Annotated in this window: 63 protein-coding genes, 4 pseudogenes and 1 other annotated feature; of the genes and pseudogenes, 28 read left to right on the top strand and 39 right to left on the bottom strand. The window is 66.4% G+C overall.

The window, feature by feature from the left end:
• Positions 1–24: 24 nt before the first annotated feature.
• Positions 25–519, bottom strand: coding sequence for an acyl-CoA thioesterase (locus A9G05_RS17005; RefSeq protein WP_069562098.1), 495 nt, complete (start codon positions 517–519; stop codon positions 25–27).
• 185 nt (positions 520–704) lie between these two features.
• Here A9G05_RS17005 and A9G05_RS17000 point away from each other — a divergent pair, with 185 nt between their 5' ends.
• Complete coding sequence (locus A9G05_RS17000; protein ID WP_069562097.1) at positions 705–1973, top strand: hypothetical protein; 1269 nt, start codon at positions 705–707, stop codon at positions 1971–1973.
• Positions 1974–2031: 58 nt separating this feature from the next.
• Here the strand turns inward: A9G05_RS17000 and A9G05_RS16995 are convergent, their stop codons facing one another.
• Positions 2032–3399, bottom strand: coding sequence for a glutamine synthetase family protein (locus A9G05_RS16995; protein WP_069562096.1), 1368 nt, complete (start codon positions 3397–3399; stop codon positions 2032–2034).
• A 94-nt stretch (positions 3400–3493) separates the two neighbouring features.
• Entirely contained in the window at positions 3494–4885 is a 1392-nt protein-coding gene (locus A9G05_RS16990; RefSeq protein ID WP_069562095.1) for an aspartate aminotransferase family protein, read from the bottom strand.
• Positions 4886–5155: 270 nt separating this feature from the next.
• On the opposite strand from A9G05_RS16990, the gene A9G05_RS16985 reads away from it, so the two are divergent.
• Positions 5156–5821, top strand: a complete 666-nt coding sequence (locus A9G05_RS16985) for a GntR family transcriptional regulator (RefSeq protein ID WP_069562094.1) — start codon at positions 5156–5158, stop codon at positions 5819–5821.
• 34 nt (positions 5822–5855) lie between these two features.
• On the opposite strand, the gene A9G05_RS16980 is transcribed toward A9G05_RS16985, so the two are convergent.
• Positions 5856–6263 carry an SMI1/KNR4 family protein gene (locus A9G05_RS16980; protein WP_069562093.1) on the bottom strand — a complete coding sequence of 136 codons (408 nt, stop codon included), beginning with the start codon at positions 6261–6263 and terminating at the stop codon, positions 5856–5858.
• A gap of 124 nt (positions 6264–6387) precedes the next feature.
• On the opposite strand from A9G05_RS16980, the gene A9G05_RS16975 reads away from it, so the two are divergent.
• A complete protein-coding gene (locus tag A9G05_RS16975; protein ID WP_069562092.1) occupies positions 6388–6867 on the top strand; it encodes a GNAT family N-acetyltransferase in 480 nt (159 codons plus the stop codon).
• 318 nt (positions 6868–7185) lie between these two features.
• On the opposite strand, the gene A9G05_RS16970 is transcribed toward A9G05_RS16975, so the two are convergent.
• The 3 genes from A9G05_RS16970 to A9G05_RS16960 form a co-directional block, all read right to left on the bottom strand.
• The gene (locus A9G05_RS16970; protein ID WP_069562091.1) at positions 7186–8040 is read right to left on the bottom strand and encodes a Tim44 domain-containing protein; all 855 of its coding nucleotides are present in this window, start codon (positions 8038–8040) and stop codon (positions 7186–7188) included.
• Between the two features lie 131 nt (positions 8041–8171).
• The gene (locus A9G05_RS16965; protein ID WP_069562090.1) at positions 8172–9080 is read right to left on the bottom strand and encodes a D-hexose-6-phosphate mutarotase; all 909 of its coding nucleotides are present in this window, start codon (positions 9078–9080) and stop codon (positions 8172–8174) included.
• A gap of 73 nt (positions 9081–9153) precedes the next feature.
• Positions 9154–9558, bottom strand: a complete 405-nt coding sequence (locus A9G05_RS16960; protein ID WP_069562089.1) for an acyl-CoA thioesterase — start codon at positions 9556–9558, stop codon at positions 9154–9156.
• A gap of 292 nt (positions 9559–9850) precedes the next feature.
• On the opposite strand from A9G05_RS16960, the gene A9G05_RS16955 reads away from it, so the two are divergent.
• Positions 9851–11137, top strand: a complete 1287-nt coding sequence (locus tag A9G05_RS16955) for an MFS transporter (RefSeq protein WP_069562088.1) — start codon at positions 9851–9853, stop codon at positions 11135–11137.
• A gap of 220 nt (positions 11138–11357) precedes the next feature.
• Here A9G05_RS16955 and A9G05_RS16950 read toward each other — a convergent pair whose 3' ends face one another.
• Entirely contained in the window at positions 11358–12662 is a 1305-nt protein-coding gene (locus tag A9G05_RS16950; RefSeq protein ID WP_069562087.1) for a sorbosone dehydrogenase family protein, read from the bottom strand.
• 179 nt (positions 12663–12841) lie between these two features.
• Here A9G05_RS16950 and A9G05_RS16945 point away from each other — a divergent pair, with 179 nt between their 5' ends.
• The 9 genes from A9G05_RS16945 to prfH all read left to right on the top strand — a co-directional run bounded on the left by A9G05_RS16945 (position 12842) and on the right by prfH (position 24286).
• On the top strand, positions 12842–13813 hold the full coding sequence (locus A9G05_RS16945; protein ID WP_069562086.1) for a phosphate ABC transporter substrate-binding protein PstS: 972 nt from the start codon (positions 12842–12844) through the stop codon (positions 13811–13813).
• Positions 13814–14295: 482 nt separating this feature from the next.
• The gene (locus tag A9G05_RS16940) at positions 14296–16272 is read left to right on the top strand and encodes an ABC transporter permease subunit (RefSeq protein ID WP_170832320.1); all 1977 of its coding nucleotides are present in this window, start codon (positions 14296–14298) and stop codon (positions 16270–16272) included.
• A gap of 162 nt (positions 16273–16434) precedes the next feature.
• Positions 16435–18051, top strand: a complete 1617-nt coding sequence (gene pstA, locus A9G05_RS16935) for a phosphate ABC transporter permease PstA (protein WP_139131177.1) — start codon at positions 16435–16437, stop codon at positions 18049–18051.
• 79 nt (positions 18052–18130) lie between these two features.
• Positions 18131–18964: a phosphate ABC transporter ATP-binding protein PstB gene (gene pstB, locus A9G05_RS16930; RefSeq protein WP_069562083.1), complete on the top strand. Its 834-nt coding sequence runs from the start codon at positions 18131–18133 to the stop codon at positions 18962–18964.
• 104 nt (positions 18965–19068) lie between these two features.
• Positions 19069–19800, top strand: a complete 732-nt coding sequence (gene phoU / locus A9G05_RS16925; protein ID WP_069562082.1) for a phosphate signaling complex protein PhoU — start codon at positions 19069–19071, stop codon at positions 19798–19800.
• 130 nt (positions 19801–19930) lie between these two features.
• Positions 19931–20845, top strand: a complete 915-nt coding sequence (locus A9G05_RS16920; protein ID WP_069562081.1) for a response regulator — start codon at positions 19931–19933, stop codon at positions 20843–20845.
• Between the two features lie 125 nt (positions 20846–20970).
• Positions 20971–21867 carry a peptidoglycan DD-metalloendopeptidase family protein gene (locus tag A9G05_RS16915; protein ID WP_069562080.1) on the top strand — a complete coding sequence of 299 codons (897 nt, stop codon included), beginning with the start codon at positions 20971–20973 and terminating at the stop codon, positions 21865–21867.
• 668 nt (positions 21868–22535) lie between these two features.
• Entirely contained in the window at positions 22536–23672 is a 1137-nt protein-coding gene (locus A9G05_RS16910; protein ID WP_069562079.1) for an RNA ligase RtcB family protein, read from the top strand.
• A complete protein-coding gene (gene prfH / locus A9G05_RS16905) occupies positions 23672–24286 on the top strand; it encodes a peptide chain release factor H (protein WP_069562101.1) in 615 nt (204 codons plus the stop codon). Before A9G05_RS16910 ends, prfH begins: the two co-directional genes overlap by 1 nt.
• Positions 24287–24336: 50 nt before the next feature.
• Here prfH and A9G05_RS16900 read toward each other — a convergent pair whose 3' ends face one another.
• The 4 genes from A9G05_RS16900 to A9G05_RS16885 all read right to left on the bottom strand — a co-directional run bounded on the left by A9G05_RS16900 (position 24337) and on the right by A9G05_RS16885 (position 29115).
• A complete protein-coding gene (locus tag A9G05_RS16900; RefSeq protein WP_069562078.1) occupies positions 24337–25527 on the bottom strand; it encodes an N-acetylmuramoyl-L-alanine amidase in 1191 nt (396 codons plus the stop codon).
• Positions 25528–25696: 169 nt separating this feature from the next.
• A complete protein-coding gene (locus A9G05_RS16895) occupies positions 25697–26458 on the bottom strand; it encodes a TerC family protein (protein WP_069562077.1) in 762 nt (253 codons plus the stop codon).
• A gap of 101 nt (positions 26459–26559) precedes the next feature.
• Positions 26560–27867, bottom strand: a complete 1308-nt coding sequence (locus A9G05_RS16890; RefSeq protein ID WP_069562076.1) for a CitMHS family transporter — start codon at positions 27865–27867, stop codon at positions 26560–26562.
• Between the two features lie 267 nt (positions 27868–28134).
• A complete protein-coding gene (locus A9G05_RS16885) occupies positions 28135–29115 on the bottom strand; it encodes an AEC family transporter (protein ID WP_371850575.1) in 981 nt (326 codons plus the stop codon).
• A gap of 41 nt (positions 29116–29156) precedes the next feature.
• On the opposite strand from A9G05_RS16885, the gene A9G05_RS16880 reads away from it, so the two are divergent.
• Positions 29157–29558, top strand: a complete 402-nt coding sequence (locus tag A9G05_RS16880; RefSeq protein ID WP_069562074.1) for a GFA family protein — start codon at positions 29157–29159, stop codon at positions 29556–29558.
• A gap of 18 nt (positions 29559–29576) precedes the next feature.
• On the opposite strand, the gene A9G05_RS16875 is transcribed toward A9G05_RS16880, so the two are convergent.
• From A9G05_RS16875 to A9G05_RS16835, 9 genes are all read right to left on the bottom strand, one after another.
• Positions 29577–30050 (bottom strand): Bro-N domain-containing protein, encoded by a 474-nt coding sequence (locus A9G05_RS16875; RefSeq protein ID WP_069562073.1) that lies wholly within the window; start codon positions 30048–30050, stop codon positions 29577–29579.
• 952 nt (positions 30051–31002) lie between these two features.
• Positions 31003–32973: a DUF4105 domain-containing protein gene (locus A9G05_RS16870; protein ID WP_371850574.1), complete on the bottom strand. Its 1971-nt coding sequence runs from the start codon at positions 32971–32973 to the stop codon at positions 31003–31005.
• A gap of 10 nt (positions 32974–32983) precedes the next feature.
• Entirely contained in the window at positions 32984–33304 is a 321-nt protein-coding gene (locus A9G05_RS16865) for a DUF2388 domain-containing protein (RefSeq protein ID WP_069562072.1), read from the bottom strand.
• A 172-nt stretch (positions 33305–33476) separates the two neighbouring features.
• Positions 33477–33794 (bottom strand): DUF2388 domain-containing protein, encoded by a 318-nt coding sequence (locus A9G05_RS16860; protein ID WP_069562071.1) that lies wholly within the window; start codon positions 33792–33794, stop codon positions 33477–33479.
• Between the two features lie 131 nt (positions 33795–33925).
• Positions 33926–34135: a DUF1127 domain-containing protein gene (locus A9G05_RS16855; protein WP_069562070.1), complete on the bottom strand. Its 210-nt coding sequence runs from the start codon at positions 34133–34135 to the stop codon at positions 33926–33928.
• A 233-nt stretch (positions 34136–34368) separates the two neighbouring features.
• Complete coding sequence (locus A9G05_RS16850) at positions 34369–34584, bottom strand: DUF1127 domain-containing protein (RefSeq protein ID WP_069562069.1); 216 nt, start codon at positions 34582–34584, stop codon at positions 34369–34371.
• 312 nt (positions 34585–34896) lie between these two features.
• Positions 34897–36390, bottom strand: a complete 1494-nt coding sequence (locus tag A9G05_RS16845; protein ID WP_069562068.1) for an acetyl-CoA hydrolase/transferase family protein — start codon at positions 36388–36390, stop codon at positions 34897–34899.
• 221 nt (positions 36391–36611) lie between these two features.
• On the bottom strand, positions 36612–37601 hold the full coding sequence (locus A9G05_RS16840; protein ID WP_069562067.1) for an asparaginase: 990 nt from the start codon (positions 37599–37601) through the stop codon (positions 36612–36614).
• A gap of 159 nt (positions 37602–37760) precedes the next feature.
• Positions 37761–39206, bottom strand: coding sequence for a sodium:alanine symporter family protein (locus tag A9G05_RS16835; RefSeq protein WP_069562066.1), 1446 nt, complete (start codon positions 39204–39206; stop codon positions 37761–37763).
• 180 nt (positions 39207–39386) lie between these two features.
• On the opposite strand from A9G05_RS16835, the gene A9G05_RS16830 reads away from it, so the two are divergent.
• Both A9G05_RS16830 and A9G05_RS16825 read left to right on the top strand, forming a co-directional pair.
• Positions 39387–40205: a helix-turn-helix transcriptional regulator gene (locus A9G05_RS16830; protein ID WP_069562065.1), complete on the top strand. Its 819-nt coding sequence runs from the start codon at positions 39387–39389 to the stop codon at positions 40203–40205.
• A 27-nt stretch (positions 40206–40232) separates the two neighbouring features.
• Entirely contained in the window at positions 40233–40934 is a 702-nt protein-coding gene (locus A9G05_RS16825) for a hypothetical protein (RefSeq protein ID WP_069562064.1), read from the top strand.
• Between the two features lie 677 nt (positions 40935–41611).
• Here A9G05_RS16825 and A9G05_RS16820 read toward each other — a convergent pair.
• From A9G05_RS16820 to A9G05_RS16805, 4 genes are all read right to left on the bottom strand, one after another.
• Positions 41612–41992: a VOC family protein gene (locus A9G05_RS16820; protein WP_069562063.1), complete on the bottom strand. Its 381-nt coding sequence runs from the start codon at positions 41990–41992 to the stop codon at positions 41612–41614.
• 77 nt (positions 41993–42069) lie between these two features.
• Positions 42070–42747, bottom strand: a complete 678-nt coding sequence (locus A9G05_RS16815; protein WP_069562062.1) for a GNAT family N-acetyltransferase — start codon at positions 42745–42747, stop codon at positions 42070–42072.
• 10 nt (positions 42748–42757) lie between these two features.
• Positions 42758–43201: a GNAT family N-acetyltransferase gene (locus tag A9G05_RS16810; protein ID WP_069562061.1), complete on the bottom strand. Its 444-nt coding sequence runs from the start codon at positions 43199–43201 to the stop codon at positions 42758–42760.
• 28 nt (positions 43202–43229) lie between these two features.
• Positions 43230–43862 (bottom strand): FMN-binding negative transcriptional regulator, encoded by a 633-nt coding sequence (locus A9G05_RS16805; RefSeq protein WP_069562060.1) that lies wholly within the window; start codon positions 43860–43862, stop codon positions 43230–43232.
• 96 nt (positions 43863–43958) lie between these two features.
• Here A9G05_RS16805 and A9G05_RS16800 point away from each other — a divergent pair, with 96 nt between their 5' ends.
• Positions 43959–45425 (top strand): PLP-dependent aminotransferase family protein, encoded by a 1467-nt coding sequence (locus A9G05_RS16800; RefSeq protein ID WP_069562059.1) that lies wholly within the window; start codon positions 43959–43961, stop codon positions 45423–45425.
• Between the two features lie 775 nt (positions 45426–46200).
• On the opposite strand, the gene aspA is transcribed toward A9G05_RS16800, so the two are convergent.
• A complete protein-coding gene (gene aspA / locus A9G05_RS16795) occupies positions 46201–47625 on the bottom strand; it encodes an aspartate ammonia-lyase (protein WP_069562058.1) in 1425 nt (474 codons plus the stop codon).
• Between the two features lie 180 nt (positions 47626–47805).
• Between aspA and A9G05_RS16790 the strand changes: the two genes are divergently transcribed.
• Entirely contained in the window at positions 47806–48732 is a 927-nt protein-coding gene (locus A9G05_RS16790) for a LysR substrate-binding domain-containing protein (protein WP_069562057.1), read from the top strand.
• A gap of 15 nt (positions 48733–48747) precedes the next feature.
• On the opposite strand, the gene adhP is transcribed toward A9G05_RS16790, so the two are convergent.
• On the bottom strand, positions 48748–49770 hold the full coding sequence (gene adhP, locus A9G05_RS16785; protein WP_069562056.1) for an alcohol dehydrogenase AdhP: 1023 nt from the start codon (positions 49768–49770) through the stop codon (positions 48748–48750).
• A 246-nt stretch (positions 49771–50016) separates the two neighbouring features.
• On the opposite strand from adhP, the gene purE reads away from it, so the two are divergent.
• The 4 genes from purE (at position 50017) to A9G05_RS16765 (ending at position 52524) form a co-directional block, all read left to right on the top strand.
• Positions 50017–50508 carry a 5-(carboxyamino)imidazole ribonucleotide mutase gene (gene purE / locus A9G05_RS16780; RefSeq protein WP_069562055.1) on the top strand — a complete coding sequence of 164 codons (492 nt, stop codon included), beginning with the start codon at positions 50017–50019 and terminating at the stop codon, positions 50506–50508.
• 3 nt (positions 50509–50511) lie between these two features.
• A complete protein-coding gene (locus A9G05_RS16775; protein ID WP_069562054.1) occupies positions 50512–51594 on the top strand; it encodes a 5-(carboxyamino)imidazole ribonucleotide synthase in 1083 nt (360 codons plus the stop codon).
• A gap of 82 nt (positions 51595–51676) precedes the next feature.
• The gene (locus tag A9G05_RS16770; protein WP_069562053.1) at positions 51677–51922 is read left to right on the top strand and encodes a GlsB/YeaQ/YmgE family stress response membrane protein; all 246 of its coding nucleotides are present in this window, start codon (positions 51677–51679) and stop codon (positions 51920–51922) included.
• Positions 51923–51987: 65 nt separating this feature from the next.
• A complete protein-coding gene (locus tag A9G05_RS16765; RefSeq protein ID WP_069562052.1) occupies positions 51988–52524 on the top strand; it encodes a DUF3299 domain-containing protein in 537 nt (178 codons plus the stop codon).
• 6 nt (positions 52525–52530) lie between these two features.
• Here A9G05_RS16765 and A9G05_RS16760 read toward each other — a convergent pair whose 3' ends face one another.
• The 3 genes from A9G05_RS16760 to A9G05_RS16750 all read right to left on the bottom strand — a co-directional run bounded on the left by A9G05_RS16760 (position 52531) and on the right by A9G05_RS16750 (position 56955).
• On the bottom strand, positions 52531–52971 hold the full coding sequence (locus A9G05_RS16760; RefSeq protein WP_069562051.1) for a CBS domain-containing protein: 441 nt from the start codon (positions 52969–52971) through the stop codon (positions 52531–52533).
• Between the two features lie 731 nt (positions 52972–53702).
• Positions 53703–55523, bottom strand: coding sequence for a sodium-extruding oxaloacetate decarboxylase subunit alpha (gene oadA / locus A9G05_RS16755; protein WP_069562050.1), 1821 nt, complete (start codon positions 55521–55523; stop codon positions 53703–53705).
• A gap of 16 nt (positions 55524–55539) precedes the next feature.
• Complete coding sequence (locus A9G05_RS16750; protein WP_069562049.1) at positions 55540–56955, bottom strand: acetyl-CoA carboxylase biotin carboxylase subunit; 1416 nt, start codon at positions 56953–56955, stop codon at positions 55540–55542.
• Positions 56956–57159: 204 nt separating this feature from the next.
• Between A9G05_RS16750 and A9G05_RS16745 the strand changes: the two genes are divergently transcribed.
• Positions 57160–58107 carry a LysR family transcriptional regulator gene (locus A9G05_RS16745; protein WP_139131176.1) on the top strand — a complete coding sequence of 316 codons (948 nt, stop codon included), beginning with the start codon at positions 57160–57162 and terminating at the stop codon, positions 58105–58107.
• Here the strand turns inward: A9G05_RS16745 and A9G05_RS26710 are convergent.
• The 3 genes and pseudogenes from A9G05_RS26710 to hexR form a co-directional block, all read right to left on the bottom strand.
• A complete protein-coding gene (locus A9G05_RS26710; protein ID WP_083265768.1) occupies positions 58049–58261 on the bottom strand; it encodes a PA3496 family putative envelope integrity protein in 213 nt (70 codons plus the stop codon). The genes A9G05_RS16745 and A9G05_RS26710 overlap by 59 nt on opposite strands.
• A gap of 110 nt (positions 58262–58371) precedes the next feature.
• A pseudogene (locus A9G05_RS26705) lies at positions 58372–58803 on the bottom strand (NAD(P)/FAD-dependent oxidoreductase); the annotation flags it as partial.
• Positions 58804–58924: 121 nt separating this feature from the next.
• On the bottom strand, positions 58925–59791 hold the full coding sequence (gene hexR / locus A9G05_RS16735; RefSeq protein WP_044405761.1) for a transcriptional regulator HexR: 867 nt from the start codon (positions 59789–59791) through the stop codon (positions 58925–58927).
• A gap of 174 nt (positions 59792–59965) precedes the next feature.
• Here hexR and zwf point away from each other — a divergent pair, with 174 nt between their 5' ends.
• Positions 59966–61387, top strand: a complete 1422-nt coding sequence (gene zwf, locus A9G05_RS16730; RefSeq protein WP_218187201.1) for a glucose-6-phosphate dehydrogenase — start codon at positions 59966–59968, stop codon at positions 61385–61387.
• A 354-nt stretch (positions 61388–61741) separates the two neighbouring features.
• The gene (gene yegQ, locus A9G05_RS16725) at positions 61742–63085 is read left to right on the top strand and encodes a tRNA 5-hydroxyuridine modification protein YegQ (protein ID WP_069562045.1); all 1344 of its coding nucleotides are present in this window, start codon (positions 61742–61744) and stop codon (positions 63083–63085) included.
• Here the strand turns inward: yegQ and A9G05_RS16720 are convergent.
• Complete coding sequence (locus A9G05_RS16720; RefSeq protein ID WP_069562044.1) at positions 63069–65954, bottom strand: GGDEF domain-containing phosphodiesterase; 2886 nt, start codon at positions 65952–65954, stop codon at positions 63069–63071. The two genes, yegQ and A9G05_RS16720, sit on opposite strands and share 17 nt — an antisense overlap.
• A 200-nt stretch (positions 65955–66154) precedes the next feature.
• On the opposite strand from A9G05_RS16720, the gene uvrD reads away from it, so the two are divergent.
• Positions 66155–68338 (top strand): DNA helicase II, encoded by a 2184-nt coding sequence (gene uvrD / locus A9G05_RS16715; RefSeq protein ID WP_044405767.1) that lies wholly within the window; start codon positions 66155–66157, stop codon positions 68336–68338.
• 78 nt (positions 68339–68416) lie between these two features.
• On the opposite strand, the pseudogene A9G05_RS28175 reads toward uvrD, so the two are convergent.
• Positions 68417–69051: pseudogene (locus tag A9G05_RS28175) on the bottom strand (transposase); the annotation flags it as partial.
• A 100-nt stretch (positions 69052–69151) separates the two neighbouring features.
• On the opposite strand from A9G05_RS28175, the gene A9G05_RS16705 reads away from it, so the two are divergent.
• Positions 69152–69886 carry a trypsin-like peptidase domain-containing protein gene (locus A9G05_RS16705; protein WP_139131174.1) on the top strand — a complete coding sequence of 245 codons (735 nt, stop codon included), beginning with the start codon at positions 69152–69154 and terminating at the stop codon, positions 69884–69886.
• Between the two features lie 291 nt (positions 69887–70177).
• Here A9G05_RS16705 and A9G05_RS27950 read toward each other — a convergent pair.
• A pseudogene (locus tag A9G05_RS27950) lies at positions 70178–70305 on the bottom strand (UvrD-helicase domain-containing protein); the annotation flags it as partial.
• A gap of 256 nt (positions 70306–70561) precedes the next feature.
• Between A9G05_RS27950 and A9G05_RS16700 the strand changes: the two are divergent.
• The gene (locus A9G05_RS16700; RefSeq protein WP_069562042.1) at positions 70562–77926 is read left to right on the top strand and encodes an Ig-like domain-containing protein; all 7365 of its coding nucleotides are present in this window, start codon (positions 70562–70564) and stop codon (positions 77924–77926) included.
• Positions 77927–78110: 184 nt separating this feature from the next.
• Here A9G05_RS16700 and A9G05_RS26695 read toward each other — a convergent pair.
• The 3 genes and pseudogenes from A9G05_RS26695 to A9G05_RS16685 all read right to left on the bottom strand — a co-directional run.
• Positions 78111–78930: pseudogene (locus tag A9G05_RS26695) on the bottom strand (integrase core domain-containing protein).
• Positions 78554–78662: a sequence feature (AL1L pseudoknot), on the bottom strand. (Overlaps the previous pseudogene by 109 nt.)
• A 165-nt stretch (positions 78931–79095) precedes the next feature.
• Entirely contained in the window at positions 79096–80025 is a 930-nt protein-coding gene (locus A9G05_RS16690; RefSeq protein ID WP_069562041.1) for an OmpA family protein, read from the bottom strand.
• Positions 80026–80084: 59 nt separating this feature from the next.
• A partial coding sequence (locus A9G05_RS16685) for an Ig-like domain-containing protein (RefSeq protein ID WP_256548440.1) occupies positions 80085–82384 on the bottom strand: 2300 nt, incomplete at its 5' end.

The following is an 82384-nucleotide window of genomic DNA, read 5'->3' as shown; positions in this document are numbered from 1 at the left end:
CCCTGCCGGGTGCAAGCCGGGTCCTCAACCCTGGGCGTCGTCCTCGCCGCGCAAGGCGCGGTAGCGGCGTTCCAGTTCCTGGCGGATCTCCCGCCGCTGCTGACCCTGCACGAATCGACGCTTCTGGTCGGGGGTCTGCGGCTCCAGGGGCGGGACCGGCGCCGGGCGGCGCTCGTCGTCCAGCGCCACCATGGTGAAGAAGCAGCTGTTGGTGTGGCGCACCGAACGTTCGCGGATGTTCTCGGTGATCACCTTGATGCCGATCTCCATGGAGGTGGTGCCGGTGTAGTTGACCGAGGCGAGGAAGGTCACCAGCTCGCCGACGTGCACCGGCTGGCGGAACACCACCTGGTCCACCGAGAGGGTTACCACGTAGCGCCCGGCGTAGCGGCTGGCGCAGGCGTAGGCCACCTCGTCGAGGTACTTGAGCAGGGTGCCGCCATGGACGTTGCCGGAGAAGTTGGCCATGTCCGGGGTCATCAGGACGGTCATCGTCAGTTGTGCGTTGCCGGGTTCCATCGGGGCTCCAGAGGCAGTGTGAGTCGGGGTGCGTGACGCGGTGCCAACCGCGCCGGGACGGGCGCCCGTATGATGGGCGTCTTTTTTCCCAAGCAAGGACGCCCTCCCATGCCGGCAGGCTACACCTGGCGCCCCACGTGGCGCTGCGAAACCTTCATCCCCCTTCCCATCGCCCGGGTGCAGCCATGAAGCGCGCCGTGATCGGGCTGCTCGGCAGTGCGGTGCTGGTGGCCGCCCTGGTGACGGGGGGCGCGCTGCTGCTGCGGGACGACCCGCTGCGTCCGGAGGTGGCCGGCTGGCTGCGGGATGCCCGCCACGAGGGCGCCGACAGCGCGGCATTCCTTTACCTGATGGGCATGGATGCGCCGGCCGACCAGGCGCCGGAGGCCTACGGCCGCGAGCGGCTGGACCTCTACGAGCGCTGGTACGCCCAGCATGGGCCGACGGGGGACGCCCAATTGCCCGACCTGCCCGGACTTGAATTGTCCGAAATCCCCCAACTGTGTGACCTGGGGCAGGACGGCTGCTGGGAGAGCCTTGTGGCTCGGGAGGGTGAGTTGGATGCGTGGGTGCGAGACCATGGCCTGCTGATCGGACGCTACAACCAACTGCTGACGCTGGATGACTATCAGACGCTGACCACCGAAGGTGCCAGCGAGCCCTTGCCGAAGCTGTCCCCTCTCAATCGGGCCCAGCAGATGTATGGCCTGCAGATCATGCAGCGAGCGCGCAGGGGCGAGGGTGAGGAGGCCCGGCGTTTGTTGGCAGAGGAGTTGGTCAGCCTGCGCCGCCTCTTGGCGAGGACGGACCAGCTTGTCGTGAAGGTCATGACCAGCAAGCTGATCGACCGCAACCTGGAGTTGCAGGCCCGCCTGTACCGTAAGGGCTGGATGCCTGCACCGCAGCAGCCGGCACCGCTGAACGAGGCGGAGCGTGCCCTGGTCAAGCCGTTGCAGCGGGAGCTGCTGTACATCGCGACGCTGTTCCAGAGCCTGCCTGGTGAGGGGGCGCCGTTGAAGGAGCGCATCGCCATGGCGCTGCTGGTGCGGCCGAACATGAGCCTCAACGCCACGTTTCCGCCCTTCCGCCAGGTTGCCGAACTGTCCCGGCTGGAACCGAAGGATTTTGCCCGCGAGGTGAAGGCACAGCCCCGGCTCCTTCCCAAGCCCACGGGCTGGCGCAACTGGATGGGGGATCGTCTGGTGGGGATCGCTGGCCCGGATTTCCGCACCTACGCCGGCCGCATCCAGGACCTGGACGCGAAGCTTCGCCTGCTGGCGCTGCTGGATGACCTGCCCGCCGAACCGTCCGGCTGGGCGGCGGCGCTGGCGGCCTCGCCTGTGGATAACCCCTATTACCCCGGCCAGCCGGCGCGCCTGGAGGGCGGGGACCGGGTGTGCTTCGCCGGGCCCCTCGAACCCAGGCCCAACGCCCGCTGCCTGCCGCTGCGCTGACGCTGTGGATAACCCTGCCGGTCCCCTGCCGGTCCCCTGCCGGCAGGGCCTCCAGCGGTCAGGCGTGGGTCAGGTACCAGCGCCAGTCCTGCTCGCCCACTTCGCTGACGAACTGGCGGAACTCCTCCCACTTGATGGCGAGGTAGACCTTCAGGAACGCCTCGCCCAGGGTGTCCTTCGCCCAGGCGGACTGCTCAAGGTTGCGCAGGGCGGTGAGCCAGTCGGTGGGCAGGGTTTCGCGGGCCTGCTCGTAGCCGTTGCCGACGATGGGCTCGCCCGGGTCGATCTGTTCGCGGATGCCGGTGTGGATGCCGGCCAGGATGGCCGCAGCCGTCAGGTAGGGGTTGGCGTCGGCGCCGCAGATGCGGTGCTCCACGTGGCGGCTCTTCGCCGGGCCGCCGGGTACGCGGAAGGACACGGTGCGGTTGTTCACCCCCCAGCTCTTGGCCAGCGGCGCGTAGCTGTTGGCCTGGAAGCGCCGGTAGGAGTTGGCGTTGGGGCAGAAGATCGCCAGGGCGTCGTTGAGCGTGGCCATCATGCCGCCGATGGCGTGGCGCAGCAGCGGGGTGCCGTGGGGGTCTTCGCTGGCCATCAGGTTGTTGCCCTCGGCGTCGGCCAGGCTGACGTGCATGTGCAGGCCGCTGCCGGCCAGGTCACCGAAGGGCTTGGCCATGAAGCAGGCGATCAGCCCGTGCTTGTTGGCCACGCCCTTGACCAGGCGCTTGTAGCGCAGGCCTTCATCCACGGCCTGCAGCGCGTCGAAGCGGTGCTCCAGGGTCAGCTCCAACTGGCCGGGGGCGTATTCGGAGATGGCGGTGCGCACCGGCAGGCCCTGGGCTTCGCAGGCGGCGTAGAGGTCGTCGAGGAAGGGCTGCAACTGTTCCAGTTCGTACACGCCGTAGACCTGGGGCGCCTGCGGGCGCACGCCGTTGGCCTGCAGGGCGGGCTGCGGGCGGCCGTTGGCGTCGCGCTGCTTGTCCAGCAGGTAGAACTCCAGCTCCACCGCCATGACCGGGTGGTAGCCGTCGGCCTTGAGCCGGTCGATGGTGCGCGCCAGCACGTGGCGTGGGTCGCCGGCGGCGGCCGGCTGGCCTTGGGTCGGGTGCATGCTCACCTGCACCTGGCCGGTGGGGGTGGCGCGCCAGGGCTGCAGGCACAGGGAGCCGGCGACGGGGTAGGTCCAGCAGTCGGCGTCGGCCACTTCCCAGACCAGGCCGCTGGCTTCCACGTCCTCGCCCTGCAGGGTGAGGGAGAGGATGGAGCTGGGCAGCGGGCGGCCGTTCTCGTAGATGGCCAGCAGCTCGTCACGGTGCAGCAGCTTGCCGCGGGGGATGCCGTTGGCGTCGATCAGCATCAGCTCGATGCTGCGGACTTCGGGGTGGCGTTCGAGGAAGTCGCGGGCTTCCTGAGGATGGGCGAAGGGCATGGGGGTTCTCGCGTCGGGTGGCTGGCGCGGCCTCCAGCCACCGGTGGTTGGGTGGGGGCGGATGACAGCGCCATCCGCCCGACCGGTCTACGGACTACTCGCGGGCGCCGGGGATGGCCAGCAGCTCGGTGATGGCCTGGTCCAGGGTGGCGATCAACCGGTCCACGTCCGCCTCGGAGGTGGCAGGGCAGCACAGAGTCATGTTGTGGAACGGCGTGATGAGGATGCCGCGGTTGATCAGGTACAGGTGCAGGGCCATCTGCAGCTCGTCATGGAAGGCGGCCTCGGCCTCGGCACCGGTGCGCGGGGACACCGGGCAGAACTGGAACTCGCTGCGGGCGCCCAGCTCGGTCACCGACCACTTCAGGTCGTGCTGGGCGATGAGCCGGCGGAAGCCGTCGGCCAGGCGCTTGGCCAGGGGCAGCATGTGGTCGTAGGCGGCCTGGGTCATGACCGCTTCGAGGTTGGCGCGCATGCAGTGCATCGCCAGGGCGTTGGCCGAGAGGGTGGTGCCCATGCCGCTGTGGCCGTGGCCATGGCTGTCTTCCTGGGCCTGCCTGCGGGAGGCGGCCATGCGTTCGGCCATCTCCGCGCTGCAGCCGAAGATGCCGCAGGGTACGCCGCCGGCGATCGGCTTGCCGACCACGAAGAAGTCCGGGTCGAGGTTCCACAGGCGGGTGCAGCCGCCGATGTCGGTGGAGATGGTGTGGGTCTCGTCGATGATCAGCAGGCTGCCGTACTTTCGGGTCAGCTCGCGGCATGTCTGCATGAAGCCCGGGTCCGGCAGGACCATGCCGATGTTGGTCATGGCCGGCTCGCAGAGCAGGGCGCAGACGTCGCCCTGGGCCAGGGCGGCTTCCAGGGCCTCGACGTCGTTGAAGGGGATGGCGCGGCTGTACTGGGTCAGGTCGTAGGCCTGGCCCACCAGCCCGGAGCGGTGCACGGTGCGGCCGTCGCGGCTGCGCACCATCACGTCGTCCACGGTGCCGTGGTAGCAGCCGTCGAACACCAGCAGGGTCTTGCGGCCGGTGACGGCGCGGGCCCAGCGCAGCACGTAGCGGTTGGAGTCGGTGGCGGTGGCGGTCACCTGCCAGTAGGGCAGGCCGAAGCGCGCGGCCAGCAGCTCGCCGCAGACCACCGCGTCTTCACCGGGAAGCATGGTGGTCAGGCCGTTGCCGGCCTGTTCGGCGATGGCGCGGGCCACCGGGTCCGGCGAGTGGCCGAACATGGTGCCGGTGTCGCCCAGGCAGAAGTCGATGTATTCGTGGCCGTCCACATCATAGAAGCGGGCGCCCTTGGCGCGCTCGACGAACAGCGGGCAGGGGGTGGACCAGTCGGCCATCCAGTGCATCGGCACACCGGCGTACAGCGAGTTGCGGGCGCGCTCGGCGAGGGCGACGGACGTCGGGTTGCGCTCGATGAAGCGGGTACGCTCACGGGCGGCGAAGGTTTCCACGGCGGCTTGGCTGATACCACTGGCGGTCATGCTGAACACCTCGTTCGAATTTCCGCGCATCGTGATTTGTGATCACATTTGTGTCAAGCATTGGCCGGATACGTCATTTGGAGTAGCCTTTAACCTACTTTGTGATCACAAGGAGGCGAAAGAAACCGTCCTCCTGCTGATCGAATCCCGTGCCCACACAGCCCGTGCGGGCCTCCCCAATCCTTGATATAGACGGTGTCCACGATGCGCGATTGCAGCCTGACCCTCAGCCAACTGCCGGCCCCGCCGGTTTCCGCACGGTGATCCGCCATGGCCGAGAACCTGCAGGAACAGTTGTACCTCCGACTCCGTGAAGGCCTGCTGGCAGGCCAGTTCAAACCCGGCGAGCGCATGAAGATCCGCGACCTCGCCGCGGCCTGGGGCACCAGCCCGATGCCGGTGCGCGCCGCGTTGCAGCGCCTGGTGGCCGAAGGCGCCCTGGAAGGCGAGCCGCAGCGCTCGGTGCGGGTGCCGGTGATGACCCGGGAACGCTTCGCCCAGGTGTTCCAGGTGCGTCTGGCGCTGGAAGGGCTGGCAGTGGAAACCGCCGTACCGCGCCTGGGCGCCGATGACCTGGAGGTCCTCGGTGGCTGCGTCGAGCGCATGGAAAAGGCCCTGGAGCGCCGCGACGTGCAGGGCTACCTGGACGACAACAGCCTGTTCCACCTGACCCTCTACCGCGCCTGCGCCAACCCGACGCTGCTGCGCATGATCGAATCCCTCTGGCTGCAGGTCGGTCCCTTCTTCAACCAGCTGTTCACCGAGGCGGACCTGTCCCTGCGCCTGAACGACTTCCATGAAGACGCCTATGAGGCCGCGCGGGCAGGCGACGCCCGTGGCGCGCGGGCAGCCATCGAGCAGGACATGCAGTTCTTCGGCAACTTCCTGATGAACCTGCTGGCGCTGGAAACCAGCCAGGCCCGCAGCGGCGGCTGATCGCCGCCTGCCGACGGTGGCCGAGGACGGAGGCTCAGTTGGCGAGCCAGACGTCCCGGGCCCAGTGCCAGACGGAGTCCCAGCTCTCGTCGGTCATCTCGCCCTCGGCGCCGGACCACAGCAGCACCTCGCCCTCGGCGTCGACCACGTAGTAGTCGTCACCGTCCTGGCAGATCGGCACCAGGTCGCGGGGCAGGCCCAGGTCCCAGGCCACGGCGGTGACTTCCGGCAGGTAGGTGTGGGACTGCGGGTCGGTGACGGTCACCGGCTCCAGGCGGCCGTAGACCACATCGCTGACCTTGAGCAGGAATTCGCGGAGCTCGAAGGGCAGGTTGATCAGCAACTGTTCCTCGATCTCCACCAGCAGCTCCTCGTCGGGCAGCTCCAGCGGGACGGGAACCGGTTCGTTGAGTTCGCGCAGCTGTTCGATGACTTCTTCCACGGCGACAGGCCCTCGTGCATTGGGATGCGCTTTATACAGTAGCCGGCGTGTCGGAAAAACCGTCGCGAGGCGACGTGCTGCGCCGGCATACTGGCCGACCCGATCGACTTCGCGAGGCCCGCACATGACCCTGGATTGGAGCTGCCAGCACCACAACGCCCTGACCAAGGAGGCGCTCTACGCCATCCTCGCCCTGCGCACCCAGGTGTTCGTGGTGGAGCAGCAATGCCCCTACCTGGAGGTGGATGGGCTGGACCTGGTGGGCGACACCCACCACCTGATGGCCCGTGACGGTGAACGCCTGGTGGCCTACCTGCGCCTGCTGGACCCGGTTCGCCAGGGCGGCGAGGTGGTCATCGGCCGGGTGGTGATCGAGGCGAGCGCGCGCGGCGCGGGCCTGGGCCGGCCGCTGATGGCCCAGGCGCTGGAAGCCTGCGAACGGCTCTGGCCGGGAATGCCGGTGTACCTGTCGGCCCAGGCGCACCTGCAGGGGTACTACGGGCGCTTCGGCTTCGAGCCGGTGACCGAGGTGTACCTGGAGGACGACATCCCCCATATCGGCATGCGCAAGGCGGCGGGCGCGGGGATGACCGAGACGGTGTGATGCCGTGCAGGGGCGAATTCATTCGCCAAGGACCGCGCAGCGTCCCGGCCCCGCGCCAAAGCCATGGTCAACGCACCCGTAGGATGGCGCTGAGCGCAGCGATGCCCATCGGGCCGAGCGCAACATGTGGTGCCACGGCCTGGCGTGGACGCGATGCGCTTCGTGGCCTCAGCGCATCCTACGGATCGTGTACAGCCCGACCGGGGGGTGGGCGGCGGGAGTTGGTGGATGCGAAGAGCGTTATCCCCCCTTCATCCTCAAGGCCCCACAAAAGAAACCCCGGGACAAGCCCGGGGTTTCTTCATGCCAGTGTCGCGATCAGTTCTGGCGGATGCCGGCCACCAGCCAGGGCTGGTTGTCGCCGTTGACGCGCTCCATGCGCCAGCTTTCGCTGAACACTTCGCCCTGGTCGAAGCGGGAGGTCTTGGAGACGCCGCTGAAGGTCAGGGTGGCGACGGTCTTGTCGGCCAGTTCGTCGATGCCGTCCAGTTGCACCTGCAGGTTGTCGATGTAGGTGGACTGGAAGCCTTCACCCAGGCTGGCGCGCTCTTCCTTGAGGAAGTTGAGCATCTGCGGGGTGACGAACTCGGCGATCTTGTCCATCTCTGCGGCGTCCCAGTGCTGCTGCAGGGCGAGGAAGTGCTCGCGACCGGCCTCGACGAAGCGGGCTTCGTCGAACCAGCTCGGCGCGTTGAAGGCGCGGGCCGGGGCCGCCGGGGCGGCGCCACCGAAGATCGGTGCCTGCTGCTGCGGCATTTCACGCTGGAAGGGGGCACCACCGGCGGCACCGGCCATGGCCGGCTGGCCCATCTGCTGGCGCTTGCGGGCGGCGATGAAGCGGAAGATGACGAAGGCGATCAGGGCGATGATCAGGAAGTCGAAGATCTGCATGCCTTCGAAGCCGTCGCCCATGAACATGGAGGCCAGCAGGCCACCGGCGGCGAGGCCGGCCAGCGGGCCGAGCCAGCGCGAGGCGCCACTGGCGGCAGCCGGACGACCTGCTGCATTCGGGGCGGCGGTCGGCGCATCAGGCTGGGCCTGGCGGGTCTGCTGGGTCTGGTGGGTCGGTGCGGCACCGGAGGTCTTGCCCCCGCCCATCCGCTTGGCGTTGGCGTCCAGGCTGAGCGTCAGGCCGACGCACAGGGCCAGGGCGATACTGAGGAATCGGCTCATCACAGGCTCTCTATAGGGTTGGGAGTCACGCGCGCCATGCTGCCGAGTCACCGGGGTGATGACCAGCGAGAGAATGTATCGGGATTTTTAGCGAGGCGAGGGGGCGGACGCATGCCGGCCCCCGGAGGGGTTCAGAGCGACTCGCTCCAGAGGCTGAACGCGAGGCGGTGCCGCGCGCCCGGCGCCAGGTGCAGGACGTCGTCCATCACCTGGGCGGTCTCGATGCAGAGCATGCGCTGCCAGGCGTTGGGGGCGAACTGGGAGAGGCGGGTGGACTTGTCGATCCAGGGGTTCCACACCACCGCCGAGGACGAGCCCTCGGCCTCCAGCACCACACGGCGGTTCCAGCCGGCATCGTGGATGGCGACACGGCGGGGGACACCGAGGTAGATGCGGTCGGTCTCGCCGCTGAACGCCACGTCACCGGCCTGCCGACGGCGGCTCCAGCCGTCCAGGGTCTCGATGTAGTCGCAGCCGTCCAGCCCTTCGACGCGGGCCTGGTGGATGTCGCTCACGGCGAAGTAGGTGTGCAGCGCCTGGCTGATGACCAGGGGCACGTCGCCGAGGTTCTCGGTGTCCAGGGCCAGGTGCAGGCGCTGGGCGTCGAGGCGCAGGGTCAGGCCCAGGCGGGCGGCGTGGGGCCAGCCGGGGAGGGGCTGGCGTCGGGTGTCGAGGCTGAAGCGCAGCTGCACCTCGCCGTCGAGGGCTTCGACGCCGTCCAGTTCCCAGTCCAGGCCGCGTACCAGGCCGTGGGCGGGGGCGTTGCCGTCACCGGGGTAGCACGCCTGCACGGCATCGGGGTTGCGGCGCAGGTCGCCGAACCAGGGCCAGCACACCGGCACGCCGCCGCGCACCGACTGGCCGCGCTGGTAGCCGGCCTGTTCGCTGAGCCAGATCAGCGGCTGCTCGCCGTGGCGGCGGTAGCTGAGCACCTGGGCGCCCTGCTGGGCGACCAGCAGCTCGGCTTCGGCGGTGAGCACCCGCCAGCAGGCGAGCGAGTCCATTTCGATGCGTTCGATCTGCGGGGTCGCGCGGGTCATCGGCGTTCTCTCATGGTGGATGGCCCGAGCTTGGGCACGGGCAGGGCCGGCGAGGTTCCCGCCGGCCGGGGCATCAGTTGCGGCGGGGAACCGGGCGGGTGCGACCGCTGCCGTCGATGGCGACGAACACGAACACCGCTTCGGTGACCTTGCGCCACTCGCTGGAGAGCGGGTCGTCGCTCCACACTTCCACCAGCATCTGGATCGAGCTGCGGCCGATCTCCAGGGTCTGGGTATAGAAGGAGAGCTGGGCGCCGACGGCGACCGGGACGAGGAAGGCCATGCGGTCGATGGCCACGGTGGCCACGCGGCCGCCGGCGACCTTGTTGGCCATGGCGGTACCGGCCAGGTCCATCTGGGAGACCAGCCAGCCGCCGTAGATGTCGCCGAATCCGTTGGTTTCGCGCGGGAGCGCGGTGATCTGCAGGGCCAGGTCGCCCTGGGGAGTCAGGTTTTCTTCTTCTTCGATCTCGATCATGCCTGGGGTGCCTCTACCCCTGTGCTGCTCTGATTTGGCTTCGGTAGGCGGGGAAGGGCACGCTGCCCTGCAAAGAATCCCCGGGCGCCCGTCGACCCACTGCCCGTCGTCCGTGCGCAACAGCGCGCAGTATATAGGTCGGCGTGGCGGGCGACGACCGCCCGGTCAGGCTTTGTCGCGGTCATACGTCAGAGATTGTGTGCCCGGTAGACCTTTTTGCTATGTTGCGGACCGGCCCGCCGCCAACGCAGTGGCGGGCACGCTTTGCCTGCCCCCGAACAAGAGACTCTACATGGCCACCGTTTCCGCCTCCGAGGCGCCCGCGCGTCCGTTGACCCGCCGCGACTACAAGACCCTGTCCCTGTCCGCCCTGGGCGGCGCCCTCGAGTTCTACGACTTCATCATCTTCGTGTTCTTCGCCGCCGTGATGGGCAAGCTGTTCTTCCCCGCCGAGATGCCCGAGTGGCTGCGCCAGCTGCAGACCTTCGGTATCTTCGCCGCCGGCTACCTGGCGCGGCCGCTGGGGGGCATCGTCATGGCGCACTTCGGCGACCTGCTGGGGCGCAAGCGCATGTTCACCCTGAGCATCTTCCTCATGGCGGTGCCGACTCTGGTGATGGGGCTGCTGCCCACCTATGCGCAGATCGGCATCTGGGCGCCCCTGGCGCTGTTGCTGATGCGGGTGATCCAGGGCGCGGCCATCGGTGGCGAGGTGCCCGGCGCCTGGGTGTTCGTGGCCGAGCACGTCCCGGCGCGGCATGTCGGCTACGCCTGCGGAACGCTCACCTCGGGCCTCACCGCCGGCATCCTGCTGGGCTCGCTGATGGCGACCCTGATCAACACCCTCTACACCTCGGAAGAGGTGCAGGCCTGGGCCTGGCGCGTGCCGTTCCTGGTGGGCGGTGTGTTCGGTCTGTTCTCCGTTTATCTGCGCCGCTGGTTGCACGAGACGCCGGTGTTCGCCGAGTTGCAGCAGCGCAAGGCGCTGGCCGAGGAGGTGCCGCTGAAGGCGGTGCTGCGCGAGCACCGGGGCGCCATCGCCATCAGCATGCTGCTGACCTGGGTGCTGTCGGCGGGCATCGTGGTGGTCATCCTCATGACCCCCACCGTGTTGCAGACCGTGTACGGCTTCGAAGCGGCCACCGCGCTCAAGGCCAACAGCCTGGCCATCGTCTGCCTGACGGTCGGCTGCATGGCCTCCGGCGCCCTGGCCGACCGCTTCGGCGCGGGCCGTACCTTCCTGGTGGGCGGGCTGCTGCTGGCGGCCAGTTCCTGGACCTTCTACTCCAGCCTCAAGGCGCACCCGGACTGGCTGTTCCCGCTCTATGCGCTGACCGGGCTGTTCGTCGGCACCATCGGCGCGGTGCCCTACGTGATGGTCAAGGCCTTCCCGCCAGTGGTGCGCTTCTCCGGCCTGTCGTTCTCCTACAACCTGGCCTACGCCATCTTCGGTGGGCTGACGCCGATGATCGTTTCGCTGCTGATGAAGTGGGACCCGCTGGGGCCGGCCTACTACGTGGCGGCGCTGTGCGGGGTGGCGGTGTTCATCGGGCTGTACCTGATCGGGCAGAAGCGCTGATCGAGCGCATGGCGTCGCGGTGACGGGCGCCATGCGCCTGTAGGGAGCACTTCGTGCTGCCAGGTGGGTTGGGGCATTCCGTAGGGTGGGCTGAAGCGGAACGCCGCCCGGCCCACCCTACATGGCCGCCATGTACGGGTCATTGATGCGGTTCGCTGAGCTCACCGCATCCTACGGACTGGCTCTATCAGCGGTGAAGTTCGGCGGGCTGGCCCGGCCATCAACGGGCGGTGGGGGTCACCCGCCAGACCTTGTTGCCCACGTCGTCGGTCACCAGCAAGGCGCCCTGGGCGTCCAGGCGCACGTCCACGGGGCGGCCCTGGGCGTTGCCGTCGGCGTCGAGGAAGCCGGTCAGCACGTCCACCGGCTGGCCATTGGGCTTGCCGTCCTTGAAGGGTACGAAGATCACCTTGTAGCCGCTGTGGGGCTTGCGGTTCCAGGAGCCGTGCTGGGCGACGAACAGGCCGTTCTGGAAGTCCGGCAGGGCGCTGCCGCGGCCGAAGGCGATGCCGAGCGAGGCGGTGTGCGGGCCCAGGGCGTAGTCCGGCACCAGGGCGCTGGCGACCTTTTCCGGGTTGGCCGGTTGCACGCGCTCGTCGACGTGCTGGCCGTAGTAGCTCCAGGGCCAGCCGTAGAAGCCGCCGTCCTTCACCGAGGTGATGTAGTCGGGCACCAGGTCGCTGCCGATCTCGTCGCGTTCGTTCACCGCCGTCCACAGCGCGCCGCTGTCCGGCTCCCAGGCCAGGCCGTTGGGGTTGCGCAGGCCGCCGGCGAACAGGCGCTTGGTGCCGCTGGCGCGGTCCACTTCCCAGATCGCCGCGCGCCCTTCCTCCATCTCCAGGCCGTTCTCGCCGACGTTGCTGTTGGAGCCGACGGTGACATAGAGCCGGGTGCCGTCGCGGCTGGCGATGACGTTCTTGGTCCAGTGGTGGTTGATGCCCGCCGGCAGGTCGGTGACCTGCTGCGGCGTGGCATCGATGCGGGTCTGGCCGGGCTGGTAGGGCACCTTCACCAAGGCGTCGGCGTTGGCGACATACAGGGTGTCGTCCACCAGGGCCATGCCGAAGGGCGAGTGCAGGTTTTCCAGGAAAGGCGTCTTCAGGTCGGCCACGCCGTCGCCGTCGGTGTCCCGCAGCAGGGTGACGCGGTCGGCGCTGGGGGTGCGGGCGCCGGCCTTCTCCATCACCTTGCCGGCGATCCAGCCCTTGAAGCTGAAGCCGCCGTCGCTGGCCGGGGCGTTGCTTTCCGCCACCAGCACGTCGCCGTTGGGCAGCAGGTACAGCCAGCGCGGGTGGTCCAGGCCCTCGGCGAAGGCTTTCACCTCGGTGCCCTGGGTGGCCTGGGGACGGCCGCCTGCGGGCCAGCCGATGGCGGGGGCGATGTTCACCGTGGGGATCAGGGTCTTGTTCGGCGGGGGCAACTGCGGGGTGGGGCCGGTGCCGTCGGCCACCTGCAGGGCGGCACGCTCGCCGCAGGCGGCGCAGAGGACGGCGAGGCTGAGGGGCAGCAGGTGCAGCGCTTTCATGGGGTTCTCCTTGGGCGGGCCCGGGTGGGCTTCCTGTCGGGCTGAGTGGCGGTCGCCAGGGATTGGACCGGCGTGATGGCTATTCATCCAATTGTCATATTCGGGTCATAGAGTGTTCATATGGCCTTCCGATACTGGTCTACGATTCATCCAACCCTATCCCCTGCTAGGAGCAAGGCATGAAACTGAAGCGTTTGATGGCGGCCCTGACTTTCGTCGCCGCCGGCGTTGCCACCGCCAGCGCGGTTGCCGCCGTCGACCCGTCCATCCCGTCCTACACCAAGACCACCGGTGTGTCGGGCAACCTCTCCAGCGTCGGTTCGGACACCCTGGCCAACCTGATGACCCTGTGGGCTGAAGCGTACAAGCGCGAATACCCCAACGTGAACATCCAGATCCAGGCTGCTGGTTCCTCCACCGCGCCGCCGGCCCTGACCGAAGGCACCTCCAACCTCGGCCCGATGAGCCGCAAGATGAAGGATGTCGAGCTGCAGGCCTTCGAGCAGAAGTACGGCTACAAGCCCACCGCCGTCCCGGTCGCCGTCGACGCCCTGGCCGTCTTCGTCCACAAGGACAACCCCATCAAGGGGCTGACCATGCAGCAGGTCGACGCGATCTTCTCCGCCAACCGCCTGTGCGGTGGCAAGAGCGACATCAAGACCTGGGGTGACCTGGGTGTGACCGGCGACCTGGCCGCCAAGCCGATCCAGCTGTTCGGCCGCAACTCGGTATCCGGCACCTACGGCTACTTCAAGGAAGAAGCCCTGTGCAAAGGCGACTTCAAGGCCAACGTCAACGAGCAGCCAGGCTCCGCCTCCGTGGTGCAGTCCATCAGCCAGTCCCTGAACGGCATCGGCTACTCCGGCATCGGCTACAAGACCTCCAGCGTGAAGACCGTTGCCCTGGCCAAGAAGGAAGGCGGCGAGTTCATTGAAGACAACGAGCAGAACGCCCTCAACGGCAGCTACCCGCTGTCCCGCTTCCTCTACGTCTACGTCAACAAGGCCCCGAACAAGCCCCTGGCTCCCCTGGAGGCCGAGTTCATCAAGCTGGTGCTGTCCCAGCAGGGTCAGCAGGTTGTGGTGAAAGACGGCTACATCCCGCTGCCGGCCAAGGTGGCCGAGAAGACCCTGAAGGATCTGGGCCTGTAATCCAGGGCAGATGAAAGGGCGGCTCCCTCCATCGGCCGCCCTGCAAGGATGCGACGGCGTCGGGTGATCCCCGGCGTGAACGCCCGCCCCTGGCACCATGCCCCGGGCGGGCTTCGTTGTGTCACCACGCTGTCATCTTTCTGTCATACGAAGGCTTTAGGGTTTGCCCCATGAATGACCTGGCCAGTTCCCCCATGACCTCGACGAATCCCCCCGCGCGCATCGACTTCAATACGCCGGCGCTGCAGCGCAAGCGTCGCATCCGCGCGCTGAAAGACAACCTGACCCGCTGGTACGTACTGGTGGGTGGCTTGGCGGTCCTTGCGGCCATCACCCTGATCTTCTTCTACCTTGCCTACGTGGTGCTGCCCCTGTTCAAGGGCGCCGAGCTGACCGCGAAGCAGGTGCAGGCGCCGGCCTGGCTGCAACAGGAGACCGGCAAGCCGCTGCTGCTGACCCTGGAAGAGCAGAACCAGGTGGGCATGCGCGTCTCCGACAAGGGTGAGGCGGTGTTCTTCGCCACGAAGGACGGTGCGGAGCTCAAGCGCGTCGCCCTGCCGCTGCCGGAAGGTGTCAGCGTCGCCTCCATCGGCCAGGACCAGCCCGGCCAGCCGCTGGTGGCCCTCGGCCTGTCCAACGGCCAGGCGCTGCTGTTCAAGTACGGCTACCAGGTGACCTACCCGGACAACAAGCGCGTGATCACCCCGCGCATCGACTTCCCCTTCGGCGACAAGCCCATGGCGCTGAACCCCGAGGGCAAGCCGCTGGAGCACGTAGCCGTCAACCAGAACGACGAATCCCTGATTCTGGCCGGCTCCACCGGCAACCAGCTCTACGTGCAGGAGTTGGTGAGCCAGGAGAACATGCTCACTGGCGAGACCACCTTCGAACAGAACGCCATTGCCCTGCCGCAGATGGTCGAGCCGATCAAGGCCATCTACGTCGACCCGCGCCAGCAGTGGCTGTACGTGATCAACGGGCGTGCCCAGGCTGACGTCTTCAGCCTGCGCGAGCAGGCCCTCAACGGTCGCTACAAACTGTTCGAGGACGGTGACCGGGAAACCACCGCCAGCGCCCTGCTGCTGGGTGGCATCTCCCTCATGGTGGGCGACTCCAAGGGTGGCATCGGCCAGTGGTTCATGGTCCGTGGCGCCGACGGCGAAGCCCGCCTGACCCTCATCCGCAGCTTCCAGTTGGGCAGCGCCCCGGTGGTGCAGATCGCCCCTGAGGAGCGCCGCAAGGGCTTCCTCGGCCTGGACGCCAGCGGCAAGCTCGGCGTCTTCCACAGCACCGCCGAGCGCACGCTGCTGATTGAGTCGGTGACCGATGGCGCTGGCGTGCTGGCTCTGTCGCCCCGCGCCAACCGCGTGGTGGTGGAGACCGAGGGCAAGTTCCTGCCGTTCCGCCTCTCCAACCCGCACCCGGAAGTGTCCTGGAGCGCGCTGTGGAGCAAGGTCTGGTACGAGAGCTACGACGAACCCAAGTACGTCTGGCAGTCCACCGCCGCCAACACCGACTTCGAGCCCAAGCTGAGCCTGGCGCCGCTGACCTTCGGCACCCTCAAGGCCGCCTTCTACGCCATGCTGCTGGCCGCTCCGCTGGCCATCGCCGCCGCCATCTACACCGCCTACTTCATGGCCCCCGGCATGCGCCGCAAGGTCAAGCCGGTGATCGAACTGATGGAAGCGCTGCCGACGGTGATCCTCGGCTTCTTCGCCGGCCTGTTCCTGGCGCCTTACGTCGAAGGCCACCTGCCGGGCATCTTCAGCCTGCTGCTGCTGACCCCCATCGGCATCCTGCTCGCCGGCTTCATCTGGAGCCGCCTGCCGGAGTCGGTGCGCCTGCGCGTGCCGGACGGCTTCGAAGCCGCCATCCTGATCCCCGTCGTCCTGCTGGTGGGCTGGTTCGCCCTGGGCATGAGCCCGCTGCTGGAGACCTGGTTCTTCGGCGGTGACATGCGCCTGTGGATCAGCAATGACTTAGGGATCACCTACGACCAGCGCAACGCCCTGATCGTCGGCCTGGCCATGGGCTTCGCGGTGATCCCGAACATCTTCTCCATCGCCGAAGACGCCATCTTCAGCGTGCCCAAGAGCCTCACCTACGGCTCCCTGGCCCTGGGCGCCACGCCCTGGCAGACGCTGACCCGCGTGGTGATCCTCACCGCCAGCCCGGGCATCTTCTCCGCGCTGATGATCGGCCTCGGCCGCGCCGTCGGCGAGACCATGATCGTGCTGATGGCCACCGGCAACACCCCGGTGATGGAGCTGAACATCTTCGAGGGCATGCGCACCCTGGCGGCCAACGTCGCGGTGGAGATGCCGGAATCCGAAGTCGGTGGTTCGCATTACCGCGTGCTGTTCCTCGCCGCGCTGGTGCTGCTCTCCTTCACCTTCGTGATGAACACCCTGGCCGAGCTGATCCGCCAGCGGCTGCGCAAGAAGTACGCATCCCTGTAAGGCGGCCCACGCCGCGACGGCCCCCTCCCGGCGGGAGGGGGTGTGGACAAACAAGCGCCTCCTGCCCTGGGCGGGAAGCACTGGAAGACTCACGAGTTGGAGACATCCGTGAAAAAGGTTTCCCTCAAGAACTGGTTCGAGAGCGGCGCGCCGGGCGTCTGGATGAGCGGTGGCGCCGTGGCCATCGCCGTCATCATGACCATCGGCCTGCTCTCGGTGATCGCCGTGCGCGGCCTGGCCCACTTCTGGCCGGCCGACCTGATCGAAGCGCAGTACAGCATCCCCGGTCAGGCCCCCAAGGCGGTGATCGGCGAAGCGGTGCAAGTCGAGGAAGTGCCCAGCGCGCGCCTCAAGAGCGCCGGCCTGCCGGTGCAGGACGACAGCCCCGAGTTCATGACCCGCGAGCTGCTCAAGGTGGGCAACCGTGAGGTCTACGGCGCTGACTTCTCCTGGGTGGTCGGCGAGTGGTTGAAGGACCCGCAGAAGCCCGCCGAGCTGATCGCGCTGGAGCGCCGCGAGTGGGGCAACTTCTACGGCCGCCTGGTGAGCGTGAAGGAAGACGGCAAGGTGATCGCCGAAGGCGAGGCTGCCATGTCTGCCCTGCAGGAGCGCCTCAAGCGCGTCGACGACCTCTATGCCCAGCTCTACCGGCTGGAGAAGAAGGAGATCGGCGGCATCAACCACGGCCTCGAGCGCCTGCGCCTGGAAGGCCGCAAGCTGGAGCTCAAGGGCGAGCTGGACGCCGTGGCCCAGGCTGATCTGGCGGCCCGTCGCGCCGAGCTGGATGCCCGCTACAAGACCCTCGAAGTCCAGTTGACCGAGCTGCACCAAGCTTTCAACCGCGACAGCGTGGTGGTGCGTGAGGCCGGCGGCCAGGAGCAGGAGATCACCCTCGGCAAGGTGGTACACGCCTACCAGCCCAATGCCATGGGGCTGTTCGAGAAGCTGGGCTTCTACTTCAAGAAACTCTGGGAATTCCTCGCCGACGACCCGCGTGAGGCCAACACCGAGGGCGGCATCTTCCCGGCCATCTTCGGCACCGTGATGATGACCCTGATCATGGCCGTGATCGTCACCCCCTTCGGCGTGGTGGCGGCCATCTACCTGCGCGAGTACGCCAAGCAGGGCCTGCTGACCCGCATCATCCGCATTGCCGTGAACAACCTGGCCGGCGTCCCGGCCATCGTCTACGGCGTGTTCGGCCTGGGCTTCTTCGTCTACGTGGTGGGCGGCTCGCTGGACCGCATGTTCTTCCCCGAGGCCGCCCCGGCGCCGACCTTCGGCACCCCGGGCCTGCTCTGGGCCTCGCTGACCCTGGCGATCCTCGCCGTGCCGGTGGTGATCGTCGCCACCGAGGAAGGCCTGGCGCGCATCCCCCGCGCCGTGCGTGAAGGCTCCCTGGCCCTCGGCGCGACCAAGGCCGAGACCCTGTGGAAGATCGTCCTGCCGATGGCCAGCCCGGCCATGATGACCGGCCTGATCCTCGCCGTGGCCCGCGCCGCCGGCGAAGTGGCGCCGCTGATGCTGGTGGGCGTGGTGAAGCTGGCCCCGAGCCTGCCGGTGGACGGCAACTACCCCTACCTGCACCTGGACCAGAAGATCATGCACCTGGGCTTCCACATCTACGACGTCGGCTTCCAGAGCCCCAACGTCGAGGCCGCCCGCCCGCTGGTGTACGCCACCGCGCTGCTGCTGGTGCTGGTGATCGCCCTGCTGAACTTCTCGGCCGTGGCCATCCGCAACCACCTGCGCGAGAAGTACAAGGCGCTGGAAAACTGATCGAACGCCCGGCGGCCCCAAGGGCCGCCGCGCCTGAATACCTGAGCGCGTAGCCACCGGCTACGAACGGAGCGAGACCATGCAACACGAGACCCACAGCCACGGCGTCAACATCTCCGCCCTGGGCCGCGGCAAGCAGAGCCTGAACCTGGCCGACGAGACCGTCGCGCTGGAAGTGCCCGGCCTGAACCTGTACTACGGCCAGAAGCAGGCCCTGTACGACGTGCAGATGAACATCCCCAAGCAGCGCGTGACCGCCTTCATCGGCCCGTCCGGCTGCGGCAAGTCGACCCTGCTGCGCTGCTTCAACCGCATGAACGACCTGGTGGACGACTGCCGCGTGGAAGGCGAGATCCGCCTGGACGGCAAGAACATCTACCGCAAGGGCGAAGAAGTGGCCGAGCTGCGCCGTCGCGTCGGCATGGTGTTCCAGAAGCCCAACCCCTTCCCCAAGAGCATCTACGAGAACGTCGTCTACGGCCTGCGCATCCAGGGCATCAACAAGAAGCGCGTGCTCGACGAGGCCGTCGAGTGGGCCCTGAAGGGTGCCGCCCTGTGGGACGAGGTGAAGGACCGCCTGCACGAATCCGCCCTTGGCCTCTCCGGCGGTCAGCAGCAGCGCCTGGTCATCGCCCGTACCATCGCGGTCGAACCTGAAGTGCTGCTGCTCGACGAGCCCTGCTCGGCCCTCGACCCGATCTCCACCCTCAAGGTGGAAGAGCTGATCTACGAGCTGAAGAGCAAGTACACCATCGTCATCGTCACCCACAACATGCAGCAGGCCGCGCGCGTCTCCGACTACACGGCGTTCATGTACATGGGCAAGCTGATCGAGTTCGGCGACACCGATACGCTGTTCACCAACCCGTCCAAGAAGCAGACCGAAGACTACATCACCGGCCGCTACGGCTAGTGGCCGGGGCGCCCCCGCCTGTGCGGGCGCCCACGGGTGGACCCGGACAACACGAATGACCTGTAGCTGGCGGCGTGGAGCCTGCAGCTTTCGCGGAGCGAACAATGATCGACAAAGACAGCCTTACCCACCACATCTCCCAGCAGTTCAACGCCGAGCTGGAAGAGGTGCGCAGCCACCTCCTGGCCATGGGCGGCCTGGTGGAGAAACAGGTGAACGACGCCGTCACCGCGCTGATCGACGCCGACTCTGGCCTGGCCCAGCAGGTGCGCGAGATCGACGACCAGATCAACCAGATGGAGCGCAACATCGACGAGGAGTGCGTGCGCATCCTCGCCCGTCGCCAGCCGGCCGCCTCCGACCTGCGCCTGATCATCAGCATCTCCAAGTCGGTGATCGACCTGGAGCGCATCGGCGACGAATCCTCGAAGATCGCCCGCCGCGCCATCCAGCTCTGCGAAGAGGGCGTCTCGCCCCGGGGCTACGTCGAGGTGCGCCACATCGGCGACCAGGTGCGCAAGATGGTCCAGGAGGCGCTGGACGCCTTCGCCCGCTTCGACGCCGACCTGGCCCTGTCGGTGGCCCAGTACGACAAGACCATCGACCGCGAGTACAAGACCGCCCTGCGCGAGCTGGTCACCTACATGATGGAAGACCCCCGCGCCATCAGCCGCGTGCTCAACATCATCTGGGCCCTGCGTTCGCTGGAACGCATCGGTGACCACGCGCGCAACATCGCCGAACTGGTGATCTACCTGGTGCGCGGCACCGACGTGCGCCACATGGGCCTGGCCCGCATGCAGGAAGAAGTGCAGGGCGCGGGCAAGCCCGAGTAAGCTCCGCCTACGGGCCGGTCGCCCTTTTCCCGTTGGACCCGTCGCGCCCCGGCTTGCCCGGGGCGCATTCTATTTGGCACAGCACTATCGCCCGCAGCTATGCTTAGGTCCGGTCTGAGAGGAGTGGTTGATGAGCAAAGTTACTGTGCTGGTGGTGGACGACGCGTCCTTTATTCGTGACCTGGTGAAAAAGGGCCTGCGCGACCATTTCCCGGGTATCCAGATCGAAGAAGCGGTGAATGGCCGCAAGGCCCAGCAGATGCTCAGCCGCTCGTCGGTGGACCTGATCCTCTGCGACTGGGAGATGCCGGAGATGTCCGGCCTCGAGCTGCTCACCTGGTGCCGCGCCGAGGAAAGCCACAAGACCACGCCCTTCGTCATGGTCACCAGCCGTGGCGACAAGGAGAACGTGGTGCAGGCCATCCAGGCCGGCGTCTCCGACTACATCGGCAAGCCCTTCTCCAACGATCAGTTGGTGACCAAGGTCAAGAAGCAACTGGCCCGCGCCGGCCGCCTCGAAGCCCTGGCCGCCTCCGCGCCGCCCAAGATGCTCAGCACCGGCGGCTTCGCCAACGATTCCCTGGCCGCACTGACCGGCGGCAAGGGCGCCGACGTGGTCAAGCCCAAAAGCCCCAGCGCCAAGCCGGCGGTCCAGGCCGCCGCTGCCTTCGCCGCACCGACCAAGAGCGCTGCCGCCAAGGTGCCCGCCGGCCGTGGCCAGGCCCAGTTGCGCCTGCCCTCGGCGGTGCTCTCCTGCGTGATCAAGACCATCAGCCTCAAGGACGCCCACCTGGTGGTGAAGCGGGGCGACCCGCTGCCCCAGGTGCTGGAAAGCGCCGTGCTCGACCTGGAGCAGGGCGAGGGTGGCGAAGTGGCGCGCCTCAACGGCTACCTGCACGCCGTCGCCGCGCTGGAGCCCAAGCCCGACAGCGAGTGGCTGCAGCTCACCTTCCGCTTCGTCGACCGCGACCCGCAGAAGCTCGACTACCTGTCGCGCCTGATCGCCCGCGGCACCGCCCAGAAGCACTTCGTTCCCGGCGCCTGATGCCCGCCGGTCCGCCCGGACCGGCCCCCCAGCCAACCCCGTCACAGCCCGACCGCCGGCGCCTCGCACAGGACCGGCGGCGCTGCTAGGCTTGCCAGCTCATAACACTCATGAAACGTGCAGTCATGCCAGGGCGCGCTCTACTTCTCTGCTGCTTGCTGGTGGCCGCTATGCCCGCCAGCGCACTGACCATCTACAAGTACACCGACGCCAACGGCGTGGTGACCTACACCGACAAGGCCGTCTCCGGCGCTCAGGTGTTCGTCTTCCGCGACCGCATGGTGGAGCGGCTGGACCGCTCGGTGAAGCTGGAGACCCAGAAGCACGACGCCGGCGAGACCCTGCTGGTGCGCAACGACCTGTTCGCCCCGGTGGAAGTGGAGCTGAGCCTGGAGAACGTCAGCAACGCCATCGGCGACCCCGGCCGGCCGATCCGCTGGGTGCTGCCGCCGCGCAGCAAGATCCGCCTGGTCACCCTCAGCCCCGAGAACCCCGGCAAGGCCCTGCGCTACAAGCCGCGCCTGCGCTACGCCCTGGGCGACCCCCGGCAGCAACCCTCGCTGTACCGCTACCCGCTGCCCTGGCTCGGCGGCCCCTTCCGCCTGACCCAGGGCGCCAACGGCCAGTACAGCCACTTCACCCCCAAGGGCCGCTATGCCCAGGACGTGGCCATGCCCGAGGGCACGCCCATCGTCGCCGCCCGTGCCGGCATGGTGGTCAAGACCGAGAACCGCCAGAGCGGCCGGGGCGAGAACCCCTCCGGCAACTTCGTGCGCATCCTCCACGACGACGGCACCATGGGCGTCTACCTGCACCTCATGAAAGGCTCGGTGCAGGTCCAGGAAGGCCAGCGCGTGGCGCTTGGCGAGCAGATCGGCCGCTCCGGCAACACCGGCAACAGCACCGGCCCGCACCTGCACTTCGTCATCCAGCGCAACGTCGGCCTGGCCCTGGAGTCCATCCCCTTCGACTTCGCCCAGCCGGTGGACAGCCTGCCCAACTTCGCCGTTGGCGGTGAATGACAGCGCTCTGTCTGAGTTAAGTGTTGCTAGAAGATTTGAGCCCAGCTGATTGCCGAGCTTCGCGGGTGACTCTGGTTTCGCCCTCCCGGGCGAGTCACTTTTCTCAATCGTCGGGATGCCGAACCACAGAAAAGGAACCCAAAGGGCTTGCCCCTCCATACGGGGCTGGCTGAAGCCAGACTTCCCTCGCTCCATCATCGCTCCAGGGGCACGCCGCGAAGGGCCATCCCTGGCCCATCGCTGCTCTCGCGACATCCATGTCGCTCAACCCCTTCCACGACGATTCGCTCAGCCTCCTGGGAAGGGGCGTTTGGTGGCTGCTTCAACATCGATGCTCGGATCCTCACATCGATGTGGGCACCAAACCAGCGCGCAAACCCTAGGGATTCCGGGAAGGGCCGTGCTAGAACGCTTGAGTTGAAACCACAACAGCTAACGCAGAAAGAGCCAATGACAGCGCTTGCGTCACCCCGGTCGGCGCGCCTAAAATGCGCGCCTTTCCCCCAACCCGACAGCAAAGGAGGTTCATCATGCAAACACTGATCACCCTTTGCAGGTCGCGCCTGGCTTAATCGCCCCTTCCGTCCTTCTTCGCGACGGTTCCGCATCGCCCGGCCCCAGGCCTGCCAAATCCAAGCATTTTCGTTTCAACCCATTTGGATTGGACCATGGGCACTTGCATTCGCAATCTGGCCGACGGCATCACCCTGATCGCCGCGGACGACACCTGGATCGAAGGAAAAGCGATCCAGCAACTTGAAACCACCGCCCGCCTGCCGGGCATGCAACGGGTGGCCGGCATGCCGGACCTGCACCCGGGGCGCGGCTACCCGGTGGGCGCCGCGTTCTTCTCCAGCGGGCGCTTCTACCCCGCCCTGGTGGGCAACGACATTGGCTGCGGCATGGCCTTCTGGCGCACCGACATCCCCGTCGCCAAGCTCCACCTGGACAAGCTGGAGAAGCGCCTGGGCTCCCTCGATGCGCCGCTGGACGACAGCTGGCAGGAGGCGATCACCGCCTTCGGCCTGCCGCCCTGCGGACACGAGCGTTCCCTGGGCACCATCGGCGGCGGCAACCACTTCGCCGAGCTGCAGCAGCTCGACGAGGCCTACGACGCCGACGCCCTGGCGGCCTTGGGCATCGACCGCAAGCACCTGCTCCTGCTGGTGCACAGCGGCTCGCGCGGCCTGGGCGAAGCCATCCTGCGCGAGCAGGTGGACCGCTTCAGCCACGCCGGCCTGGAGGCCGGCAGCCCGGAGGCCGAGCACTACCTGGCCCGCCACGACGGCGCCCTGCGCTTCGCCGAAGCCAACCGGCAACTGATCGCCCGACGCATCCTCGACCGCCTGCGTGCAGACGGCGAACAACTGCTGGACGTGAACCACAACCTCGTCTCCGCTGCGACCATCGGCGGCGTCGACGGTTGGCTGCACCGCAAGGGCGCCACCCCCGCCGACCAGGGCGTGATGGTCATCCCCGGTTCCCGGGGTGACTACAGCTACCTGGTGGCCCCGGTGCCCGACGAGCGCAGCCTCAACTCCCTGGCTCACGGCGCCGGGCGCAAGTGGATGCGCAGCGAGTGCAAGGACCGCCTCGCCAAGCGCTACAGCGTCGAGCAACTGGAACGCACCGCCCTCGGCAGCCGGGTGATCTGCGCCGACCGCGCGCTGATCTACGAGGAAGCGCCGGAAGCCTACAAGGCCATCGACTCGGTGGTCGGCGCCCTGCGCGATGCCGGGCTGGTGCAGGTGCTGGCGCGGCTCAAGCCGGTGCTGACCTACAAGACGCGCGGAGGGTGCTGCTGATGATCCTCCTGCAACTCTCGGCGGCCCAGGGGCCGGACGAATGCGCCCTGGCGGTGGCCAAGGCGCTGCAGCGGCTGACGCACGAAGCCGCGCAGCGGCAGGTTCGCGTACAGGTACTGGAGCGGGAGGAGGGTGCCCGGCGCGGCACCCTCGTCTCCGCCCTACTGGCCCTGGACGGCGACCAGGCCGACGGCCTCGCCCGGGACTGGGAAGGCACCCTGCAATGGACCTGCCCCAGCCCCTACCGGCCCAACCACGGGCGCAAGAACTGGTTCTTCGGCGGGGCTCGCTTCGCCCCGCCGCCGGCCAGCCTCGAAGGCGAGATCCGCTTCGAAGCCCTGCGCGCCTCCGGCCCCGGCGGGCAACACGTCAACACCACCGACTCGGCAGTGCGCGCTACCCACCTCGCCAGCGGCATCAGCGTCAAGGTGCAGAGCGAGCGCAGCCAGCACGCCAACAAGCGCCTGGCCATCCTCCTCATCGGCCAGCGCCTGGCGCAACGGGCCGAAGAAGCGGACGGCGCCCTGCGCGCGGAGCGGCGCCTGTTCCACCACCGGGTGGAGCGGGGCAACCCGGTGCGCTGCTTCAAGGGCGAGCGGTTCGAGCCGATGTGAACACACGCGCAGGTCGGGTTCGCCCGCACCTGCGCGTCATCGGTGATCCATCAACTGCTCTGGCTGGCCTTCATCGAGGCCAGCAACGTGCCTTGCGGCGGCGCTGCCCGGAAGTGCCGGTACAACCCGTCGAAGATCGCGTTCGCTACCCGCTGCTGGTGGCGGGCATCGATCAGCCGACGGCAATCACCCGGGTTGGACATGAAGCCGGTTTCCACCAGCACCGAGGGGATGTCCGGAGACTTGAGCACGGCGAAGCCCGCCTGCTCGACCCGCTTCTGGTGCACGCCCGCCACACCCTGCAGGCTGCCCAGGATGCTCTTGCCCAGGTCCAGGCTGGTGGCGATGGTGGCGGTCATCGACATGTCGAGAATCACCCCGGCCAGCATCGGGTCCTTGTCCTTCAGCGACAGCAAACGCTCGGCACCGATCAGGTCCACACGGTTCTCGCGCTCGGCGAGCCAGCGCGCCGTGGTGGACGTCGCCCCGCCCTGGGACAGCGCGAAAACCGACGCCCCGGAGGCACTGCGCCTGGGCGCCGCATCGGCATGGACGGAGATGAACAGATCGGCGTTGCGCCGCCGGGCGATCTCGACCCGCTTGCGCAGCGGTACGAACACGTCGTCATTGCGCACCAGATGGGCCTTGAAGCCCTTCTGGGCATTCACCTTCCTGGCCAGCAGGCGGGCGATGGCCAATGCCACCGCCTTCTCCTGCTCACCGTTGAAACCGATGGCGCCCGGGTCCTTGCCGCCGTGGCCCGCGTCGATGGCGACGACGATGTCCCGCTGCCCGCCTGCAGGAGCGACCGCCGTAGCGGCCGGCGCCAACGCAGGGGCGGGCGTGAGCGGCTGGAAGTCCAGCACCAGCCGGTGCCCCTTGCCCTCCCCAGGTGGCAGCAGGAAGCTGCTCAGCTGCGCCGGGGCCTGCAGGTCGAACACCAGCCGCGTGCTGCGGCCCTGCAGACCACTGCGGACCGAACGGATCGGCCCCTGGCCCAGCGCCAGGTCCTGCAGGTGAGCGTCCAGGCGGGTGTCGTCCAGGTCGACGATGACCCGCTCCGGCGCGGCCAGCGCGAAGCTGCGGAAGTTCACCGGGCCGCTGAGGTCCAACACGATGCGCAGGCGGTCGGCCGTCCGCCAACTGCGAACCTGGGTGACGGCCTGGGCGGCGGAGGCCTTGGCAGCGAAGGGCAGGGTGAAACCGGCGAGCACGAACTTGAGCAGATGACGGCGATCCATGAGGGGGCTCCATCGCATCGAGGAAAGCGGGATCGGCCAATTATGTTATAAAGTAACGTTTTTGGCAGCCCGACTCCGGCTCGACGTTCCCTCTGCCGTGCGTTTCGCACCCACAAAAAACGGGGCCCTTCGGCCCCGTTCTCGTTTCAACTGGTGGTCACGCCCGGGCTTATTCCCCCGGGATGTCCTTGCGCAGCTTCACCGCCTCCTGCTTGCGCCCACGGGCGATGCGCATGCGGATGTTCAGCGCCTCCACGCCCAGGGAGAAGGCCATGGCGAAGTACACATAGCCCTTCGGCACGTGGACTTCGAAAGCCTCGGCGATGAGCACGGTGCCCACCACCACCAGGAAGGCCAGGGCCAGCATCTTCAGGCTCGGGTGCTTGTCGATGAAGGCACTGATGGTGCCGGCGGCGGCCATCATCACCAGCACGGCGACGATGATCGCGGCGACCATCACCGGCACGTGGGAAACCATGCCCACGGCAGTGATCACCGAGTCCAGGGAGAACACGATGTCGATGATGGCGATCTGGATGATGGTGCCGATGAAGTTGCGCGCGGCGCCCGTGGCCGGCGTGGCTTCGGTCTCGTCCTCACCCTCCAGGCTGTGGAACATCTCGGTGCTGCTCTTCCACAGCAGGAACAGGCCGCCGAAGAACAGGATCAGGTCGCGCCCCGAGATGCCCTGGCCGAACAGATGGAACAGGTCGGTGGTGAGCCGCATGATCCAGGTGATCGACAGCAGCAGCAGGATGCGCGTGACCATCGCCAGCGCCAGGCCGAAGAACCGGGTGCGTGCCTGCATATGCGGCGGCATGCGGCCCACGAGGATGGCGATCATGATGATGTTGTCGATGCCCAGGACAATCTCCAGGGCGGTCAGGGTGAAGAAGGCGACCCAGATTTCCGGGCTGGTCAGCCATTCCATGATGCGAATACCTCGTGGTGTCGACGGCTAGGTTGGAGCACGGCCATGCCGGAAAGTGCGAGCCTTTCCGGCGTGAATGAATTAAAGGAGGCGCCTGACCCTCACGGGGTGCCGAACAGCGGGAAGACCCCGAGCAGCAGCGCGGCGAGCAGGATACACAGGCAGATCAGAACCGCCCACTTCAACGTGAAGCGCTGGTGGTCGCCGAATTCGATCTTCGCCAGGCCCACCAGCAGGTAGGTGGAGGGCACCAGCGGGCTCAGCAGGTGCACCGGCTGGCCTACGATGGAGGCCCGCGCCATCTCCACCGGGCTGATGCCGTAATGACCCGCCGCCTCGGTCAGTACCGGCAACACGCCGTAATAGAAAGCGTCGTTGGACATGAAGAAAGTGAACGGCATGCTCACCACCGCCGTGATCACCGCCATGTACGGCCCCATGGACGGCGGGATCACCGCCAGCAGGCTCTTGGACATCGCCTCCACCATCCCCGTGCCGGAGAGGATGCCGGTGAAGATGCCGGCCGCGAAGATCAGCCCCACCACCGCCAGCACGTTGCCGGCATGGGCCGCCACGCGCTCCTTCTGCTGCTGCAGGCAGGGGTAGTTGATGATCATCGCGATGCTGAAGGCCACCATGAACAGCACCGGCAGCGGCATCAGACCGAGGATCAGCGTCACCATCAGTGCCGCCGTCAGCGCCGCGTTCACCCACAGAAGCTTCGGCCGGCGCGCCTCGGGGAACTGCGACACGCTGATGTCCACATGGCTTTCCGGCAGGTCCGGCAGTTGCAGCACGCCCAGGCGGGCGCGCTCACGCTTGCCATAGGCCCAGGCCAGGCCGAACAGCGCCACGGCACCGGCCGCCATCGCCGGGATCATCGGCACGAAGATGTCCGACGGGTCCACGTGCAGCGCACTGGCCGCACGGGCGGTGGGGCCGCCCCACGGGGTCATGTTCATGATCCCGCCGGCCAGGATGATCAGCCCCGCCATGATCAGCGGGCTCATGCCCAGGCGGCTGTACAGCGGCAGCAGTGCCGCCACGCAGATCATGTAGGTGGTCGCACCGTCGCCATCGAGGGAGACGATCAGCGCCAGCGCTGCCGTGCCCATCGACACCTTCAGCGGATCGCCCTTCACCAGCCGCAGGATCGCCCGCACCGGCGGGTCGAACAGGCCCGAGTCGATCATCAGGGCGAAGTAGAGGATGGCGAACATCAGCATCACGCCCGTGGGCGCCAGCTTGGTGATGCCCTCCAGCATCATCGGGCCGATACCGGCGGCGAAGCCACCGATCAGCGCGAAGGTGATGGGCACGATGATCAGGGCGATCAGGGCGGACAGGCGCTTGGTCATGATCAGGAACATGAAGGTCATGACCATGGCGAAACCGAGGAAGGTCAGCATGGGAATCTCCGGACGAAAGGCGATGAGGACGGGAGCCGGTCAGCGCGCAGCGGGTCGGGTACGGAGAGGGGGCGGAACGAGGCCGAGGAGGCGGCAGGAGCGGAGCATGGCAATCACCCATCTTGTTGTTGTCGGGGTGCCTGGCGCGGAACGGGCAGCGCCGGGCGGCCGGTCTGTGCCGGCGGTGGGGCGATGCTAAGGGGCGAAGCTTTCAGCCAGCTTTCGCTGCGAACCGGCAGCGAAGTGCCGCGAAATCCGGACGGGCGGTCAGCCCGCCCCGGCTTGCAGCAGCGCCAGCACGGCCACCAGGGTGGCGCCGGAAAGCAGCGTCTGCAGGGTGATGATCCCCGCCATAAGGTGGCCGTCGCCGCCCAACTGGCGGGTCAGCACATAGGCGGTGGGCGCCGTCGGCAGGGCGAAGAACAGCACCAGGATGCTGCTCTCCATCGCCGGCAGCCCGAGCACTCGCGCCACGGCGAAGGCCAGCGCCGGCATCGCCAGCAGCCGCGCCGCGCAGTTCCAGCCCAGGGCCGGCAGCTCGCCGCCCAGCTCGCGGGGTTGCAGCGCCGCCCCCACGCAGAGCAGGCCCAGGGGCAGGCTCGCCACCGCCACCAGGTTGAGCAACCGGTCCAGCCCGCCGCCCAGGCCCAGCCCCGTCAGGTTGTAGGCCGCACCGGCCAGGCAGGCGAGGATCAACGGATTCTTCACCATCGGCAGCAGCAGGCCCCGTGCGCTGACCCCGCGCTCGGCAGTCAGCGACCACACCGACAGCAGGTTCACCGTCGGCACCATCAGCGCCAGCATCAGCGCCGCAATGGCCAGCCCCTCCTGGCCGAACAGGCTGCCGATGGCCGCCAGCCCCAGGTAGGTGTTGAAGCGCAGCACGCCCTGGGTGATCGCCCCGAAGCGCGCCGCCGGCCAGCCCAGCAGGCGCCGCGCCAGCAGCAACCCCGCCCAGCCCAGGCCCAGGCCCAGCAGCACCGCCAACGCCAGGCGCGGCAGCGCCGGGTTGTCCAGCGGCGCCGTGGCCAGGCTGCTGAACAGCAGCGCGGGGAACAGGATGAAGTAGTTCAAACGCTCGGCGGCCGGCCAGAAGGCCTCGCCGGGGAAGTCGACCCGCCGCAGCACATGGCCGGCGACGATCAGGGCGAACAGGGGCCAGAGGGCCTGGAGCAGGGTCAGCACGGGCGCGTCCGATTGTCCGGTGGCGAAGGCCGCATCTTGTCCGTCGCGGCCCTCACGGCGCAACCGGCAACGCGCTAGGCTGCGCCTTTGCCAAGGAGCACGCCATGACCACCGTACACACCGGCGGCTGCCACTGCGGCCGCCTGCGCTACCGCTTCGACGCCCCCCTGGCCGACATCGCCCACTGCCACTGCAGCGACTGCCGGCGCATCACCGGCGGCCTGGTGACCACCTGGATCACCGTGCCCCGCGCGGCGTTCACCTGGCTCCACGGGCAGCCGGCCGAGTACCGCTCCTCCGCCACCTGCAGCCGCTACTTCTGTGGCCATTGCGGCTGCCACTTGGCGCTCTACACCAGCCTCAGCCCGGACAGCCTCGACGTCACCGTGGCCACCCTCGACGACGTCCACCAGGCCCCGGCCGACCGCCACATCTGGGTGCGCAGCCGCCTGCCCTGGGTGACCCTCGACCCGCACCTGCCGGAGGAGCAGGAAGAGGCGCTGTGAGTTATCTACAGCGCCCCATCAGCGCACGGCCAGCACCCTCGGCAGTTCCCCACAGGGCACCCAGACCCGGCCCTGCCACTCCAGCACGCTGACCGGCTGGCCCGTGCCGTGGAGCTGCACCTGCCGGGGCTGCACCGGGTCGCCCCGGCACTCGCTGCGCAGCGTCAGCACCACCTCCTGGGTGAGCCACTGGCGGATGCTGCGGTTCTCCGGGTGGTAGTAGTGGATCAGCGCCCCATAGGCCGCCGACTCGCTCACCAGCAAACCTTCCTCCGCCACCCCGCCGCCGTCCGGGTACCAGGCCCAGCGCCACTGGTCCGGATCGAGATTGGCGCGGATGCGGTCCTCCAGCAGCGGGTGCTGCATCAGCCGCCCCAGGTCGCGCACGCAGAACCAGGCCTGGTCATCCAGCAGAAAGGCCCGCAACTGGCGGCGATGGCGGATGAAGACACGGGGTTGGAGGATGGGGGTGTCGTCGAGCAGCTCATTCATGAGTGCATCTCCAAGTGTCGTTGAGAGGGCCCTTGTTGAGAGGGCGGCCGGGTACTTCAACACCGCACTTGGAACGGCCCGCAGATTTCCCCCCGAAGGAGTCTTTTATGGCTGCGCGCTACCCGGCCAGAACGACCGCTGTTTGACCAGCGCCGCGACTATCGGGTGCGGAGGACCGCCAAGTGAGAGGTGTGTTGAGCACCGGCGACGGACACTAGAGAGCCGAACCAGGCCAAACAACGTGATCACAGGGGAATCGGATTGTACGGAGGCACACCCACCCATTTCCCCCAACGTCCTCATCCCACGCTGTAGGAAACCACGTAAAAATGCCGCCCACCGCGTAGGCTGGAATCCATCAGCTCCCACCGCCCACCCCCCGGTCGGGCTGTACACGACCCGTAGGATGTGCTGAGGCTACGAAGCGCATCACGTCGCGGCCAGGCGGTGGCACCACATGTTGCGCCCGGCTTGATGGGCTTCGCTGCGCTCAGCGCCATCCTACGGGGCGTTGGCCGAGGCTTTGGCGCAGGGTGCGTGGATGTATGAAGCGTACGGCTGTAGCCCGGGCTTCAGCCCGGGAGCGGCGCTGGGCATTCCCGGACTGAAGTCCGGGCTACGGTCTGAGCACCATCCTACGGGGGCGTTGACCGAGGCTTTGGCACGGGACCGCGTGGATCGGTGAAGCGCGATCCCCCCTACGGTTGGTGCTGCCTGGTCGCTTAGGGTGGATGCCGCTCTTCGCATCCACCAACTCCCGCCGCCTGCACCCCGGTCGGGCTGGGCAGGATCCGTAGGATGCGCTGAGGCACGAAGCGCATCGCGTCCATATCAGGTCATGGCACCACATGTTGCGCTCGGCCTGATGGGCATCGCTGCGCTCAGCGCCATCCTTCGGGGCTGTTGGTCGTGGCTGTGGCGTGCGATCCACCCTGCACCTGTGGGAGCGGGCTCAGGGCAGTTCGAGGCCGCCGGCGGCTTTGTGCAACTGGCGCAGGTGGGCGCCGAGCTGGTCGAGGTTGGCCTGGGTGGCGTCGAGTTCGGTGAGGATGCGCGGGTCGATCAGTTCGCGCAGTTCACGGTCGAGGCTGTCGGTGAGCTGGCGCAGGGTGCGCTGGCGGTTGGCGCTCTCTTCCTGCAGGCGCTGCCATTCGCTGGCCTGGGGCAGGCCGTAGCCGCTGCCTTGCAGCAGGTCGGCCGGGCGGCTGAGGAAGCCGCTGTTGGCGAGGATCTGTTCGAGGGTGCCGCCAGCGCGGGAGAACTCGGTCTGGCCGAGGGTGGCGCGGTTGTCCAGGTAGCGGCGCTTGAGGTCGTCCTGGGCGAGCAGCATCTGCCGGCGCATGGCGGCCTGCTCCAGCAGCAGCAGGGCGGCGCTGCCGCGCAGGTCGGCGTGTTCGATGTATGGGCGGCGGCGGGTGGCGTCCTGGGCGAGCCAGGTTTCCACGTCGGCCTCGGGCAGCCCCAGGCGCTGGCGGGCGATGTCGAACATGGCCTGATAGCGGTCGCGGAAGGAGTCGAAGCGGTAGCCCAGGCGCAGGGCTTCCTTCGGGTCGCGCAGGGGGCTGGGGTCGGCCACGCCGCGCCCTTCCAGCACGGCGAGTAGGCCGTTGGGCATGATGCTGTCGAGGTCGTCCAGGCGCGGGTCGGCGGTGCCGCTGCGCAGCAGCTTGAGGGTCTCGACGGCGCAGTTGTTGGAGAGGAACCAGTAGTTGCCGTCGTAGCTCCAGTGCATTTCGGCGGCGCGCTCCACCAGGTTGTGGACCTGCTCGCGGTCCAGGCGCAGGGGCACGGAGGCGAGGCTGCGCATTTCCACCTTGGTGTACTCGTCGATCACCTGGGCCAGCGGCAGGACGAACAGCCGCGAGGGGTAGGCGCCGGTAAGGCCGTCCCAACTGGAGAGCTGCACGTCGCCGACGAAGGCGCGGTAGGAGAGCACCAGGTGCTGGTCGAGGTCGAGCCGGCAGTCCGGGCCGCGCGGGCGACCGGGGGCGCAGATGACCAGGCGCAGCATGGTGTGGCCCCAGCGGCTGGCCCAGTTGTCGTTGGCTTCGGCGAACAGGTAGTCCACTTCGTAGACCCGATCGGGGTCGAGGCGCCCCAGGGGTTCGCGGCCGAAGTCGCGCCCAGCGTTGAGGTAGGCCAGTTCGCTGGCGCAGGTGCCGGCGGCGTCCGGGGCCCAGCCGAAGTGGTCGCGGAAGTAGCGGTACAGCGCGGGGCGCCGGCAGCGGTAGTCGGGGTCGAGGAGGAAGTACTCCATGTTCACCGCGACGAATTCCCGGGGGTTGGTCAGCTCGTAGAGGTCGGGGCTGCGGGCGGCCTGGTGGTTGTCCGCTTCCCGCTCGCCGCGCTGGCCGACGCGCTGGGGCCAGCCGGCGAGGTCCAGCAGGCGCGGGTCGTCGCTGAAGGTGAAGCGGCGGGCGGTCTGCCCGCGGCACTCGCTGCGCAGGCCGACGGCGCCGGTGCTGGCCTGGGCGCTGCGGCAGCGGAAGCCGAGGCTGCGATGGGCGGCGTCGCGGTAGTGGGCGCGGTCGTAGAGGTGGGTCAGCTCGTGGAGCACGGTGGCCAGCAGTTCGCGGCGCACGGTGCCGTGGGGGCGCGTGGTCTTCTCGCGGGCGGCGCTGCCATCGGCGAGGGCGGGCAGCAGGGCGCGGTTGAGGTCGAGGGCGTCGATGCGGGTGGCGCGGCCGTAGGCGTTGTCCGGCAGGTCATCGGCCCAGGTGACTTCCACCTGGCGGTCGAGGCGTTCGATGAAGCGCGGCGGCAGCTTCTGCAGGGCTTCGTCGAGCAGGGCCTGGCTGGCCTGGCGCTGGGCGGCGTCGAGGCCGTCGGTCTTCAGCGCCAGGCGCAGGTCGGCACGGGCGCTGGCGCAGGCCAGCAGGGCGGCCAGGCCAAGCGCGCCGAGGCGCCACAGACGCAGGCTCAAGGGCGCCGCTTCAGAGGGCGAGGATGGCCTGGGCGAGGGTTTCGTCGCTGGCCTCGCGGGCTTCCGGCAGGCGGGTGCGCAGGGTGTCGAAGGCGGCTTCGAGCTGCACGCCACGGATGGCGCCTTCGCTGGCGACGAAGCTGGCAGCGTCGTCGCGGGCCTCGCGGATCACCTTCATGTCGCGGATGGAGGTGGTGGTGTCGGAGGTGAAGTCGATGCTGCGGCCCAGTGCACGGACGACGATGTTGCTGGTGGCGACCAGGGTCTGGGCCTGGGCGATGCCGGTGAACAGGGTGAGGGCGGTGGCAGCGACGATCAGCGTGCGACGCATGGAGGGTCTCCGGAGGTGAAAACTGTACGGGTCATTGGACGTCAAGGCGGCCGCCCGGTTCAGCGCAAGCGCAGCGGCACCGGCGCGGCGGGCGCAAAGGCTAGCGAAAGGCGCCAGGCGCGGCCATAGCCTGCTGTCGCGGCTGTGAACCGGGTGGCGCCGATCGGGTGCCTCAGAGGGCGAGGATGGCTTCGGCCAGTTGCAGGTCGCTGGCCTGCAGTTGCGGGGCCTGGGTGCGGATGTGTACCAGGGCGGCTTCCAGGCGGGCACCGCGAATGGCGCCTTCGCTGGCGACGAAGCTGGCGGCGTCGTCACGGGCGGCGCGTACCAGCTTGCTGTCGCGCAGGGAGGAGGAGGCGTCCGAAGTGGTGTCGGCGCTGGCGCTGAGGGCGCCGGCCAGGGAGTCGGTGGTCACGGCAAGGCTGGAGGCGAAGGTGGCGCTGGAGAAGGCCAGGAGCGCAGCGGCACCGAGCAGGCGGAACGAGGGCATGGGGAAACTCCTGTACGGCAGGGGGACGCCCCTCGGGGCGTCCCATCGACACGATGCCCCGGAGCGGGGCGGCGCCGATTTTCGCACAGGGCCCAGCGCAGCGGCAGAGCAGATGACCGCCGGGGCGCGCCTCAGCGCCAGAACGGCTTGTCCAGCTCGACGCGCCGGTCGCTTTCGCTGAGGCCGATGTCGGCCAGTTGCTGGGCGTTGAGCTGGGCCAACTGGCAGCGGGTCCGGGCGTTGCGCTGCCACTCGACGACGCGGGCGTACAGGCGCAGGAACAGCGGCGCACTCGGTGTGGGCGGCAGTGGGGCGGGGCGGGCGTGGAGGTGGCGTTCCATGGTGGTGGCTTCCCTGTTGAGGTGGGGCAGTCCATGGTCGCGCGGTGGGGGGAGCGTGGGCAGGCACAGCGGGGTGGAATTGTACGGGTCCAGGTGCGGATATTCGCGAACTGTTACGCCCGTATCCGGCACATCTGTACCAGCGTCCGGTTTCCCGGGGCCGTAAAAACGAAAACCCGCCGGCTGAGCGGCGGGTTCTGTCGGTACTGCGGTGCGGCTTGCGCCGCGCTGGCTCAACGCCAGAAGGGCTTGTTCAGCTCCATTTCACGCTGCGCTTCGCTGATGCCGGCGTCGGCCAGCAGGCGGGCGTCCAGCATGGCCAGTTGACGACGGCTGGCGATGCGGCGCTGCCACAGCAGCAGGGTGGAGATGACGCGCAGCGGCCAGGAGGCTTTGGCGCTCGACTCGTGGGAGTTGAAGATCAGGTCGGAACTGAGGGTACGTTCCATGGCGGTGCTTCCTTCCCGCTTGTGGCGGGGCTAGAGGGGTTGTCTGGTGGCTATTTTCTAGCCGGAACAGCCGACTCAGTAGTCACAGCTACCGAAAATTGTAGGGCTACTAGAAAGCAAGCTAACTAACTGTATTGGTAAAATTTTAGTTAGCTGTACCGGTCACCCGTTGAAACCCTCGGCATTCAACGGGAAACCGGATTTTCCTCTGAGGAAGTAACTTTTGGCAGGGGTTTGGAGCAGTACAGTTGGCCTTTTACCTGATGCAGTTTTTTGACCTGTTTGTCAGGTAGAAGGCCATTCGGAAGGGGCTCAACTGGCCAGCATGCGGCCGGTTTCTTCCAGGTTGATGTGCCAGGCCATGGCCTCGCGGAGCAGGTGCGGGGTGTGCCCGCCCTTGGCGCAGGCGGCGGTGAAGTACGCATCGAGCGCCGGACGATAATCCGGATGCACGCAGTTGTCGATGATGACCCGTGCGCGCTCGCGCGGCGCCAGGCCGCGCAGGTCCGCCAGGCCCTGTTCGGTGACGAGGATGTCGACGTCGTGCTCGGTGTGGTCCACGTGGCTGACCATGGGCACCACGCTGGAGATGGCACCGCCCTTGGCGATGGACTTGGTGACGAAGATCGCCAGGTGGGCGTTGCGGGCGAAGTCACCCGAGCCGCCGATGCCGTTCATCATCCTGGTGCCGCCGACGTGGGTGGAGTTGACGTTGCCGTAGATGTCGAACTCCAGGGCGGTGTTGATGCCGATGATGCCCAGGCGCCGCACCACTTCGGGATGGTTGGAGATCTCCTGCGGGCGCAGCACCAGCTTGTCCTTGTAGCGCTCCAGGTTGCCGAACACGTCGGCGTTGCGGCGCGCGGAGAGGGTGATGGAGCTGCCCGAGGCGAAGCGCAGCTTGCCGGCGTCGATCAGGTCGAAGGTGGAGTCCTGCAGCACCTCGGAATACATGGTGAGGTCCTGGAAGGGCGAGTCGATCAGGCCGCACATCACCGCGTTGGCGATGCTGCCGATGCCGGCCTGCAGCGGGCCGAGGTTGTTGCTCATGCGGCCGTCGGCCACTTCACGGCCGAAGAAGGCGATCAGGTGGTCGGCGATGGCCTGGGTCTCGTGGTCCGGCGGCAGCACGGTGGACAGCGAGTCGGGCTGGTTGGTGAAGACGATGCCGGCGATCTTCGCCGGGTCGATCGGGATCGCGGTGCTGCCGATGCGGTCGTCCACACGGGTCAGCGGGATCGGCGTGCGGGTCGGGCGGTAGGTCGGGATGTAGATGTCGTGCAGTCCTTCCAGGTTGGTGTGGTGAGAGAGGTTTATCTCCACGATCACCCGCTTGGCGAAGATGGCGAAGCTGGCCGAGTTGCCCACCGAGGTGGTCGGCACGATGTGGCCCTGCTCGGTGATGGCGGTGGCCTCGATCACGGCGATGTCCGGCAGCTTGAGCTGGTGGTTGCGCAGTTGCTCGACGGTTTCCGACAGGTGCTGGTCGATGAACATCACGCTGCCGTCGTTGATCGCCTTGCGCAGGGTGCTGTCCACCTGGAACGGCATGCGCCGCGCCAGTACGCCGGCCTCGGTGAGCTGCTTGTCGAGGTCGTTGCCCAGGCTGGCGCCGGTCATCAGGGTGATGCGCAGCGGCGAGGCCTTGGCGCGCTCGGCCAGGGCGCGAGGCACGGCCTTGGCTTCACCGGCGCGGGTGAAGCCGCTCATGCCGACGGTCATGCCGTCTTCGATCAGGGCCGCGGCCTCGGCCGCACTCATGACCTTGTCCAACAACGAGGGCAGGCGTACGCGATCAGGGTACATGGAGGAAAACCTCAGGGCTTCAGGGTGGGGGAGGAAGGCGCGCAGTCTAGGGGCTGCGGCGCGGGGCGACTTCTATACCAAGGTCGAACAGGCCGCTCTGGACGGGGCCTTTGCGCGCGTCATGGTGGTGGTTCGGGCGGCGTTTTTGAATGCGGCGGATTGGCGCGGCGCAGACGGCCGCGCGGGGCATGGTGAGGGGCCCGGGCAGGCCCCTGCGGGGGTTACTCGGCGCGTTCGCCGCACAGGTCCAGGGCGAACCAGCGTTCCGTCGCCTCGGCGTCCAGGCCGGCGCCAATCAGGGCGAACAGCTTGGCCAGGGCGGCCTCGCGGGTCATGCCGCCGGCCGACACCAGGCCACTGGCGGCCAGTTGGCTGCCGGCGGCGTAGACACCGAACTCCACATGCCCGGCCGGGCACTGGCTGATGGCCGCCAGCACCACGCCGCGCTGGCGCGCCTCGCGCAGCACCTGCAGCAGCTCGGCGTTGTCCGACGGGCCGGTGCCGCTGCCGTAGCACTCCAGCAGCAGGCCCTGCACGCCACTGCCCAGCAGGGCCCGCAGGTGCGCGGCCTGCAGGCCGGGGAACAGCGGCACCACCGCCAGGTTGACCGGCTGGCGACGGACGGCGAAGCCCAGCTCGGCAGGCACCGGGGCGTGCTCGCCGTGGCGCGGGCGCGGCAACACGGTGAAGGCATCCAGCGCCTCGCTGTACAGCTTGCTGACCCGGGCACCGTGCATCAGCGCACCGTTGAACCACAGGTGCACGCCGGGCGCCACGCCAGCCGCGAGGGCCGCCAGGGCGCCGCACAGGTTGGGCCAGGCGTCGCTGCCCTCGGCACCGGCCGGCAGCATGGAGCCGGTGAGCACCACCGGCACGCCCAGGCCGAGCAGCTGGAAGCTCAGGGCCGCGGCGCTGTAGGCCAGGGTGTCGGTGCCATGCAGCAGCAGCACGGCGTCGTGCCCGCCTTCGCGCACCGCATCGACGATGACGTCGCGCATGGCCAGCCACTGGGCCTGGGTCATGTTGGCGCTGTCCAGCAGGGGCAGCATCTCGGCGAAGGTGAAGTCCAGGGCCGGCGCCTCGGGCTGGCTCGCCAGGTGCTCGCGCATGCGCGCCTCGAAGCCGCCGGCTGGGGCCAGGCCCTGGGCGCTCTGCAGCATGCCGATGGTGCCGCCGGTATAGAGGACGAAGAGGTTCTTGACTGCGCTCATGCCGTGTCCTGTTCCCTCGGGGATAAAACGGTGGGCCAGCATAACGCTGAATCCGGCCGCGAACGCGAGCCGATCCCACCAGAAAAACCTGTGCCTGATACGAAGATGCCGCTTCCCCGCAGGGCGGAGAAGCGGCATCCGGTGACGCGAGGTGTGTGCTTAGCGGTGGCTTTCCGCCAGGCCGGCCGGGGCCTGTTGCGGGGCCGCTTCGCTGGCCGGGCGGGTCGGCCAGGCGGCGCGGTCCAGATCCAGGTCGGCGAACTTGCTGGCGTCGAACACCGGGGTGTCGATGCCGGCCTTGACTTGGGCGTCGTAGTCACGCATCAGGCGCATGCCGACCTTGAACAGCAGGGTGATGGCCACCAGGTTGACCACGGCCAGCAGGCCCATGGTGACGTCGGCGAAACCGAACACGGTGGACAGGTCCTGCATGGAACCCCACAGCACCAGCGCCATGACCAGCGCGCGGTAGACGATCAGCAGGGCGCGCTTGGAGCTGAAGAAGCTCAGGGCGTTCTCACCCAGGTAGTAGTTGTAGACCAGGGTGGTGAAGACGAAGAGCAGCAGCGCCATGCTCACGAAGATGCGGCCCCACTCGCCCACTTCGGCCGCCAGGGCCGCCTGGGTGAGGACCACACCGGCCATTTCGCTGCCCGGCTGGTAGACGCCGGAGAGCAGGATGATCAGCGCGGTGCTGGTGCAGATCAGCAGGGTGTCGATGAACACGCTGAGGGACTGCACGATGCCCTGGGCCGCAGGGTGCTTGACCTCGGCAACGGCCGCCACGTTGGGCGCACTGCCCAGGCCGGCTTCGTTGGAGAACAGGCCGCGCTTGACGCCCATGATGATGGCTGCACCGACGCCACCGGCGAAGGCCGGCTCGAGGCCGAAGGCGCTCTTGACGATCAGGGCCAGGGTGGCCGGAACCTCGGACAGGTTCATGCCGATGATCACCAGGGCCATGAGGATGTAGCCGCCGGCCATCACCGGAACCAGCACGTCAGCCATGCCGGCGATGCGCTTGATGCCGCCGAAGACGATCAGGCCGATCACGCCGACCAGGGCGATGCCGCTGATCCAGGTGGGCAGGCCGAAGGTGTCATGCAGCGAGGTGGCCACGGTGAAGGATTGCACGGCGTTGAAGCCGAAGCCGAAGGTCACCAGCAGCAGGAACGAGAAGATCACCGCCAGCCAGCGCTGGCCGAGGCCGTGGAGGATGTAGAAGGCCGGGCCGCCACGGTAGGTGCCGTCCGCTTCGCGGCGCTTGTACAGCTGCGCGAGGGAGCACTCGAAGTAGCTGGTCGCCATGCCCAGCAGGGCCACCACCCACATCCAGAACACTGCGCCCGGGCCGCCGAGCATGATGGCCACGGCCACACCGGCGATGTTGCCGGCGCCGACACGGCCGGCTACGGAAAGCATCAGGGCCTGGAACGAACTGAGCTGGCCTTCCTTGCGCTGCAGCGCCTGGCCGAAGATGCGGAACATGTCGCCGAAGTAGCGCAGCTGGACGAAGCGCGAGGCAATGGTGAAGAAGAGTCCGAGGCCCACGAGGACCACAATCAGCAGTTTGCCCCACAGGAAGTCATTGAGCAGATCGAGCATGGCGTTTCACCTGATCCAGTTTGTTGTTGTTGGGAGCGGCAGCGGGTATTGACGGCGCTGCGCCTGGAAAGGTGGGCATGTTTGAGGAAGGGCCTCGGCTGGGCAATTTCGCAGCCTGTAACCACTTGTTGCGAGTTGACGCTATAATCGCGCCGCTCGCGTCAGCTGGAGGGCCGGCAATTGTCGAACAATCTGGGTGCCAACCTGAAGTTGCTGTGCAGCCACTACCGCTCTATCTCGGAGGTTTGCCGCAAACTGTCGATCAACCGCGCGCAGTTCAACAAGTACCTCAGCGGGCAGAGCGCGCCGACGGCGTACAACCTCAAGCGCATCGGTGATTTCTTCGGCGTCGAGGACTACGAACTGGGCCTGCCACCGGAGCAGTTCGCCCGCCTGATCGGCGCCCGCCGCCCCCACGACAGCGCCGCCCCCAGCGACGACCCGCTGATGCAGATGCTGCGCCCCCTGCGCGAGCACGCCGGCGACCTGTCGCGCTACTGCGGTTACTACTTCGAATATTCCAACTGCATGTCGGTGCCCGGCACCATCCTGCTGTCGCTGGTGCACCTGTGGGAGGAGCGCGGCACCTTCCTGTTCGAGCGCCAGGAACGCCAGGAGCGCTCCAGCTCGTCCAACGTCGAGGCCGAGGACTGGGTGCGCTGCCGCTACCTCGGTGCGGCGTTCCAGTTGCAGGACCGGCTGTTCCTCGCCGACTTCGAGTCGCTCACCCTCAACGAGATGAGCCAGACCATCCTCATCCCCAGCTTCAAGAGCCGCATCACCCGCCTCAACGGCCTCAAGACCGGCGTCTCCAGCGGCGACCGGCGCAACCCCGCCTGCACCCGCGTGGTGTGGGAATACCTGGGGCCGGAGATCAACCGCGTCAGCGCCTACCGCCAGGTGATGCTCTATCGCCCGGACGACCCGCGCATCGACGAGGACATCCGCCGCCGCCTGCAGGTCGGGCCGCTGCAGAACAACCTGTTCGAAATCGACTGACCCACCCGCTTCAAGGACCCCCCGACCATGGACGTTCTCCGTAACCCCCGCTCCCTCGCCCGTGCCCTCGTGCTGCTGCTCGCCGGACTCCTGCTCGCCGGCTGCGGCGGCGGCGTCAAGGGCAAGGGCTACCTGTTCACCCGCGACAGCCAGGTGCTGCGCCTGAACGACGAGGCCACCCTGCACCAGGGCCACAAGGAGCTGGAATTCAGCCCTACGCCGAGCCTCTTCGGCACCCTGCGCCTGAAGGACGAACGCGACGACGTCAGCATCGACGTGCCGCGCAGCGCCTACGGCAAGCGCTCGTTCTTCATCGACGGCCGCGAGGCCGGGCTGAACTACGACATCAAGGCCCGCTGGCGCGAGGAGCGCGAACTGCAGACCGAGCGCGATCGCCAGGAGTCCTGCACCGCACCGGGCTACTGCACCCGCACCGTGAGCGTCCTCAACTGCGACGGCAAGCGCTACCTCAAGGGCACCGAGCGCTACGGCGACCGCCTCGACGACCAGAACTGCCGGCGCGAGCAGGTGACCCGCACCGACTATTTTCACGATTGCCCCGGCTCACGCCCGGTGCGCGAGCGCTACCAGGTCTACCGCCTGCTGGTGAACCTGTCCTTCACCGACCCCGCCCATAAAGGCCCGCCGGCCGCCGAGTTCGACGGCGAAAGCCGCCTGCGCGACCGCTTCCTGGAACGCCTCTCCGAAGGCGCCTGCCGGGTCAATTGACCCCCGCACCACACGCCGTGCCACCGCCTGGCCGCGACGTGATGCGCTTCGTGGCCTCAGCGCATCCTACGGTCCGCCCGAGGGCCAACCGGAGACGTCGGGTGCGGTGCCGAACGCCTCAATCGGCCCCCGTAGGATGGCGCTGAGCGCAGCGAAGCCCATCGATCCGAGCGCCAAGGCCATCCGTGGTGCCATCACCTGACCGCGACGCGATGCGCTTCGTGGCCTCAGCGCATCCTACGGTTCGCCCAAGAACCAACCGGAGACGTAGGGGGGATCGCGCTTCACCGATCCACCGACGGTGGGTGCCGAACGCCTCAATACGCACCCGTAGGATGGCGCTGAGCGCAGCGAAGCCCATCGATCCGAGCGCCAAGGCCATCCGTGGTGCCATCACCTGGCCGCGACGCGATGCGCTTCGTGGCCTCAGCGCATCCTACGGTTCGCCCAAGAACCAACCGGAGGCGTAGGGGGGATCGCGCTTCACCGATCCACCGACGGTGGGTGCCGAACGCCTCAATCGGCCCTCGTAGGATGGCGCTGAGCGCAGCGAAGCCCATCGATCCGAGCGCCAAGGCCATCCGTGGTGCCATCACCTGGCCGCGACGCGATGCGCTTCATGGCCTCAGCGCATCCTGCGGCGCTCTATCGAGGGGATCGCGTCCGGCAGTGCCTGCTCAGGGCTGGCGAGGCGGCTCGATGTTCTGGCTGATGCGCCAGAGCACGCCGCTGGGATCAAACACCATGAACTCGCGCATGCCCCAGGGCTGGTCTTGCGGAGGGATCAGGCGTGTACCGAAGCACTCATCCAGGCGTGCGCCGTTGATCTGTTCCCACCAGGCATCGACTTCTTCTACCAACAGATGCATGACGAAATTCTCGGCCTGTTCCTTTATGTAGAAGTTCTGGAGCAGGAACGCGCAGTGTTCACCGTGACTGAAGTAGGCGAGCTGATCATCCGACCAGCCTGGTTTGAAGCCCAGGGCCTTGTAGAAATCCTGGCTGAGGAGAAAGTCCCGTGCCGGGACAAAGGTTTTCAACTCGATGCTGTGCAGCATGGGATGTCCTTGTCGTGAGGTGCCATACGTTAGCGTGGCGGAGTCCCTGATAGTGAGTGTTGAGCCGAAGTAGCGGGCTATGCCCCTCGCACGTCCTCCAGCCGGCGGCGCTGGCGGCCTTCGCCGTCGAAGTTATCCACAGCCAGCCAGGCTTCGAAGGCGCCGCGCACGGCGGGCCATTCGCCGTCGATGATGGAGAACCAGGCGGTGTCGCGGTTCTGGCCCTTGGTGACCATGTGCTGGCGGAACAGCCCTTCGTAGCGGAACCCCAGGCGTTCGGCAGCGCGCATGGAGCGGGCGTTGGCGGCGTTGCACTTCCATTCCAGGCGGCGGTAGCCGAGGTCGTCGAAGGCGTGGCGGGCCAGCAGCCAGACCGTTTCGGTAGAGGCCGGCGAGCGCTGCATGGCCTGGCCGAAGGCGATGTGGCCGATCTCGATGGCGCCGTCCTTCTGGGCGATGCGCAGGTAGCTGAGCAGGCCGCTGACGCGGCCGCTGGCCAGGTCGACGACGGCGTAGAACAGCGGGTCGCGGCTGGCGGCGTGGCCGGCGAGCCAGGTGTCGAAGGGCGCGCGCTCGGGGAAGGGGCCGTAGGGCAGGTAGTTCCACAGCGCCGGGTCGTGGCCAGGCCCTTGCAGGGCGTGCCAGAGGTCGTCGCCATGGCGCGCCGGGTCGAGGGCTTCCAGGCGCACGAAGCGCCCGGGCAGGGCGCGGTGGTCGGGGGTGGGGCGGGGTTGCCAGTGGCTGAGGTCGGTCATGGGGCGGTCCTCACAGGACTTTGCGGTACTGGACGAAGCCGGAACGGTCGGCGATGCGGTCGTAGAGCTGCATGGCGTCGGTGTTGGTCGCGTGGGTCAGCCAGTGCACCCGCGAGCCGCCGGCGGCCCCGGTGCGGGCGTAGACGTATTCGATCAGCGCGCGGCCGATGCCGGCGCCGCGCAGGCCCTCGGCAACGAACAGGTCCTGCAGGTAGCAGTAGTTGCCCACCGTCCAGCAACTGCGGTGGTCGATGCAGTGCACCATTCCGACGGCGCGGCCGTCCTGCCAGGCGAGGGCGGCGTGCATGGGTTCGGCCGGGTCGAGGAAGCGCTGCCAGGTGACGGCGCTGGTGGCTTCGGGGATCTCGGTCTTGTAGAAGCGCTGGTAGCCCTGCCAGAGGGGCAGCCAGGCGGCGTGGTCATCAGCGGTGACGGGGCGGATATCGAGGCTCATGGGGCATCCTTGTGGGCTCGGTTGAGGGTCAGGATGTGGGCTGCAACCGGGCCGCCAGGGCCTGGTCGCGCGGGTCGGCGGAGGCCTCCAGGCCGGCGCGGACACCGGCCTGGTCGGCAGCGGAACGGTTCTGGCCGAGCTTCCACTTGCCTTCCAGGCGGCGGATCGGCAGGGCGAAGCCGACGATGGCACGCAGCATGCTGGCCAGGTAGTCGGCCGGGGCTTCGTCCACGGACCAGGGGTGGGCCTGGCGTGCTTCGTGGCGGTCACTGAGCTGGCGCACCAGGGCCAGCAGGCGTTCGGGGTCGTCGAACACCTCGGCCTGACCCCAGGCGTGCACGGCGATGTAGTTCCAGGTGGGCACCGCCTTGCCGTGCTCGGCCTTGCCCGGGTACCAGCCGGGGTGGACGTAGGCGTCCGGCCCGCTGAACACCACCAGGGTTTCGCTGCCGGCGGCCAGGTCGCGCCAGTGCGGGTTGGCCCGGGCGAAGTGGCCGTAGAGGGTGCCGAACTCGCCTTCGCCGGGGGCCAGCAGCAGCGGCAGGTGGCTCGCCTGCAGGCCCTGGGGGCCGGCGCTGGTGAGCAGCGCGAGGCCGCTGGCATCGATCTGGGTGTGGAGCTGGGCCAGGTCGTCCTGGCGGAAGGCGGCGGGGCAGTACATGGTCGGTCTCCTTGGCGATGGCTTCATGCTAGGCAGGGAATTGGCCTTGTGTAAGATCCATTGGCCGCCACTTTCATAGAGCCAATCGAGGCCGCCATGACCGCCACGCCACCCTTGCCTGTCGACCTCTCCGGTATCCGCCTGGACCCAGCGCGGGGGCTGTCTCGGCAGCTCTACGAGGCGTTGCGCGAACGCATCCTCGACGGGCGCCTGGGCAGCCGCACGCGCTTGCCCGCCAGTCGCGACCTGGCGGCGCTGCTGGGCATCTCCCGCAACACCGTGACCCGTGCCTTCGACCAGCTCTACGCCGAGGGCTACGTGGAGGGGCGGGTGGGCGACGGCACCTATGTGGTGGAGTTATCCACAAGCCCGCCGATGGCCCTGCCCGAACCGCCCGGGCCGGCGCCGAGCCTGGCCCTGGAGCGCCTGGAGCGGCATCACCTGCCGGCTTCGCCGGAGCGCGCGCCCCGTGCCTTTCGCATCGGCGTGCCGGCCTTCGACCTGTTTCCCTTCGAGACCTGGGCACGACTGTCGGCGCGCTTCTGGCGCAAGCCGTCGCTGGCGCGCCTGGGCTATGGCGACCCGGCGGGCGACCGCGGCCTGCGCGAGCTGGTGGCGGCCTACCTGCGCAGCAGCCGGGGCCTGGCCTGCGATGCGGAGCAGGTGGTGATCACCTGCGGTGCGCAGCAGGCCATCAGCCTCTGTGCGCAGTTGCTGGTGCAGCCGGGGGACCGGGTGGCTGTGGAAAACCCCGGCTATCGCGCGGCGGGCCACGCCTTTGCGGTGACAGGTGCGCAGGTGGTGGGGGTGCCTGTGGACAACGAGGGGCTGGTCTGCGCGGCGCTGCCGGCTGTGGATAACTGCCGGCTGGTGTACCTGACGCCGTCCCACCAGTACCCGACGGGGGTGACCCTGTCCCTGGCGCGGCGCCTGGAGCTGCTGGAGTGGGCCGAGCGCGAGGGCGGCTGGATCATCGAGGACGACTACGACGGCGAGTACCGCTACAGCGGAGTGCCGCTGGCACCCCTGGCCTCGCTGGACCGGCAGGGGCGGGTGCTCTACGTCGGCACCTTCTGCAAGATCGCCTTCCCGGCCCTGCGCCTGGGCTACCTGGTGCTGCCGCCGGCCCTGGCCCAGCCCTTCGCCCGGCGGCTGGCCCTGGACATGCGCCATTCGGAGATCGGCACCCAGGCGGTGATGGCGGAGTTCATCGCCGCCGGGCACTTCCAGCGCCATGTCCGGCGCATGCGCCAGGCCGCCCGGGCGCGTCGCGATGCTTTGCTGCGGGACTGGCCGGCGGCGATTCCCGGTTGCGCGCCGATGCCGGCGGTGGAGGCGGGGCTGCACCTGTGCATCCGCGTCGACAGCCTGGCGCGGGAGCAGGCGCTGCTGGACGCCGCGCGGGCGGCGGGGGTGGAGATGAACGGGTTGAGCGGCTATTGGCTGGAAGACAGTGACGAGCCTGTGGATAACCGCGCCGGGCTGGTGCTGGGCTTCGCCGCCGTGCCCGAGCCGGAGATCGCCGAGGCGGTGCGGGTGTTGCGCCGGGCCTGGCAGGTGTAGATGCCACAGGGGGCTTCGGTGTCGGGTGTGAGTCCGGTCGGTGGATAAAAAGAGCGTTATCCACCCTACGCAATGATCGGCACCCATTGGGTGGATCGCGCTTCATCGGTCCACCAGCGGAGCTGCGGCAGGCTCGGATGGTGGGCTGAAGCCCCCCTACGTCTGCGCCAGCTCCCGTAGCCTGGGCTTCAGCCCAGGGATGTTCGGCTCCAAATTCCAGGGCTGAAGCCCGGGCTACGGGGCTGGCGGGTGTAGATCCACGGGGAGGGGATTCGGTGTCGGGTGTAAGTCCGGTCTGTGGATAAAAAGAGCGTTATCCACCCTACGCAATGATCGGCACCCATTGGGTGGATCGCGCTTCATCGGTCCACCAGCGGAGCTGCGGCGGGTCCGGATGGTGGGCTGAAGCCCACCCTACGCCTCGGCAGCCCCCGTAGCCAGGGCTTCAGCCCAGGGATGTTCGACTCCAAATTCCCGGGCTGAAGCCCGGGCTACGGCTGGCGGGTGTAGATCCACGGGGAGAGGCTTCGGTGTCGGGTGTAAGTCCGGTCGGTGGATAAAAAGAGTGTTGTCCACCCCACGCAATGACCAGCACCCGTAGGGTGGATCGCGCTTCATCGATCCACCAGCGGTGCTGCGGCGGTCTCCGATGGTGGGCTGAAGCCCACCCTGCGTTTGGCCGAGTGGGGTACTTTTCCACAGGCAAAAAAAAGGATGGTCAGACGACCATCCTCTGGAATGAGGGGCTACGCCCCTCCTGGTGAGACGGTAAGGCTCAGGCCTTCAGCGGTACGAGGCGCGGGGCGATCATGTTTTCCGGGCGGAGGATGTCCGCCAGCATGGAGTCGTCCAGCAGCTTCTCTTCGCGAACCAGTTCCAGTACGCCGCGGCCGCTGATCAGGGCCTCCTTGGCGATACGGGTGGAGTTCTCGTAGCCGATGTAGGGGTTGAGCGCGGTGATCAGGCCGATGGAGTTCTCCATCAGGCGGCGGCAGTGCTCTTCGTTGGCGGTGATGCCGACGATGCAGTGCTCGCGGAGCATGTCCATGGCGCGCTGGAGCAGGCGGATCGAGTCGAAGATCTTGTAGGCGATCAGCGGCTCCATCACGTTCAACTGCAACTGGCCGCCTTCGGCGGCGAGGGTCAGGGCCAGGTCGTTGCCGATCACTTCGAAGGCGACCTGGTTGACCGCTTCCGGGATCACCGGGTTGACCTTGCCGGGCATGATCGAACTGCCCGGCTGGCGCGCCGGCAGGTTGATCTCGTTGATGCCGGTGCGCGGGCCGCTGGAGAGCAGGCGCAGGTCGTTGCAGATCTTCGAAAGCTTGACCGCGGTGCGCTTGAGCATGCCGGAGAACAGCACGAAGGCGCCCATGTCGGAGGTGGCTTCGATCAGGTCGGCGGCGGGCTTCAGCGGCTGGCCGCTGATTTCGGCCAGGCGCTCGACGGCCAGCTTCTGGTAGCCGGGGTCGGCGTTGATGCCGGTGCCGATGGCGGTGCCGCCCAGGTTCACTTCGGTCAGCAGCTCGGGTGCCAGGCGACGCAGGCGGTCCAGGTCCTCGCCCAGGGTGGTGGCGAAGGCGTGGAATTCCTGGCCCAGGGTCATGGGCACGGCGTCCTGCAGCTGGGTGCGGCCCATCTTCAGCACATGGGCGAACTCTTCACCCTTGGCGGCGATGGCCTGGATCAGGCTGTCGAGGCTGGCCAGCAGGGCGTCGTGGCCCAGCAGGAGGCCGAGGCGGATGGCGGTGGGGTAGGCGTCGTTGGTGGACTGCGCCATGTTCACGTCGTTGTTCGGGTGCAGGTACTTGTACTCGCCCTTCTGCTTGCCCATCGCTTCGAGGCCGATGTTGGCGATGACCTCGTTGGCGTTCATGTTGGTGGAGGTGCCGGCACCGCCCTGGATCATGTCCACCACGAACTGGTCGTGGTACTCGCCACGGATCAGGCGGGCGCAGGCCTCGGTGATGGCGGCGTGCTTGTCGGCCGGCAGGTGGCCGAGCTGCTTGTTGGCGTCGGCGGCGGCCTGCTTGACCATGGCCAGGGCGACGACCAGTTTCGGGTAGTGCGACAGGGGCACTCCGGAAAGGCGGAAGTTCTGCACGGCGCGCAGGGTCTGGATGCCGTAATAGGCATCGGCGGAAACTTCGAGGGTGCCGAGCAGGTCTTTTTCGACGCGGAAGGATGCAGCAGCGGACATGATGCGATTCATCTCTGGAAGAACACGGCTAGTGCCGCGATGCCCGCTAATCTAAGGCTCCAGGCATTTTTAGACCAATGCTGTTATTCGCTGCCCTATGCACAATCGGCATAATGCAGGTGTGACGCCGCTTCGCTGGCAAGCGTGTGCACCAAAATCGAGCATTCCCTGGAAGGCCCCATGAACCTGGAAACCAAATGGCTGGAGGACTTCGTCGCCCTGGCCAACACCCGCAGCTTCTCCCAGGCCGCCGAGCGGCGCTTCGTCACCCAGCCGGCGTTCAGCCGGCGCATCCGCAGCCTGGAGGCGGCGTTGGGGCTGACCCTGGTGAACCGCTCGCGCACGCCGATCGAGCTGACCGACTCGGGTCAGCTGTTTCTGGTCACCGCGCGCAGCCTGGTGGAGCAACTGGGGGAGGTGGTGCGCCGCCTGCACCATCTGGAGGGCCAGCAGGGCGAGGTGCTGCAGTTCGCCGCGGCCCACTCCCTGGCGCTGGGTTTCTTCCCGCAGTGGATCGCCCGGTTGCGGGCCGAGGGGCTGAACATCTCCAGCCGCCTGATCGCCACCAACGTGGGGGAGGCGGTGCACTCGCTGCGGGAGGGGGGCTGCGACCTGATCCTGGCCTTCTATGACCCGGACGCGGCACTGCAGATGGACCCGGAACTGTTCCCGTCCATGAGCCTGGGGCGCACCGAGATGCTGCCGGTGTGCGCGGTGGATGCCGAGGGCAAGCCGCTCTACGAGCTGGACAGCGGGCAGAGCGTGCCGCTGCTGGCCTACAGCGCCGGGGCCTTCCTCGGGCGTTCGGTGAACCTGCTGCTGCGCCAGCGGGCCCTGCGTTCCACCACGGTGTACGAGACGGCGATGGCCGACAGCCTCAAGAGCATGGCGTTGCAGGGCCTGGGCGTGGCCTGGGTGCCGCGCTTCAGTGCCGAGGCGGCGCTGGCGCGGGGGGACCTGGTGGTGTGCGGCGGGCCGCACTGGCACGTGCCGCTGGAGATCCGCCTGTACCGCTGCGCGCTGGTGCGCAAGGCGGCCATCCGCCTGCTGTGGCGCAAGCTGGAGGGCGGGCTGGGGGCGACGCTGGAAGGAGGAGGGGCCGGCTGAGCCGGCCCCGGCGGGTCAGGGGTTGATGACGATGCGGCCTTCGATCTTGCCGGCGCGCATCTGGTCGAAGATGCCGTTGATGTTGTCCATCGAGTCCTTGTGGATGGTGGCCTTCACCAGGCCTTCGCCGGCGAAGTCCAGCGCTTCCTGCAGGTCGGCGCGGGTGCCGACGATGGAGCCGGTGATGCTGATGGCCTTGAGCACCACGTCGAAGATCGGCGTGGGGAAGTCGCCCGGGGGCAGGCCCACCAGGGCCACGGTGCCGCCGCGACGGGCCATGCCGATGGCCTGGCCGAAGGCGCTGTTGGACACGGCGGTGACCAGCACGCCGTGGGCGCCGCCGATGTCGCGCTGGATCACCTCGGCGGGGTTCTCGTTGCGGGCGTTGATGGTCAGGCTGGCGCCGAGCTTGCGGGCCAGGTCGAGCTTGGCGTCGTCGACGTCGATGGCCGCCACGTGCAGGCCCATGGCGCGGGCGTACTGCACGGCCACGTGGCCGAGGCCGCCGATGCCGGAAATGGCCACCCACTGGCCGGGGCGGGCGCCGGTGACCTTGAGGCCTTTATAGACGGTGACGCCGGCGCAGAGGATCGGTGCGATCTCGTCGAACTCGACGTCCTTGGGTAGCAGCCCGACGTAGTTCGGGTCGGCCAGCACGTATTCGGCGTAGCCACCGTTCACCGAGTAGCCGGTGTTCTGCTGGCCTTCGCAGAGGGTTTCCCAGCCGGTCAGGCAGTGTTCGCAGCAGCCGCAGGCGGTGTACAGCCAGGGCACGCCGACCCGGTCGCCTTCGCGGACGCGGGTGACGCCGCTGCCGACGGCGGCGACGTAGCCGACGCCTTCATGGCCGGGGATGAAGGGCAGGGCGGGCTTCACCGGCCAGTCGCCCTCGGCGGCGTGGAGGTCGGTGTGGCAGACGCCGGAGGCCTCGATCTTCACCAGGATCTGGCCGGGGCCGGGCAGCGGCACCTTCACTTCCTCGATCCGCAACGGTTCGCCGAAGGCATGGACGACGGCGGCTTTCATGGTCTGGTTCATGGCGTTCACCTCCTGGCTGTGGAGCCTGGGAGTGTGCCGCGCCGAGCGTGACAAACCTTGCGCTGGGACAAGGTTCCGGCCCTTGGCGGGCACCGCATGACGGACGGTCGAGGCGGGTGATTACCGCGCCCGCCTTTGCGGTATACTGCGCGGCCTTCGGCCGGCAGCGCACGCCGGCCCACATCGCAGACAAGCCACGCCCTTGAGCGTGGCTTGTTGGTTTTCGACCCTTGATGAGGTACGACGATGAGCGCACTGGTAGGCGTGATCATGGGCTCCAAGTCCGATTGGAGCACCCTCAGCCACACCGCCGAGATGCTGGACAAGCTGGGCATCCCCTATGAAGTGAAGGTGGTCTCCGCCCACCGCACCCCGGACCTGCTGTTCCAGTACGCCGAAGAGGCCGAGGCCCGTGGCATCCAGGTGATCATCGCCGGTGCCGGTGGTGCCGCCCACCTGCCGGGCATGTGCGCGGCCAAGACCCACCTGCCGGTGCTCGGTGTGCCGGTGCAGTCGTCCATGCTCTCGGGCGTCGACTCGCTGCTCTCCATCGTGCAGATGCCGGCGGGCATCCCGGTCGCCACCCTGGCCATCGGCAAGGCCGGCGCGGTCAACGCCGCCCTGCTGGCCGCCAGCATCCTCGGCCACCAGCACCCGCAGTACCACGCGGCGCTGAAGGCCTTCCGCGACGAGCAGACTCGCTCGGTGCTCGACAACCCGGACCCGCGCGAGGCCTGACCCATGAAGATCGGCGTGATCGGCGGCGGCCAGCTCGGCCGCATGATGGCCCTGGCGGGCACCCCGCTGGGCATGGACTTCGCCTTCCTCGACCCGGCTCCCGACGCCTGCGCCCAGGCGCTCGGCGAGCACATCCGCGCCGACTACGGCGACCAGTACCACCTGCGCCAGTTGGCCGACGAAGTGGACCTGGTGACCTTCGAGTTCGAGAGCGTACCGGCCGAGACCGTGGCCTTCCTCTCCCAGTTCGTGCCGGTCTACCCCTCGGCCAATGCCCTGCGTATCGCCCGTGACCGCTGGTTCGAGAAGTCGATGTTCAAGGACCTGGGCATCCCCACCCCCGAGTTCGCCGACATCCAGTCCCAGGCGGACCTGGACGCCGCCGTGGCCGCCATCGGCCTGCCGGCGGTGATGAAGACCCGCACCCTGGGCTACGACGGCAAGGGCCAGAAGGTTCTGCGCAGCCCGGCGGACGTGGCCGGCGCCTTTGCCGAGCTGGGCAGCGTGCCCTGCATCCTCGAAGGCTTCGTGCCCTTCACCGGCGAAGTGTCCCTGGTGGCGGTGCGTGCCCGCGACGGCGAGACGCGCTTCTACCCGCTGGTGCACAACACCCACGAGAACGGCATCCTGCGCCTGTCCATCGCCAGCACCGACCACCCGCTGCAGGCCCTGGCCGAGGACTACGTCGGCCGTGTGCTGCGCGAGCTGGACTACGTCGGTGTGCTGGCCTTCGAATTCTTCGAAGTGGACGGCGGCCTGAAGGCCAACGAGATCGCCCCGCGCGTGCACAACTCCGGCCACTGGACCATCGAAGGCGCCGAGTGCAGCCAGTTCGAGAACCACCTGCGCGCCGTCGCCGGCCTGCCACTGGGTTCCACCGCCAAGGTGGGCGAGAGCGCCATGCTCAACTTCATCGGCGACGTGCCGCCGGTGGAGAAGGTGATCGCCGTCGGCGACTGCCACCTGCACCACTACGGCAAGGCCTTCAAGGCCGGGCGCAAGGTCGGCCACGCCACCCTGCGCAGCGCCGACCTGCCGACCCTGAAGGCGCGCATCGCCGAGGTCGAGGCGCTGATCGCCGGCTGAACCCCTGCCGCTGCGCTGCTGTCTGATCAAGGGCGTGTCCACGGACACGCCCTTTTTCATTCAGGATTCAGGAGTGACTGCCATGGGGCTCATCGGAACGCTTTTCATCGGCCTGATCGTCGGCCTGGTCGCACGCTTCCTCAAACCGGGCGACGACAGCATGGGCTGGATCTGGACCATCCTGCTGGGCATCGGCGGTTCCATCGCCGCCACCTACGGCGGCCAGGCGCTGGGCATCTACCGCGCCGGGCAGGGAGCGGGCTTCATCGGTGCGGTGGTGGGCGCCATCGTCCTGCTGATGATCTACAGCGCCATCAAGAAAGGCTGAGGGCTGGGAACCGGGAACGGGCGCGGCTAGTCTTAGCGCCTGTTTCCCGCCCGCGAGCCCGTCCCATGCGCCGTACCCTGCTGCTTCCCCTGCTGCTGTGCAGCGCCCTGGCCCACGCACAGCTCCCCGAGACCGACTGGCTGGAGCTGATGCCCCCGGAGGACCGCAAGGCCCTGGAAGAGATGCCGGACATCAGCCACAACACCCCCGAAGGCGAAGGCACCTTCACCAACAAGGGCGGGCTGAAGCAGCAGGACAAGGACCTGCCGGCGGTGATGTATTCGGCGAAGACGGTGGCCACGCTCAACGGCAAGAAGATCCGCCTGGGGGGCTACCCGGTGCCGCTGGAGACTGACGCCAAGGGGCACAACACGCTGTTCTTCCTCGTGCCCTACCCGGGCGCCTGCATCCACGTACCACCGCCGCCGCCGAACCAGATCGTGCTGGTGCGCTTCCCCAGGGGCATCGCCCTGGACGATATCTACACCCCGCTCTGGGTGAGCGGCACGCTCAAGGTGGAGCCGGTCAGCAACGACCTGGCCGACGCCGCCTATGCGATGGACGCCGGCGAGGTGCGGGTGGTGCAGGACGAGGACCTCTGACCGGCCTCAGGCCACTTCGCCGCGGATGTACTGCTCCAGGTGCTGGATCAGGTTGTCCTGCTCGGCCATGGCTTCCTTCACCAGGTCGCCGATGGACAGCAGGCCGATCAACTGGCCGTCTTCCACCACCGGCAGGTGACGCATGTGGCGGTCGGTCATCAGCGACATGCACTCGCGGATGCTCTGCCGGGCGTGGACGGTGAACACCGGCTCGGTCATGAACTCGCGCACCGGCGTCGCCACCGAGGAACGCCCCTGGAGCACGCCGCGCCGGGCGTAGTCACGCTCGCTGACGATGCCTACCAGGCGACCGCCTTCGGTGACCGGCAGGGCGCCGATGTTCTGTTCCGCCATCAGGCGCAGGGCCTCGAGCATCGGGGCATCGGCCTCGATGGTGTGGACCTGCTGGCGAGGCTTGGCGTGAAGCATCTGGGCGACGGTTTTCATGGCTTCTCCTCCCTGGGGATGGCGCTGACTGGAAGCGCAGGATGCACCCGCAGCCGGTGCGGCGGCCAAGTAGGAATTTTCATGATGACCATTGAGAAATTCATGAGCCGGGCAGGTGCAGGAACAGCCGCACCGGGTGGATCGCGCTTCCGCAGCTCCCGTAGCCCGGGGCTGGCGGGTGTAGATCCATGGGGAGAGGCTTCGGTGTCGGGTGTAAGTCCGGTTGGTGGATAAAAAGAGCGTTATCCACCCTACGCAATGACCGACCCCCGTAGGGTGGATCGCGCTTCATCGATCCACCGGCGGTGCTGCGGCAGGCTCGGATGGTGGGCTGAAGCCCACCCTACGCCTAGGCAGCTCCCGTAGCCTGGGCTTCAGCCCAGGGATGTGCGGCTCCAAGTCCCCGGGCTGAAGCCCGGGCTGCGGCTGGTAGGTGTAGATGCCACAGCGGGAGGCTTCGGTGTCGGGTGTGAGTTCGGTTGGTGGATAAAAAGAGCGTTATCCACCCTACGCAGTTACCGGCACCCGTAGGGTGGATCGCGCTTCACCGATCCACCAGCGGTGCTGCGGCAGGCTCGGATGGTGGGCTGAAGCCCCCCCTACGCCTGTGCTGCTCCCGTACCCTGGGCTTCAGCCCAGGGATGTGCGGTTCCAGGTCCCCGGGCTGTAACCGTTGGGCATAGGCAAAAAAAGGGAGCCTTTCGGCTCCCCACGGGGACTTCGGGTCGGGATCATTCGATCTCGATCAGCACCTCGCCCGGGTTGACCCGGTCGCCCTTGGCGACGTGGATCGCCTTGACGGTGCCGGCGATGGGCGCCTGGACCTCGGTTTCCATCTTCATGGCTTCGGTGATCAGCACGGCCTGGCCGGCCTTGACGCTGTCGCCTTCCTTGACCAGCACGTCGACGATGTTGCCCGGCATGGTGGTGCTGACATCGCCCGGTGCGCTGGCGCTCTTGCGCTTGTTGCCGCCGCCGCCGATGAATTCGTTCAGCGGCTCGAACACCACTTCTTCCGGCATGCCGTCGATGGACAGGTAGAAGTGGCGCTTGCCGTCGCTCTTCACCCCCACGCCGGTGATGTCCACGCGGTAGCTCTCGCCGTGCACGTCCACCACGAACTCGGTGGGTACGCCCTCGCCGCCGACCGGGGCCGGGCCCTGGCCGTTGGGGATGGGCAGCAGCTCCTCGGGCTTGAGGGTGCCGGCGGCGCGCTCTTCGAGGAACTTGCGGCCGATGTCCGGGAACATGGCGAAGGTCAGCACGTCTTCCTCGGACTGGGCCAGGCTGCCGATCTCCGCGCGCAGCCTGTCCAGCTCGGGCTTGAGCAGGTCGGCCGGGCGCACGTCGATGACGTCCTCGTTGCCGATGGCCTGGCGGCGCAGCTCTTCGTTGATCTGCCCGGCGGCCTTGCCGTAGCGGCCTTGCAGGTAGAGCTTCACTTCGTTGGTGATGGTCTTGTAACGCTCGCCGGCCAGGACGTTGAAGAAGGCCTGGGTGCCGACGATCTGCGAGGTGGGGGTGACCAGGGGCGGGTAGCCCAGGTCGGCGCGCACGCGCGGGATCTCTTCCAGCACTTCGCCCATGCGGTTCAGGGCGCCCTGTTCCTTCAGTTGGTTGGCCAGGTTGGAGATCATGCCGCCGGGCACCTGGTTGACCTGCACGCGGGTGTCGACGCCGGTGAATTCGCTCTCGAACTGGTGGTACTTCTTGCGCACGGCGTGGAAGTACAGGCCGATCTCCTGGATCAGCTCCAGGTCCAGGCCGGTGTCGTAGGGGGTGTTGCGCAGGGCCGCGACCATGGACTCGGTGCCGGGGTGGCTGGTGCCCCAGGCCATGCTGGAGATGGCGGTGTCGATGCGGTCGGCGCCGTTCTCCACGGCCTTGAGCTGGCACATGCTGGCCACGCCGGCGGTGTCATGGGAGTGCACGGCCACTTCCAGGGGCAGGGCGTCCTTCAGGGCCTTGACCAGGTCGCCGGTGGCGTAGGGGGTCAGCAGGCCGGCCATGTCCTTGATGGCGATGGAGTCCACGCCCATGGCGGCCATCTGCTTGGCCTGCTCGACGAAGGCGTCGATGGTGTGCACCGGGCTGGTGGTGTAGCAGATGGTGCCCTGGGCGTGCTTGCCGGCGGCCTTCACGGCCTCGATGGAGACGCGCAGGTTACGCACGTCGTTCATGGCGTCGAAGATGCGGAACACGTCGATGCCGTTGACGGCGGCCTTGGCCACGAAGGCGCGGACCACGTCGTCGCTGTAGTGGCGGTAGCCCAGCAGGTTCTGCCCGCGCAGGAGCATCTGCAGGCGGGTGTTGGGCAGGGCGGCCTTGAGCTTGCGCAGGCGCTCCCACGGGTCTTCCTTGAGGAAGCGCACGCAGGCGTCGAAGGTGGCGCCGCCCCAGACTTCCAGGGACCAGTAGCCGACCTTGTCCAGCTTGTCGCAGATCGGGAGCATGTCCTCGGTGCGCATGCGGGTGGCCAGCAGCGACTGGTGGGCGTCGCGCAGGATGGTGTCGGTGACGGTGATCTTTTTCGCGTGAGTGGTCTTGCTCATGTTCTGAATCCTTCCCCTACAGGCCGGCGTGGGCAGCGATGGCGGTGGCGATGGCGATGGCCAGGTGCGACGGGTTGCGCTTGATGGAGTACTGGGTCAGTTCCGGGTGGGCTTCGACGAAGCTGGTGTTGAACTGGCCGCTGCGGAACTCGGGATCGCGGAGGATCTCCTGGTAGTAGGCGGCGGTGGTCTTGACCCCCTGCACACGCATGTCGTCGAGGGCGCGCAGGCCACGGTCGAGGGCTTCTTCCCAGGTCAGCGCCCAGACGATGAGCTTCAGGCACATCGAGTCGTAGTAGGGCGGGATGGTGTAGCCGGTGTAGATCGCCGTGTCGGTGCGCACGCCGGGGCCGCCGGGGGCGTAGTAGCGGGTGATCTTGCCGAAGGAGGGGAGGAAGTTGTTCTTCGGGTCCTCGGCGTTGATGCGGAACTGCAGGGCGTAGCCCCGGTGGATGATGTCGTCCTGCTTGACCGACAGCTCCAGCCCGGAGGCGATGCGGATCTGCTCGCGGACGATGTCGATGCCGGTGATTTCCTCGGTGATGGTGTGTTCCACCTGCACCCGGGTGTTCATCTCCATGAAGTACACCTCGCCCTCGGCGAGCAGGAACTCCACGGTGCCGGCGTTCTCGTAGCCCACGGCCTTGGCCGCACGCACGGCGAGGTCGCCGATGTAGGCGCGCTGCTCGGGGGTGAGCTGCGGGCTGGGGGCGATCTCGATGAGCTTCTGGTTGCGGCGCTGGATCGAGCAGTCACGCTCGAACAGGTGCACGGTGTTGCCGAAGGCGTCGGCCAGCACCTGGGCTTCGATGTGCTTCGGGTTGACGATGCACTTCTCCAGGAACACTTCCGCCGAGCCGAAGGCCTTGGTGGCCTCGGAGATCACCCGGGGGTAGGCCTGCTCCAGTTCCTCGCGGCTGTTGCAGCGGCGGATGCCGCGACCGCCGCCGCCGGAGGTGGCCTTGAGCATCACCGGGTAGCCGATGCGGTCGCCTTCGCGCAGGGCCTCGGCCAGGTCGGCGACGTTGCCCTCGGTGCCGGGGGTGACCGGTACGCCGGCCTTGATCATGCTGCGGCGCGCTTCGGTCTTGTCGCCCATGCGGCGGATGACCTCGGCGGACGGGCCGATGAACTTGATCCCGCGCTCGGCGCAGATCTCCGCCAGCTCGGCGTTCTCCGAGAGGAAGCCGTAGCCGGGGTGCAGGGCGTCGCAGCCGGTCTCCACGGCCAGGTTCACCAGCTTGCGCGGGTTCAGGTAACCGGCCAGCGGGTCTTCACCGATGCTGTGGGCTTCGTCAGCACGCTTCACGTGCAGCGCATGGCGATCGGCCTCGGAGTAGATGGCCACCGAGCGGATGCCCATCTCGGCGCAGGCGCGCACGATGCGGACAGCGATCTCACCCCGGTTGGCGATGAGGATTTTCTTGATCACGAGTGTTCCCTCGACCAAGTGGGCAGGCGAACGGCGTAGGCCGGTCGGCGAGTGACCGAGCCAGGCTGGACGGTCGCGTATCTAACCTAAATCGAAGTTTGTGAATAACCAAAATCAATAATTATTGGGATATCCATTAGGAAGGCCTTATAGTCCGGCGCCGCACCCCCCGATTTATCGAGGTCCATGATGCGCAAGACCCTGCTGCGCATGACGTTGCGCCAGCTCCAGGTGTTCCGTGCCGTGTACGAGAGCCGCTCCTACAGCCGCGCTGCGGAGGAGATGGCGCTGACCCAGCCGGCGGTGAGCCTGCAGATCCGCCAGTTGGAAGAGCTGGTGGGCCAGCCGCTGTTCGAATACGTGGGCAAGAAGCTCTACCAGACCGACGCCGCCGAGGCGCTGTACGTGGCCAGCGGCGACATCTTTCAGCGGCTGGAGAGTCTGGACATGCAGCTCTCCGACCTGCAGGGCTCGCTGCAGGGGCAGCTCAACCTGGCGGTGGAGTCCAGCGCCAAGTACTTCGTGCCGCACCTGTTCGCCGCCTTCCGCCTGCAGCACCCGGACGTCAGCCTGCACCTCACAGTGGTCAACCGCGCCCAGGCGATCAAGCGCCTGGCGGACAATCGCGACGACCTGGTGATCATGTCGCTGGTGCCCCAGGACATGGCCCTGGAATTCCTGCCGTTTCTGAACAATCCGATCATCGCCGTGGCCCCGCCGGACCACCCGCTGTGCCACGCCCGCAGCCTGGCGCTCAAGGACCTGGAACCCTTCCCGTTGTTGGTGCGCGAGGCCGGCTCCGGCACCCGCAAGGCCTGCGAGGAATACTTCCAGCAGAAGCGCGCGCACTTCGCCCACACCCAGGAAGTCACCTCCCTGGATGCGTTGCGCGAGTGCGTGGTGGCGGGCCTGGGCATCGGCCTGTTGCCCCGTCATGCGGTCAGCCTGGAGCTGGCCACGGGGTTGCTGCGGGAACTGCCGGTGGAAGAACTGCCGCTCTACCGCAGTTGGTGCGTGGTGCATGCCAAGGGCAAGCGGCTGTCACCGGTTGCCCAGGCCTTCATTGCTTTCATCCGTGAAGAGCGCGCCCAGATCAGCACGCTTTCGCAGCGTTTCGATGGCGCGTTGCCGTTGTCGACAACAGGTAGTTGATGGCGATCAGGTCGGGATAGTCGTCGATCTCGGCCTTCAGGCGCCGTTCCTCGGCGTGGGCCTCGATGGCGCGGCGGAAACGCATCCGGCGTTGGTCTTCGAGCTTGCGACGGGTCTTGCTGTCGAGGACGGGGACGTCATGGGGATGAGTCATGTCGGGTCTCCAGGGGCTCCGTTGTCGGAGCCCCCAGCATTGCGCCGGAACATGACGCTTTGACGGCAGGCCGATGACCCTGGAATGACCGGCGCCCAGGTGCCCTGTGCTCAGCCGAGCATGTCCAGCAGGCGGTACCAGGCGATGCCAGTCCCGAGATAGAGCCGTTGCAGCCCATGCAGGGGGATGCGCCGGATGGGGCTCGGTGGAAAAGGAAAGGCCTCTTCGCTGCCCATCAGACAGTGCGCCATTCGTCGGCCCAATGCAGTCGCCAGGGCCACGCCCCGCCCGTTGTAGCCCAGCAGGATCGAAAGTCCCGGCGCCGGTTCGTGCAGGTGCGGCAGGAAGTCCTGTGTCAGGGCGACGCGGCCGCTCCAGCGGTAGTCGATGGGCACCCCGGCCAGTTGCGGGAAGAGGTGCGTGAGGGATTGCTCCAGATGGGCCCAGTCCCCCGCCTGGCGGGGTTCGGCGAAGGGGCCCCGGCCGCCGAGCAGCAGGCGGCCCTGGGCGTCCTGCTTGAAGTACAGCAGCAGCCGCTCGGCGTGCTCGCCAGCCGCTGCTCTGCGCTGGCAGGCCGGTGGCCGTGGATGTGAGCCCTTTCTGCCTGGGCCGCCCGGACCAGGCCACGGGCGTAGCTGAGGGGCTGCGCTTTCAGCGGGCGGCTCAGTCCTCGGCGTTCTTGATCGACTTCGGCGACAGACGCAGGCTGCGCAGGCTGCGCTTCACGCTCTTGAGGTGGTTGACCAGGCTCGGGCCACGGGCCATGGCCACGCCCATGGCCAGCACGTCGATCACCACCAGGTGGGCGATGCGCGAGGTGAGCGGGGTGTAGATCTCGGTGTCTTCCTGCACGTCGATGGCCAGGTTGACGGTGGCCAGGTCCGCCAGCGGCGTCTGGCTGGGGCACAGGGTGATCAGCGTGGCGCCGGTCTCGCGGACCAGGTTGGCGGTGATCAGCAGGTCCTTGGAGCGGCCCGACTGGGAGATGCAGATGGCCACGTCGGTGGGCTTGAGGGTCACCGCCGACATCGCCTGCATGTGCGGGTCGGAATAGGCCGCGGCGGTCAGCAGCAGGCGGAAGAACTTGTGCTGGGCATCGGCCGCCACCGCACCGGAGGCGCCGAAGCCGTAGAACTCCACGCGCTGGGCCTGGGCGCAGGCGGCGATGGCGGCCTGCAGGGCCTGCGGGTCGAGCTTCTCGCGCACGTCCATCAGGGTGTGCAGGGTGGTGTCGAAGATCTTCAGGCTGAAGTCCGCCACCGAGTCGTTCTCATGGATGGCGAACTGACCGAAGCTGGCGCCCGCCGCCAGGCTCTGCGCCAGCTTCAGCTTGAGGTCCTGGAAGCCGCCACAGCCGATGGCACGGCAGAAGCGCACGATGGTGGGCTCGCTGACCCCGACGCTCTGCGCCAGATCGGCCATGGAGCTGTGCATGACGGCGGCGGGGTCGAGCAGGACGTGATCGGCGACTTTCAATTCCGACTTGCGCAGCAGATGGCGCGATTGGGCGATATGTTGCAGCAGATTCACTGGGCAGGCTCTTCGAAGTGGGGAAGTACGCCGCAGGTCGCGATCTATTCGGCCGGGCAACTCGGTTATGATCGGCGACGGTCAGGCTGTAGTGACCGTGTAGTTATACTACATGACCCGCTTCCCCGCCCAGGCAAACCACGCAGGAGTGCACACGTGACCCAGCCTTGCGACATGTTGGTCTTTGGCGGCACCGGCGATCTGGCGCTTCACAAGCTGCTGCCGGCGCTCTATCACCTGCATCGCGACGGCCGCCTGCATCCGCAGCTGCGCATCCTCGCCATTGCCCGCAATCCCCTGGACATCGACCGCTACCGCGCCCTGGCCGAGCGCCATTGCCGCGCCCAGGTGGCCCGTGCCGAGTTCACCGAGCAGGCCTGGGCCGGGTTCGCCGAGCGGCTGGACTACTTCGCCATGGACGTGTCCCAGAGCGCCGATTTCGGCCGCCTGGCGCGCCACCTCGGCCCGCTCCAGGGACGCGCCCGCGTCCACTACCTGGCCATCGCCCCGCGCCTGTTCGAGGACATCGCCCGGCACCTGCAGATCGCCGGGCTCGGCGGGCCGGACGACCGCATCGTGCTGGAGAAGCCCATCGGCCATTCCCTGGAGTCGGCCCGGGCGATCAACGCCGCCATCGGCAAGGTGTTCAGCGAATCCCAGGTGTTCCGCATCGACCACTACCTGGGCAAGGAGACGGTGCAGAACCTCATGGCGCTGCGCTTCGCCAATGCCCTGTTCGAGCCGATCTGGCGCGCCGGGCACATCGACCACGTGCAGATCAGCGTGTGCGAGACCCTGGGCGTGGAGAACCGCGGCAGCTACTACGACCAGGCCGGCGCCATGCGCGACATGGTGCAGAACCACCTGCTGCAGCTGCTCTGCCTGGTGGCGATGGAGGCGCCGGTACGCTTCGACGCCGAGGCGGTACGCAACGAGAAGGTGAAGATCCTCGAAGCGCTCAAGCCCATCTCCGGGCTCGATGTGCAGGACAAGACCGTGCGCGGCCAGTACAGCGCCGGCAAGATCGGCGGCCAGGAAGTGCCGGCCTACTACTTCGAGAAGAACGTCGACAACGACAGCGACACCGAGACCTTCGTCGCCCTGCAGGTGGAGATCGACAACTGGCGCTGGGCCGGCGTGCCTTTCTACCTGCGCACCGGCAAGCGCCTGGCGCGCAAGTACTCGGAGATCGTCATCCAGTTCAAGCCGGTGCCCCACCGCCTGTTCAACGGCGGCGAGGCCAACCGCCTGCTGATCCGCCTGCAGCCGGAGGAGCGCATCAGCCTGCAACTGATGGCCAAGAACCCCGGCAAGGGCATGCGCCTGGAGCCGGTGGAGCTGGACCTGAACCTGGCCCAGGCCTTCAGCCAGCGGCGCTGGGATGCCTATGAGCGGCTGCTGCTGGACGTGATCGAGGGTGACTCGACGCTGTTCATGCGCCGCGACGAGGTGGAGGCCGCCTGGCGCTGGGTCGACCCGATCCTTGAAGGCTGGCACGAGCACTACCAGAGCCCCCGCAGCTACCCCGCCGGCTCCAGCGGCCCGGAGCAGGCTCACAGCCTGCTGGAGCTGCAAGGGCGGGCGTGGAACGACTGAGCCTCGCCTCAAACACCAGGCCGCTGCGTGGAGGTCGCTTTTCACGTTCACCAGCGGAGCCCCATCCCTTCGCGAATGAATTCGCTCCCACAAAAGAGCCAGACCGCTGCCTAGGCTGGACGTCACCGGCTGGGCTCCGCTGGTGGACCGGTGAAGCGTGGTCCACCCCAACGATGGGCTTCGCACAGCTCAGCCCATACTACGAGTCGAGCGGGCCCGTAGGATGCGGTGAGCTCGGCGAACCGCATCGATCGGTCTCGGCGTTGTGGGCGTGCAGCGGCATTGCTCCAGCGCAATATCCGTGGTTTGGGGCTTGCCTAGAATGCGCGATTTTTCGCGTCACGAGCCCCGCCCATGTCCCGCCTTCCCGCCCCCGAACTGCTGTGCCCTGCCGGCACCCTCAAGTCCATGCGCCACGCTTTTGCCTACGGCGCCGATGCCGTCTACGCCGGGCAGCCGCGCTACAGCCTGCGGGTGCGCAACAACGAGTTCGACCACGCCAACCTGGCGCTGGGCATCGCCGAGGCCCATGCCGCCGGCAAGCGCTTCTACGTGGTGGTCAACATCGCCCCGCACAACGCCAAGCTGAAGACCTTCCTCAAGGACCTGGAGCCGGTGGTGGCCATGGGGCCGGATGCGCTGATCATGTCCGACCCGGGGCTGATCATGCTGGTGCGCGAGCACTTCCCGGCCATGCCCATCCACCTGTCGGTGCAGGCCAACGCGGTGAACTGGGCCAGCGTCGAATTCTGGCACCGCCAGGGGCTGGAGCGGGTGATCCTCTCCCGCGAGCTGTCCCTGGAGGAGATCGGCGAGATCCGCCAGGCCGTGCCCGGCATCGAGCTGGAGGTGTTCGTCCACGGCGCGCTGTGCATGGCCTATTCCGGGCGCTGCCTGCTCTCCGGCTACATCAACCACCGCGACCCCAACCAGGGTACCTGCACCAACGCCTGCCGCTGGCAGTACAAGGCCGGTGAAGCGCGGGAAGACACCCTCGGTGACATCGTCCACGCCTGCCAGCCGGCGCCGACCCTGGGCGAGGGGCCGAGCACCGAGCGGGTCTTCCTGCTGGAGGACGAGACCCGCCCCGGCGACTTCATGCCCGCCTTCGAGGACGAGCACGGCACCTACATCATGAACTCCAAGGACCTGCGCGCTGTGCAGCACGTGGAACGCCTGGTGGCCATGGGGGTGCATTCGCTGAAGATCGAGGGGCGCACCAAGTCGCACTTCTACGTGGCCCGCACGGCCCAGGCCTACCGCCAGGCCATTGACGACGCCGTGGCCGGCCGGCCCTTCGAGCCGCGCCTGCTGGAGCGCCTGGAGTCACTGGCCAACCGGGGCTACACCGAGGGCTTCCTGCGCCGTCACACCCACGACCACTACCAGAACTACGCCTTTGGCAGCTCGCGGCCGTCGCGCCAGCAGTTCGTCGGCGAGCTGACCGGCGTGCGCCGGGGCGAACTGGCCGAGGTGGTGGTGAAGAACCGCTTCGAGGTGGGCGACCGCGTGGAGCTGATGACCCCTGCCGGCAACCTCGGCTTCATTCTCCATGGGCTGCAGGCCGGCGACGGCAGCCGTCGCGAGGTGGCGCCGGGGGACGGCCACGTCCTCTACATCCCGCTGCCTGCCGACCTCGACCTGGAGCACGGGCTGCTGCTGCGCGACCTGCCGGAGCCGGTCAGCGCCACAGCGTAGCGCTCTGCTCGCGGAGCAGCGCGGTGAAGGCCGAGGCCTCTACCGGCGGGCTCAGCAGGTAGCCCTGGATCTCGTCGCAGTCCTGTTCCTTGAGGAAGTCCAGTTGCTCGGTGGTCTCCACGCCCTCGGCCACCACCTTCAGCTCCAGGCCGTGGGCCATGGCGATGATGGCGCGGGTGATGGCGGCATCCTCGCCGCCCACTGACAGGTCGCGGATGAAGGTCTGGTCGATCTTCACGTAGTGCACCGGGAAGCGCTTGAGGTAGCTCAGGGACGAGTAGCCGGTGCCGAAGTCGTCGATGGCCAGCTTCACCCCCAGTTCGCGCAGTTGGTGGAAGGTGGCGATGACGTGCTCGACGTTCTCCAGCAGGTGGCTCTCGGTCAGCTCCAGTTCCAGCAGGCGCGGCGGCAGGCCGGTTTCCGCCAGCACCTGGCGCACCAGGGCCACCAGGTTGCCCTGGCGCAGCTGGTGCCCGGAGAGATTCACCGAAACGCGGATGTCCGCCACGCCCTGGCGCTGCCAGTCGCGGGCTTGCAGGCAGGCCTGGCGCAGGACGAACTCGCCGATGGGGGCGATCAGCCCGGTTTCCTCGGCCAGGCCGATGAAGTCCCCCGGCGGGACCAGCCCCATCTGCGGATGGCGCCAGCGCACCAGGGCTTCGGCGGCGTTGAGGCTGTCGTCGGCCAGGCACAGCTTGGGCTGGTAGAAGACCTCCAGTTGCCCCTCGTCGATGGCCTTGCGCAGTTGGGTTTCCAGTTGCAGGCGTTCCAGGGTGCAGGCCTGCAGGTTGTCGGTGAAGAACTGGAAGGTGTTCCCGCCCAGGTGCTTGGCGTGCTGCATGGCCATGTTGGCCTGGCTGACCAGGGTGGTGATCTCCCGCGCGTTGTCCGGCAGCAGGCTGATGCCCAGGGAGGCGCTGACCACCAGCTCCTCGCCGCCCACCGTCATCGGCGTGCGCAGCTTGGCCAGCAGGCGGCTGGCGGTGCGCGCGAGGCTGGAGAGGCTGCCGTAGCGGTCGAGGATCAGCGCGAACTCGTCGCCGGACAGCCGCGCGATGGTGTCCGCCTCCGGCGCAGCCTGGGCCAGGCGCCGGCCCATCTGCCGCAGCAACTGGTCGGCCAGCTCGTGGCCGAGGCTGTCGTTGAGCACCTTGAAGCGATCCAGGTCGATGTGCAGCAGCGCCAGGCCGTGGCCGTTCTCGCGGGCCCGCTCGCTGGCCTGGTGCAGGCGGTCGCGGAACAGCGTGCGGTTGGCCAGGCCGGTGAGGTCGTCGTAGTGGGACAGGTAGCGCAGGCGCTCCTCGGCCTCGCGCCGGGCCGAGAGGTCGGAGAAGAAGCCGACGATGTGGCTGGCCTGGCCGCGTGAGTCGCGCACCACGTTGAGCTGCAGCCACTGCGGATAGAGTTCGCCGTTCTTGCGGGTGTCCACCAGCTCCCCCTGCCAGCAGCCGTCATGCTCCAGTTGCTGGCGGATCAGGTGGTACTGGCGGCGGCTCTCGCGGGTGCCGCTGATTTCCACCACGGCGCGGCCGAGCACTTCCTCGGCGCGGTAGCCGGTGACCTGGGTGAAGGCCTGGTTGACCGCCAACAGGCGGTAGTCCGGGTCGAGGATGACGATGCCTTCGCTGGCGGCCTCGAACACCGTGGCGGCGAGGCGCTGCTGCTCCTCGGCCTGGCGCCGGGCGGTGACGTCGCGGCGGGTGCCGACCATGCGCAGCACGCGCCCGCGCGCGTTGCGCTCCACGGCGCGGCCGCGGTCTTCCACCCAGATCCAGCGGCCGTCGCGGTGGCGCACGCGGTAGTCCACCGCGTAGTCCTCGCTGCGGCCCTTGAGGTGGTCCACCAGGGCGCGGCGCAGCAGCGGCACGTCATCGGGGTGCAGGCAGGGGCGCAGGTCGCTGAGCACCCGGGCCACCTCGTCGCTCTCCAGGCCGAAGATGGCCTTGAGCTGGGTGTGGTGCACCTCGTCCGTTTCCAGGTTCCAGTCCCACAGGCCCAGCTCGCTGGCCTCCAGGGCCAGGGCCAGGCGGGCCTCGCTCTTGGCCAGGGCGTGGGTGGCGTCGGCCAGCTCCAGGGTGCGCTGGGCGACGCGGATCTCCAGTTCGTCGTGGGCGCCGCGCAGCTCCCGCTCGGCACGGCGGCGCTGCTCCACCTCGCGGGCCAGTTCGGCGTTGAGCCCTTCGGCGCGGCTCTTGGCGTGCTCCAGGTTGTCGATCAGGGCCTGGTTCTGCAGGCGCTGCAGCAGGCTGTTGCGCACCAGGCGATTGACCTGCAGCGCCACCACCATCAGCGCTGCCAGCAGGGTCAGGCTCAGCAGGCCCCAGCCGCGCAGCAGCGGGTGGCCGCTGGCGAGCAGCCAACTGACCGTGGGCAGCAGGCAGGGCAGGGCGAAGGCGAGGAAGGCCGGCAGGCTGACGGCGTAGGCGACGCTGGCGGAGAGGATGGCGGCGGCGGCGAGCCCGTAGACCAGCGCCTGCTGCAGGAACGCGTCCGCCGGCACCAGGAAGACCACCGGGAAGGCCAGGGTCAGCCCCGAGGCGCCGGCGCCGAGCAGGAAGGTGCGGTGCCAGTGCGGTTTGGCCTGGCGCGAAGGCAGGGCGCGGTTGAAGGCGGCGACCTGGGTCAGCCGCAGCACGGCCAGCAGGACCAGCCAGATCAGCCAGCCGGAGAGCAGGGCCGCCAGTTCCGAGCGCCATAGCAGACAGGCACAGGCCAGCCCGTTGAGCAGCATGAACAGGGTCGGGACCCGGGAGCCCTGGTAGAGCAGGCGCGTGCGTTCGATCGCCAGGTCGGCGGCGAAAGGGGTGCGCAGTGGCGCGGCATCATCGTCGGCAAACACAGGGGAAGCCTGGTTGGGAGTCGCGGTCATAGGCGATGTTCTTGTAATGGTTGCCTAGGCGTCGGCGGAGCTTACCCGAGCCTGCGGAGTCGCCAAAGGGTTATGTGATGCCTTTCTCCCTTGCGCCTCCCAACTTTTGGCGGGCGCTCTGGCACGCAGGCTGCGTGCCGTCTGGCCGACCGCCCGGTCATCGGTTTGCCCTGCCTGGGCCGCCCCCCTAGAATGCCGCGATGCAAAACGACCCCGAACTCCTCATCGCGTCCCTCAACGATGCCCAGGTGCAGGCTGTGGCCGCCCCGCTGGGCCGCCAGCTGGTGCTGGCCGGCGCCGGCTCCGGCAAGACCCGCGTGCTGGTGCATCGCATCGCCTGGCTGATCCTCACCGAGGGCGCCTCGCCTCATTCCATTCTCTCGGTGACCTTCACCAACAAGGCCGCCGCCGAGATGCGCCACCGCATCGAGCAGTTGCTGGGCATCAACCCGGCCGGCATGTGGGTGGGCACCTTCCACGGCCTGGCGCACCGCCTGTTGCGTGCGCACTGGCAGGAGGCCGGGCTGGCGGAGAACTTCCAGATCCTCGATGGCGACGACCAGCAGCGGCTTATCAAGCGGGTGATCCGCGACCTCGGGCTGGACGAGCAGCGCTGGCCGGCGCGCCAGGCGCAGTGGTTCATCAACGGGCAGAAGGACGAGGGCCTGCGCCCGCAGCACATCCAGGCTGGCGGCGACCTGTTCCTCGCCACCATGCTGAAGATCTACGAGGCCTACGAGGCCGCCTGCGCGCGCACCGGGGTCATCGACTTCTCCGAGCTGCTGCTGCGCGCCCTCGACCTCTGGCGTGACAAGCCGAGCCTGCTGGCGCACTACCAGCGGCGCTTCCGCCACCTGCTGGTGGACGAGTTCCAGGACACCAACGCCGTGCAGTACGCCTGGCTGCGCCTGCTCGCCCAGGGTGGCGAGAGCCTGATGGTGGTGGGCGACGACGACCAGTCCATCTACGGCTGGCGTGGTGCGCGGATCGAGAACATCCAGCAGTTCGCCAGCGACTTCCCGGATGTGCAGACCATCCGCCTGGAGCAGAACTACCGCTCCACCGCGGCCATCCTCAAGGCCGCCAACGCCCTGATCGCCAACAACAACGGCCGTCTGGGCAAGGAGCTCTGGACCGACGGCCCGGACGGCGAGCCGCTGGGCCTCTATGCCGCCTACAACGAGCACGACGAAGCCCGCTACGTGGTGGAGAGCATCGAGAGCGCGCTGAAGGACGGCATGACCCGCAGCGAGATCGCCATCCTCTACCGCTCCAACGCCCAGTCGCGGGTGCTGGAAGAGGCGCTGCTGCGGGAGAAGATCCCCTACCGCATCTACGGTGGCCAGCGCTTCTTCGAACGCGCCGAGATCAAGAACGCCATGGCCTACCTGCGCCTGCTGGACGGCCGTGGCAACGACGCTGCGCTGGAGCGGGTGATCAACGTGCCGCCGCGTGGCATCGGCGAGAAGACGGTGGAGAGCATCCGCGAATTCGCCCGCGCCCAGGACGTGTCCATGTGGGAGGCGATCCGCCTGCTGCTGGCCAACAAGGGCCTGTCGGGGCGTGCTGCGTCGGCCCTGGCGGTGTTCGTCGAACTGGTGGAGAACCTTGCCGCCAAGGTCCTGGAGATGCCCCTGCACCTGATGACCCAGACCGTCATCGAGCAGACCGGGCTGATCACCTACCACAAGGAAGAGAAAGGCGAGAAAGGCCAGGCCCGGGTGGAGAACCTGGAGGAACTGGTCAGCGCCGCCCGCGCCTTCGAGAACAGCGAGGAGGACGAGGAGCTGACGCCGTTGCAGGCCTTCCTCAGCCACGCCTCGCTGGAGGCCGGCGAAGCCCAGGCCGATGCCTTCGAGGACAGCGTCCAGCTGATGACCCTGCACAGCGCCAAGGGTCTGGAGTTCCCCCTGGTGTTCCTGGTGGGCATGGAAGAGGGCCTGTTCCCCCACAAGATGAGCATGGAGGAACCCGGTCGCCTGGAAGAGGAACGCCGCCTGGCCTACGTCGGCGTCACCCGCGCCATGCAGCGCCTGGTGCTGACCTACGCCGAGACCCGGCGCCTGTACGGCAGCGAGACCTACAACAAGGTCTCGCGCTTCGTCCGCGAGATCCCCGCCTCGCTGGTGCGCGAAGTGCGCCTGGGCAATACCGTCAGCCGCCCGATGGCCGGCAGCGCCCCGCGCACACCGTCGATGTTCAGCGGCGCCGAAGTGCCGGAGACCGGCTTCACCCTCGGCCAGCGCGTGCAGCACGCGCTGTTCGGCGAGGGCACCATCCTCAACTTCGAAGGTGCCGGCGCCCAGGCGCGGGTGCAGGTGAAGTTCGAGAGCGAAGGCAGCAAGTGGCTGATGCTGGCCTACGCGAAGCTGCAGCCGCTCTGAGGCAGGTGTGGGGCCGTAGAGCGAAACAGACCCCCGTAGAACTCGATAACCAGTTTGGCTCCCAAGGCCGCCGACAGCACCCTGCGGAGCCACCTCCATAAAAAGGCTTATCACTTCGACCTGCGGGTCGAAGGCGGTGTTCATATCCATGACCACCGCCTCGATCTGCTGGCACTGCTCGCCGAGTAGCTCGAAGAACGGATGGATCGCCTCACGGCTGTTGCCATGTCTGACCCACAGTACCCGCGTCCGCTCGGTATCCATGATCACCGTGGCGTAGCGGTGTCCCGTGTGCAGAGCAAACTCGTCCGTCACCAAGCGGCGTACGTCGCCCGGTTCGAAGGCCCCGACCTCTGCTTCCAGATGGTGCCTGTCCAGTGCCTTGAGAGGCCGGTAAGGCGACTGACGTGGCTCAAGCCTTCGAGCCAGACGCGCAAGCGCTGAGTCAGACGAGACGCCGGCGCCAACCAGTCGATCCGCGCGGTCATCCGCCCGCACCTGGCGAATCCGCCGCTCGTGGATTAATGGAGCGGCTGACCACAGCGTTTGTAGATAGGGCCAGAGCCGGCTTGAAGCTCGAGCTCAATCAGCAGGGTGTCATAGATAGATTGGCGACAGGCGACAGGCTCGTAGCCTGGTCAGAAAGCAGCAAGATCAATAGGGTGAACGGTGGCGGCAGGGAGTGGGCGTTGGTTCGTTTGGCGACTGCCAATTTACCCACTCCCCGACTGTCAACCCACTCTTTCCCCAGATTCCGCGAAGAGCCCTATTTTGGCGTATGGACGTGACGTCCATCACGTCACGGAGGGCTTAGTGAAACGCACTGTCACGTCGTATCTAAGCTTCACACTGAACAGACCTGATAGGAGTGAAATCATGCAGGCGCATGTGTTTGCGCTGTTGTCCGCCCTGCTGTTGGCAGGTTGCAACGGCACGCTGATCCCGCTTGCAGATCACTCGAAAGCCAAGGGTCTGATGCGGGTCAGTTCCGGCTTTCCCATGCCTTACTTTTTTCTGGGTAGTGCCGTGCAGTGGAACGAACACTACGCGGTTAGCGTTGCACATATTCCCTGGCTGCCAAACGTTGTGCATCGCTGCAGTACCGGGTGTGACTTGGTTTTCATCCACCACGAAGCGCAAGGCCCCGTGCCAAAGTGGCGGGCGGCGGTACCGGGCGAGACGGTCCGCACCGCAGGCGTCAGCCCGCTGCTGGTGATCGTGGAGGGGGAAGGGACGGCCAAACGCGCACTCATCCGGCCCAGCAGCAGCGACCCGACCGCGTATGCCGTCAACGATGCGCCCATCAGCCAAGGCATGTCCGGAGGGCCGGTGTATGGCGCCGACGGCGCAGCCGTGGGTGTGACTGTCGGCATGTTCAAGGCATTCGGCCCAATGCTCCCGGAGTTGGAGAGCAGCAAGCGCCTCAGCCTGTACGTACCCTACGACGTGGTGGAGCGTGAATGGCGGCTGTTCAACAAGCAGCTGCGTGGCCCTGGTGTACCGCTGTTCTCATTGAGCACCCCGCCACCCCCAACACGAGCCGAGTAAGCCCGCCACAACGGACTGTGTGAAAACTCCCGCTCGGCCTGAAGGCTAACGTTGCTACGCGAAGTCTTCAGGTATTTCATGAGCTGATCTCGCTCATAACGAGCGAGAACGTGCCAAAGATGACCATTGATTGTTCAGGGTTTGGCGCTCAATTGGTTTTCACACGATCTGACAAGGCGGCCTTCACACGCTGTTCAGAGCGGCTGCAGCTTCGCCTAGGCCAGCATCAGCCGCTTGCTGGCTTCGCTCTCGAACTTCACCTTGCACCTGCGACTTGTGCGTTGGGCGGTAGAGGATGTCCGTAATGGCGCGGTAGTTCTGCTCCAGGCGGATGGTCTGCGCATCCAGTAAGTCGCTGGCGAATACTGGATGTTCTCGATCCGTGCGCCGCGCCAGCCGTAAATGGACTGGTCGCCGTCGACGGTGAAGAACCATGACGACACGCTCATCATGCCGAGCACCGCAGAGCCTCAAGCCACCGTGGCCCTCTTGGACAACGGCAAGGAGGTCGGATACACCATGGCTGGATGACCATACGGCCTTTTGAGACAAATCTCGTATCGACGAACGTCCCTGGAACGAAAGAATCCGCGCCCCGAAACCCAGGCCTGCGGTATCGATAGACGCTTTCCTCGTCGTGGTTACCGCTGGTAGCCACACCGCGAGGACCGTCCATTGAGCAACAGCAACGCTAGCGTCCATATCCTTCATAACGGCACGACCCGGCTCATTGAGGCTCCCTCAGCCACGACTGCCGCCACGCCCTTGCAAGTAATGGCCCTGCCCGGCGCACTTTACCTGCTCGACACGGGCACCCAAGATGACTCTCTGCTCTCCCCCGAGCTGCAACGACGGGGCCAAGACCTCGCGCTGGGCATCAAACAGCCCTGGCTGGTCATTCAGGACTTCTTCAATACTCCCGGTACCTTGGCAGCACGCAGGCATGATGGCTCACTCCACATCTATGCCAGTGCCGATGCATTGGAGACGCGCCTGGATGACGGGGCAGCGATACAGCTATCGCCGAGTCCGGAGCCAATCGCTACGGCACTGTTGTCTGCCGCCCCCTTCGCCCATGTTCCGCGCCCCACCCTGCTCAACATTCTTGACGATGTCGGTACGATCCAGGGCCCCGTCGCTCATCTTCAGGCAACCGATGACAACCGCCCAACGCTGCAGGGTACGGCTCGGCCTGGCGATCGCATTCTGATCAAGGATGGTGATCGCAAGCTGGGAGAAACCATCACTGACGACCAAGGCAACTGGAGCTTCACACCCCGCATTCCATTAGCCGAGGGCCGTCATGACCTAACCGTCCAGGCGCAGGATCCACTGGGCGATCTCAGTGCCCTTAGTGATATCCACAGTCTGATCGTTGATCGCACAGCCCCCAAGCGACCCAGCATCGACGATCTCTACGACGACCAGGGGCAGGCCGTCGGGCCGATTCCTCAAGGCGGGACTACCGATGACACCCGTCCGAAGATCTCCGGTGCCGCTGAGCCCCTGACCACAGTAGTCGTGTTCGACAGCGGTCAGGAAGTGGGGCGCACCCAGGCGCTGGCAGATGGTTCATGGGGTCTGACGCCATCCAGCCCCCTCACACCAGGGGCCCACAGCCTGACAGCCCTTGCCATTGACCAGGCCGGCAACGCCAGCCAACCCTCCGACGCTTTCGAGTTGCAGGTTCTATCTGCCCAGCTACCTGCCGCCCCCAGCATCGACGAACTTCAGGATACAGCTGGGCGCGTGACCGGCAGTATTCCCCGTGACGGCTTGACCGATGATCCTCGTCCGGTAGTACGCGGCAGCGCAACAGCTGGGCTGAAGGTCACCGTCTACGCCAACGGCAAAGCCATCGGCAGCACCTTCGCCGACCAAAGCGGCCAATGGTCCATAACCCCTCCTGCCGCCCTTGAGAACGGGGCGATCACGTTGACGGCTGTGGCTCAGAGCGAGGCGGGGAATTTCAGCCGTGAAAGCCTCCCCTATGGGTTCAAACTGACCGCCGGACTGCCGGACACCCCGCAACTGCTGGAAATTCGTGATGACGTCGGTCTGGACCATGGCCCCATTGCCGATCAGCAGGCCACCGACGACGCCCGGCCAACCTTCATCGGCAAGGCTGTCGCTGGCCAGCGCATCCTGATTGATGACCAAGGACAATTGGTGGGCGAAACCTGCGTGGACAGCCGGGGCAACTGGCGCTTTACGCCAAAATCCAACCTGGCTGAGGGTGAACACAGTTTCACCATAATGGCCATGGATGCCGCTGGAGCCACCAGCGTCGCAACACCGCCGCACCGCTTGTCGATCGACACCTCCTCACCCGCCCGCCCACAGGTAACCGATCTTCAAGACGACCAAGGCGACCTGACCGGCAGTATTGCGCTCAACGGTGTAACCGACGATAGGCAACCCCTTCTTACCGGGACCGGCGAACCCCATGCCACGGTCCGCGTCTATGACAACGGCCGTGAGATCGGCCGGACCACCATTGATGCAAATGGCAAGTGGGCTTTCGAACCGACCCGGCCACTGGAACTGGGCGAGCACATTCTTTCCGCCCGGGTCTTCGACCAAGCCGGCAACGCCAGCGCATTGTCCGACCTGCTGCCGTTCACCGTGCTGCCCGGCGGCCGACCGCAGGCACCGACCATAACCAGCGTGGTCGATGACCAGGGCAGCATCGTCGGCCCGGTCGGGCAGGGCGGCGAGACCGACGATACACTGCCGCTGGTCCGCGGGATCGCCGAGCCCAACATGGTCATCACGCTCTACGCCAATGGTAGGGAGGTGGGACGAACCACCTCTAATACCAGTGGCCAATGGTCACTGGAGCCAAACAGCCCTTTGCCCGAAGGCACCATCGTCTTCACGGCCCAGGCCACCAGTCCAGCCGGCAATACCAGTACCCAGAGCAACGGCTACTCGATCATCATCGACATCACCGCCCCGGCCTTGCCTGAACTCTTGGACGTCATCGATGACGTCGGGTCAATCCAAGGCTCTGTACCTCACCTGGGCACCACTGACGACACCCTGCCCACCTTGGTCGGTTCAGGCCAGCCGGGTGCTCGGGTCCTGATCCGAGACAACGGCAAACCCCTTGGTGAGGCCACGGTCGATGCACTTGGAAACTGGCAGTTCATCCCCCCCTATCGACTGCCAGAAGGCACGCACACCTTCACCATCCTGGCGGTTGACGCGGCGGGTAATCGTAGCCAGGAGTCCCCTCCTCGCACACTCATCGTCGACACCACCGCGCCGGATCGCCCCGTCATCCTTTCGGTTTTGGACGACCAAGGTGATGTCACTGGCCCGGTGCTACCCGGTGGCATCACAGACGATGCGCAACCGCTGATCAGTGGCACTGCCGAGGCCGGCACAACCCTTGTGCTCTACGACAACGGCATTGAGATCGGTCGCACCCTTGTGGAAAGCGACGGAACCTGGCTTTTCGAGCCTTCCCGTCCGCTGAGCACTGGCGCGCACAGCCTGACCGCACGCACCATGGATGCCGCTGGCAATACCAGTACAGCCTCTCTCCCCCATGGGTTCACCCTCGTTACAGGTGGCCGCCCGCTTGCGCCCACCATTGACGACCTGCTCGACGACCAGGGCGACCTAACCGGCTCCATTCCCGCAGGCGGCGTCACTGACGACGCCCAACCTCGGGTAAACGGGCGCGGCCAACCTAACACCACGCTCGTGCTGTTCGACAACGGCCGCGAGATCGGTCGCACCACGGTCGAAACCAACGGCTCCTGGACATTCGAACCCACGTCACCCCTAACCATCGGAGCACATGCGTTCAAGGCACAAGTCATTGATGGTGCCGGCAACGCCAGCCCTTGGTCGCAGGACTATACCTTCACCCTGGTAGCTACCGGACAGCCCAATGCACCGACTATCGAGGGGGTTTACGACGACCAGGGCAGCATCACAGGCAATGTCCCGCGTGGCGGCGTTACAGATGATGCCCAGCCGAAACTCAATGGTAAGGCTCCCGCCCACAGCACCGTCACGGTCAAGGCGAATGGCCAGGTCATCGGTACCACCACAGCAGATGCCGGCGGCATCTGGCTGCTGGTCCCGTCGACTCCGCTGGCTGACGGCCCCCAGACACTGACCGCACAAAGCACCAACACTGCTGGCAATACGAGTGCAGTGAGCGCGGATTACGTGATCGTCATCGACACAATCGCTCCCGACACCCCTTCGCTGCAGGCGGTGGTCGATGACGTCGGACCTCTCCAGGGGCCGATTCCCCACCTAGGCATCACGGATGACAACCGCCCTACGCTAACGGGCAACGGCCAACCGGGTGATCGAATCCTTATCAAGGACAACGGCCAGGTGATCGGGGAGGTGACCGTCAACAGCAATGGCGGTTGGCAATATGTTCCATCGAAAGCGTTGATTGATGGTCAGCACGACTTTGTCCTGCAGGCAGTGGACACTGCCGGCAACCTCGGTATCGAGTCGAAGCCGCACACCATTCTCGTCGACACCCGCGCACCGGACCGCCCCGTTATAGAGCGCGTGTTCGACGATCAAGGCAGCATCACCGGCCCGATTGCCCAAGGCGGCATCACAGACGATGCCCGCCCCCTGATTTCCGGCACGGCAGAGCCCCTGTCTACGTTGGTGATCTATGACACTGACCGCGAAATCGCACGGACCCAGACGGATGCCAATGGACGCTGGTCCGTAGAACCCGCCCTGCCTTTGGCAGACGGCGAGCACAGGCTGAGTGCCATCGCGATCGATCAGGCCGGCAACGCAAGCTTACCCTCGGCCGACCATGTGTTCAGCGTGGATACCCTCGCCCCTGCACGCCCTGCTATTACACAGGTCTTCGACGACCAGGGCGATGTCACGGGCCCGCTCAACCCAGGCGATACCACCGACGACTCCCGACCGCTGATAAGAGGTACCGCCGAAGCCAACACCACGCTGGTGGTATTCGACAACGGCGTCGAGATCGGCAGGACCCGTGTCGATACCAACGGCCAGTGGACCTTCGAGCCTAGCCTGCCCATGCCCCTGGGCAGCCACAGCCTAAGCGCCCAATCGATCAGCGTGGCGGGCAACACCAGTCTGCCTTCCAATGCCTTCGCGTTCACCCTGGCCTCCTCCGGCCGCCCCAACACCCCCATCATCGAGAGCGTCTATGACGACCAGGGCAGCATCATCGGAAATGTCCCGCGTGGTGGCATCACCGATGATGCAAAACCTCTCATCCAAGGCAGCGCGACTGCTGGCGCAACTGTGCAAATCCTCATCAATGGTTTAGTGATTGGCAGTACTGTTGCTGGGACAGACGGCAAGTGGTCGTTCGAACCAGAACGTAATCTTGCTGAAGGCCTCAATATCATTACCTGCAAAACAATTTCCACAGCCGGAAACAGTAGCAGCGAGAGCATTCGCTACCCCATCGAGGTAGATACCACAGCACCAAAGCCAGCACTCCAGAAACTAATGGACGATGTAGGCACCGTGCAGGGTGAGATTACCTCTGGCACGGTCACAGACGACAACCTCCCTACCTTTGTGGGCACAGCCGAGCCATACGCCACGGTTATCGTCTATGACAATGGCCTGGAGTTAGGGCGTACCCTTGTCTCAACAAACGGCACTTGGTCATTCACCCCGCCACATCCATTGAAGGATGGCTCACACTCATTCAGTACGGAAGTGAACGATATCGCCGGCAATAGCAGCGGAGAAAGCAAACCCGTTAACTTTGTAGTGGACACGTATCACCCGGCGGCAATAGCACGCATTGACAGCATGACCAAGGATAGCGGGACAAATAACCGTGACTTCCGCACAAACGACGGAACAGCAGGGCGACTGATCAGTGGCACCATCCAGGGCAAGCTGGGTAATGGCGACCAGGTACAAGTCTCGGTCAACGACGGTGTTACGTGGCAGAACGCGATTGTAGAAGCGGATGGTCGCTGGTACCTGTCGGACCAAAGTACTCACACTCAAGACTGGAGCATGCAGACACGTGTTGTAAGTACTGACGGGCGCTCCGGTGACACACTCTCGCAAACGGTTGTTCTCGATACTCAGGTTCCACCGCCCACTTCGACTCAGTGGGCAGACGGTAAGTTGACCGTGACATTCGAAGGCTCTCAGTTCCGATCTGGTTCTCTAGTAGAGGCCCTAATTGATGGGGTGAAAATTAGCCACATATTGAGTCTCGATGAAATCGCAGCGGGCCGAGTTAGCCTGCCCTATTCCAGCAATGGCCAGCCTCCGGCTGAGTATGGCGCTGCGATGGTGGATGAGGCTGGGAATATCTCGCGAACTCTTTTTAGCGCACACGCTTGGGCGATTAACCCCAGCTCTGAAATAGGAATGGAGTACGCAGAAACCAGGCTGACTAAGCAAGGGAAAGTCTATGATGCGGGTGCTTACACCATCACTTGCGCAACAGACATTGAGAGTCATAATTGGCAAGGTGTTTTTGGCGAATACACTTTGATGAGGAGGGAGCCGACCAAATTTATGAAAGGCGGCTTCATCGGCGTAACAAACGCACTAGACTTTGAGCTGAAAGCAGGCCATTCCAAACACTTCGCTGCCACCCTTGGAGACGGCTTTTTCGATTATAGCTATTGGCAGCATGATAATTTAGTTACAGCAAAACAACGCTACGCCGGATTCGTGCATTTCACTTTTTATGACGAGAGTGGCAATGCCGTCTATTTCAAATCCTACCAGTACACTGGCGACCCTCGGGAGAGCCGACTGAAGGATATCGATATCCAGCTTCCACCAGGCGTTGAATTTAAAAAGGTTCGCGTCGAAGTCTTACCTGAAAAAATGCCTGTGGAACAACTACGCGGCTTCATCGCGCTAGACAATATTCAAATGGACATGGGTGGAGCTACAGCTGACCAGGTCAGGCAGGCTCTTTATGAGCAGGATTTCGACGCATTCACGGCATTGGGAAGCGTGCAGGCTTTCAGTGGCGCTATAGATATGGGGGGGTTCGTTCTAAATTCAGATAAACTTAGACATGGTTTACCGCAGTTGCAGTCTCCACAAGGCGTAATCGCTGCGGAGGATTTCAACAGGTACCCATCCTTCCAACTGAGTTCCCCTATCCAGGGCTCTGCTCTAGTTATCACCGACCATGTTTCATTGTTCATGAAGGCGGGCTCGGCCAGCGAATTCTATTGCAAGCTCGGCGACCTCACCACCAACTGGGTACCTTCAGGGCCGGCAGGTTGGAGTGGCTACTCTAAGGAAAAGATACACCTGACATTCTATTACAAAGAGAAGATGGTCTATTTTTACTCTGCGAATTCCGTATCAGAGACCAATGTCTCCTCAGGCCCATTCACCAAAGATGTAGCCATAAAGCTGCCTGAGGGGCTTAAGTACGACCGGATCGACTTCGATGCCATTGGTTCAGACGTTCGCGATACCAAAGTGTCAATCTGGATTGACAATCTCAAACTCGGAGGCCTCGACGAAAGTGCTATCAACGCCTCCAGCTCAGGCGTAAGCAGCACTCTGATAGGCCAGCCGGCAGAACAGACCATCACGGCCCCCGGACATTACTACGGGACGGATGAGAGTAACGTATTCAAGGTAGAAAACACCGGCATCCTAAGCTCGACAAAGTCGAGCCTGGCAGGCCTTGGTGGAGTCGACACCTTGATGGTGACAGGTAGCTGGCAGACCTTGGACTTGACGCGGCTCAAAGGCAAGATCAGCTCAATCGAGGTAATTGACATCAATGGCAAGGGGAGCAACACCCTCAACCTTTCAGTAGAGGACGTTCTCAACCATGGGCAGACCGACCTGTTCCACAAGAGCAATACGGTACAGATGATGGTCAACGGCGACGCGGATGATGTTGTTACTCTCCAGGGACTCAGTACAGGTGAAGACTCGGGCCACTGGCAAACGCAGGGCCGTCTGACCGTATCTGGCATCGGCTATCAGATCTGGCAACACGACACGCTGAATGCTGAACTGCTAGTACAGATGGGCGTAACGACCGAGCTGAGATGACTGGCAGGCATCAGGACACGTAACTTACGGGAATCTTTGAGTTCGCCAAGCTACGATGCCTCTCAACCACCTATGAGCCAGGATGGAGGGAGGTGATCCGTAAACGGATCGCCTCCCTGTAGGCTGAATTTAAAAAGGTTTGAACGGAATCGCCCCAGGTTTAGTGGAGGCTGTTTCGTTTGAGTCAGGTTGCCATGGGCTGAACTGTTGATTGCTGGTGGAAGTTTGCCTCAGCCTCTGCAGACGGGATATCGCCGAGCCGGTGGTGGTTGTGCCAGTGCCCCCATTTCAAGGTTGCTATTTCAACAGCTTCACGGCTCATCCACGACTGGCGGTAAATCAGCTCGGCCTTATACAGACCGTTGATGCACTCGGCCAAGGCGTTGTCGTAGCTGTCGCCTTTGCTGCCAACCGAAGGCTCGAGGCCGGCCTCTGCCAGCCGCTCGGTATAGCAATCGTGCCCCGTTGTTCTTGCCCAAGCTGCTTCCAGACCTTCACCGCGCCATAGCGCTGCATGTTGGTGTCTCATATGCGGTGGATTGCCAGGATCAACGCGTCATCGCACCGAGCACGACAACGGAGCAGTTCCGGGTTGCGCCGTTGCGTCGCGTGCCGGCGGTAACCGGACGGGGCGATCTGCAAGACACGGCAGATCGACTCGATCCCGAGACGATCACGATGCTGATCGTCAAATGCCCTCAGGACTTGGTGCGGCGGTCTACACCCTGGCCAGGCGCAGAATCTCGTTGGCTTTGCGCAACTCGTGGTTCTCACGCTCCAGCGCCTTGATGCGTTCGCGCTCTTCGGTGGTTGGCCCAGGACGCTGACCGGCATCAGTCTGGTGGCGACGAATCCAGCCATGCAGGGTTTGCGCTGCACAGCCAATCTTCGGGGGCAATGGCCTCTACAGTCGCCCACTCGGTGGGACAGTCGTTCAGGTATTCCAGAACCATGCGCACGGCACATTCAGGGACTTCGGGGAAGTAAGTCGTAGACTTACTCATAGCCTCATCTTTTCGAGAGTTGAAGCCGCCACGAAACCCGGGGCGATTCAGCTCGGGGCGCGGATTCTTACCTTCGGGTATCGCTTGTCGGTACGAGCTTTTTCCAAAAAATTGGAGTGAGGGGCCAGAGCCCGGCTTGGTACCGGGCTCTGGCGGGGTAGCGGGTCAGGGGTTAGCGTGCGCCTGGCTGACGTCCACGCGAACCATTACTCGGCGGTTGGGAGCATTGCAGCGAATTTGTTCATCACGGTTGCCATGGCAATCGGCTACTACCAGCTCTGTGCTGCCCATGCTGGCGGTCTCCAGTACGTGTTCTGGAATACCACCATCTATCAGGAACTGGCGGACGGTTTGTGCGCGGCGTAGGCCCAAGGCGAGGTTGGTTTCAGCACGTCCGATGGGGTCGGTGTGGCCGACCACAAGGATGCGCCGTAGATTGGCGTGCTCACGGTGCAATGCGGCAATCAGTTCACTGATGGCCTTGCGTCCTGCTCCGGTTATGTCCTTGCGCTCCGACTTGCCGAAAGCGAACAACACATCACTGGGGAGGTCGTAGTCCTTGTAAACGGGGGTAGGGGACGGCGTTGCGACGGGAACGGTCTCGACACAGGCTTGCACGTTAGAGGCGCGTGAAAGCAAATGGGCTTGCCGGCGTGTTTTCGTCAACTGCGTTTCGGCTTCTTCGCGCGAAAGGGGGACGGGGCGGCCGGAGGCCAGTTCGGCTTGCATGAAGTAGGTTCTGCCTCCTTCCAGATTGAGCTCGAAGGGGGTATCTGCTTTGCCTCTGTAGGTAGGAGCTTCGTTGAGAAACGCGCCAAGGGTGTGCTGCCCAGGGTTCAGGCAGAAGCGTGTGTAACCACCGTTCAGAAGACTGGTATGCAGTTCGCCATCGACATACAGAAGGGCGCCGTCGGGGCTGCTTTGTTCCGTATCGAGGCGGTAGTAGATGACCTGTGCCTGGCTTCGGCTGGGCTCAGGCATTGGGCTGTAGGGCTCCTCAAAAGCCTGTTCGGAAAGAGCCGCTGGTGCAGTAGCTGCATAGCCGAGCGCTGCGAGAAGCGCGATTGCAGGGATCGTGTGCTTGAGGGTGCGCATGGGGTCTCCGCGGGCCCCCGAAGGGGCCCGTTTTGTTGAAGGGATGGACGCGACTGCACTTATGCCAGGTGCTGTTGCTGGTTGGCTTCCAGTTGTTCCAGAAGCTGGATGTCCAGTGGGCTGTGGGTCCAGAGCAGAGTGTTGGCTTCCGCGGGTTCCGCCGGCTGCGAGGCAAGGGGTGTGATGTCCTGGATGGCCGGCGAGGGTTGGAACAGCTCCGTACCGTGTTGGCTTAGCACGTCGTCCAAGAGCAATGCACTGCGGCTCGTCAGGGCCATGATCGCTTCGGCCTCAGGCAGCGCTGCATTGTCTGTTTCGGCTGCCATCCGTCCTCCGTTCAGCGACGAGGTTTCGACGATGATGCGGTAGTCTTCGGAAACCTTGCCCATTGCCCCCACTTCGCTCATGGCTTGGAAGGTGATGATGTGCAGACCGTCGGAGAGTGGCTTGTCGAAGGCATAGCGCCATTCACCTTGCGGGCTCACCTTCACTTCCGCGATGACCGTGCCGTCCACGTTGATGAAGATGCTGTCCCCTTCACGGCCACGGCCGACGATCAGTGGCATCGCATCGTCGGTGGTCTCTCCATAGCCCAGCTCACCTTGTTTTGGGCCGACGTCATCGTAGATTTCTGCCGACGGTGCCGAAGGAACCGTGGTGTCGATATAGATGATGTAGGAGTCGCTCATCTCACTGAAGTTACCGGCTGGTGTGAACGATCGGGCAGACAGGTTGTGGTAGGTGCCGATGCTGCGTAGATCCAGCTCAAGCTCCCAGTGTCCGTTCTGATCGGCAAACACTTCACCTACGAGAGTGAAGAGTGAATACAGCTTCACCAACGTGCCGGGCTGTGCTGTGCCGTACACCAATGGATGCGTGTCATCGGTCAGACCCTCGTGTGGCACGCTTCCAATGATGCGACCCTGGTCGTCGTAAACCCCCTCGATCACCGGTTTGCCGGGAATACCCGCCTCCACTTTGGTGAATTCTCGGGGCAAAGAGGCTTGGCTAGTGTTGCCTGCCTTGTCTGTTGCTGTGACGGTCAGCGACTGCGCGCCTAGTTCCAGGGGTACGGACACGAACAGGCGCCAGAAACCGCTGGCATCCGCCTTGCTCTGACCGACCACGTTACCGAGGGCGTTGTACATGGTGATGGTTGAGAACGGTTCGGCCGAGCCAGTGGCGATCGGAACCTCTTCATCACTGACGCCACCCTGAGGGATTTCGCCCACGATGTGGCCGCTGTTGTCCTGCAGAGTAAGGATTACAGGAGGCTGAGGGGGCGTGAGGTCAACGAAGATGGTTTCGTCATCCACCATCCATCCCGATTCCCGTCCGTTGGCCGTGATGGCCTTGGCGTTGAAGTCATGCCGACCTTCGGACAGCGGTGTCGAGGGCGTAAAGCTCCACCCTCCCTGATCGTCCACCCAGGTCTCGCCAATGACCGTACCGTTGTCCCGAACGATGACCCGGTCACCAGGTTGGCCAATGCCCACCAGCGTTGGTGTCCGGTCGTCAGTGGTGGTGTTGTGGTAGACGGTTCCTTGCACCGTGCCGATGTCATCGACGATACGCTCCAGGTAGGGACGTTGCGGCGCCGAGAAGTCGAGTATGAGATCGAACGGGGCGCTCGGATCGCTGAGGTTGCCTGCTGTACTTTCAGCGCGAGCTGTCAGAGCTACCTGGCCCTCGTCAAGGTCGGCGCGATCGAAAGACCACTTACCGTCCGTACCGGCAATTGTGCTGCCGATGAGCTCGTTATTGGCGTAGACGTTGACCTTCACGCCTGGGGTCGCACTGCCTTGTATCAGAGGCGCCCAGTCATCGGTGATATCGCCCGGGTTCAGGTAGCCGATACGGGTGTCTTCATCGTCGTAGACACTGTCGATAGTAGGGGCACTGGGCTTGACCAGTGGCGCGACAGTGAAATGGAAGCCCGTGGAGGGGCCACTGACGTTACCGGCAGAGTCGATAGCCTGCGCCGTAAATACGTGAGGCCCTTGAGCCAGGGGGTGGTTGGGCTCCAGCGTCCAGTTGCCGGTGGCATCGGCGGTGGTGCGGCCGACTTCCTTGCCGTTGTCGTAGAGCACGACCGTGGCATTGGGTTCTGTCCAGATACCGGAGACGGTGGGTTTGTCGTCATCGGTGGTTTCGCCGGCGACGAGGTTGCCGGTCTTGCTGCCCTGATCGTCGTAGACCGAAGCGATATAGGGTGGTGTCGGCGGTGTGGTGTCGACGATGACGGTGATGGTGTCGGAGGGCGGGCTGGTGTTGCCGGCCGGGTCCTTCACCACGATGTCGATGTCATGCGGGCCTTCGGCCAGCGGCTGGTCAGGTGTCCAGGTCCAGTTGCCGTTGC

Source organism: Pseudomonas sp. ENNP23, from assembly GCF_001728945.1.
Lineage (GTDB): Bacteria > Pseudomonadota > Gammaproteobacteria > Pseudomonadales > Pseudomonadaceae > Metapseudomonas > Metapseudomonas otitidis.
The sequence above is the reverse complement of the archived record's forward strand: the minus strand, read 5'-3'. Positions and strand labels throughout refer to the sequence as shown.

Bases quoted from the DNA above. Each gene is read 5' to 3' on its own strand.
- pstB (WP_069562083.1), top strand. From the start codon at position 18,131: ATGCAACACGAGACCCACAGCCACGGCGTCAACATCTCCGCCCTGGGC.
- A9G05_RS16810 (WP_069562061.1), bottom strand. From the start codon at position 43,201: ATGAGCCTCGATATCCGCCCCGTCACCGCTGATGACCACGCCGCCTGG.
- A9G05_RS16970 (WP_069562091.1), bottom strand. From the start codon at position 8,040: ATGAGCCGATTCCTCAGTATCGCCCTGGCCCTGTGCGTCGGCCTGACG.
- A9G05_RS16995 (WP_069562096.1), bottom strand. From the start codon at position 3,399: ATGCCCTTCGCCCATCCTCAGGAAGCCCGCGACTTCCTCGAACGCCAC.
- A9G05_RS16895 (WP_069562077.1), bottom strand. From the start codon at position 26,458: ATGGAATGGCTGACCAGCCCGGAAATCTGGGTCGCCTTCTTCACCCTG.
- A9G05_RS16690 (WP_069562041.1), bottom strand. From the start codon at position 80,025: ATGCGCACCCTCAAGCACACGATCCCTGCAATCGCGCTTCTCGCAGCG.
- A9G05_RS16865 (WP_069562072.1), bottom strand. From the start codon at position 33,304: ATGCGTCGCACGCTGATCGTCGCTGCCACCGCCCTCACCCTGTTCACC.
- A9G05_RS16855 (WP_069562070.1), bottom strand. From the start codon at position 34,135: ATGGAACGCCACCTCCACGCCCGCCCCGCCCCACTGCCGCCCACACCG.
- A9G05_RS16955 (WP_069562088.1), top strand. From the start codon at position 9,851: ATGGCCACCGTTTCCGCCTCCGAGGCGCCCGCGCGTCCGTTGACCCGC.
- purE (WP_069562055.1), top strand. From the start codon at position 50,017: ATGAGCGCACTGGTAGGCGTGATCATGGGCTCCAAGTCCGATTGGAGC.
- A9G05_RS16975 (WP_069562092.1), top strand. From the start codon at position 6,388: ATGACCCTGGATTGGAGCTGCCAGCACCACAACGCCCTGACCAAGGAG.
- A9G05_RS16880 (WP_069562074.1), top strand. From the start codon at position 29,157: ATGACCACCGTACACACCGGCGGCTGCCACTGCGGCCGCCTGCGCTAC.
- prfH (WP_069562101.1), top strand. From the start codon at position 23,672: ATGATCCTCCTGCAACTCTCGGCGGCCCAGGGGCCGGACGAATGCGCC.
- A9G05_RS26710 (WP_083265768.1), bottom strand. From the start codon at position 58,261: ATGACTCATCCCCATGACGTCCCCGTCCTCGACAGCAAGACCCGTCGC.
- aspA (WP_069562058.1), bottom strand. From the start codon at position 47,625: ATGTCCGCTGCTGCATCCTTCCGCGTCGAAAAAGACCTGCTCGGCACC.
- A9G05_RS16770 (WP_069562053.1), top strand. From the start codon at position 51,677: ATGGGGCTCATCGGAACGCTTTTCATCGGCCTGATCGTCGGCCTGGTC.
- A9G05_RS16760 (WP_069562051.1), bottom strand. From the start codon at position 52,971: ATGAAAACCGTCGCCCAGATGCTTCACGCCAAGCCTCGCCAGCAGGTC.
- A9G05_RS16990 (WP_069562095.1), bottom strand. From the start codon at position 4,885: ATGACCGCCAGTGGTATCAGCCAAGCCGCCGTGGAAACCTTCGCCGCC.
- A9G05_RS16820 (WP_069562063.1), bottom strand. From the start codon at position 41,992: ATGCTGCACAGCATCGAGTTGAAAACCTTTGTCCCGGCACGGGACTTT.
- A9G05_RS16775 (WP_069562054.1), top strand. From the start codon at position 50,512: ATGAAGATCGGCGTGATCGGCGGCGGCCAGCTCGGCCGCATGATGGCC.
- A9G05_RS16800 (WP_069562059.1), top strand. From the start codon at position 43,959: ATGACCGCCACGCCACCCTTGCCTGTCGACCTCTCCGGTATCCGCCTG.
- A9G05_RS16845 (WP_069562068.1), bottom strand. From the start codon at position 36,390: ATGTACCCTGATCGCGTACGCCTGCCCTCGTTGTTGGACAAGGTCATG.
- A9G05_RS16965 (WP_069562090.1), bottom strand. From the start codon at position 9,080: ATGACCCGCGCGACCCCGCAGATCGAACGCATCGAAATGGACTCGCTC.
- A9G05_RS16910 (WP_069562079.1), top strand. From the start codon at position 22,536: ATGGGCACTTGCATTCGCAATCTGGCCGACGGCATCACCCTGATCGCC.
- uvrD (WP_044405767.1), top strand. From the start codon at position 66,155: ATGCAAAACGACCCCGAACTCCTCATCGCGTCCCTCAACGATGCCCAG.
- A9G05_RS16825 (WP_069562064.1), top strand. From the start codon at position 40,233: ATGGACGTTCTCCGTAACCCCCGCTCCCTCGCCCGTGCCCTCGTGCTG.
- A9G05_RS16850 (WP_069562069.1), bottom strand. From the start codon at position 34,584: ATGGAACGTACCCTCAGTTCCGACCTGATCTTCAACTCCCACGAGTCG.
- A9G05_RS16985 (WP_069562094.1), top strand. From the start codon at position 5,156: ATGGCCGAGAACCTGCAGGAACAGTTGTACCTCCGACTCCGTGAAGGC.
- A9G05_RS16945 (WP_069562086.1), top strand. From the start codon at position 12,842: ATGAAACTGAAGCGTTTGATGGCGGCCCTGACTTTCGTCGCCGCCGGC.
- phoU (WP_069562082.1), top strand. From the start codon at position 19,069: ATGATCGACAAAGACAGCCTTACCCACCACATCTCCCAGCAGTTCAAC.
- A9G05_RS16950 (WP_069562087.1), bottom strand. From the start codon at position 12,662: ATGAAAGCGCTGCACCTGCTGCCCCTCAGCCTCGCCGTCCTCTGCGCC.
- A9G05_RS16860 (WP_069562071.1), bottom strand. From the start codon at position 33,794: ATGCCCTCGTTCCGCCTGCTCGGTGCCGCTGCGCTCCTGGCCTTCTCC.
- A9G05_RS16890 (WP_069562076.1), bottom strand. From the start codon at position 27,867: ATGCTGACCTTCCTCGGTTTCGCCATGGTCATGACCTTCATGTTCCTG.
- A9G05_RS16915 (WP_069562080.1), top strand. From the start codon at position 20,971: ATGCCAGGGCGCGCTCTACTTCTCTGCTGCTTGCTGGTGGCCGCTATG.
- A9G05_RS16840 (WP_069562067.1), bottom strand. From the start codon at position 37,601: ATGAGCGCAGTCAAGAACCTCTTCGTCCTCTATACCGGCGGCACCATC.
- A9G05_RS16805 (WP_069562060.1), bottom strand. From the start codon at position 43,862: ATGTACTGCCCCGCCGCCTTCCGCCAGGACGACCTGGCCCAGCTCCAC.
- A9G05_RS16815 (WP_069562062.1), bottom strand. From the start codon at position 42,747: ATGACCGACCTCAGCCACTGGCAACCCCGCCCCACCCCCGACCACCGC.
- oadA (WP_069562050.1), bottom strand. From the start codon at position 55,523: ATGAGCAAGACCACTCACGCGAAAAAGATCACCGTCACCGACACCATC.
- A9G05_RS16900 (WP_069562078.1), bottom strand. From the start codon at position 25,527: ATGGATCGCCGTCATCTGCTCAAGTTCGTGCTCGCCGGTTTCACCCTG.
- A9G05_RS16765 (WP_069562052.1), top strand. From the start codon at position 51,988: ATGCGCCGTACCCTGCTGCTTCCCCTGCTGCTGTGCAGCGCCCTGGCC.
- A9G05_RS16875 (WP_069562073.1), bottom strand. From the start codon at position 30,050: ATGAATGAGCTGCTCGACGACACCCCCATCCTCCAACCCCGTGTCTTC.
- pstA (WP_139131177.1), top strand. From the start codon at position 16,435: ATGAGCGGTGGCGCCGTGGCCATCGCCGTCATCATGACCATCGGCCTG.
- A9G05_RS16790 (WP_069562057.1), top strand. From the start codon at position 47,806: ATGAACCTGGAAACCAAATGGCTGGAGGACTTCGTCGCCCTGGCCAAC.
- zwf (WP_218187201.1), top strand. From the start codon at position 59,966: ATGTTGGTCTTTGGCGGCACCGGCGATCTGGCGCTTCACAAGCTGCTG.
- A9G05_RS16720 (WP_069562044.1), bottom strand. From the start codon at position 65,954: ATGACCGCGACTCCCAACCAGGCTTCCCCTGTGTTTGCCGACGATGAT.
- A9G05_RS16940 (WP_170832320.1), top strand. From the start codon at position 14,296: ATGCGCGTCTCCGACAAGGGTGAGGCGGTGTTCTTCGCCACGAAGGAC.
- A9G05_RS16835 (WP_069562066.1), bottom strand. From the start codon at position 39,206: ATGCTCGATCTGCTCAATGACTTCCTGTGGGGCAAACTGCTGATTGTG.
- A9G05_RS17000 (WP_069562097.1), top strand. From the start codon at position 705: ATGAAGCGCGCCGTGATCGGGCTGCTCGGCAGTGCGGTGCTGGTGGCC.
- adhP (WP_069562056.1), bottom strand. From the start codon at position 49,770: ATGAACCAGACCATGAAAGCCGCCGTCGTCCATGCCTTCGGCGAACCG.
- A9G05_RS16920 (WP_069562081.1), top strand. From the start codon at position 19,931: ATGAGCAAAGTTACTGTGCTGGTGGTGGACGACGCGTCCTTTATTCGT.
- A9G05_RS17005 (WP_069562098.1), bottom strand. From the start codon at position 519: ATGGAACCCGGCAACGCACAACTGACGATGACCGTCCTGATGACCCCG.
- yegQ (WP_069562045.1), top strand. From the start codon at position 61,742: ATGTCCCGCCTTCCCGCCCCCGAACTGCTGTGCCCTGCCGGCACCCTC.
- A9G05_RS16960 (WP_069562089.1), bottom strand. From the start codon at position 9,558: ATGATCGAGATCGAAGAAGAAGAAAACCTGACTCCCCAGGGCGACCTG.